The 115343-nt window shown below is 38.7% G+C and carries 121 protein-coding genes, 2 rRNA genes, 2 pseudogenes and 2 riboswitches (1 of these 127 running past the window's edge); of the genes and pseudogenes, 35 read left to right on the top strand and 90 right to left on the bottom strand.

The window, feature by feature from the left end; translation table 11 throughout:
* Both LQ216_RS14700 and LQ216_RS14695 read left to right on the top strand, forming a co-directional pair.
* On the top strand, positions 1 to 469 hold the 3' portion of the coding sequence (locus LQ216_RS14700) for an MFS transporter (protein WP_230130233.1). It extends 716 nt beyond the left edge of the window; only the last 469 of its 1185 coding nucleotides appear in the window; the start codon falls outside the window, past its left edge; the stop codon is at positions 467 to 469.
* 98 nt (positions 470 to 567) lie between these two features.
* A complete protein-coding gene (locus tag LQ216_RS14695) occupies positions 568 to 1056 on the top strand; it encodes a DinB family protein (protein WP_230130232.1) in 489 nt (162 codons plus the stop codon).
* Between the two features lie 157 nt (positions 1057 to 1213).
* Here the strand turns inward: LQ216_RS14695 and LQ216_RS14690 are convergent, their stop codons facing one another.
* Entirely contained in the window at positions 1214 to 1963 is a 750-nt protein-coding gene (locus tag LQ216_RS14690; protein WP_230130231.1) for a DeoR/GlpR family DNA-binding transcription regulator, read from the bottom strand.
* Between the two features lie 168 nt (positions 1964 to 2131).
* Between LQ216_RS14690 and LQ216_RS14685 the strand changes: the two genes are divergently transcribed.
* The 5 genes from LQ216_RS14685 (at position 2132) to LQ216_RS14665 (ending at position 6601) form a co-directional block, all read left to right on the top strand.
* Positions 2132 to 2836, top strand: a complete 705-nt coding sequence (locus LQ216_RS14685) for a ribulose-phosphate 3-epimerase (protein WP_230130230.1) — start codon at positions 2132 to 2134, stop codon at positions 2834 to 2836.
* Between the two features lies 1 nt (position 2837).
* Positions 2838 to 3398: a 6-phospho-3-hexuloisomerase gene (hxlB, locus tag LQ216_RS14680; RefSeq protein WP_230130229.1), complete on the top strand. Its 561-nt coding sequence runs from the start codon at positions 2838 to 2840 to the stop codon at positions 3396 to 3398.
* An 80-nt stretch (positions 3399 to 3478) separates the two neighbouring features.
* The gene (locus LQ216_RS14675) at positions 3479 to 4663 is read left to right on the top strand and encodes a mannitol-1-phosphate 5-dehydrogenase (protein ID WP_230130228.1); all 1185 of its coding nucleotides are present in this window, start codon (positions 3479 to 3481) and stop codon (positions 4661 to 4663) included.
* A 1-nt stretch (position 4664) separates the two neighbouring features.
* The gene (locus tag LQ216_RS14670; protein WP_230130227.1) at positions 4665 to 5102 is read left to right on the top strand and encodes a PTS sugar transporter subunit IIA; all 438 of its coding nucleotides are present in this window, start codon (positions 4665 to 4667) and stop codon (positions 5100 to 5102) included.
* Positions 5103 to 5167: 65 nt separating this feature from the next.
* Positions 5168 to 6601 (top strand): PTS mannitol transporter subunit IICB, encoded by a 1434-nt coding sequence (locus LQ216_RS14665; protein WP_230130226.1) that lies wholly within the window; start codon positions 5168 to 5170, stop codon positions 6599 to 6601.
* Positions 6602 to 6919: 318 nt separating this feature from the next.
* Here LQ216_RS14665 and LQ216_RS14660 read toward each other — a convergent pair whose 3' ends face one another.
* The 5 genes from LQ216_RS14660 to LQ216_RS14640 all read right to left on the bottom strand — a co-directional run bounded on the left by LQ216_RS14660 (position 6920) and on the right by LQ216_RS14640 (position 12669).
* Positions 6920 to 7126: a VOC family protein gene (locus LQ216_RS14660; protein ID WP_230130225.1), complete on the bottom strand. Its 207-nt coding sequence runs from the start codon at positions 7124 to 7126 to the stop codon at positions 6920 to 6922.
* Positions 7127 to 7205: 79 nt separating this feature from the next.
* Complete coding sequence (locus LQ216_RS14655; RefSeq protein ID WP_230130224.1) at positions 7206 to 8651, bottom strand: DEAD/DEAH box helicase; 1446 nt, start codon at positions 8649 to 8651, stop codon at positions 7206 to 7208.
* Positions 8652 to 8862: 211 nt separating this feature from the next.
* Positions 8863 to 9525: a DUF4352 domain-containing protein gene (locus LQ216_RS14650; RefSeq protein WP_230130223.1), complete on the bottom strand. Its 663-nt coding sequence runs from the start codon at positions 9523 to 9525 to the stop codon at positions 8863 to 8865.
* 94 nt (positions 9526 to 9619) lie between these two features.
* Positions 9620 to 11005, bottom strand: coding sequence for an alkaline phosphatase (locus tag LQ216_RS14645; protein ID WP_230130222.1), 1386 nt, complete (start codon positions 11003 to 11005; stop codon positions 9620 to 9622).
* 428 nt (positions 11006 to 11433) lie between these two features.
* On the bottom strand, positions 11434 to 12669 hold the full coding sequence (locus LQ216_RS14640) for a Vps62-related protein (RefSeq protein WP_230130221.1): 1236 nt from the start codon (positions 12667 to 12669) through the stop codon (positions 11434 to 11436).
* Positions 12670 to 13562: 893 nt separating this feature from the next.
* Between LQ216_RS14640 and LQ216_RS14635 the strand changes: the two genes are divergently transcribed.
* Positions 13563 to 13811 (top strand): hypothetical protein, encoded by a 249-nt coding sequence (locus LQ216_RS14635; protein ID WP_117307958.1) that lies wholly within the window; start codon positions 13563 to 13565, stop codon positions 13809 to 13811.
* 633 nt (positions 13812 to 14444) lie between these two features.
* On the opposite strand, the pseudogene LQ216_RS14630 reads toward LQ216_RS14635, so the two are convergent.
* The 4 genes and pseudogenes from LQ216_RS14630 to LQ216_RS14615 form a co-directional block, all read right to left on the bottom strand.
* Positions 14445 to 14627 (bottom strand): annotated as a pseudogene (locus LQ216_RS14630) (GNAT family N-acetyltransferase); the annotation flags it as partial.
* Entirely contained in the window at positions 14584 to 15045 is a 462-nt protein-coding gene (locus LQ216_RS14625; RefSeq protein WP_230130220.1) for a hypothetical protein, read from the bottom strand. The pseudogene LQ216_RS14630 and the gene LQ216_RS14625, both read right to left, overlap by 44 nt.
* Before the next feature lie 181 nt (positions 15046 to 15226).
* Positions 15227 to 15628, bottom strand: a complete 402-nt coding sequence (locus tag LQ216_RS14620) for a hypothetical protein (RefSeq protein ID WP_230130219.1) — start codon at positions 15626 to 15628, stop codon at positions 15227 to 15229.
* Between the two features lie 447 nt (positions 15629 to 16075).
* Complete coding sequence (locus tag LQ216_RS14615) at positions 16076 to 17320, bottom strand: hypothetical protein (RefSeq protein ID WP_230130218.1); 1245 nt, start codon at positions 17318 to 17320, stop codon at positions 16076 to 16078.
* A 657-nt stretch (positions 17321 to 17977) separates the two neighbouring features.
* Between LQ216_RS14615 and LQ216_RS14610 the strand changes: the two genes are divergently transcribed.
* From LQ216_RS14610 to LQ216_RS20400, 3 genes are all read left to right on the top strand, one after another.
* Positions 17978 to 18598 carry a hypothetical protein gene (locus tag LQ216_RS14610; protein WP_230130217.1) on the top strand — a complete coding sequence of 207 codons (621 nt, stop codon included), beginning with the start codon at positions 17978 to 17980 and terminating at the stop codon, positions 18596 to 18598.
* A 726-nt stretch (positions 18599 to 19324) separates the two neighbouring features.
* The gene (locus tag LQ216_RS14605; protein WP_290369280.1) at positions 19325 to 20608 is read left to right on the top strand and encodes a helix-turn-helix transcriptional regulator; all 1284 of its coding nucleotides are present in this window, start codon (positions 19325 to 19327) and stop codon (positions 20606 to 20608) included.
* 143 nt (positions 20609 to 20751) lie between these two features.
* On the top strand, positions 20752 to 20886 hold the full coding sequence (locus tag LQ216_RS20400; protein WP_290369279.1) for a hypothetical protein: 135 nt from the start codon (positions 20752 to 20754) through the stop codon (positions 20884 to 20886).
* Between the two features lie 474 nt (positions 20887 to 21360).
* On the opposite strand, the gene LQ216_RS14600 is transcribed toward LQ216_RS20400, so the two are convergent.
* From LQ216_RS14600 to LQ216_RS14590, 3 genes are all read right to left on the bottom strand, one after another.
* Entirely contained in the window at positions 21361 to 22113 is a 753-nt protein-coding gene (locus LQ216_RS14600) for an alpha/beta hydrolase (protein WP_230130287.1), read from the bottom strand.
* A 594-nt stretch (positions 22114 to 22707) separates the two neighbouring features.
* A complete protein-coding gene (locus LQ216_RS14595; protein ID WP_230130215.1) occupies positions 22708 to 22923 on the bottom strand; it encodes a helix-turn-helix transcriptional regulator in 216 nt (71 codons plus the stop codon).
* 10 nt (positions 22924 to 22933) lie between these two features.
* On the bottom strand, positions 22934 to 23410 hold the full coding sequence (locus LQ216_RS14590; RefSeq protein WP_230130214.1) for a DUF2975 domain-containing protein: 477 nt from the start codon (positions 23408 to 23410) through the stop codon (positions 22934 to 22936).
* 166 nt (positions 23411 to 23576) lie between these two features.
* On the opposite strand from LQ216_RS14590, the gene LQ216_RS14585 reads away from it, so the two are divergent.
* Both LQ216_RS14585 and LQ216_RS14580 read left to right on the top strand, forming a co-directional pair.
* Complete coding sequence (locus LQ216_RS14585; protein ID WP_230130213.1) at positions 23577 to 24020, top strand: metalloregulator ArsR/SmtB family transcription factor; 444 nt, start codon at positions 23577 to 23579, stop codon at positions 24018 to 24020.
* A 49-nt stretch (positions 24021 to 24069) separates the two neighbouring features.
* Positions 24070 to 24567, top strand: coding sequence for an SRPBCC domain-containing protein (locus LQ216_RS14580; protein WP_230130212.1), 498 nt, complete (start codon positions 24070 to 24072; stop codon positions 24565 to 24567).
* A gap of 130 nt (positions 24568 to 24697) precedes the next feature.
* Here the strand turns inward: LQ216_RS14580 and LQ216_RS14575 are convergent, their stop codons facing one another.
* The 4 genes from LQ216_RS14575 to LQ216_RS14560 all read right to left on the bottom strand — a co-directional run bounded on the left by LQ216_RS14575 (position 24698) and on the right by LQ216_RS14560 (position 28136).
* The gene (locus LQ216_RS14575; RefSeq protein ID WP_230130211.1) at positions 24698 to 25237 is read right to left on the bottom strand and encodes a DJ-1/PfpI family protein; all 540 of its coding nucleotides are present in this window, start codon (positions 25235 to 25237) and stop codon (positions 24698 to 24700) included.
* A 150-nt stretch (positions 25238 to 25387) separates the two neighbouring features.
* Positions 25388 to 25762: a VOC family protein gene (locus LQ216_RS14570; RefSeq protein ID WP_230130210.1), complete on the bottom strand. Its 375-nt coding sequence runs from the start codon at positions 25760 to 25762 to the stop codon at positions 25388 to 25390.
* 710 nt (positions 25763 to 26472) lie between these two features.
* Entirely contained in the window at positions 26473 to 26823 is a 351-nt protein-coding gene (locus LQ216_RS14565) for a n-acetylglutamate synthase (RefSeq protein ID WP_230130209.1), read from the bottom strand.
* 80 nt (positions 26824 to 26903) lie between these two features.
* Entirely contained in the window at positions 26904 to 28136 is a 1233-nt protein-coding gene (locus LQ216_RS14560) for an MFS transporter (protein WP_230130208.1), read from the bottom strand.
* Positions 28137 to 28308: 172 nt separating this feature from the next.
* On the opposite strand from LQ216_RS14560, the gene LQ216_RS14555 reads away from it, so the two are divergent.
* Complete coding sequence (locus LQ216_RS14555; protein WP_230130207.1) at positions 28309 to 28800, top strand: SRPBCC domain-containing protein; 492 nt, start codon at positions 28309 to 28311, stop codon at positions 28798 to 28800.
* A 68-nt stretch (positions 28801 to 28868) separates the two neighbouring features.
* Here LQ216_RS14555 and LQ216_RS14550 read toward each other — a convergent pair whose 3' ends face one another.
* The 4 genes from LQ216_RS14550 to lepB form a co-directional block, all read right to left on the bottom strand.
* Positions 28869 to 29468 (bottom strand): hypothetical protein, encoded by a 600-nt coding sequence (locus LQ216_RS14550; protein WP_230130206.1) that lies wholly within the window; start codon positions 29466 to 29468, stop codon positions 28869 to 28871.
* Between the two features lie 108 nt (positions 29469 to 29576).
* A complete protein-coding gene (locus tag LQ216_RS14545; protein ID WP_230130205.1) occupies positions 29577 to 30362 on the bottom strand; it encodes a GNAT family N-acetyltransferase in 786 nt (261 codons plus the stop codon).
* Between the two features lie 55 nt (positions 30363 to 30417).
* Positions 30418 to 30840 carry a GNAT family N-acetyltransferase gene (locus LQ216_RS14540; protein ID WP_230130204.1) on the bottom strand — a complete coding sequence of 141 codons (423 nt, stop codon included), beginning with the start codon at positions 30838 to 30840 and terminating at the stop codon, positions 30418 to 30420.
* A 60-nt stretch (positions 30841 to 30900) separates the two neighbouring features.
* Complete coding sequence (gene lepB / locus LQ216_RS14535) at positions 30901 to 31428, bottom strand: signal peptidase I (RefSeq protein ID WP_290369278.1); 528 nt, start codon at positions 31426 to 31428, stop codon at positions 30901 to 30903.
* A gap of 741 nt (positions 31429 to 32169) precedes the next feature.
* On the opposite strand from lepB, the gene LQ216_RS14530 reads away from it, so the two are divergent.
* Positions 32170 to 33117, top strand: a complete 948-nt coding sequence (locus LQ216_RS14530) for a DUF6454 family protein (RefSeq protein ID WP_230130202.1) — start codon at positions 32170 to 32172, stop codon at positions 33115 to 33117.
* Positions 33118 to 33230: 113 nt separating this feature from the next.
* Here the strand turns inward: LQ216_RS14530 and LQ216_RS14525 are convergent, their stop codons facing one another.
* The 8 genes from LQ216_RS14525 to LQ216_RS20390 form a co-directional block, all read right to left on the bottom strand.
* Complete coding sequence (locus LQ216_RS14525; protein ID WP_230130201.1) at positions 33231 to 34397, bottom strand: iron-containing alcohol dehydrogenase; 1167 nt, start codon at positions 34395 to 34397, stop codon at positions 33231 to 33233.
* A gap of 154 nt (positions 34398 to 34551) precedes the next feature.
* On the bottom strand, positions 34552 to 35043 hold the full coding sequence (locus LQ216_RS14520; RefSeq protein ID WP_230130200.1) for a hypothetical protein: 492 nt from the start codon (positions 35041 to 35043) through the stop codon (positions 34552 to 34554).
* A gap of 60 nt (positions 35044 to 35103) precedes the next feature.
* Positions 35104 to 36000, bottom strand: coding sequence for a phosphogluconate dehydrogenase (NAD(+)-dependent, decarboxylating) (gnd, locus tag LQ216_RS14515; protein WP_230130199.1), 897 nt, complete (start codon positions 35998 to 36000; stop codon positions 35104 to 35106).
* A 28-nt stretch (positions 36001 to 36028) separates the two neighbouring features.
* A complete protein-coding gene (gene zwf / locus LQ216_RS14510; RefSeq protein WP_230130198.1) occupies positions 36029 to 37549 on the bottom strand; it encodes a glucose-6-phosphate dehydrogenase in 1521 nt (506 codons plus the stop codon).
* Between the two features lie 555 nt (positions 37550 to 38104).
* Positions 38105 to 38470 (bottom strand): winged helix-turn-helix transcriptional regulator, encoded by a 366-nt coding sequence (locus LQ216_RS14505; RefSeq protein WP_230130197.1) that lies wholly within the window; start codon positions 38468 to 38470, stop codon positions 38105 to 38107.
* A gap of 184 nt (positions 38471 to 38654) precedes the next feature.
* Complete coding sequence (locus LQ216_RS20395) at positions 38655 to 38789, bottom strand: hypothetical protein (protein ID WP_290369277.1); 135 nt, start codon at positions 38787 to 38789, stop codon at positions 38655 to 38657.
* A gap of 217 nt (positions 38790 to 39006) precedes the next feature.
* A complete protein-coding gene (locus LQ216_RS14500) occupies positions 39007 to 39693 on the bottom strand; it encodes a hypothetical protein (protein WP_230130196.1) in 687 nt (228 codons plus the stop codon).
* 150 nt (positions 39694 to 39843) lie between these two features.
* Positions 39844 to 39972, bottom strand: a complete 129-nt coding sequence (locus LQ216_RS20390; RefSeq protein WP_290369276.1) for a hypothetical protein — start codon at positions 39970 to 39972, stop codon at positions 39844 to 39846.
* 279 nt (positions 39973 to 40251) lie between these two features.
* Between LQ216_RS20390 and LQ216_RS14495 the strand changes: the two genes are divergently transcribed.
* The 3 genes from LQ216_RS14495 (at position 40252) to LQ216_RS14485 (ending at position 43457) form a co-directional block, all read left to right on the top strand.
* Positions 40252 to 41505 carry a HAMP domain-containing sensor histidine kinase gene (locus LQ216_RS14495; RefSeq protein ID WP_230130195.1) on the top strand — a complete coding sequence of 418 codons (1254 nt, stop codon included), beginning with the start codon at positions 40252 to 40254 and terminating at the stop codon, positions 41503 to 41505.
* 607 nt (positions 41506 to 42112) lie between these two features.
* Positions 42113 to 42460, top strand: coding sequence for a PadR family transcriptional regulator (locus LQ216_RS14490; protein ID WP_230130194.1), 348 nt, complete (start codon positions 42113 to 42115; stop codon positions 42458 to 42460).
* Positions 42447 to 43457: a hypothetical protein gene (locus LQ216_RS14485; RefSeq protein ID WP_230130193.1), complete on the top strand. Its 1011-nt coding sequence runs from the start codon at positions 42447 to 42449 to the stop codon at positions 43455 to 43457. The genes LQ216_RS14490 and LQ216_RS14485 overlap by 14 nt, the downstream gene beginning before the upstream one ends.
* 192 nt (positions 43458 to 43649) lie before the next feature.
* On the opposite strand, the gene LQ216_RS14480 is transcribed toward LQ216_RS14485, so the two are convergent.
* From LQ216_RS14480 to LQ216_RS14445, 8 genes are all read right to left on the bottom strand, one after another.
* The gene (locus LQ216_RS14480; RefSeq protein WP_230130192.1) at positions 43650 to 44018 is read right to left on the bottom strand and encodes a DUF5643 domain-containing protein; all 369 of its coding nucleotides are present in this window, start codon (positions 44016 to 44018) and stop codon (positions 43650 to 43652) included.
* Positions 44019 to 44391: 373 nt separating this feature from the next.
* Complete coding sequence (locus tag LQ216_RS14475; protein ID WP_230130191.1) at positions 44392 to 45552, bottom strand: CapA family protein; 1161 nt, start codon at positions 45550 to 45552, stop codon at positions 44392 to 44394.
* A gap of 214 nt (positions 45553 to 45766) precedes the next feature.
* The gene (locus LQ216_RS14470) at positions 45767 to 46237 is read right to left on the bottom strand and encodes a DinB family protein (protein WP_230130190.1); all 471 of its coding nucleotides are present in this window, start codon (positions 46235 to 46237) and stop codon (positions 45767 to 45769) included.
* A gap of 523 nt (positions 46238 to 46760) precedes the next feature.
* Entirely contained in the window at positions 46761 to 48398 is a 1638-nt protein-coding gene (gene abc-f / locus LQ216_RS14465) for a ribosomal protection-like ABC-F family protein (protein WP_230130189.1), read from the bottom strand.
* 300 nt (positions 48399 to 48698) lie between these two features.
* The gene (locus LQ216_RS14460; RefSeq protein WP_230130188.1) at positions 48699 to 49190 is read right to left on the bottom strand and encodes a DinB family protein; all 492 of its coding nucleotides are present in this window, start codon (positions 49188 to 49190) and stop codon (positions 48699 to 48701) included.
* A complete protein-coding gene (locus tag LQ216_RS14455; RefSeq protein ID WP_230130187.1) occupies positions 49151 to 49438 on the bottom strand; it encodes a DivIVA domain-containing protein in 288 nt (95 codons plus the stop codon). Before LQ216_RS14455 ends, LQ216_RS14460 begins: the two co-directional genes overlap by 40 nt.
* 26 nt (positions 49439 to 49464) lie before the next feature.
* Complete coding sequence (locus LQ216_RS14450) at positions 49465 to 49653, bottom strand: hypothetical protein (protein ID WP_230130186.1); 189 nt, start codon at positions 49651 to 49653, stop codon at positions 49465 to 49467.
* A 154-nt stretch (positions 49654 to 49807) separates the two neighbouring features.
* Complete coding sequence (locus LQ216_RS14445) at positions 49808 to 50173, bottom strand: hypothetical protein (protein ID WP_230130185.1); 366 nt, start codon at positions 50171 to 50173, stop codon at positions 49808 to 49810.
* 211 nt (positions 50174 to 50384) lie between these two features.
* Between LQ216_RS14445 and LQ216_RS14440 the strand changes: the two genes are divergently transcribed.
* From LQ216_RS14440 to LQ216_RS14430, 3 genes are read left to right on the top strand one after another with little or no spacing between them, the layout of a single operon-like run.
* A complete protein-coding gene (locus LQ216_RS14440; protein ID WP_230130286.1) occupies positions 50385 to 50915 on the top strand; it encodes a sigma-70 family RNA polymerase sigma factor in 531 nt (176 codons plus the stop codon).
* On the top strand, positions 50905 to 51324 hold the full coding sequence (locus LQ216_RS14435) for a PadR family transcriptional regulator (protein ID WP_230130184.1): 420 nt from the start codon (positions 50905 to 50907) through the stop codon (positions 51322 to 51324). Before LQ216_RS14440 ends, LQ216_RS14435 begins: the two co-directional genes overlap by 11 nt.
* Positions 51321 to 52598 (top strand): FtsW/RodA/SpoVE family cell cycle protein, encoded by a 1278-nt coding sequence (locus LQ216_RS14430; RefSeq protein WP_230130183.1) that lies wholly within the window; start codon positions 51321 to 51323, stop codon positions 52596 to 52598. The genes LQ216_RS14435 and LQ216_RS14430 overlap by 4 nt, the downstream gene beginning before the upstream one ends.
* A 202-nt stretch (positions 52599 to 52800) precedes the next feature.
* On the opposite strand, the gene LQ216_RS14425 is transcribed toward LQ216_RS14430, so the two are convergent.
* The 6 genes from LQ216_RS14425 to LQ216_RS14400 form a co-directional block, all read right to left on the bottom strand.
* Positions 52801 to 53232: a hypothetical protein gene (locus tag LQ216_RS14425; RefSeq protein ID WP_230130182.1), complete on the bottom strand. Its 432-nt coding sequence runs from the start codon at positions 53230 to 53232 to the stop codon at positions 52801 to 52803.
* A 604-nt stretch (positions 53233 to 53836) separates the two neighbouring features.
* A complete protein-coding gene (locus LQ216_RS14420) occupies positions 53837 to 55570 on the bottom strand; it encodes an ABC transporter ATP-binding protein (protein ID WP_230130181.1) in 1734 nt (577 codons plus the stop codon).
* 607 nt (positions 55571 to 56177) lie between these two features.
* Positions 56178 to 57614, bottom strand: coding sequence for a 6-phospho-beta-glucosidase (locus tag LQ216_RS14415; protein WP_230130180.1), 1437 nt, complete (start codon positions 57612 to 57614; stop codon positions 56178 to 56180).
* 287 nt (positions 57615 to 57901) lie between these two features.
* Positions 57902 to 59011: a 5-methyltetrahydropteroyltriglutamate--homocysteine S-methyltransferase gene (locus tag LQ216_RS14410; RefSeq protein ID WP_230130179.1), complete on the bottom strand. Its 1110-nt coding sequence runs from the start codon at positions 59009 to 59011 to the stop codon at positions 57902 to 57904.
* Between the two features lie 103 nt (positions 59012 to 59114).
* Positions 59115 to 59215: riboswitch (SAM riboswitch) on the bottom strand.
* Positions 59216 to 59355: 140 nt separating this feature from the next.
* Positions 59356 to 59673, bottom strand: a complete 318-nt coding sequence (locus LQ216_RS14405) for a putative quinol monooxygenase (protein ID WP_230130178.1) — start codon at positions 59671 to 59673, stop codon at positions 59356 to 59358.
* 149 nt (positions 59674 to 59822) lie between these two features.
* On the bottom strand, positions 59823 to 60359 hold the full coding sequence (locus tag LQ216_RS14400) for a GNAT family N-acetyltransferase (protein WP_230130177.1): 537 nt from the start codon (positions 60357 to 60359) through the stop codon (positions 59823 to 59825).
* 393 nt (positions 60360 to 60752) lie between these two features.
* On the opposite strand from LQ216_RS14400, the gene LQ216_RS14395 reads away from it, so the two are divergent.
* The 8 genes from LQ216_RS14395 to LQ216_RS14360 all read left to right on the top strand — a co-directional run bounded on the left by LQ216_RS14395 (position 60753) and on the right by LQ216_RS14360 (position 68188).
* On the top strand, positions 60753 to 61577 hold the full coding sequence (locus LQ216_RS14395) for an STAS domain-containing protein (protein WP_230130176.1): 825 nt from the start codon (positions 60753 to 60755) through the stop codon (positions 61575 to 61577).
* A gap of 127 nt (positions 61578 to 61704) precedes the next feature.
* Entirely contained in the window at positions 61705 to 62121 is a 417-nt protein-coding gene (locus LQ216_RS14390) for an SET domain-containing protein (RefSeq protein WP_230130285.1), read from the top strand.
* Between the two features lie 335 nt (positions 62122 to 62456).
* Positions 62457 to 63335 carry a LysR family transcriptional regulator gene (locus LQ216_RS14385; RefSeq protein WP_230130175.1) on the top strand — a complete coding sequence of 293 codons (879 nt, stop codon included), beginning with the start codon at positions 62457 to 62459 and terminating at the stop codon, positions 63333 to 63335.
* Positions 63336 to 63562: 227 nt separating this feature from the next.
* Positions 63563 to 64081, top strand: a complete 519-nt coding sequence (locus LQ216_RS14380; protein ID WP_117308509.1) for an acyl-CoA thioesterase — start codon at positions 63563 to 63565, stop codon at positions 64079 to 64081.
* 19 nt (positions 64082 to 64100) lie between these two features.
* The gene (locus LQ216_RS14375) at positions 64101 to 64472 is read left to right on the top strand and encodes a hypothetical protein (protein ID WP_230130174.1); all 372 of its coding nucleotides are present in this window, start codon (positions 64101 to 64103) and stop codon (positions 64470 to 64472) included.
* A 202-nt stretch (positions 64473 to 64674) separates the two neighbouring features.
* Positions 64675 to 65508 (top strand): STAS domain-containing protein, encoded by an 834-nt coding sequence (locus tag LQ216_RS14370; protein WP_230130173.1) that lies wholly within the window; start codon positions 64675 to 64677, stop codon positions 65506 to 65508.
* A 546-nt stretch (positions 65509 to 66054) separates the two neighbouring features.
* Positions 66055 to 66918, top strand: coding sequence for an STAS domain-containing protein (locus LQ216_RS14365; RefSeq protein WP_230130172.1), 864 nt, complete (start codon positions 66055 to 66057; stop codon positions 66916 to 66918).
* Positions 66919 to 67825: 907 nt separating this feature from the next.
* Positions 67826 to 68188, top strand: a complete 363-nt coding sequence (locus LQ216_RS14360) for a cyclic-phosphate processing receiver domain-containing protein (RefSeq protein WP_230130171.1) — start codon at positions 67826 to 67828, stop codon at positions 68186 to 68188.
* A gap of 192 nt (positions 68189 to 68380) precedes the next feature.
* Here the strand turns inward: LQ216_RS14360 and LQ216_RS14355 are convergent, their stop codons facing one another.
* The 11 genes and pseudogenes from LQ216_RS14355 to LQ216_RS14305 form a co-directional block, all read right to left on the bottom strand.
* Entirely contained in the window at positions 68381 to 68803 is a 423-nt protein-coding gene (locus tag LQ216_RS14355; RefSeq protein WP_230130170.1) for a DUF1801 domain-containing protein, read from the bottom strand.
* 112 nt (positions 68804 to 68915) lie between these two features.
* Positions 68916 to 69608, bottom strand: coding sequence for an aspartate/glutamate racemase family protein (locus tag LQ216_RS14350; RefSeq protein WP_230130169.1), 693 nt, complete (start codon positions 69606 to 69608; stop codon positions 68916 to 68918).
* 162 nt (positions 69609 to 69770) lie between these two features.
* Positions 69771 to 70013, bottom strand: coding sequence for a hypothetical protein (locus LQ216_RS14345; RefSeq protein WP_230130168.1), 243 nt, complete (start codon positions 70011 to 70013; stop codon positions 69771 to 69773).
* Between the two features lie 266 nt (positions 70014 to 70279).
* Complete coding sequence (locus tag LQ216_RS14340; protein WP_230130167.1) at positions 70280 to 70531, bottom strand: hypothetical protein; 252 nt, start codon at positions 70529 to 70531, stop codon at positions 70280 to 70282.
* A 298-nt stretch (positions 70532 to 70829) separates the two neighbouring features.
* Positions 70830 to 70985 (bottom strand): hypothetical protein, encoded by a 156-nt coding sequence (locus LQ216_RS14335; RefSeq protein ID WP_230130166.1) that lies wholly within the window; start codon positions 70983 to 70985, stop codon positions 70830 to 70832.
* 42 nt (positions 70986 to 71027) lie between these two features.
* Positions 71028 to 71426 carry a VOC family protein gene (locus LQ216_RS14330; RefSeq protein ID WP_230130165.1) on the bottom strand — a complete coding sequence of 133 codons (399 nt, stop codon included), beginning with the start codon at positions 71424 to 71426 and terminating at the stop codon, positions 71028 to 71030.
* A 202-nt stretch (positions 71427 to 71628) separates the two neighbouring features.
* On the bottom strand, positions 71629 to 72105 hold the full coding sequence (locus LQ216_RS14325) for a DinB family protein (protein WP_230130164.1): 477 nt from the start codon (positions 72103 to 72105) through the stop codon (positions 71629 to 71631).
* A gap of 60 nt (positions 72106 to 72165) precedes the next feature.
* A pseudogene (locus LQ216_RS14320) lies at positions 72166 to 72961 on the bottom strand (AraC family transcriptional regulator).
* Between the two features lie 249 nt (positions 72962 to 73210).
* Entirely contained in the window at positions 73211 to 73489 is a 279-nt protein-coding gene (locus tag LQ216_RS14315; RefSeq protein WP_230130163.1) for a hypothetical protein, read from the bottom strand.
* A gap of 29 nt (positions 73490 to 73518) precedes the next feature.
* On the bottom strand, positions 73519 to 74130 hold the full coding sequence (locus LQ216_RS14310) for a hypothetical protein (RefSeq protein WP_230130162.1): 612 nt from the start codon (positions 74128 to 74130) through the stop codon (positions 73519 to 73521).
* A 49-nt stretch (positions 74131 to 74179) separates the two neighbouring features.
* Positions 74180 to 74851, bottom strand: coding sequence for a hypothetical protein (locus LQ216_RS14305; RefSeq protein ID WP_230130161.1), 672 nt, complete (start codon positions 74849 to 74851; stop codon positions 74180 to 74182).
* Positions 74852 to 75485: 634 nt separating this feature from the next.
* Here LQ216_RS14305 and LQ216_RS14300 point away from each other — a divergent pair.
* Together LQ216_RS14300 and LQ216_RS14295 are read left to right on the top strand one after the other, a co-directional pair.
* Positions 75486 to 75674 carry a hypothetical protein gene (locus LQ216_RS14300; protein ID WP_230130160.1) on the top strand — a complete coding sequence of 63 codons (189 nt, stop codon included), beginning with the start codon at positions 75486 to 75488 and terminating at the stop codon, positions 75672 to 75674.
* 11 nt (positions 75675 to 75685) lie between these two features.
* Positions 75686 to 75997, top strand: a complete 312-nt coding sequence (locus tag LQ216_RS14295) for a spore coat protein (protein WP_230130159.1) — start codon at positions 75686 to 75688, stop codon at positions 75995 to 75997.
* Positions 75998 to 76200: 203 nt separating this feature from the next.
* Here the strand turns inward: LQ216_RS14295 and LQ216_RS14290 are convergent, their stop codons facing one another.
* The 7 genes from LQ216_RS14290 to LQ216_RS14265 form a co-directional block, all read right to left on the bottom strand.
* Positions 76201 to 77337 carry a zinc-dependent alcohol dehydrogenase gene (locus tag LQ216_RS14290; protein ID WP_117308497.1) on the bottom strand — a complete coding sequence of 379 codons (1137 nt, stop codon included), beginning with the start codon at positions 77335 to 77337 and terminating at the stop codon, positions 76201 to 76203.
* Positions 77338 to 77355: 18 nt separating this feature from the next.
* The gene (locus LQ216_RS14285; protein WP_230130158.1) at positions 77356 to 77724 is read right to left on the bottom strand and encodes a spore coat protein; all 369 of its coding nucleotides are present in this window, start codon (positions 77722 to 77724) and stop codon (positions 77356 to 77358) included.
* Positions 77721 to 77945 carry a spore coat protein gene (locus tag LQ216_RS14280; RefSeq protein WP_117308495.1) on the bottom strand — a complete coding sequence of 75 codons (225 nt, stop codon included), beginning with the start codon at positions 77943 to 77945 and terminating at the stop codon, positions 77721 to 77723. Before LQ216_RS14280 ends, LQ216_RS14285 begins: the two co-directional genes overlap by 4 nt.
* Before the next feature lie 157 nt (positions 77946 to 78102).
* On the bottom strand, positions 78103 to 78231 hold the full coding sequence (locus LQ216_RS20385) for a hypothetical protein (protein WP_290369275.1): 129 nt from the start codon (positions 78229 to 78231) through the stop codon (positions 78103 to 78105).
* Positions 78232 to 78448: 217 nt separating this feature from the next.
* Positions 78449 to 78643, bottom strand: a complete 195-nt coding sequence (locus LQ216_RS14275; protein ID WP_230130157.1) for a hypothetical protein — start codon at positions 78641 to 78643, stop codon at positions 78449 to 78451.
* Between the two features lie 185 nt (positions 78644 to 78828).
* Positions 78829 to 80151, bottom strand: a complete 1323-nt coding sequence (locus tag LQ216_RS14270) for an ISL3 family transposase (RefSeq protein ID WP_230130156.1) — start codon at positions 80149 to 80151, stop codon at positions 78829 to 78831.
* Between the two features lie 44 nt (positions 80152 to 80195).
* The gene (locus tag LQ216_RS14265) at positions 80196 to 80645 is read right to left on the bottom strand and encodes a GyrI-like domain-containing protein (protein ID WP_230130155.1); all 450 of its coding nucleotides are present in this window, start codon (positions 80643 to 80645) and stop codon (positions 80196 to 80198) included.
* Positions 80646 to 80854: 209 nt separating this feature from the next.
* Here LQ216_RS14265 and LQ216_RS14260 point away from each other — a divergent pair, with 209 nt between their 5' ends.
* Positions 80855 to 80995 carry a hypothetical protein gene (locus tag LQ216_RS14260; RefSeq protein ID WP_230130154.1) on the top strand — a complete coding sequence of 47 codons (141 nt, stop codon included), beginning with the start codon at positions 80855 to 80857 and terminating at the stop codon, positions 80993 to 80995.
* 52 nt (positions 80996 to 81047) lie between these two features.
* Here LQ216_RS14260 and LQ216_RS14255 read toward each other — a convergent pair whose 3' ends face one another.
* The 13 genes from LQ216_RS14255 to LQ216_RS14195 all read right to left on the bottom strand — a co-directional run bounded on the left by LQ216_RS14255 (position 81048) and on the right by LQ216_RS14195 (position 97194).
* Positions 81048 to 81371, bottom strand: coding sequence for a hypothetical protein (locus LQ216_RS14255; RefSeq protein ID WP_230130153.1), 324 nt, complete (start codon positions 81369 to 81371; stop codon positions 81048 to 81050).
* Between the two features lie 134 nt (positions 81372 to 81505).
* Positions 81506 to 81973, bottom strand: a complete 468-nt coding sequence (locus LQ216_RS14250) for a GNAT family N-acetyltransferase (protein ID WP_230130152.1) — start codon at positions 81971 to 81973, stop codon at positions 81506 to 81508.
* Between the two features lie 77 nt (positions 81974 to 82050).
* The gene (gene gatB / locus LQ216_RS14245) at positions 82051 to 83481 is read right to left on the bottom strand and encodes an Asp-tRNA(Asn)/Glu-tRNA(Gln) amidotransferase subunit GatB (protein ID WP_230130151.1); all 1431 of its coding nucleotides are present in this window, start codon (positions 83479 to 83481) and stop codon (positions 82051 to 82053) included.
* Between the two features lie 13 nt (positions 83482 to 83494).
* On the bottom strand, positions 83495 to 84952 hold the full coding sequence (gene gatA / locus LQ216_RS14240; RefSeq protein ID WP_230130150.1) for an Asp-tRNA(Asn)/Glu-tRNA(Gln) amidotransferase subunit GatA: 1458 nt from the start codon (positions 84950 to 84952) through the stop codon (positions 83495 to 83497).
* Positions 84953 to 84964: 12 nt separating this feature from the next.
* Entirely contained in the window at positions 84965 to 85255 is a 291-nt protein-coding gene (gene gatC / locus LQ216_RS14235) for an Asp-tRNA(Asn)/Glu-tRNA(Gln) amidotransferase subunit GatC (protein WP_230130149.1), read from the bottom strand.
* 701 nt (positions 85256 to 85956) lie between these two features.
* The gene (pruA, locus tag LQ216_RS14230; RefSeq protein ID WP_230130148.1) at positions 85957 to 87504 is read right to left on the bottom strand and encodes an L-glutamate gamma-semialdehyde dehydrogenase; all 1548 of its coding nucleotides are present in this window, start codon (positions 87502 to 87504) and stop codon (positions 85957 to 85959) included.
* A gap of 163 nt (positions 87505 to 87667) precedes the next feature.
* A complete protein-coding gene (locus tag LQ216_RS14225; protein WP_230130147.1) occupies positions 87668 to 88840 on the bottom strand; it encodes a CamS family sex pheromone protein in 1173 nt (390 codons plus the stop codon).
* 14 nt (positions 88841 to 88854) lie between these two features.
* On the bottom strand, positions 88855 to 90861 hold the full coding sequence (gene ligA, locus LQ216_RS14220; protein WP_230130146.1) for an NAD-dependent DNA ligase LigA: 2007 nt from the start codon (positions 90859 to 90861) through the stop codon (positions 88855 to 88857).
* Between the two features lie 52 nt (positions 90862 to 90913).
* Positions 90914 to 93139 (bottom strand): DNA helicase PcrA, encoded by a 2226-nt coding sequence (pcrA, locus tag LQ216_RS14215; protein WP_230130145.1) that lies wholly within the window; start codon positions 93137 to 93139, stop codon positions 90914 to 90916.
* 88 nt (positions 93140 to 93227) lie between these two features.
* Positions 93228 to 93911 carry a heptaprenylglyceryl phosphate synthase gene (locus tag LQ216_RS14210; protein WP_230130144.1) on the bottom strand — a complete coding sequence of 228 codons (684 nt, stop codon included), beginning with the start codon at positions 93909 to 93911 and terminating at the stop codon, positions 93228 to 93230.
* 123 nt (positions 93912 to 94034) lie between these two features.
* Positions 94035 to 94328: a YerC/YecD family TrpR-related protein gene (locus tag LQ216_RS14205; protein ID WP_230130143.1), complete on the bottom strand. Its 294-nt coding sequence runs from the start codon at positions 94326 to 94328 to the stop codon at positions 94035 to 94037.
* Positions 94329 to 94353: 25 nt separating this feature from the next.
* Positions 94354 to 95388 (bottom strand): DUF3048 domain-containing protein, encoded by a 1035-nt coding sequence (locus LQ216_RS14200; protein ID WP_230130142.1) that lies wholly within the window; start codon positions 95386 to 95388, stop codon positions 94354 to 94356.
* Between the two features lie 63 nt (positions 95389 to 95451).
* Positions 95452 to 97194: an adenine deaminase C-terminal domain-containing protein gene (locus tag LQ216_RS14195; RefSeq protein ID WP_230130141.1), complete on the bottom strand. Its 1743-nt coding sequence runs from the start codon at positions 97192 to 97194 to the stop codon at positions 95452 to 95454.
* A 137-nt stretch (positions 97195 to 97331) separates the two neighbouring features.
* Here LQ216_RS14195 and LQ216_RS14190 point away from each other — a divergent pair, with 137 nt between their 5' ends.
* The gene (locus LQ216_RS14190; protein ID WP_230130140.1) at positions 97332 to 97583 is read left to right on the top strand and encodes a DUF2892 domain-containing protein; all 252 of its coding nucleotides are present in this window, start codon (positions 97332 to 97334) and stop codon (positions 97581 to 97583) included.
* A gap of 219 nt (positions 97584 to 97802) precedes the next feature.
* Here the strand turns inward: LQ216_RS14190 and purD are convergent, their stop codons facing one another.
* The 14 genes from purD to LQ216_RS14120 form a co-directional block, all read right to left on the bottom strand.
* Positions 97803 to 99074 carry a phosphoribosylamine--glycine ligase gene (gene purD, locus LQ216_RS14185; RefSeq protein ID WP_230130139.1) on the bottom strand — a complete coding sequence of 424 codons (1272 nt, stop codon included), beginning with the start codon at positions 99072 to 99074 and terminating at the stop codon, positions 97803 to 97805.
* A 67-nt stretch (positions 99075 to 99141) separates the two neighbouring features.
* On the bottom strand, positions 99142 to 100677 hold the full coding sequence (purH, locus tag LQ216_RS14180; protein ID WP_230130138.1) for a bifunctional phosphoribosylaminoimidazolecarboxamide formyltransferase/IMP cyclohydrolase: 1536 nt from the start codon (positions 100675 to 100677) through the stop codon (positions 99142 to 99144).
* Between the two features lie 2 nt (positions 100678 to 100679).
* Entirely contained in the window at positions 100680 to 101270 is a 591-nt protein-coding gene (purN, locus tag LQ216_RS14175) for a phosphoribosylglycinamide formyltransferase (RefSeq protein WP_230130137.1), read from the bottom strand.
* Positions 101267 to 102295, bottom strand: coding sequence for a phosphoribosylformylglycinamidine cyclo-ligase (gene purM, locus LQ216_RS14170; protein WP_230130136.1), 1029 nt, complete (start codon positions 102293 to 102295; stop codon positions 101267 to 101269). The genes purN and purM overlap by 4 nt, the downstream gene beginning before the upstream one ends.
* 15 nt (positions 102296 to 102310) lie before the next feature.
* A complete protein-coding gene (gene purF, locus LQ216_RS14165; protein ID WP_230130135.1) occupies positions 102311 to 103723 on the bottom strand; it encodes an amidophosphoribosyltransferase in 1413 nt (470 codons plus the stop codon).
* Entirely contained in the window at positions 103708 to 105930 is a 2223-nt protein-coding gene (gene purL, locus LQ216_RS14160) for a phosphoribosylformylglycinamidine synthase subunit PurL (RefSeq protein ID WP_230130134.1), read from the bottom strand. Before purL ends, purF begins: the two co-directional genes overlap by 16 nt.
* Positions 105914 to 106600 carry a phosphoribosylformylglycinamidine synthase subunit PurQ gene (purQ, locus tag LQ216_RS14155; protein WP_230130133.1) on the bottom strand — a complete coding sequence of 229 codons (687 nt, stop codon included), beginning with the start codon at positions 106598 to 106600 and terminating at the stop codon, positions 105914 to 105916. The genes purL and purQ overlap by 17 nt, the downstream gene beginning before the upstream one ends.
* The gene (gene purS, locus LQ216_RS14150) at positions 106597 to 106851 is read right to left on the bottom strand and encodes a phosphoribosylformylglycinamidine synthase subunit PurS (protein WP_230130132.1); all 255 of its coding nucleotides are present in this window, start codon (positions 106849 to 106851) and stop codon (positions 106597 to 106599) included. Before purS ends, purQ begins: the two co-directional genes overlap by 4 nt.
* The gene (purC, locus tag LQ216_RS14145; protein ID WP_230130131.1) at positions 106844 to 107563 is read right to left on the bottom strand and encodes a phosphoribosylaminoimidazolesuccinocarboxamide synthase; all 720 of its coding nucleotides are present in this window, start codon (positions 107561 to 107563) and stop codon (positions 106844 to 106846) included. The genes purS and purC overlap by 8 nt, the downstream gene beginning before the upstream one ends.
* 732 nt (positions 107564 to 108295) lie before the next feature.
* Positions 108296 to 109588 carry an adenylosuccinate lyase gene (gene purB / locus LQ216_RS14140; RefSeq protein ID WP_230130130.1) on the bottom strand — a complete coding sequence of 431 codons (1293 nt, stop codon included), beginning with the start codon at positions 109586 to 109588 and terminating at the stop codon, positions 108296 to 108298.
* The gene (purK, locus tag LQ216_RS14135) at positions 109585 to 110745 is read right to left on the bottom strand and encodes a 5-(carboxyamino)imidazole ribonucleotide synthase (RefSeq protein WP_230130129.1); all 1161 of its coding nucleotides are present in this window, start codon (positions 110743 to 110745) and stop codon (positions 109585 to 109587) included. Before purK ends, purB begins: the two co-directional genes overlap by 4 nt.
* Positions 110729 to 111217, bottom strand: coding sequence for a 5-(carboxyamino)imidazole ribonucleotide mutase (gene purE / locus LQ216_RS14130; RefSeq protein ID WP_230130128.1), 489 nt, complete (start codon positions 111215 to 111217; stop codon positions 110729 to 110731). The genes purK and purE overlap by 17 nt, the downstream gene beginning before the upstream one ends.
* A gap of 172 nt (positions 111218 to 111389) precedes the next feature.
* Positions 111390 to 111491, bottom strand: a riboswitch (purine riboswitch).
* A gap of 78 nt (positions 111492 to 111569) precedes the next feature.
* Positions 111570 to 111770, bottom strand: a complete 201-nt coding sequence (locus LQ216_RS14125; RefSeq protein ID WP_230130127.1) for an NETI motif-containing protein — start codon at positions 111768 to 111770, stop codon at positions 111570 to 111572.
* Positions 111742 to 112287: a DUF2179 domain-containing protein gene (locus tag LQ216_RS14120; RefSeq protein WP_230130284.1), complete on the bottom strand. Its 546-nt coding sequence runs from the start codon at positions 112285 to 112287 to the stop codon at positions 111742 to 111744. Before LQ216_RS14120 ends, LQ216_RS14125 begins: the two co-directional genes overlap by 29 nt.
* A gap of 227 nt (positions 112288 to 112514) precedes the next feature.
* On the opposite strand from LQ216_RS14120, the gene LQ216_RS14115 reads away from it, so the two are divergent.
* On the top strand, positions 112515 to 113951 hold the full coding sequence (locus tag LQ216_RS14115; RefSeq protein WP_230130126.1) for an FAD-binding oxidoreductase: 1437 nt from the start codon (positions 112515 to 112517) through the stop codon (positions 113949 to 113951).
* A complete protein-coding gene (locus LQ216_RS14110; protein ID WP_230130125.1) occupies positions 113948 to 114520 on the top strand; it encodes an MFS transporter in 573 nt (190 codons plus the stop codon). Before LQ216_RS14115 ends, LQ216_RS14110 begins: the two co-directional genes overlap by 4 nt.
* A 534-nt stretch (positions 114521 to 115054) precedes the next feature.
* On the opposite strand, the gene rrf is transcribed toward LQ216_RS14110, so the two are convergent.
* Positions 115055 to 115171: ribosomal RNA gene (rrf, locus tag LQ216_RS14105) — 5S ribosomal RNA — on the bottom strand.
* A gap of 68 nt (positions 115172 to 115239) precedes the next feature.
* A 23S ribosomal RNA gene (locus LQ216_RS14100) occupies positions 115240 to 115343 on the bottom strand; the annotation flags it as partial.

The raw sequence follows: 115343 nt of genomic DNA, 5'->3' as shown, positions 1-115343 counted from the left end.
TTCCTATGTTGTCACATCAAATGCTGTATGTGGATTACTCGTGATGTTTCTCCTTAGACGTTTATTCGATGCGTATGAACCCCTGCTCTTGATAAGTAGAGGGATGGTCGTAATGGCAACCGGTCTGTTTTTCTGTTGGTTCTTTCCTGATAAGTGGTGGGTGCTATTTTGTGTACTTATCTTTACGATTGGAGAAACGTTGGTACTGCCTTCATCTGATATTAAAGTGGCTCAATATAGCAGCGGGAGCTCAGCAGGAACTTATTTTGGGTTATCGAAGATTTCGTTCGGTATCGGGGCATCCATTGGAAGCTTTGTCGGTCCGTTGCTTTTAGATATAGACGGTTGGGGAGGGATTCCGTGGATGTTGGTTTCTATAGTTGGGATGTTAGGTGCCTTAATGATGGTTCACCTTAGAAAAAAAGAGAAAAAGAATGATTTTGATTTAGCCGTTTTGCCTAATAACTGAGAAGCTTAGCGTCGAAAGAAAACTATCCAAGTTTTTCTAAATGATCATTTTCACAGAACGTGCATTCGTATATACTTTATTAGAAAGGAGAGATACATATGAATTCAATTGACTTGATTTTATTAAATCTTGAGGAAGTTAGAAGAAGAAGTGTAAAGGTCTGGAGGTCTATTCCCCAAGAATATTTAAATTGGAAACCTGATCCGAAAGCCTTATCGTGTTTAGAGATGATTCATCACGTCTTAGCTGCCGAATATTCTTATCACCAGATTATTATCCATCGTGGCAGTATAGAAAACTTTGAATCTCCTTTTAAGGGCGTATTTTTTAATAACACTGCGGACTTACTCGAATTTGCTAATCCATATCGTAAAGAATTCCTGAATTCTATTGCGGCCTTAAAGGAAACAGCTTTAAGCGAAATTAGGATTGATAGATCTGACCTGTTTGAAAAGGGATACACTGGTTATATTAGGTCTTTAGGCGATTTTTTGCTTCGTATTCCTTATCATGAAGCCGTACATACCGGACAGTTATTAGCTTACTTAAGAACCGTTGGTGTTGAACGACCGGATATATGGGATTAGGGTACTTTAATTAGTACTCTTTTTTCTTTTATTGACTATTACCGTAATACCTCTTTTATTTTTCTTACGTAATAAAAGAGGTATCACTTTTTGATATCTTCAAGATTAGCAGTATTAATAAGAAACTGCCTTATAAAGTGGGAGAAACTTAAAATTGTTAATCGATGACTGTTATTCCTTGATTATCATAGAGGCTTTTAATTTCTGAGTTGACATTTTCAGTTATTAAATAAGTTAAATGATTTGTTGGGCATACAATGTGATTAGAAATCGTAGCTAATTTATCAGACGTTACCATTCCTAATATTTCAGTAGAAATAGAAGCCATTTTTCGTTTTACTAAAGCTTCTGATAAACTTGGAACACTAATTCCTATATGAGGATCTATTTTATAAATACCCATTATATATAAGTCGGCTCTCATTGTATTTAAAGATTCAACCGTATCTATTCCTAAATTAACCATCGATTGCTTGAATAGAGTCCCACCAATCATAATAACTTCAATATGTTGGTGATTAGTTAATGCCATGGCAATGGGAGGGCTATTTGTTATTATAGTAGCTTTTAGGGATAAAGGTAGTTGATTTACTAAATGTAAATTAGTAGTTGCTCCATCAATCAGTAATACCATTTCTTCTTTAATAAAATCCAATGCTTTAGTTGCTAGATTAATTTTAATTTCATTAAAAATATTCTGTCTTGTTGAAAAATCTACTACAGGAGGTCCTATTCTTAAAGCACCACTATGGACTCTTTTTATAAGACCCTGATTATCCAATTCTTTTAAATCTCTTCGAATTGTATCTTCTGAAACAGATAAGCGCTTACTTAAATCACTAGCAATAATTTTATGTTCATCATTTAAGAACTGTAAAATTCTTTGTTGGCGTTCTTCTTTAAGCATTGTGTTTGTACTCCTTCATTTTTTTCTTTCAGTTTATCATAAATAAATCTACACAAAGACAAACCTGCAAAATTTTATACAAAAACGCATAAACAGGCTTTACATTTCGTATGAAAACGCTTTATAATATAAAAAAACAGCAAATAACCGCAAAGAGGTGACATAAACATGCAAAACAAAAAAATTACAATTGCACCTTCTATCATGTGTGCAGATTTATGTAATTTAGAAAAAAGTGTGAGAGAGATTGAAAAAGAAGGATTGGATACTTTACACATTGATATCATTGATGGATATTTTAGTCCAAGTATGCCATTAGGAATCGATACCATTAAGCAATTACGAAAGATTACAGATCTGAATTTTGATGTGCATATTATGGCTAATAATAATGAGTTTTTCATACAAGAGATGATAAATATTGGTGTTCAACAAATATCATTCCATATTGAAACGAGTACACATATCGATCGCTATATACAATTAATAAGAAAGAATGGCATTAAAGTTGGAGTAGCTCTTAATCCAGCAACTTCATTATCTGTATTAGATTATGTATTGCCGCAATGCGATACGATTTTATTAATGTTAATTAACCCAGGTTTCGCAACGGATAAAAATGAAAAACAAGTATCCTATGCAACAAAAAAAGTAGAAGATTTGTATCAATTAATAAAAGAAAAAGGTTTTGATACAAGTATTGAGGTCGACGGCAGAGTATCTTTAGACACCATACCAAGTTTGGTAAGAGCTGGTGCTGATACGTTAGTTGCGGGGAGTACAAGCTTATTTATTCCTAATAAGAGTCTAGCGGAAAATAAACAGATTGTTGAAGAATGTATTTTACAGGGTTTAAATGAGGAGGGTAATTAAAATGGTTAATTACGATGATATTGCAAAGCAAATTACGAATGAGCTTTCTACTACTTTAAGTAACATTGATCATAACGATGTAGATAGGTTGCTATTAGAGATACAAAAGGCTGATAAAGTATTCTTTGTAGGGGTTGGAAGAGTTTTATTGTCATTACAAGCAATAGCTAAACGATTAGCACATCTTGGTATTAAGACCTATATTGTTGGACAAATTACTGAGCCGGCCATTACTGAAAATGACTTATTGATAGTAGGTTCAGGAAGTGGAGAATCTGCTTTTCCGTTAATCATTGCAAAAAAGGCTAAACAATTTAATGCCACAGTTGCCCATATTGGGGCAAACGGTGAAAGTTCAATGAGGGAGCATTCGGATCTTTTCATTAAGATTCCTGTAAGCACAAAATTACAATTACCTGGAGAAATTTCATCTGTACAACCCATGACAAGCTTATTTGAGCAAAGTTTATTACTCCTGGGTGACTCTTTAGCATTAATGTTGATTAGCGAGCAAAATATTGAAATGCATAGTCTATGGGAATATCACGCAAACTTAGAATAATAGAATGATGATGATTTCTTTTAAGTTATAGTAGAATAATTAGTATTAGATAAGGAGTTTATAGTAAAGGAGGTTATAAGATGCAAGCAGTTCACTTTGGTGCCGGGAATATCGGTAAAGGTTTTATAGGTTATTTGCTAAACAAAACCGGTTATGAAGTTTGCTTTGTTGATATCAATGAGCAAATGGTTGATAGTTTCAACAAAAATAATAGTTATTTAATCGAAATATTAGATGATAGTCATACAGTAGAAACAATATCTCCAGTTTCTGCATTAAATAGCGCTACACAAGAAGAAAAAGTGATTGAAGCTATTGTAAATACCGATCTAATCACCACATCTGTTGGAATTAATAATTTATCTAGAATAGCAAATATTATCAGTAAAGGTCTTTTAAAGAGAATAAAGGAAAATAAAAAAAAGATTGATATTATCGCAAATGAAAATGCTATTAATGCTTCTTCTACTTTGCAACAAGAAATTGAAAGACAGGTTTCAAATAGCGAAATGAATGAAATATGCTCTTTTGTTGGGTTTCCTAATTCAGCCATTGATCGCCTTGCTTTATCAAAAAATAGTGATGAAGGTGAGATTGCTCTTGTAGAACCTTTTTACGAGTGGATCATCAATCAATCAGAAATGGTTAATGTGGATTTACCTTTAATCAAAAACGCTCTATATGTTGAGGATTTAAGACCTTATATTGAAAGAAAGTTATATATGGTGAATATGGCACATGCAACAACTGCTTATATTGGCTTTCTAGCAGGAGAGTCTACTATTCAGAGTACACTTAAGAACCCTAAAATTGAGCGTTTTGTAAGGGAAACATTAAAGGAAGCTTCACAATATATTATTCAAAAATTCAATATTACATCTGAAGACATAAGGGATTTCATTGAAAAGACAATAAAGCGCTTTAAAAATAAAAATATTAGTGATGACATTTTACGAGTAGGAAGATCCCCCATTCGAAAACTAGGTCATGATGAACGATTAATTAAACCAACTAGAGAACTTTTTGAATTAGGACTTTCGGTAGAACACTTAACCGTAGCCATTGCTGCTGCATTTCTATTTGATAATTCTAATGATGAAGAATCTGTCGTATTACAAAACTATATGAATGAACAAGGAATTGAACAAGCAATCTCACATTTTACCCAGATCGAAAATATGCAAATTTTAGATAAAATTAAAGAAAATTTTAATCGATTAAAGGATAGTAATGGACAAATCGATTTGATTTTGGAGGTGAATTAATATGTTAAGTGAGTACTTGAAGGAAAATATAAACTTTTTAGATGAAGTGGCTTCGTGGGAGGAATCTATAAAAGTAGCTGCCGATCCTTTACTAAAAAAAGGATATATTACTCCTAAATATATTCAAGATATGATTGATAATGTCAATATGAATGGTCCATATATAGTGATAGTCCCAGAAATTGCTATGCCCCATGCACAAAATGAAGGCGGAGTAATAAAAACTGGTATTTCATTTTTAAAGTTAAAGAATTCTGTACTGTTTCCAGAAGGCAAAGAGGTAAATATTCTTTTCGTTTTAGCTGCTGAAGACAGCTCAGGGCATTTAGATTTGATTTCCGATTTGTCTTCTTTACTAATTGATGAAGATATTATGAGTAAATTTAAAAATTCAACCAGTGCAGAGGAAATCATTCATTTAATTAAGATGGTTGAATAACTTTTCTCTACCTACAGGTATTATGATTTAAAAAAATATGAGAAATCAAAAAGGGAGGAAATGATATGTCGAATTTAGCAAATGTAGTTGAAGTTAAAACACCATCAACTCGTGCCAGGGTCCAGGCCGTGGGGGGCTTTTTAACGAATATGGTTTTACCGAATATAGGAGCTTTTATAGCTTGGGGTATCCTCACCGCTTTGTTTATACCTTCTGGTTGGATTCCAAACAAAGAACTTGCAGCTATCGTTGGTCCAGCTATAACATACTTGTTACCATTGCTTTTAGCTAGCACTGGAGGCAGGATGATTGCTGGCCAAAGAGGAGCTGTAATGGGCGCAATTGGAGCTATCGGGTTAATAGTCGGTTCCGATATTCCAATGTTCTTAGGGGCAATGATTATCGGTCCTTTAGGTGGTTGGGTTATTAAGAAGTTCGACAAATCCATAGAAAATAAAATTCCTGCGGGATTTGAAATGATCGTTAATAACTTTTCTATTGGTATCCTAGGTTTCTTATTAATGATTCTATCTTATTTCTTTATAGGTCCTGTGATTGAATCAGCAAACGGCTTTGTGACATCTGCTATTAAAGCATTAGTAGCTACTGGTTTCTTACCATTGCTGTCTCTTATCAATGAGCCTGCAAAAGTGTTATTTTTAAATAACGTAATCGATCAAGGAATTTATTACCCTTTGGGTATGCAAGAAACACTTGAAGCAGGAAAATCCATATATTTTACCGTAGCGTCTAATCCTGGGCCTGGACTTGGTTTATTATTAGCATTTAGCTTTTTCGGTAAAAAGACTGCTAAACGAACAGCTCCAGGTGCAATCATTATTCATTTCTTTGGCGGTATTCATGAGTTGTATTTCCCATATGTATTAATGAAACCACTTACAATCTTAGGAATGATCGCTGGCGGAATGTCAGGTATTACCGTATTCAACCTTTTCAATGCAGGCCTCGTGGCAGGACCAAGTCCTGGTTCCATATTTTCTTATTTAGCGTTAACACCTAAAGGTAATTTTGTAGGAATCATTTTAGGAGTACTAGTTGCTACTATCGTATCCTTCATCGTAACAGCTATCATATTAAAGTTGGATAAAAAAACGGATGAGGATGAAAATTTTACGAGTTCAATAGAAAGATCAAAATCTATGAAATCCGAAGGTAAGCAAATATTACATTCATCTAGTAATCATTCTAATACTAATAAAATCAGTAAAATCTCATTTGCTTGCGATGCCGGTGCAGGTAGTAGTGCATTAGGTGCAACAACCTTCAGAAAAAGACTACAAAAGAAAAATATCAATGATATTGAAGTAAAACATTATAGAATAGAAGATGCTCCTCAGGACTCTGATATAATCGTTGTTCATAAAGATTTATTAGAAAGAGCGAGATTAACTCATAAAGATACAAAAATCATTACTATAGAAAATTATATTGATGATCCTAGTCTTGCTCAGTTACTTAATGAATTAGAGGAAAGATAAGAATAGTTTAGATTTTGAATTTTTACCACTATAAAAGAACTAAAGCCGGATTTCCTTAACATAGGGAAGTCCGGCTTGTTTTATTCCACCTATACTCCCAGGGAAACCTTTTTGTACTTAGCATCAATCACTAAAACTAAAATGGACTATTTCCCAAATATGTCCATCTGGATGTTTAAAGTGTCCGGAATAGCCCCAGTCATATTCCTTTGGCTGGTTAGGCAATAATATGCCACCGGCTGCTGTAGCACTTTTTAATATAGAATCTACTTCTTCTTTGTTGTTAGCGGTATGGCTCAGGATAAAATCCGAAGACCTCTAGGTTGTATTCGATTGATTAGCCACCATATCAAGCTTTGTACGCAGATAGAACACTAATGATAAATTGCCTTGCAATTCAATTAGGACATGGTCTTCTCCTTCAGCTATTCCTTGTGTTGGGAAGCCCAATCCATCCCTATAAAAGGCTATCGACTTTTCTAAATCATCAACTGCAAGAGTAATGATATTAATTTTTGGTTTCATATATCCTCCCACTAAAAATAAAACTAATAATTCCCCTCTTTAATCTTATCCTTAGTTTGCTTAGGTCCCAAAAATAGATTCACTTAATCGCTTTGCTCACTTTCAGCTTCTTTCCTTTGATTGTTGCATTCTCCATGGCTTGTAAGACGAGCGAGCCTTTTCCATTCAGAATATCTACATATGACAAAGTATCCTGTATGGTTATAATTCCAATATCATCTGCTGTTACTCCAGGAATTTTCGCAATAGTACCAACAAAATCTACAGCTCGAAGCTTCTTCTTTTTACCGCCGCTGAAATGGAGTTTCATGATATCTTGGTTGATTCGGGCCGTTTTATTATTTTTCACGACTCGGCGGCCGCTGATTTTTTCTTCGAAAGCGGCTCTTTCTCTTGCAACTTCCTCATCTCTTGGAGCTTCCTTTGTAGGTATCTCAAAGCCAATGTATCTTTCAATGGCTTTCACAAATTTTCCTTCATGAGGTGTCGCAAACGTAATCGCTTTTCCTTTATTGCCAGCACGCCCGGTTCTTCCTGTTCGATGGACATAGCTCTCTTTTTCCATGGGAACGTCATAGTTAATGATAAGTGTTACATTATCAATATCAATTCCTCTCGCAGCTACATCAGTGGCGACAAGATATCGGAAATTCCCCATTTTGAAACCATCCATAACCGCAAACCGATCTTCCTGTTCTAATCCTCCATGGAGTCTTTCACAAGAATAATTGGATTCTTCCAATTCGTTATATACGGTATCGACATGTTCCTTGGTTCTGCAAAAAATGATGCAGCTATCCGGGTTTTCAATGACCGTCACGTCTTTAAGCAGAGAAATCTTCTCTTGTTCTTTCACTTCGATTAAAGCATGTTCAATTGTATCCGTCGTGATCCCGGTAGAAGCAATCTCGATATTTAGAGGATTGTTCATATATTTATGACAGAGATTTTCCACATCTTTAGGCAAGGTAGCAGAAAATACCATCGTTACTCTGTTTGAAGGGAGTTCTTGTATAATCGCTTCTACTTCATCGATAAAACCCATATTAAGCATTTCATCCGCTTCATCTATAATAAGATACTTTATTTGATCTAAAACCAGGGTTTCTCTTTCGATATGATCCCTCACACGTCCAGGTGTACCAACGACAACATGAGTTTTTTGTTTCAATTCTTCTTTTTGCTTCGTAAAAGGTTCTTTTCCATAAACGGCCATCGCTTTAATCCGTTTAAACCGTCCAATATTCGTTATATCTTCTCGAACTTGAACAGCAAGCTCCCTGGTTGGGGTTAGAATTAACGCCTGCGGCAATTTCTCCTCCCATTCAATCATTTCACAAATGGGTATGCCAAAGGATGCCGTCTTGCCACTGCCTGTTTGAGATTTCACTACAAGATCTTGATTATCCATTGCTGCTGGTATAACTTCCATCTGAACCTCTGTTGGAGTTTCGTATTTTAACAAAGCCAGTGCTCTTTGTATTTCATCGCTTATATTATAATCCTCAAAACTTCTTTCACTCATGTATGTACCTCGTTTTTTTGTATTATCCGACTTATATATAGGATTCTCCCAGGAGAAATATCATATGCAAAATCTGACTATAGTTCATTATACTTGAAATGCCTGACATTCGGCTTTTTATTTACATCAAAACAAAAAGGACCATTCGCCTTGGTCCTTAGGTTTTGATTATTTTTGTTAGCGCGCATTTGCGATAACAATCAGCGTTTGATTACAAATCGATCTTTAGATTTTGTCCTTTTTCTATAATATTGCCCTCTTTACCGACAGCGTCGCTCGTTAACAATTCAATGCCGCTAACCTGTTGAGCTTTATTTAGAATGAAGCCCATATTTCCTTTTTTCACACCGTTCGCTTCAAGTTCTCCTGTCAATTCTTCAAGGTAAATATCATCTTCAAAGGTTTTGTATTCGCCGCTGTTCAGCTTAAGAGCAGCAATTGGTGTATACTTTATCAAATCGTTTGACGTATTTTTAACCTCGACTTCAACTTTAACAAAATCAAATTCTTCTTCATGGGTATAGGCATGAAAAAAATCGATCATGCTGTAATCGGGAACGAAGTGCATGACTTTTACATTTTTTATAATCATTTCAATAGGGCCAACTTTGAGCGTTTCATCAACCTTTTTATAAGCCTTTAAAGTTAGCTCTCCTTTTGAATCCGAGATTGTTTGATCTATTTTCACAAGATTACGGTCATCAGTTACTTGGGGATTTGGTACATAAACGTCGTTTTTGACTTTTGGGTCGACTTTTTCTGTTTGTTCTTTTTGTACCTCCTTATTCTCTTCAGCTCTATTATCGGCATTGTTTCCTGTTGAACAGCCAGTCAGAGCTATGAGTAAAATAAAGAGATAGATAAGCTTTTTCACGGTAACCCCTCCCTTTCTATGCCCTTAAGAAAAAGTGCCCGTTGCTGTTTATAGCAACGGGACTCTTTTACTTAGCATCGGTTTTTCATATTAATTATTTGTTACCGTTAGCTAAAATATCAAAGATAATTTTTGCATGGTCGGTGTTATCCACTTGTCCTGCAAAACGCTCTTTATACGGACCAAATGCATAAACCGGCACGTCTTCACCAGTATGTCCTCCTGTTGTCCAGCCTGTATGAGAACGCTTGTTAAAGATATTTTCGATTGCATTGTCGATATCTGTAACCTTTTTAGTAGCAGCAGCATCTTTGACTGCTTGAATTTCTTGGGCAGTTAATGCCAATAGTTTTTGATCAATATTAGTTTTTAGCGTCTTTTCAACATCCGCACCATTCGCAATTTCGTTAGCCATAAAATCAGGTGTGCGTTTAGCGGCTTTGATTGGCTGGCCAAACCAGTTATAGATACCGTCTGCGCCAATTGAATATCCGCCTGTTGAGTGGTCAGCAGTTGCGACAACTAGAGTATGCTTGTCCTTTTTTGCAAACTCGATGGCTGCTTTGTACGCTTTTTCAAAGTCTTCCATCTCACTCATTGCACCCACTATATCATTATCATGGCCTGCCCAGTCAATCTGGCTTCCTTCAATCATTAAGAAGAAACCATCTTTGTCCTCACTTAACCGATTGATTGCTGACGTTGTCATGTCTTGGAGTGAAGGAACTTCTTCTGTGCGGTCAATCATTTTCGGAAGACCGCCAGTAGCAAACAAACCTAACACCTGGTCATTTTTGTCCTTGAAAAGCTGTTCTTTATTTGTAACATAGCTAAAACCGTCTTTTTTGAATTCTTCAGGAAGATTTCGGTCAGGCCGGACAAAATTTGAACTGCCGCCACCGAGCATAACATCAATCTTATGCTTTCCTTTAACCATTTCATTATAGTAGTCATCAGCTATTGCATTCATATTTTTTCGGTTTTCATCATGCGAACCAAATGATGCAGGGGTAGCATGCGTTATTTCAGATGTAGCTACAAGACCTGTAGCTTTACCCTTTTCTTTCGCAGCCTCTAAAACTGTTTTCACTTCAGATTTATCATTATCTACAGCAATTGCTGCGTTGTATGTTTTTACACCAGCAGACATCGCGGTAGCAGCAGAAGCAGAATCTGTTACATTTTGTGCTGGATCTTCAGGATAAGTCATTTGCTGTCCTACCAGGTATTTATCAAATTCTGTTCGGTCAGCAACTGGTGTTGAAGGATTATCCTTCAAATACCGATGAGCGGAAGTATAAGAAACGCCCATCCCGTCACCGATTAAGAAAATAACGTTCTTAATCTTAGGATTTTTATTATTACTGTCAGCTTTTGCTTGTACATCATCATTAGAATAAGTTCCAAACAAGCTTCCAATAGCAACTGCTGAAAGAACTGCTACGGGCAGAATCTTCTTAGAGAATCTATTTTTAAACACTTATAATTCCCCCTAAGGTAAGTTTTATTGAACAACAGATTTAACTATACTTAAAAACTATTGATCTACCGTTAAGGGAATGTAAATTTCTATTAACTTAAGGTAAATAAGATCGGGCTTTTATAAATAAGTATGTAAGTGGATTTTCCTATTTAACTCAAGTTACCTGTGTATTATTGCAACAAGGACATTTTTCATGTTTAAATCCCCTTTGTTTTGTTTTTATGGATAATGATAAAAAAAACTACAACTGTACATGACATCCTTATTAAACTATCGTTACTGAAAAAAGCAAAGAGCTGTCACGATGACAGCTCTTTGCTTTAGGCGATGCATCCGATTCCCAGACAGAAAGAATTTCATTATTTTTGTAATAGTCGGGGAAAAGGGCTCAATTACTTGCAAGAAATCTATTTTTTACTTTTGTGTTAAATAGAATGTTGGACCATTGTCACTGTCAAATTCGGATATTGCGAGATGGCCACACTAGGAGTTTTGAATGTTAGTGGAGGACCAACTTGGCTCCTGTCTCCACGCAAAACCTTCAAATTGTAGGATGATGACCAAATCGCTACAGCAGTTTTTGAAGCAACGGGAACTTCACTGGAGATGGCCTCCTCTGTAAACTCTCGGATACTGGTACTTCCCTCAAATCCAAGCTCTGCGCTGACCGTACAACTAATTTTCCCCTCAGCCCCGAACAATGAAATTCCTGATTCCGCGGATATTTCAATCCCTGTTTTTCGACTCCAGGATTCCGAATTTTCTTTATCAATTCCTGACCTATACTCATATTTCAATGTTGCTTTATCAGAGGTTTCATTATCTTGAAAAGCTATCAGATTATAAAGATTTTCCCGCTGCATGTAATAAAAAGGACTATTTTGCAGTCGCCAGCTTACTGGAAACTCATTATCATTTACACTGGTCATAGGAATGATAACTTCTCTGTCCAGTAATGGAAGTGTGGACTTTGAAGGTGAAGCTTTACCATTTAGAATAGGTGCAACAGGATCATTTGATTTTGTAGTGGGCAAGGTTAATCTTAAGATGCTAGGAATAGTCTGAGGTCTATCATGATTGCTATTGCCAATGAAGGTAACCGGTGCGAACAAGCCAGTATCATCGTCATACAACTGGCCTGCAACAGCAATTTTGTATGCACTAAAATCACCATGCGCCCCTGTGCCAGTGTCATCATATATCCAGTCACCCACAGCTCCAGAGTATGTTAAGTCTCTTCTCACACACACAACCTCACTTAAAGAAGGTTTATCGTGATTATCTATGAAAACGTCTCCCATTGAGACATATCCATCAGGCGGGACAGGTCTCCAGCATGATCCATCCCCATCTTTCCCTGAGCCACTATCGTTCCATATTTGATTATAATCTACAGGATGAGCCAAGGCATTCGTGTCTGGGGCAGCTTTAACACATATTACTGCTACATTATTGTTAATGTCATCATAGTTGCCGACTGCAACTGATCCTAGAGGAAAAAATCCCTCTTTGCAAACAGGACGATAGAAAGAAACACTATTTCTCCCGCCAGTGCCATGATCATTCCATATAAGTGTAAATTGTCCGGTGAATGAAATAATAAGATCGCCAAATTTTGCCTCACTTATTGGTGCAGTTGATACTTCTTGAATTAATACCATACTTTTCCCCCTTGAATAATTTCGACTGCAACTGCTTCATCTGATGATATTTAGTTGCGCAATACTCATTCTATTTCGGGAAAAATCTACTAGAACTAATAAATAAAATAAATTGTTATTTCATAAAACTTAACATGTAATCAAATATTCTTTCATATGTTTTGCGCTAGCATAGGGAAATGGTTCAGTAACTGGATGCACTGTGATGGATTGAATATTGAAACATCAAATACATTCTTGCTAAGTTATATAACTCTCATTAAAAACACTGAGATGAACAATATACTATAGCCCGTTTGTACGCAAAGATTAAGTAATAACATCCCTTGAAGTATCTTTCTGGGAGAATATTTAAAGGTTTCGAGAGAAGTTTGAAGAGAAGTTGTAAGAACTAGACAATTCATTTCTTTAAACAGCATCTATTCAACATAATGCAGCAAAATAGTAGCTAATGAGAAAATGAAAGCCATTACACTTAAAATCGATAAATTCTTATTCCGGGAAAATTTATTCTTTAGTGTGAAAATGCTTTCCTTATTAAAGAGGTGCGCCTGCTTTCATCTAGATAAAATAACAATTATCTAGGTCCAGACCAAATTTGTAGTGAAAATCCTTTTGTCAAGGGTGATTACACCATTTGCCACAAATAAATATATGTGTTTAACTGTGGCGTCAAAATCTAAAAGAGGCAGCTTTTTGTTTCTGGCATTTAAATGATGTATGTTTTGGCAGTATGTTTATTAATCACTTTGAATCATTACTCAAAACGGAAGTGTATAGATGCTTATATTTATACATAATTGCTAAGCTGTGCTTAATGTATTAACGGAGCAGGTTAGTTCAATAAGAGAATGGATATATATGTTAAACTGTTAATGGAGGTGTTAGGCGAAATGGAGATGCGACATTTCATATTACACGGAGATAATATACTTTCAGTTGAAGTAACGATAGATGCAAGGGATTATAGGTTCGGTGTCCAATGGAAAGCACCAGAAAAGCCTTATGACGAAACTTGGGTATTAAAATCCTATGCGAATAAGTTAAACGGAGAAAAAGACTTATCAAAAGAAAAAATTCAAGAATTTATGGACACCATCAATGCGAAATGGAATTGGAATGTAGCTGATTTTAAGAATTGATATTAAGCTGATGGGTGTTTACTTCGAGTTCCGGCTGCCAGTTAATAGGTGGCTATTTTCTTTTTCAACTAACTGGCAGGATAGTTGAAGAAGGAAAAGAGAGTTTAGCATAGAATATTTGTCCTTAAAGAACAAAGAGGAGAAAATCCTAATGGAAACTATGGAATTTAAAAAGATAGTGGATGAAATTGTTGTCTCTAACGAATTGATAAAAAAGAACGTGAACAATCTTTGAAGGTCGTAGAAGAATACAAAAAAATGGGGATCATTCCAACTGATGAAAATTAGTCAAATTAACTAAAGTAGTGAGATATTGGATATGTGAATATCAGTTACACATAATATGTTGCTTTTGAATAATGTTTGATCAAATTCATACTAATAACCTTGATAAATGAACAAAAAGAAAGAGCGTGTTTGAACAAAAGATTGATCAAAACACGCTCTTAATATATTTAATTGGATCATTCTTTATAAAAAAGTTTGATCATTTCTGTGATCCTTCCTCAATTAAAGCGCCCTTAACATAAAGAAAGAGCACAATTCATGCTGCGGAATTGCGCCCTTTAACGGAATAACCTGATATGGCCTCATGCTTAGGATCGATTATTTGTTCTTCTTCTATCGCACCCGTTAGTTGATTAAATTTTTTTCAAGGATGATTTTATGTAACCCCTTTTCATCAGTATATGTATCAATGACATTAAACCCACTTTTAATATTTAAAATTAACATCCCCCGCCACTTATTCATTGTTTTTGTTTGAACAACTTTATAACCAATTTCCTTTAAATATTGATGTTGCTTTTCCATTAACATCCATCCATGAACTAGCATCACGCCATTTTAGACTCTTGGCAGAAATCCAGCTATTAGTACCAAGAGTATAGTCTTCGGGTTCCCAATCATAGTCATCAGCCCAATAAAATAAACCTTTATGTAAAATCAGTTTTGCATCATCAATGATTGAATCGTAATTAATTGGACTTGGAACGATGTGAAATTGGGTTACACCTTCAAATAATAACTCAATTGCAGAAGTGTCACGAAACTGCCTTTGGAAAAGGATTCGTACATTGGTATCAAGTTCTGTTGACATACCCATCGATAAATTTTCATCAACAAAACTCTCAGTCCACATGTGTAATTCCTTTAAACAACTATCATGGAATCCACCAAATTTGTCCAAAAGATTTTCAATATCTTTACTATCTTTAACTTCTATCCAATCCACCGGATACCACCCGCTTATTAAGTATTCTCTTCTCATTAAATGATAGCACGTTTTACCATTTTCTTCTTAAACTAAACTGCCCGTTTGTTCAATAAGAAATTCAACAAAAAGGCGGTTAATCCTTCCTGGATCAACGCACCCGTTAGTTCAATAACAACCTTGAGAGCAGCAGGTGAGGTCACTAATGTTTAACGAATATGGTAACGCTTCGTTTTGATGCAATAGTTCGTCTGGAAAGCTCTTCTTTCCATTTCTTTGAGTCTAATTGATATTCACCGTATTGATCTTTGTAAGTTTTTTTAAAGAGATTAATTGTTCTGGCCTCTTCTGGATAATTATGTGATAAGGGATAACCCAGTCGTCCTTCCTCAAATATATATAGTTCTACAACGTCCCCTATTTCCATAAATGAATCTAAGAATGTAATAAATTCAATATCTTCACCTCCAAGTTCATAAACATAAGGGAGGGTAAACGGCAAACTTTCCTTATACGCTTCACCATTTAGAAATGGATAATTATTTTCACTTGTGTGATATTCAGGAATTGGTTTTAATGTAGCGATAAAATAATGAGCTGTCATTGAAAAATCCCTTTCAAAAATACAATATTCTTATTAAAGCACCCCATCATAAGTATAACCTTGAATAATATCAAAGTTAATGTTTCACCTAACGTCTTCTTTCACTAACCTGCCCCGTAGTTTAAGTGATAATCATCACAATCTCTTTACCTATAACAATTTTCTTTAAGATATGTTATTCCATTAAATGGCCCTTTAATTGAAAACAGTCAAAAGAAAACCCCTATATTAATACAGGGATTTATCGAACTTTGTTTTAAATTATCAATCTTTTTTATAAATTATCGAACTTTTTTACAAATTATCAAACTTTCTTTTAAATCTACAATAATAATAATGAAGCGTGTATCGGCATGTTGGAATATCCTCCTGGTCACCAAATCAGAATGGCAAGACCACCAACACATCTAGTGGTCTTTTCTATTTGTGTTGACTTTCATATCAGAACTAATTTCCTGTGTTAAGAGCCCCGCGAATATGTGAGCCTAATCTAGTCATGTATTCTCCTGCTGGACCATGATAAACATCCACAATTTTTGTAATATCGAAATCATGAGCATAACCATCGTCATTTACTCCCAATCCTGTCATCCCTAAAGCTGTTGCACATTCTCCAAATGGGTAAATAATCTGTAATGTTACATCGGCTAATGAATACCATACTGAAGTTCCGTGACCAAGACCATCCCAGATACCAGCAATTAATGGGGCAAGGTTGTATTCTCCAGTGTTTGAAAATGCATCTGAACGCATTGCTGCAGACATACACCACCATGAAGAGAATGCTGCAATTCTTTCGTTTTCCATCATTTGTTGTGCGGCATGAGCAAGAACATAGCATCCTAAAGAGTGTGTAATAGCCCGTCCCCTGTTTCTACCTTGAAGTTCTTCTAGGAATGGTCTGATATAAGTTGCTGTTTCTTCAGCTCGAGTTTTCATCTCAGTCCAAAATGCAGCTGCTATTGTAGGGAAAATGTTTCCGTTAAAGACAAAATCCTCTAAGACCATCTGTAATTGTCTTTCATCTTCACCCGACATTTCTGAGTCATAGCTTATTAAATAAATGTCTATTAATGCCGCATTTGGAGGATTAGGAATTGAACGATCAGGGTTAAAAACTCTTGCTTCACTTTCAAATGTCCTGAAGAAATCAAATGCATCAATACGTTCATCATGAGTAAAATCAGAACCATCTCGTTCTACCGCCTTATAAAGCATCCCATGAATAAATACCCATGCTTCTCTTGTATCGTCAAAAATAAAGGTGTTAGGGTCTATTGGTGTGCTATATCTTGGAGGTTCAATCTGACCTTGAGCATTTCCCCAAACGGCTTCTCTAGGGTTTAGCAATTGCCTGATGGTTGGGAAAGGATATTGTCTAATACGGTCACGAACTTTTGGGCGGATGATTTCGGGATAAATCCATTGATATGACACATTGCATAGTGCTGGTGTTACTAAAGTTATATATTGGATGGCTCGATGCATTAAGCGAAGTCTTATTTTATCAAGAGAGACACCGCATCCTTCTACGCAGTCCCATATGTTTTCAAAAAAATAAGGAATGTCCTCCTTTATGGTGTTTTCTGCTATTTGCCTTGCTATATCAGCAACGTCAGTTACTGCCTTTGCAGCACTACTTATATTAATTTTCGGTTGCCAACCTACTAAATTTTGATTTTCTTCTTGCATACGACCACTACTCCTTTTTTTTATTCTATTTTTTGCGTGAAGGTGAGCATTTATTCAACATTTTATATGATACCTATTCATTCATAGGAGGATTCTCTCGAAGGAGCATTGAAGTTATCGAACGTGAAGAAGCAGTAAAGGGAATATACCTTCACCGCTTATGTGTGGGATATGAATCAAAACGGGAACCAGAAACCTTCTTTTCACTAGACAGACCCAAGGAGGGTGTTTCGGAAATTCGACGATATATCTGGTATAAAGATGATAGTAGTGCAGTTTTATATAATGGTGGTTCAAATTACTCTACCCTAACAAAGGAACAAACTGATGAGTTGAAAAATGTATAAAAAAATAAAGATTCTTTATTCAGCTAACGGGTGCTTTTGTTGAATATCCTAAATTACTAATAACCTGAAAATATGCAAGTTTTTATTCATTCCTTGCATATTTTCAGGTTTTTCACATTCAAAAAACATACTGCCATAAACAGCATTTTTTAATTGCCAAATACAGCTTTTTAAACTCGCATACTATTTAGTAAAATTCATATTGATTTTCAAACATTCAACAAGGACAAAATCGATATAATTTAACTTGTTGTTATTAATAGAATAACCAGGTTATTCTTAAAAAAAGGAAAAGAAAGGGAAGAGGATTTTGAATACATTAGATAATATTCAGGATTTTAAACAACACATGAAAACTGCAAAGCCTTTATTTCAGATTAATAAATCTCTGATGGAAATTCCATGTAGCATTCAAAAAGATATTAATACTAACCACCAGCTCGAGTTTCCACTAATCCATAAGGATATATTAGGTCAAATCTTATATGAGGCTTTGCAACTTCAAGGAATTCCCACCATAGAACCGATCTTAATTATTCTGCACCCTCTTGTAGTAGAGGGAATAAAGTTGCCAGGATTTTATAGATTTGAACAAAACAATAGCAGGTATATCTGCCAAAAAAGGATACGGAGAGAAGATAATGTTCATTATCATGTAAGAAAGCTACAACAAGAAAATAAAATTTTTTCTAATATAGGAATTGGATACTTAATGAACATTGAAGAAGTTACTAAATACAACTCGTTACAAAACACATTGTTAGATACTTTACAACTAATGAATAACGTTGACCTCTATTTAAACATCCACGGTGAGGTAACGAGTCGGGTAATTAACCATTTAGATAAAGATGCTACGATTTTTCTCGCAGATGATTTTAACAAAAAACATTCTATTGTTTTTACACAGTGGTTAAAACAAATTAAGTAGGAGAAATGATATGTGCATAGTTGAGTAAACTTGGTGTCCCATGGCAGTTGGTATTTTATTATCGAACCCTTATCATTTTGCCTGATAACCAAGGAGCATTCCCAGTATATTTACCAGGACACCTTACGCAAAAAATCAATTATGGAGGTTGGTATCGCTTGGGCCAACACAAGTGGAGTGCTCCATCATTCGGATAGAGTTTGGTGGGGTGCTTCATTTGCAAGTTCAAAATACGATATGCAACAACAAACGATTAAAGCTATTTATGTGAATTCAGATACTTTAAAATATTCACCTGTTTCAAAAATTAATCAAATCTTTCCGCTTAAGCTAAACAACTGGCATCGGCTCTTTTATAGGAAAGAGCTCCTAAGAAGTTAGAATTAGAAAATGTTTTCCGTGTCTAATACAGTGTATCACCTTCAAACTATTCTCTAAGAAGTGGGTGCTGGGTATTACCAAAGCTGTGCAAATTCCTTTTAATCATTCTATCCTCTCTGAAACAGAAGGTGCCTTAAGTCAATAATATAGTGAGATTTTAGTCGCCTTGGGAATAGACTTCGCAATAATCGCATCTATATTCAAGAGTCTTCCTGAATTACCAAAAAAAGCTATCCAATCATAAATAGCTAAAAGGTAGATCTGTGAGACATTTCTTACGAAGAAATGTCTTTTTTGCTATGATAATAGTACTAAATAAATTTTCCAAAAGGGACGGGACTAAGCATGACTATAGGAGACAAGATTAGACAGCTTAGGATACATAAGAGAATGACACAAGATAAGTTAGTAGAAGGTATTTGTTCCGTTGCTTATTTAAGTCGGGTTGAAAACGGTAAATTAAAACCTTCAAGAGCAATGCTGGAAAGAATTGTTAATCGCTTGGATATCTCATTAAGTGATTTATTAAATGAAAATATTTCCGAAAAGGAGAAAAAAATAAAGGATATTATCCAAATATATCAAACCACAAAAAATGTAGCTGAAGAGGAATTAAATTTCCTAAATATCAGCACCAAAGAACCCTACCCTTCATATATCTTAGTCCAAATTTTCGGCTTATTAATCAGGTATTATATAGACAATAAAGATATTGCTCGAGCAGAACAAGTATATCAAGTTTCACAAAAAACAGTTTCAATGGAATATGATAATATATATAGCGAATTCTATATGAACTACTATATTTCTTGCGGCATTCTATTCTACACTACTCAAATTTATTCAGAGGCAGATCGGTATTTTACGATGGCTGAAAACTTAATAATTGAAGGAGACACAATCGCAAATGCAAAATTATTTTATAATATAAGTTTAGTGAAACAAAGGATTCTAAAAGATAAAACATTGTGTCTATATTATTCAAAGAAAGCATATGATATTTTTCTTTTTTTAGGTGATACGGAGCATTTATCAAAAGTACTAATAACAAGAGGTGTCCAATGTCACTTAATAAAAGATTACAAAAATTCTTTAGTTCACTTACTTGAAGCTAGAGAAAATATTGACTTAAGTAGCGATACGAATTTAAACGCTATGATTGAGTATAATTTGGGACGAGTTTACCAGGGGCTACAAGAATTCGATAAATCCATTGCTCATTTTCATGAAAGTATTAAAATCAATGAATCTTTGGATTTAGAAGACGAAAAGGTATACTCTCTTAAAAGTTTGATTGAGATTTATCAACAAAAAAAACAATGGGATTTGGCTCATAATTTTCTTCAAGACGCTATAAAGATTGCTGAAGATAAGAATTTGAATTTTGTTTTAATTGAGTTAAAAGCCCTGCAGATAAAAAGTTACTATAATAGAGAGGACTATTTCAGATACGAGAAAGAAATGCAAAAAATAATCGAACAAGGTATCGAATTAAAGCAAAATATAATAGTTAGTAAATTAGCCATGGAATTTGCACAATACTATTATGAACTACGAGCCTATAAAAAAGCGGCGGATTATTTCAAAATTGCTTTAAACCACGATGATTATTTGTCTAATATTCCATAATGAAGCTGCATTATATTACTTTCTAGTAAAATTTTATCGAAAAAAGACGTATCCAATAGTCTTAAAAAATGTAAATTTTACCCCTTTTCATTAACATACTCTCTAAATATACTTAACTTAAAGCTGTTAAGGAGGTAAAATCCATGTTTAAAAAGACTATTTTACTATCATTAATTCTTGTTGGTGTTTTTGGTTTTAGTAAGGTGGCGAATGACGAGCGTATAATCGCTGAGTCTCAACCAGGTCCTATGACAATTAAGCCTACATCTTTAACTTAAAGAACTGCCTTATTGCATAATATTAATTTGTTCCCGTTGCTATCAAAGTCAACGGGCATTTTTTTATCTCCATCCATTTAGTAGCAGCATTCCTACTTATGTATGGTACCCAGCAGAAATAATCTCTCCCTATATCATTACTTGCCTTTTCAAAGCCCATATTAACTGTCCGTTCATTTGAACGAATTCGAGCACTCTATTTGCATGTATAGTAAATATTTCACCTGGTATTATCAAACTGCTTCATCGTTTTCGAAGTCTATGAAAAGTTCACCTTCTAATACATAAAATAATTCATCACAATCCTCATGTTTATGCCAATGGAATTCTCCATTGATTACAGCTATTCGTATTACATGATCTTTGACTTCACTTACAATAAAATTTGTGTAGTCATTTTGGTCTATAATTGTCTCATTTAGGTTAAAACACCTCTAATTGTCCTTTTTTCTGCGTTCTCAGTCTCCTTAATAATTACATTAGATTTTCCTTTATCCGTAAAATACCATCTGATAAAATTCGTTTTATCGCACTAATCACTACAACGGGTTCATCGTTCTGTATATAATGAGCACTATTTTCCGCAATGATAAGCTCACTTTTTGCAGATATATCAAGGATCTCCTTTTGCATGTCATTCCACAATTCCTGAGATTCTTTAGAATAATGAGCTTTTTTCCCAGCTGATAAAACAATCAACGGAACATTTAATGGCCTTCTCGTTTGTTTTAGTTGTTGCAAGCTTTCCATAAATTCATCATAGGTACCCTCATAAATAAATTGTTTATTATATGCTTCTTGAAAATCTATCGGCATAGTTGGGAGAAACGTTTCATTATAATTTTCCGGGGTAGAATCAACCAAGATAAGTCCAGCAACATCGTCAGGATACTCTGTAGCATAGATCCTTGTGTTTACTCCCCCATAAGAATGACCTACTAATAGATATGGAGGTTTTATCTTCATTACCGTCAGAAGTTCTTTCAACTCTTTAACCATTTCTTGGCTCGTTCTGGGATTAGAGCTTTTTTCGCTCTTTCCTAATCCCGCTCTATCATAAACAAGCACTTCCGTTAGCATAGAAATTTTAGGGATTATCGAATTCCAGGCCTTGGAATAGTCTCCATACCCGGCATCCATTACAACAGTTGGTTTTTCTTTCTTTTCGCCATACAACTTTGCATATAGTTTTAAATCACTAACTTGCACAAAAAACTCTTTCCCCATTGGAGACGGTATCTCGTTCTTTTCCATTGTAATCTCCTATATGTACTTTTTCTTGTTCAACCAAAGCGCCCCGTTAGCATAATAAGATAATCATATGAAAAGCACTTAAGTGAAGAATATTAATACTGTGGTATTGGTTTATCTATGGGGCAAAAGGAAAAATAAAATCTAACAAAAACATTAATGACCAAATTAAAAGTAAAATTGTAATTGTCAAACCAACAAACTTGGTTATTCCCTTAAAATTCGCCTTTTGTAACAAATAAGATAGAACATATAATAATATGACTACATATGGAAGGTTGTTACTACCAGATACAATTGCCTGTATCATCATACCAATAATAATTATTCCTGCAATTAGGTTAAACAAATGTAATTTTTTATTTTTTACTCATTATCCCCCTCCTATTTTCATCGTGGCGTTAGCATTCAAAAATCTTTTTTAACAAGTAATCCCATTAATTAATATTTTTTTATCCAAATACCTTTACCTGTTCATTTTCCATATTTATTTTCCTTACTACTTGTAGTTAGGTTTAACTTTATTTTGTATCCTTACAATTTACTCCAATAAACTTCTAGTTAGTTTCTCTAGATTTCTTCGTTGCTCCTATATTCTAAGATATCGCCAGGTTGACAGTCCAAAGCTTTACAAATGGCTTCTAGAGTTGATAATCTAATCGCTTTTGCCTTTCCATTTTTCAAAATAGAAAGGTTTGCCATTGTTATCCCTACTCTTTCGGAAAGTTCTGTTACACTCATTTTTCTTTTTGCCAACATTACATCAATATTTATTATAATCGCCAATCTTTTCACCTCAGACCGTTAAATCGCTTTCTGATTTTATATCCAGAGCATTTTTTAATAGCATCTGAAGGACAGTCGTAAAAAGTGCGATAACAACAGAAGAAAAAATAATGATAAAACCTATAATTGCAATTCCTGGATGCAAAGCACTTTCTAAAATAAGAACTATACCACCTAATACATATAATACACTGATTGAAATTGCACAGTATTTTATATAATGTAATGTCTTTACAGATAAATCCGAGAAAGCTTTTTTATTTTCAATATAGTTTAAAAGCTTTAAAGCCTGATACAGAGCAAAGAAAAATGGAATAGTCGTAACATTTAAACCGATTAACACAGGATATTTCAAATGAGAAAACTCTGGAAATCTTTCTGTCGTATAATTTGCTGACCAAGGCAAATAAAAAATACACAAGGATAGAATGGTTATTCCAATAATAAAAACGGCTACCTTTAAAAAAAGTGTTGTTCCTTGTTTCATCAAAAAGCACCTCGCTTGTTTATCGTTAGACTAATCTTAATATAATACATAATTTATCGAATAACAATAAATTTTTATCCTATTACATTATACCATTTCATAAGAACCCTCTTTATCTCCCTAAATTTAGACACAAAAAGTATTCCTCATTACAAAGTAATGCTTCATGAATTTTATACATTACACGAATCTGTTAAAAATAATAAAGTACAAAATTCATTTAACCAAATGGTTGAATTATTTTGTTTTATCTATTATATTTAACCATATGGTTGAACAAAATAATGATAACCTAAATAATATTTTCCAAGCCTTGGCTGACCCAACTCGAAGAGAAATAGTTCGTCTTATTGCCTCTAATGACCGCACAGTTTCAGAACTGGCGGCACCTTTTGATATGTCTTTAGCAGCTATTTCTAAGCATATCAAAGTTTTAGAACGGGCAGGATTACTTGAAAAGACTGTGGAAGGGCGAACACATATATGTCGTCTTAATCCCCACTCGTTATCAGCTGCAACAGAATGGCTTCGTTTTTATGAGCGTTTTTGGAACAGGCAGTTTGACGTTTTTGAACGTGAGCTAAATAAAGCAAAAAAGGAGGAACATTAGATTATTCGTACAATTTTATAATTAAATTATTTAGTAAAGGATGATAAAAATGGTTAACACATCAACAACAACTCTTACTATGACTCGTCGTTTTGATGTCACTGCGGAAAGAGTATTTGATGCTTGGCTGAACCCAGAAATGATGAGAAAATGGTTTTTTACAATGGAAACAACGAATAAAGTGACAAAAAATGATCCTCGCGTAGGTGGTTCTTGGGAAATCGTCGACCATAGAGAAGGTAAAGATTACAGGGCAGTTGGTGAGTACATAGAGGTTCACCCACCAAGTAAATTAGTTTTAACATTTAGAATGCCTCAATTTAGTGATACAGAGGACAGGATTACCGTTGAAATTAAACCTTTTGAAAATGGCTGCGAAATGACCTTCACACAAGTGATTGTCGTACCTCACGAAGAAGGTTGGACTGAGGAAGACATTGAAAAAGCACATGATGAATATAATAGCCAAACCGAAGAAGGTTGGGGTTATATGTTTGAGGGGTTAAAACAATTAGTTGAAAAAGGAAAAATTAATTATCCATCTTAAATTAAAATCACGAGCGACTACTTCCGCTCGTGTTTTTGTTTATAAAGATAAAATGTACCCTATAGAGTAGACACTTTACTGGTTGACCTTATAATACGAAAGCAACCGTTTGTCGAATAACAGTCTTAAATTACTCTTGATACCATCTTTCATCAAATTCAAGGTTTAACGCCTTCCCTAAATAAATACCAAATCTAATAAACCCTCGTCCCCTTGCAGTAATGATGTTTCCATCTTGAACTACCATTTCATTTGAATAGTTCTCTTTTTCAAACACACCCACCATATCCCTATTTTCCTCAGTCATCCCAACAGTATATTTTTTTCCTGTTAAAACACCTGCTTTTGCTAAAAGAAATGGAGAACTGGATATGCTCGCAATTACTGTTTCTTTTGTAGTCACTTTTTTAATGAAATCAAAAAGTCTTACTTCGTCTGTTAGGGACATAATGTCCATACAGCCCGGTAATAAGATGCTATCTATCTCGTCAGGATTAATTTCATCAACATATGAATCGGCTACACAAGATAACCCTGACTCACCTTTAATTAATTGATTGGTGAATCCAACAGTAACAATTGGTTTATTTCCTTGCATTAAAACGGACAAAGCTATACTTAATTCATATTCGCTAAATTGAGGATATAATAATACTGCTGTTTTTTTCACTAAGATATTCTCCCTACCTTTAATTTTTCTCGTAACCATCTAGGGTTTTTTAATTATACATAAAATAACAGTTCCATTCTTTAACCAAACTGCCAGTTAGCATAATAAGAAAAAGGCTGCAACCACAGCCTCCAAACTAAAAAAATTTTATCATTCTTTTATCCACTCTAACAATTCCATTCGGTTACCAAAAGGGTCCGAAATGTAGAATCTTTTAGCTCCGGGAAGGTTATCGTCATCAATAACATCAACATTATTTGTTCGCAGATGTTTTTTTAATTCCTCTATATTTTCTACTTCGAATGCAGGATGTGCCTTTTTAGCTGGAGAGAAAGGTTCTTCAATGCCTATATGTATTTGATAATTTTCAAATGCAAACCAAACACCGCCACGTTTCTTTAATTTCTCAGGTTTTTCCACTTCATCGAAACCTAAAATATCCTTAAAAAACTTTCTTGCAGTATCTTCACTACCCTTCGGAGCAGCGAGTTGAATATGGTCAATTGCTTTAAAAATAAAAGGCATTCATATTCCCCCTTGGATATAAGATAAATATTACTTTGTTCATGTCCATTATATGTAAATTCGCACAATAAAAAAAATACAAAGTTATTAATTATATTGATAAGCTCTACTTATAGAATAACAACAAAGTTAGTCATTTGTTCTTCAATTTTCCTGCCTCTTTATTTCAAAAAAATAATCTTCTTTCTTAAAGATTGTCTATCACACTTTTCTTTAAAATATAAAAATGTGTCTGTGCTTTACCGGTGATGCAAGTTAACTAAAGTTGATGGTTATCCGTATTCCATTGAGGCATTTATAAATCCCTGTAATTATTCATCATCTTTCGGAAAAATTATTGATATTCTCTTCAACGTGATCTTTATTTCAAATCGAAAACAACATGAACTGAGATTGTATTTAATCAAATATTAATAGTTGCTTATACTCTCCTATAAACTTTCATTCCAGATATATATGAAATCATTATGATTAGCACCATCCAACCAATAGACACCCAAAAGTCATTTCCAAATTGCAGTGGTGAGCTTGTAAAAAGACCAAGACCTAGTGGTGCTTGTCCTTTAAATATCTAGAATGACTCCTGTCAAATAGACATTAATTAATAAGCATTATTAAGCAGCCTCAGTTCAATATACATTGGAGCTCAGGTTGTTTAGTTTCGTCTGGAAATGAAAAAAGCTGCAAATCCGCAGCTTCAATTAGATGTCCTAAACTTCTTCAATTATCGATTCACCACTACTGTTTTCATCAACCGTCCATTGCCACTTCTCATATAAACGGATGCGACCATCAGGTAAAACTTCGGGTGTTGAAGTACACAAGCCGCTCCGCATTTGATAGTTTTTATTCACCTGGTTATATCTAAAATGGAGTCTGTTTTCTTCATCAACGGTTCCGACTAAACTGCCATACAAAATAGAACCGCCTTTATAGGTAGCGTGCAATATGTTCCCTTCCTGCTTGTAATGAAAAACTGTCTCCGAAGATGTTTCCCCGTTTTCAGAATTGCTTACAGCTTTGAAGACTAAATTATTATAATTTATCTTAACTGGTTCCATTATGGGCCCCGCTCCTTATTAAAATAAAAGTTATTATAAAACCGTATTCAAAACTACCAATTATTCAACAAAAATATCTATTAATTTATTTCTTTAAGCGATGTACCCTTCGCAAATAAAATGATACTTAAAGCAATTATTAAGGAACTGGCTATGGCTAATATTGTGACTATGTCGATGTTATAATTGAGCAGCCCTGAGACTAAAGCATAGGAGATTGGAATTAAGCCCATCGACACCATCGTCATTAAGCTTAAGATTCTTCCTAATTTATCTTCTACGACTGTTTCTTGAACTAGACTTATTACTGGAATATTGACACTGGAAATGGCCATGCCAATGATAAATAAAAAAATGGCAGATAACCAAAAGTAAACCAATTGACTATATAGCAAAAGTGCTATTCCTTCTAAAAATAACAAGCCAATGATTAATGATCCTCTTTTCACCTTTATTTTTAAGAATCCCATTAGCAAGGCACCTGTTACCATACCCAATGCAAAGGTACTTTGGAGCACACTTAAAATAAACGGTTCTCCACCAAATTTTTCATCTGCATATAAAGGAATGCTTAACATTAGAGGACCAATAAAAAATAGATTCGTCATAATAAAGGTAATCATAATAGCAATGAGGAATTTCGACTCCAACACGTATTTAAAACCTTCAAGCAAATCTTGTATAAATGAGCTGCTTTTTTGAGAAGATTCATTTGGGGCTTCCTTTACTGAAAAAATCAAGACGGCCCCTATTAAGAGTAGAAATGCTATAGATATAAACCCAATCGTATATGAAAAGTTTTTTATGAGCAGAGCTCCCAGAACTGGTCCAAGAACCATAGACATTTGATTAGTCGTTTGTATGAAGGAATTTGCTTGTATTAATTGTTCTTTATGAATAAGCGATGGCATAAGTGAGTCTCTGGCCGGCCAAAAGAAAGCATCTAATGCCCCAAACAATAAGGCAAATATAAATAAGGGAGCAATTTTTAATAATCCTATTTCAAACAAAAGCGCCATAAGTAAAAGTAATATGAACCTCGTCAAAAGTGACAAAAAAACAATCGTCGTTTTTTTATTTCGATCCGCAAGCACTCCTCCAAATGCCATCAGCAATACTCTCGGCAAAGTTGTTGCCATCATTATGATTCCCAAATACTTGTTTAAATCTAAATGATTTACAATATACCATTGTTCTAACAGCAAATAGATCGATACAGACAACCCAGAAAATAAACTTGCCAGCCATATACGAAGGAATTTACTGTTATTTAATAATTTATCGTGTGTTATTTGTTTAGCGTTAGTGGCCATGTAATTACCTCTCATTATCAGATACATATTTAATTAGATTATTAAAAAAGGAGATTCGTTCGTATTTTACCGGTACACAAAGTGATTTTATAAACCAATCTGAATATTCTTTACACTATCTCTATTTAAATGATAACATTTATATGTAAAATATTTCTAGGAGGAGATTATTTTGAATACTACTTCTAAAGAAAAAGTGCTAACACAAACAGAAACAATGAAAGTACCACTAGATTTGGTTTGGTATGCTTGGACGATTTCAGACCGAGTTTCTGAGTGGTTTGCCCCTGAAGCGGTTGTAGAACCAAAAGAAGGAGGCCCATTTGAACTGTATTTCGAACCAGGCAACACGACAGGAATGAATACGAAAGGGTGTAAAATCACCAAACTTGTCGATGAAAAAGAGCTGCAATTCACCTGGAAAGGCCCTGATCAGTTTGCTGATATTATGAACATGGACAATGAATTAACGATTGTTAAAGTTAGTTTTGAAGAAGTTGATCATGAAACGACCAAAGTTATTGTGGAGCATACAGGATTTAAGAGCGATGAAAATTGGTCAGATGCATTTAAATGGCATCAAATGGCGTGGTCGGGTGTTCTCGACAGCTTAAAGTCCGTCCTTGAAAAAGGCGAAGGAAACCTATGTTGCCAACCTGAATAAATATAACGAATGGATAATATTCAGCCATCTATTCTTGAGGGAATGGGTGGTTTTTTCGGTTCAATCATTTAGCTGGATTCACCGTTAGTTGTAAGAATATTCTCTTGTAATTTGGCTAATAATGCGTTGCATTTCACAAAAAAATACCTAATAGGAACGACAGTAAAATAAGAAGATACCTCCAAATCACCTAAGGAACATTCATCATAAATTAAGCTGATATTTAATACTTTTTGAGGTGCAATACCCTTTAGCATTAGTGAATTTGCCAATTCTGAATATAGTTTTTGACCTCTTTCGTCAATCGAACGTTCCACTGAAAAACGCCCAGCAAAGCTATCCCACCATACTTTAAACGATTGATAAATTTCACCATATCCCTGTGGACTATCGACGCTATCCACGAACAAGCTTCGATAAAATAAATCTTTTTCATCATTAAAAACTTTTATATCATTCATACGATGTTGAGAAATTCTTTGAGAGACGTCATCCCATAATTCTTTAAAACGTGATTCAAAATCTTCCACAAATGCTATTTTAGATGGAAGATAGGGAAATCTGCACTCTTCTTTACGATCATTTTGATTAAGGAATATATTTTGGATATATACTAAAAAATTCAATGCATAAGATGCCTCTGTTCTCATTAACAATGAATTTTCCATTAAACTCCCCTCCTTATTTATCTCTTGTATGTATTTCAATTATTGTGCTTAATCCACAAATTCCCGGTAGATCTATAAGAAGCATCTGAGAATTGAAGGTACATTCTCTTATCCTCGGATTTCTTTAATACTTTTCCCACCTAAAAATGCATGTCCATTTTTCAATTTACCGACTGTTTGAAATCCATACTTTTGATATACTTTTTCTACTGATTCGTTAATGGGGAAAACCCATAGTTTAATTATTCCACGATTCATTACTTCCCTTTGTATAAACTGAATAACTTCACCTATTAAGCCTTTACCTCTGAACTCTTTCAATGTAGCTACACTTTCCATCCGAGCTTGTATCCCATCTTCAAAAATACATGCGGTGGAACAGGCTATTCCATCGTACCGAAGAAGATAATGTGTGAAAGAGTGATGATTGAATTGCTCTTCATAAACCTTCTCAATCGTTTCCTTTCCTCCAAACTCTTTAATGCTACTCTCTATGTCTAAAGCTTCTTGGTAATTTTCTTCTGTTACTTTTTCAATAGCAATTCTGTTGTTATTAATGATTTCAATCACTCTGTTATTCCATAATTGAACAGGACTAATTAATTCTTCATATCTAAAATTCTTTGATTTCAATTCTGAAATTAGATTTTGTTGGATTTCTAAGTTATAGATATAGAATCTTGGTATGATATTTCTGGATTGATAATAGCTGATTACATCATCTATTACTAACTGTGGATGATCACATGTTTCACTTATATGTGCGTGATTTGCGTCATAATAATTTGGTTGGCTTTCATTACAAAATATTGAACCCCACGTGGTTTCAATTCGCTTTGTAAAGGTTTCAAGGTATGCAAAATCAAGCATTAAAACATCTTGTAAACTTATCATATAGTTACTCCTAAAAAGTGCTTATTTCTTCTTCAACTTACGCACCCTGAGTGAATTATTTTGCTTTATTATACCTCATTAAGTTACTACCATTTACATTTGTTGAAAAGCCGAATCTCTCATAGTATGGGACTAATCTGTCGGGACAATATAATTCCACCCTATCTATATCTCGTACAAGAGGATGTTTCAAAATACTGTCCATCAATGCTGTACCTATCCCGTTATTTCTATAATTCTCATTGGCTATAACATCGAATATAAACGCTCGATATATAGTATCTGTAATCACCCTAGCAAATCCAATTAATTCTTCTGTTTCGTCATCAATCAACCCAATTACTAGGCTACTATTGTCTACCATTCTTTTGATTTCCGAAGGTTGTCGCGTTGTTGTCCACCACTCGTTTTTAAATAACCTATTTAAATCATCTAATTGTTTATCATTCAATTCCTCAACAACTTTATAGTTCATCATCTCATTGCTCCTTAACAATACATATTCAGTCGTGCAGCTTCAGTAAAAAACTCACAACGATTATTCAGGTGTTCCAACCTCTTTAAACGGATAGAATCTAAATTTCACTTCGCCGACCACCGCGTCATCAGAAATTGAACCGATGATTCTGCTGTCCATGCTGCTCGGCCGGTTATCCCCCAGCACAAACAAAGAACCTTCTGGAACCGTGACTTTAAAATCCTCAGTCAAAGTAGTCTCTAATGGAATTTCACCTTTGTTTTCATTCAAATATTGTTCTTCGAAAGCTTTCCCGTTGATATAAAGAACATCATTCTTCATTTCTATAGTATCGCCCGGCAGGCCTATAACCCGTTTGATATAATCGTCTTTTGAAATGGGCGAATGAAATACGATCATATCAAAATGCTCAATCTTGCTAACCTTCGAGACGATGATTCTATCATTGTTTTCAAATGTTGGCTCCATGGATTCTCCCTTAACCGTTATCGGCGAAAATAAGAACTGGCGGCAAATAAAGGCTACCACTAAAGCAAATACAATTGATTTTATCCAGGAGTACAGCTCCTTTTTAGTGTGATCACGCACAGATATTCCTCCCATTTACTAATTTTTATTTGATGAGATATCAAGCTAACGAAGCAACTCTATTATTTAACTGACCCACCCGTTGATTGAAGAAGGCACTTACTTTGTCACTTTTAGAATGGTTATCGTAAGAATTAAAACCAACACTAAGATATGTAACCAAACCGTAAATTTAATGAATAATTCCGCCCAGAGTTTCTTTCGTAAACCATAGTGAAGGACAATGGTAGAAAATAAGAGAGTGACTACTCCATGAAGGATACTACCATCCACAAAGAATGAAATGACATTAAACAATGCAGACACAATAAATAAAATTACATACACCTTATATACTTTTTTTCCCTTTGTAACTCGTGTTCGAATTGATACACTGCTTTTTACCTCAGATTCTCCGTTTATTCACTTCAATTAGATTATACCTTTTCTTCGCTAACCTGATCCGTTCAAAAAGAATTAAAAATGTAGATCATTTTCATTTTGAAGACACAGCAACAAATAAACATTTAAAGGCAAGTCTGGATATATTCGTTATGATCCTCTTTTTTTATTTTTAGATAGAAGATTTGCTATTGTATTTAATGCTATGCAAACAGTAAAAAATCATACTAATATAATCGGCTAAGCGCGTGTCTTTTGCTTGTAAACTATTTTTTACAAACATGCGGAGCTCCTATTACTTCCACTTAATATTTCTATAGTAATCTAGGTAAGAAATATGTCAACATGGAGGTTTTATTAATGAAGAAAGTAATTTTTGCACTTGCAGCTGCTTTAACTATTGGATCTCTAACAACGGCATTCGCCTATCCTGATACACTTCAATACGGTAAGGATGGCAAACAACTGACAGAAAAATTCCTACAACTTTCTCGCGATAGCGTTTGGGAACAGAAAGAAAAAATTGATTTGCAGTTTAACACCTTCCATCCGCAAGGAATGACGAAAATTGGAGACCTTTACTACATGTCATCTGTAGAAATCATCGAAAAACCAGTAAAGTATGATCAGCCCCGTGATGGGTATGACCGCTCACCTGGCAAAGGAATCGGCCACCTATTTGTTTTTAACACACAAGGCAAGCTCTTAAAGGATATAAAGCTTGGTGAAGGAGATATGTACCACCCTGGAGGCATTGCATTTGATGGGAAATCAGTCTGGGTTTCTGTTGCTGAATATCGCCCGAACAGCAAGTCTATTATTTATAAAATAAATCCAGAAACGATGAATTCTCAAGAAGCGTTCCGCACGAATGACCATATTGGTGGAATTCTGCGTGATGGAAAACACGGAAATTTAAAGGCTGTAAGCTGGGGTTCGCGAACTTTTTATGAATTCAATGAAAAAGGGAAAGTGCTCAATAAATCAATTAACCCTAGCCATTTTGTAGATTATCAAGACTGCGAGAATGCAGGGGAAGACCAATTGATATGCAGCGGCATTACTGAATTGCCACAGCAAGGAGCTGCCACTTCTAAATATGAATTGGGCGGTCTAGCCTTACTGGATATGAAAACAATGGATATGGTTCACGAACTGCCAATTACTCTGTTTTCTCCTAAAGGACATGTGGTTACACGTAATCCGGTATATCTTGAAAATACAAAGCAGGGAATAAAATTATACGCTGTACCGGATGATGATCAATCCTCTATGCTCGTGTATGAAACAAGAGTCAATAAAAAGTAAATTTTCTCAAGAACACTTTGATTCCAATAGTCAAAGTGTTTTTTATTACTTATTTGCAATTTTAAGAAAAAGAGTCTGATACAATGTGTACCAGACTCTTTGATGTCTTTTCTTTAAAATTCTATTTTTTCGCCTTTAAATGCAGCGACATATATTTTTTTCATATCTTCCACGGATACTTCTCTTGGATTCGATGGAGTACAAGCGTCCTCAATAGCTCCTGCTGCCATCTTGTCCAGATGTTTTTCAAATTCTCCTTCTTCAACACCAAATTCCTTCAGTGTTAATGGCAGATTCAGCGATTTGTTTAAACGGCGGATAAGATCGGTTAACGAGTCGATCAATTCGTTATCTGTACTTCCGTTTAACCCAAGCATCCTTGCAATATCAGCATACCTTGAACTGTCCGCCTTTTTATTATAATCAATTACATATGGCAGATAGAGTGCATTAGCTACTCCATGCGGAATTTTAAAGATTGCTCCGCTCTTATGGGACAAGCTATGAACAATTCCTAAAAAGCCGTTTCCAAAGGCCATACCTGCAATTGCTTGGGCATAATGCATTTCGGCTCTTGCCTCTTTATCACCTGATATGGATTTTTCAATGTTGTTTACTACTTGCTTGATTGACTGCATGGCCAGTGGATCGGTAAAAGAGCTGTGCATCGTGGATACATAGGCTTCAATACCGTGTGTTAATGCATCCATTCCTGTATAAGCTACAATATCAGCCGGCATCGAATAGGTTAGCTCAGGGTCAATAATGGCTATGTCAGGCGTAATTTCGTAACCAAAAACCGGGTACTTAACTCCCTTATCATAGTCCGTAATCACTGTAAACGGAGATACATCGGTACCCGTTCCGCTTGTAGTGGAAATCGCAACAAAGCGGGCTTTTTGCCGTAACGTTGGCAAAGTATTGGGAGCCTTGATTTTATCAAACGGCAATTCAGGGTTTTCATAAAAGATCCACATTAACTTAGCAGCATCAATCGGGGATCCTCCACCGGCTGAAATAATCCAATCCGGTTGAAATTCCTCCATCTTCTTCCCACCATTTTGAGCAGTTGTAATCGAAGGATCATTTTCGACACCTTCGATTAGTTGGGTTTCAATGCCGGCCTCGCGTAAATAGGATTCGATTTTATCCAGATAACCGGATTTTTTAATCGATTGACCCCCAATAACGATTGTTGCTTTTTTCCCTTCAAGGGTTTTCAAAACTTCTAAAGATCCTTCGCCATAATATACATCTCTTGGAATAGTAAAACGGTTCATAGGTGTAAAATCTCCTTTTCTGTAACAAGTTAGGGAAGCCTTAAAAACACATTCAGGTTTAAACTTCCCTTATTATTTTTTATAAAACATCTGAAAGAACCATCTAATCGTTATCAGGAGCATTCGTCACATTGATAGTTACTATTAGGAATACTCAGTTATCCCTCTCTACAACAGCACTTAATACGTCTTCTGTTTTGATTTCAAGTAATTTTTCCAAGAACCTTATCGTTCCTAATACTTTTTGAATGTCTTCATCTGTTTGAACATTTTCCATTTTCTTTTGTAGGATCAGTCCATCTATGACTTGTTTGAAAGCTGTGGTTTTTATCAGCCATTCTCCAACTAGTTCCTTTGTAGCAATTCTCTCGAACTCGTTCTTGATAGCAAATAAGCTTTCCGTTTTTGTTTCTTTTAGTGTTATAGAACTAAAATCAGAATTCATACGAATGCGAAAATAATTCTTTTCACTGTCATAATATTTTTCTTCCCTTAGCAGAAAATACTCTACCCCTAACATTATTTCGTAAAAATGATCTATCTCTGTAGGATAATGAAGTTCTTTTACGTCAATATTTTCTACAATGTCTAAATAGGTCTCCAACCCATATTGAGTATTAATTATTTTTGCATCCATTACATTCATGATTTCACTCCCTTTCACTTTCCGTATGAGATTCAAATACCGAATTCACACATTTATCGCCTAGTTGCTTTTTTCCACTGCATGTCCACCAAATTCATTCCGAAGGGCAGCTACAACTTTACCGGTAAAAGTGTCGCTCTCTAAAGAACGGTAGCGCATCAAAAGAGACATGGCGATTACAGGAGTAGCTGCCTGCAGATCCAAAGCCGTTTCCACTGTCCACTTTCCTTCTCCTGAAGATTGCATGGTTCCTTTGATTTCATCTAAGTTTGCATCTTTAGAAAATGCACGTTCTGTTAAGTCCATGAGCCATGAGCGAATGACTGAACCGTTATTCCATACTCTTGCGACTTTTTCATAGTCAAAATCAAAATCACTTTTCTCTAATACTTCAAATCCCTCGCCAATCGCAGCCATCATTCCGTACTCAATTCCATTGTGGACCATCTTTAAGAAATGGCCGCTGCCTGCTTTTCCAGCATATAAATATCCTTTTTCGACCGCTGTGTCACGGAATATGGGCTCAACAATCGTCCAAGCTTCCGGATCTCCACCGATCATGTAACAAGCTCCATGACGCGCACCCTCCATTCCGCCAGAGGTGCCAGCATCCATAAAGCTTATCCCAGCTTGCTTTAGCTGCTCGTGCCGACGAATGGACTCCTTATAGTGAGAATTTCCAGCTTCAATTACAATATCCCCTTTGCTCAAGTAAGGAGTTATCTCATTAATAACTGAATCGACAACTGCGTGCGGAACCATAATCCAGATAATTCTGGGCCCCTCCAAGCTTTCAGTTAGTTCCTTTAAACTGGATGTTCCTATAGCACCATATTTACTGATTTCTTCTACAGCATTTTCATCTAAGTCAAACGCGGTTACTTCGTAGTTGTGGTCAATTAGATTTTTCCCTACGTTTAACCCCATTTTTCCTAATCCGATTAATCCAACTTGCATTGTTTTGGCCTCCTGAACTTTCGTGTTGTTATCCGATTTTTAATGTTTTAATTAATTTATCCTTCGAAATAATCTCATACTTAGAGCCAACAGATTCCCACCAATAAAACCCGTCCTCTTTCAAAAGGTCATCAGAAGCATCCGGACCCATCGAACCTGAACGATAAGAAAATAAGGGGACTATGTTTTCCTCAAACGCTTCTAAAACAGGCTGAACCAGTTTCCAAGATAATTCAACTTCATTCCAGTGAGCAAAGAATGTCGAGTCCCCACGTAACGCATCAAAAATCAAGAGTTCATAAGCTTCAGGTACGTCTTTTGCTCCCGATGAAAAATCAATCGGAACAGGCTCAATCTTTCCATTTTTCAGCGGGTTTTTACTATTCAATTGCAACGTTACGCCTTCAGTGGGATTGATATTCACAATTAAAAGATTAGGTTCAGTTTGTTGTTCAGATCCATACAAATCCTTCACTGGATTTTTAAATTCAATGACAATACGTGTGGACTTTTCCTTCATTCTCTTTCCCGTGCGGATATAGAATGGCACCCCTCTCCAAAAATCATTATCAATCCATAAGCGGGCTGCAACAAATGTATCGTTGGCTGAGGAAGAATGGACTCCGGGTTCATCTCGGTATCCTACAACTGAAGTATGATTGATTTCGCCCGACTCATATTGGCCTCGGACCACTTGCGAAACTACATCCTCTTTTTGTATAGGTCGTAGTGATTCCATGACCCTTCTCTTCTCATTCCGGATAGCTGTCGCACTTATCGTTTTTGGCAAATGCATGGCCGTCATCATCAACATCTGTAGCATATGATTTTGGAACATATCTCGCATGGCTCCGGCTTGATCATAATAACCCGCCCTGTCTTCTACTCCCACCGTTTCACTAGCCGTGATTTGTACATTGGCAATATGCTGATTATTCCATAAGGCTTGAAGAACAGGGTTTGCGAATTCTAAAGCCTCGAGGTTTTGCACCATCGGTTTTCCAAGATAATGGTCGATCCGATAGATTTCATCTTCTTTAAAAGAGTTGCTTAGCCTTTGATTTAAATCTTGCGCGGAAACCAAATCATGCCCAAATGGTTTTTCGATAATCAGGCGTTTCCATCCCTTCGTAGACCCTAAGCCGCTTTCCTTAATATTCGAGGCGATTACATCGAAAAACTCCGGTGCAACGGACAGATAGAATAATCGATTTTCAGGGATATTTAACTCGCTTTCGCGCTTCTGTATTGATTCAAGCAGGTCTTTATATCCCTCCACATTCGTTACATCTAATTGGCTATAACGAAAGCTGTCGATAAATTCCTTTAATTTAGCTTCATCTTCAATAAAACGTCTAGAAAATGTTCTTAATGAATTTTCCACATTTTTTTGAAAAGTATCATCTGATAGTTCTCTCCTGCCTAAACCAATAATTGAAAATGAATCGGGCATCTTTTGATCTAAAAACAGATTAAAAAGGGCAGGATAAATTTTTCTTTTGGCTAAATCGCCTGTTGCTCCAAACAAGACAAATGTTGTTGACTCCATTCCTAATGCCTCCATTTCATCAAGCAGTTCACATTTCAAAAAAATGATTATTTTTGTGATCCTGCATATTTTAAAAAAACTATCCAACACGGAACGTTGGTCTGTGTCTGCGATACTATTACCTTCTATATGAAGTCATCGGTTTACTAAAATTCAGTTGAATCATGACCACTGCCTGATTACCAATCCCACTGGCTACACCAGTACTTTCAAGAGTACAAACGATGGTTCTCCTTTATTGGTGTCATGTAAGTATAATAGGTATATTCACTTTTTGTAAGTACGCACTTTAATAACATATAGTCACACAAAAGTAATATAGTTTCAAAAAGTATACTATAAAGAAGAACAGCCATTGAAATTAGGAATCCTTTATCCCAACACACTATGTATTGATAAAGAGATGCCAAACGTTCTATTAAGTTTTTCATTCTCGCTTATACCACCATCCGATGCGGAGGCATAAAAAAACCAAGGCCAGCGATTGGTTTACCGCGTCCCTTGGTTCTCCTTCTTTCATTATCCTAGTCGTGCAATAATAGAGACCACGAGTTTCTACTTCGCGGACTCCTTCATTTCAATTGGATTCTCTATAACATTTTCCGCGTAGTTTTTGCCCCACTTGTACATAGAATCTAAAATTGGCATCAGGGTCCGTCCTTGATCAGTCAATGAATATTCTACTTTTGGCGGAACAACAGGATAGACTTCACGTTGGACAATGAGATCCTCTTCTAGCTCTCGCAGCTGATTCACTAGCATTCTTTGGGTGATCCCTGGCATAAGAGATTTTAGTTCACCAAACCGCTTAGTTCCCTCTTTGCCTAAATGCCATAAAATAAGCATCTTCCATTTACCGCCAATAACTGAAAGAGTTAATTCTTTTTCACAATTGAATATTTTATTCTCCATACGTGACATTCAAAATCGCCTCCATTAGTCGATTATAGCATATAGTATACTTTTTGACACTATACGTCAACAAAGTGTGTACTCACCTTTAAACCTAATCATACCTTGGATAATTTCGATACTACGTGTCAAACAACTACTGCTTTATTCAAACCTCCTTGTTCAACCCAGGCACCCGGTAGTTCAACAGACTTTATTTTTCATTTCGTATATCCTCAAGTAACTCAATCACACGTGTATTTTGTTTTTCAATTGATTTTAACGTTTTCTCTAACGTGGTAGTAGACACAAATAAAACGATTAATATAGCAATTCCAACGAATAACATTGCTAGTCCCCCTGAAACTTCTAATTAGTTATGCTTTTTAGCTTCCCTTTCCTATCCTGCTGATTAAATTCTAATCCTTTTCCTTATCAGATTTACCCATTGTAATATCATCGTACGTAGTTGTTACTTGGAAATCTTCTCGTCCTTATTATTTTGAATATGGAGTATCCAACTGCGAACACTACAATTGCGAGGAAATTTCAGTTCGCTCCTCTTCTCATTGCTCGTAAGATTTCAAAAAGGTTGTAAACTCTTTGAGATTATCAGATCGATAGACTTCCTTTCGATAATCGAACAATATATAAAGAGTTTTGCTATCTAGCTTTAATTCTGGATAGTCTAGCTTTGCTTGTTCTAATGTGACATATCTGCTGCTGTGGTTAAAGGGAAATTCAATGTAATTAAATTCTTCTGTATCTGCTTCAGGACTGATTACCAAAAGGTTGAGATCACCTTCTGATTGACCAAGCAGTTCTTGATAGGTTACCGTTTCCTTGACATTGACATGAATTTCGTAAGTTGCTTCTTTCTCGTCTTCCCACATCGCCTTTATTAGAAATGTTCTCTTTCCAATTCGATTGTTCACTTCCCGATTGATAACTTCTTCAACAAAATCAGGCATAGTTTCAGTAATCCGAACGGTTTCAGGTTTGTCTTTAAAACTTACGTTGATCTTTGTACGCGGATTAACAGTGGACGTTTGTTCTTTTGGCTTTTTATAACTGATAATGGTCACTTCTTCATCTTTTATATATTCCTTTGGATAAGCTTCTACTTTTTTACCACCTACTGTTACCTCAGGTGCAGGAGGTTTGTTTATTTTTCTTAGGCTAAGATTGTCATATAAGACTAGCACTAACAGTAATCCAAGAAGCATTGTCAATTTCGGCAAATGTTTTTTCATTAAATCACCCTTATTTAGAATAATAGCGTTAATGGATCTCAAATTTCATGTGTTTTCAAAATTTTAACATTTTTAGTCAACAACTAAAAGGAAAATAATTGAAAATAAAAATGATAATCCTATTTGGAGACTCCATCTGACCATCGGGCGTCATATGTAGGTGACACCTTCTAAAGCCAGTGACTTTTCAGCTGCTGGATATAAATACTTAACTCGTAAAATTTCATCGATTAAGACTATAATTTCATCCATTAATTTCTCGTTCGTTAACACTTCCATACCTTTCCCTTTGACAGTTCAACTATCTTAAACTTGTCATTTTTAACATTTATCGACAAATCACTACAATTAATTAGTATATTATACATAAGAGATATTATAATTGTCTGACTTTTTAGTTAGAGAGATAGAGTGTGATTTTCGGTAACTCCTTAAGTTGAGTAAAGGAACTGCGGGAGACAACAGAGCCTTTTTAATGATAGAAATGAATTAGAAAGGAAAAGAGAATTTTATTAGTTATTTTTGTAAAAAAGAGAATTTTCATAAAGGAGTAAAACAATGGAAATCCAATATAATAATATCCTTCTCCAAATGTTAATGGTGCTGTTCCCTATTATTCTATATCTCGCTATAACAAATGACAGATACACTAATAAAAAGGACCATTCCTACTGGGGATATATTTGTGCAATTACGATGGGCTTAACAATGGCTTTTGCAATAAAGATAGATGAAGGAATATTCCTGGATTTAAGGATGGTTCCATGGTTTTTATCATTTATATACGGGGGGACTACTGTAGGAATTTGGGTTACAATATTTTACTTTGTCATTCGCTTTCTATTAGGCGGAAGTGGAATGATACCCGCCTTCATTGTAATGTTTTTATCAAGCTTTGTTATTTTCAAGTTCCGCACAAGTTTTCAACAATGGGAACGCAAAAAGAAAATCCTGTTATCTAAACTTTTCCTTGTTGTTTCTTCTGCTTCGATCCCATTTATCGGAACCATTGTACTTAAAGAGCCGCTCTCCATAGTCAGACTGATTTGCTATGTTTGTTTTATTATTGCAAATGGCATAACAGTATGGCTTGCCATACACTTGATGGAATCGCACAGGGAGAAACAGGAGCTGTTAAAAGAAATCCAAAGAAACGAGAAATTACACGTAGTAGGACAGATGGCTGCAAGTGTTGCTCATGAGATAAGGAATCCAATGACGAGTGTAAGAGGTTTTATTCAACTCCTGTCGGTTTCTAACAACATTACTACTTCTGAAAAGGGCTTCTTAAACTTATGCTTAAACGAATTGGACCGGGCAAATGAAATCATTTCTGACTACCTCGCATTTGGGAAAGGCGACGAAATTGATCAGCTCTCTCAAGTAGATATCTCCTTAGAAGCAATGCAGTCAGTAAAATCACTATCGTCCTATTCGATACTACACGGTGTTAATGTATCTCTGGATATATGTGACCGTGCTATTGTTATGGGCATCCCTAGCAGACTAAAGCAAATGTTTGTGAATCTTATTAAGAATGCTATTGAAGCAGCAAGTCCTAATGGGAATGTTGAGCTGAAGATATATATCCGTAACCAGCAGGTGGAACTCACTATCACCGATGACGGGGAAGGAATGAATGCGCAGCAGATTGAAAACCTTGGTCTGCCTTATTATTCAACAAAAGAAAAAGGAACGGGACTTGGTTTAATGGTTACGCTTCAAATCATTAGAGAGATGGGGGGAAATTATACAGTCAAAAGCAACTTAAATAATGGAACCGCTTTTAAAGTAACTTTCCCACTGATTTAAAATACTAAAAGATACGAAAATCAAAGTTAAAATAATAATGATATTTTTAGCTATCCATTAAGGGGTTCAAAAAACCTCATCAGAAAGAGGAAAGGTATACGAAGCAAGTTAATTCATGGGCAATTGAGCGCGTATCTCATAGTATTCAGTAATGACTGATAAAAAGACAGAAAAACTTTACATTTTTATGAGGGTTTAGGATTTCGACTCACTCGCGAATGTTTAAAAATGAAGATTTAAGTAAATGAAAAAATCAGAATTTATTATTTTTTCATTTACTTAAATCTTGTCTCTTTTAAAAGACCTTTCATACTGAAGGAGCCATTCCTATCTCCACAAACCGCCTGCATAACCTGCTAATTGACCAAATGAAGCTCATTGAATTCCTGAATCTTGTTCATTTAACTACCTCCTATTGTTTGTTGTATCCCATTTTATCAAGGAAGCTGCATCCACTTCGTCCTCATTCTTGCTCTTATGGTCTATGATTCTTTTCTGAAGAGATTTTTTTATGAGTATATTAAAAAATAAATAATAAAAATCTAACTATATTGTTCACTTTACATTACTGTATGTCATACACTATAATAAAATCGGAGGTGCAAAGATGAATGATTTAGTGAGTTCACTAACGACAGAATTACGCAGGGGAAACTTAACATTGGCCGTTCTGAGCCAGTTGCAGACACCTCAATATGGATATTCACTTGTTCAGCTATTAGAAGAACACAACTTCCACATCGATCAAAGCACACTGTATCCTTTGCTTCGACGGTTGGAGAAGCAGGAATTGTTAACAAGTCAGTGGGACACGACGGAAAGCAGACCGAGAAAATATTATTTATTGAGTGATTTTGGGAAAGAAGTGTATCAGCAATTAAGAGAAGAATGGACGAAAACATCGATGCAGCTAAATTCTTTATTAAAAGGGGGAGATAAGGATGAATCTGATTGAGATTTATATTAATGAAGTAACAAGGAGACTTGCTGAAAAAAATCGGGCGGACATTGCGATGGAGTTGCGGTCGACAATCGAGGATATGCTGCCGGATGATTATTCAGATGAAGATATAAAGAAGGTATTGATGACACTTGGTGATCCTGTCGGTCTGGCGTATAAGTATGAGGACAAGAAACGGTACGTGATAGGACCTGTGGTTTATGATAGCTATATTAATGTTTTAAAGGTAGCCGTTTTTTGCGCACTTGCGATTGGCCTCCTTTCAATCTGGATCAGTGGAATTATCACATACGATAGTGAGATGGCGACGGGGGCGTTTATCCTTCAACTGTTTGTGAAATCAATCGTTACACTATTGAGTATTTTAGGCCAAGTGTTCTTTTGGGTAACGATCGTGTTCATCTTCCTCGAAAGGATGGGGGATCTAACAAGCAAAGGTACATTCCGGGGTAAGCTATGGACTCCAGATGATTTACTATCGGTTACGCAACCCCTGCCCAAAAAACAAATCTCAAAAACAGAAGTGTTTTTCAGTTTATTTTGGACAGCACTATGGGCAAGCGTTTTATTCAATTCCACGAGATTTTTGGGATGGTATGAGCAGCAAGGAACTGGATTAGAGAGTTTAAGAATTTCTGTTCCACTGTTTAATCAGGGTGTGCTGATGACATATGCCCCCGCGATAATTGCAATGGTTGCTATTGAAGTCGGCTTTACGATTTATAAGCTGGTTAAAGGGACATGGACCACGCTTGTGGTAGGGTTGAACGCACTCTACCATATCGCTTTCACGATCATTCTTTGTTTCATGCTCAGTAACTCAGCGCTTTTCAATGAAGCCTTTGTTGAGTTAATGCTCAGTGCCTTTGACGTGGATCCTTCCAAATATAAAGTAACCTGGCAAAGCATTATTTGGGGGACTGCCGGTATTATGATTATTTTTTCTATCATGGATATTGTTAGCAGATTTAAAAGCAGCAAAAGAAAGTAAAGTCCAAGACTGCTCAATCTGAGCTCGGAAATTTGTTTCTCTATACCCGTAACTGTTGATTTATAAAAAAGTTTAATCATAAATACGTCTTATAATGTTGATTTACCAAAAATAAAAGAGCGTAGAAATTAGTTTTTAATTTCTACGCTTCAGAATAAGATATTCTTTTATACAGTCCGCAACTTTCAAATTCTATTGGAGATTAATTTTAATCCTCTTCATTTTGTGTTCTTCATGTCCCTTTCCTTCTCCTAAGCTGAAAATAATTGTCGGTTGGATATAAAGCTTTGTTGCTTTTTCATCAATGACTCCGATTGAATCGCTCCATTTATAGTTTTCTAAATCATGGCTTTCACCACCGTTTGGTTCCACATGATATTCATTGCCTAAGTCATCTTTGATATAAAGGATTGGCGAAATATCATTCCATTTTTCCAGTAAAGAAGGTTCTATAATTTGTTTGTAATCGATGATTGTTGAAACATCTGTTCTCCGAATTTCATTAATAACAAGCGTTACATCTTTTTCTGTAAAGAAATGCGCCTGAATGCGGAAGTTCATTTTGTTGAATTATTGAAGTTCAGCACCCGTTAGCCATCCATGCAGCGGCAAAATCGAACTGTCGATACTGGTTCTTAATCCAGTTAATCCAATCCATAATACGGGCTATTTTATCTGAATTTCACCACTCTTCAGCTTTAGGTATAAGAGAAACAACCTCATATGCCAGTTTTCGTATATGTTTTGCGAAATAGGTTCTTCGTCAATGAGTCGTGTTCTTCTGTCGGTTCAAGCCGGTTTATGTGGAACATGGTGAGAGTGTTTACCTTATTAGGAGGAATGTGAGGTCCACCTGCTACATAGCCGATGGCTTTTTCATTATGTTAAATATAATACAATAAGTTTTTTCAAGTCCATATAGACTGTACCTTCATTAAAAATCAAATGACAGTTCAGGCATGAATTGATTCATATGTTTTTGGATTTCGTTGTATTTGGCGGCCTGATCACTCGAGGCTTTCATTGGAATGATCTCAAATGGCCGGTTGACCCAGGTTGGCAGGAATTTGGGATTTTGCAGTTCGATTTTCACATCATCCCCGGTTTGGATTTTCTTTACACCAATTTGCATAATACCGCCGATGTTTGTGTAATCCCGCAGCTGGCCGGATAAAAAATTCCCAAGCGAATAAGCAACAAACGCCCGTTCGCCGTTTGGTTTTGAAAGCCATGAAACAGGCTGCAAAACGTGTGGGTGGTGGCCAATAATAATATCAGCTCCCGCATTAGCTGTCGTTTGAGCAAGCAGTTTTTGTGCATCATTAGGCAACCGTTCATACTCTTTGCCGAAATGCAGGCTGATCACAACGACATCTGATATTTTCTCTGCTTCTTTAACTTCCGCCTGGATTCTCGTGGTATCAATTAAATTCACAAGATGCGGTTTCCCCGCAGGAACAGAAATCCCATTCGTTCCATACGTATAGCTGAGAAACGAAAAGGTAATATCGTTTCTTTTTAATATCCGGATAATCTGCTGGTCTTCAGACGATTGATAAGCACCTGTATAAGGCATCCCTATACTGTTCCAGTGGTTAAGCGCATTCAAAATGGCCTTTTCTCCTCGGTCAAGTGTATGGTTGTTGGCGATTGTCACGAGATCAACCCCGTTTGCCTTTAGAGCATCTCCCACCTCAACCGGTGAATTAAAGGATGGAAATCCCGAAACCCCTATTTCTGTCCCGCCGATCATCGTTTCCTGATTAGCCACCATAATATCCGTTTTTTCCAGATAGGGCTTCACAAATCGGAACATCGGATTAAAGTCATACGAGCCGTTCGACTTGCGGACAGTATTATACACCCTATCGTGAATTAAAATATCTCCCACAGCTCCTATAGTTGCTGCAGTTATTTTTTGTTTTGGAACAAGTGGAGGAGCGGGAGATGAAGAGTTATCGGGTTTAAGTTTCTTTTTGTTTTCTGCCTTTGTTTCCGAAACTTTTGGTTGCTCTTGAAATTGATCTTTTACAAATGGTGCTAGAAGCAATAACAAACACATAAATCCAGCTAGTAACACTAGTATTTTTTTCATGGCAACTGCTACCTCCTACTATTATAGTAGGGGGGTTTTATGAAATAAAACTCCTTTAATTGGTGTTCCATAATAAATCCCTCCTTATCTCAATTAAGTTGTATATATTCTCCATTTAAAACTAGTATCCTTCTTCAACTCCCTTTTAGCATTCGAGAGATAAATGTTATCTAACTGAGGGAGTTTAATAAGTTTAGTATATGAATATACGCCATTATACATGGCTCTGCCGATACGTATTCCCCACCCGTTCAATCTGGGAGAGGTGTCCTCGTACATGCTGAACACGGTATTCCAATAATTGTTTAAAAGTGAAACGTCCTGCGTCTGCATACACACCTACCCTTTCGGCTTGTTCGGCTGTCAGCTTGGTCAGAATAGGCAACATGCTGGAACGAAGCAATTTGAACAGGAGCAGATATTGTTCACGGTCCAACTGGTCATACCCCAATACCTTCGCCCATGCGTCCTGGTCAGTCGACATCAAAAGTGGCTCCTCCTCCGACAGGACTTTTTTCAATCTCTGTGTCGAAACCAGTTCGGAGTCAGCTACATGGATTAGAATCTGGTGGATACTCCATTTGTCGGGTGCAGACTTGAAACGAAGCTCCTCCTCAGCCAAACCTTCAATGGCTTCCCGTAACATTTTGTATCCACAGCCGTACTCCTTAATTAACGCCTCCATATTTAATACCTCCTATTTTCAAGTAACCTCTTATTACAAAACCAATTAGTATATTCTTGTTTTTTAGTAAATATCCTTTTATCCTCTTATTCAACTGACGTATATTTCATTCATATACCATAACCCAATACTTTTCTCCTGGTTTACCTTCTTCATGGAACTTCCCGTTAAATAAATAACTTAGAGCTTCTATTTCCTCTACATAATTCCTGCATTTACTCAAAACCTGGCCCTTCAATGAAACTAGACGCATTCCCTTATTATTGAAATGCGCCTGATTGTAGAAGACAAATAAAGAACAGCTAACAGAATGGGAATACAAATAGCCGATAAACGGGCAATTGTATAGCGATAATAAAGTCTTTTAATTTTGCTTTAAGAAGCTTAAAGGAGATATTAACTAAAACGTACTACCTCCTTTTTAAACTCTTTAAAATGATTCGTTCAGCGTAAATACACCATTAATAAAAACTAATATCAAATTTGTTTAATTTTATTCCACTATCGTGCGTTCGTTAGTGAATTATAGATTTTCTAATCTCTTGATCTTTTTTGAAAGCTCATTGAATCTTTGATCGAGTTCTATATACTCTGGGCTTTTTGATGATAAAAAGCTCAATTTTCCTAATACTTCTTGTCGCTCTGTTTCGAGCTTTAAGCGCTGTTCCGCAAGTGAATCAACCTTTTCATTTGATTGCGTTAATTTCTTCTGAATACGATGATTTTCAAAAATTAACTGAACGGAAGTCGTTTTGCTTAAGAAATATTGATCGTGTGAAACAACAACCAATGTACCGGTATACTCTGCTAACGTTATTTCCAATTGTTCTCTCGAAGGCAAATCTAAATGGTTTGTCGGTTCATCTAAAATTAGTACATCTTTTTCTTCCAGTATATATAGCATAAGTTTACACTTCACGCGCTCTCCCATACTCATCTGTTCAATTGGCTCAGACCACCTGCTTGCTGTAAATCCTAAATGCTTCATTAAATTCTGAACCTTGCCCCGTTCTTTAAATGTTTCACGTTTAAATAATTGTTCAGGCGTTTGCTCAAGAGGTAAGTCAAATACTTGCTGCGTTAAATAACCAATATTCGCAGATGGGGAGATCCAAATGTCCCCGCAAGCCTGCTCCTTGCCCATTACGATATTTAAAAATGTCGTTTTCCCACTGCCATTCGGGCCAATAAGCGCTACTTTTTCACCGTGTTGAATTGTAAAATTCGTCTGTTCAAATAATATTCGTTCCCCAAACACCTTTTTTAAATTTTTTACCTCTAAAAATCTTTTGCCGACCTTCGTATTCGCTTCTAACGAAAATCGAACAAGATAATCCTCCTTAACACGTTCAACCTTCGTCTTCTCAAGTTCCTTCTCTAGACGCTTACGCTTAGATTTGACTTGAGAATCCATTCGTTTCGCTTTTAGGCGGTAATATTCTTTAGCTCCTTCTTGCTTCGTCGATTGTGCATGTGCTTTATGCGACCACGATGTCAGTTCGTTTATTTGATTTTCTACGAGTTCGATTTTTCTTTGTTGTTTTTCGTACTCTCTTGCCTGCGTTAATCTTCTTTGTTCTCGAATCTTTGTATAATGTGTATAGTTTCCTTTTTGCTCGATTAATTTCGTATTTTCAATCGACCAAATTTTTGTTGCTACAGTATCCAAAAAATATCTGTCATGTGAAACGAAAATGATTGTACCCGTATAATTTTCTATTTGATTCACTAACAGCTGCGTACTTTCTATATCTAGATGGTTTGTTGGTTCATCTAATAAGAGTAAGTCCCGTGCTGACGCGAAACCTTTTGCAAGACGAATTTTGAGCTTTTCTCCGCCACTTAACACCTCATAAGGAACATCTGGAATATGCCATTTCACCATCAAGGTAGCTTCTGATTGTGTAACATGCTCAGATGCGTATGTTTGTTTCTCTTGATCCACTAAAAAGACATCGGTTTTGTGGTTCTTCCATTCAACCTGTCCCTCAGATAGCTTTATAGTCCCAAGTAAAATTTGTAATAGCGTGGACTTTCCACTACCATTACGGCCAATTAGACCAATCACTTCTCCACGACCAATAGTTGCGTTAATATCTTTAAATATAATACGGTCCATAATCTCTAAGTTTATGTGATTTAATTTTACGATTTCTTTCATCGTATCACCCTTTCTTTTTCAAGGGAGAAAAAAATCCTCCCAAATGAATTTGGAAGGATTAGTTGCATTTTTCATAACGAAAATAAGCTATTTAATGAATAGCTTAAAAAAATTATATGGAAAATGGGCAGACTAATCCTATTTTTTAATTTGAAAAATAATTCTCAAATGTTTGAAATAAGATTAGTTCTTCATCGGCCACCCATCATCCCTTCTAATATGATTATATATTATACCCACAAAATCAACGAATGAGAAGAAAAGTCTAGCCCTGTAACTTAATAATAAATATTGATTTGACTACACTTCGCCAACATCCACTTTCCAGCTCTTCTGGAGTTTTCGAATATAAATGATTTGACCAATGTGATATGCGTTATGAGTTGACACATTTCCGAGTATTTCCCACCACTTCGCAGGTGCAGGAAAACCATTTACTTCACTTTCAACTTTTTCTTCCGTTAATAAATTCTGCCATTGTAACAGCACCTCTAAAAGTCGTTCTTTTAAGTCATTAAACTTTTTATTTTCTGGAATGATAAAGCTTTTATTATTATCACCTATGGAAGGCACAGCATTTACATGAGATTTTTGATACCTGGTTTGCCATGTTACATTCCAATAAAGCAGGTGCTGCACAATTTCAGCAATACTATTACAATCTTCATTAGGCTTCCAAAACGCTTCTTCCTCTGACAAGTTTTTCACAGAGTCAGAAAATGGAAGGTACCAGCTAGGATCATTAGCATTCGCTAATAATTGATCGGATAATACGTCTTTTGCATGAAACATGCTTTCCACCCTCCTAATAAATATTTTCTTTGAATCCAAAACAATTCATAAAATGAATACCTAGTTCTATCCATTCTCTTGAGTAAAGTTAATTCCCTTAATAATTTTTTATAAAAACCGTTTACTTCATCAATATCATAGCCACCAAATGCTCTTTTTTTAAAGGCCTTATTGTGAATAATCTCTTTATTCAATAGTATATTCGGATGAATTTTTTCATTTGTAGTAGGAACTTTTTCAACTGTCATAGAATCGACTATTCCCTCAGTGAACATTAGTAAAATTCTTTCCCATCGTGATTTTCCATTCCAACCTCTATACTTGTAAAATCAAGTTGTTGTGCAGGAGACATAGAAGTTGTGGTTATATTTGTTATAAAATATTCGTCACGAATCATGGCTTGACAAACTTCATTCAATTTAGGGTAATCTTTTATATGTTCACTTAATCTTTCATATAGCATAATAACCTCCATCAAATAGAACCAATTATTATTGGTTTGATTAGAAACCCGTTATTATCTTAGCATGTCCTTGTTGAACTAAACTGCCCGTTTGTTAAAGTGTATATCTTCACATTTTTTTAATGCCGTTGGCCTAACCTTCAACGATTGCTAGTTATTTCAACATTTCATCATTGAATTCAACGAATAAAATATCGTCTCTTTCTTTGGCTGAAAAAATCTTAGCTCCAACAGGAAGTTTGTTGGACATTTCATTTTTAAAATTTGTATTAGTCTCATTCCTAGTTTTTATTTCAGCAATTTGAATGTCTTTAGTTAATGACAACTCTTCTACCCAATCAATATTCGTCTTGTAGATTACTCCATCGTATTGAAAAATATCAGCATCAGGATCCAATGATAAAACTTCTTCAGCATCAATGCTGTCAAAATTTACTGTTTTGTTTTCTTCTTTTGAGCAACCAGTAACTACAAATAAAAATAATAAAAATAGAAGAAGATAGTAATTATTAAATTTCATTTTCTTCCGTCACCTCAAATACTTCCTGAAAAACTGTTTTTCATCTACCAATGATTAGACGTCTATTAAACAAAAGAAGTTCCTTTTTACTACGATACTTATTAAACAAAACTGCCCCGCTAACGGAGAATTTTCAAAAACAGAAAACCTTCTTATAAGTACTATCGTCTATATATTTAGGAAGGAAGGGTGAACGGTTTTGGAGGAGTTTGTGTTGAAATGGTCTCAAGCGAAAGATGAAGAAGCCTTACTAGATGAAATTATGTACCTGTATGGACAGGATATTCTGCAATTGGTCTATTCCTATGTGAAAGACGCAGTTGTGGCAGAGGACTTGACACAGGAGATTTTCATCAAATGCTATAAGGCGCTTCCCGCGTATAACCAACAATCAAATGTAAGGACGTGGCTTTGGAGAATTGCTATTAACCATTGTAAGGATTATTGGAAAAGCTGGTACTTCCGAAAAGTTTCGCCTGTGGAAGTGGAGCAGGACTGGACTTCTTCCGATAATGTGGAAGAATCGGTCATTCAACACGATGAAGACAGGAAGCTTGCTACTGCTGTCATGGAGCTACCTGTCCCGTATCGCGAGGTCATTTACCTCCATTATTTTCAGGAAATGAAGCTCATGGAGATTTCTGAAATTACCGGGGTCAAACTTGGAACGGTGAAGACCCGAATGCGCAAGGCGAAAAGAATGTTAAAAACCTATTTGGAGGAATTCACCGATGGAAGATAAATTAACACGCTTGAAATCGGCTATGAAAAAGCATACATTTGCTGATTTGAAATTCACGGAAAATCATAGGAGCTCCATCCATACTACTATCAAAAAGCAGGATGTAAGCAAGGAAGAGATCATGATTGCCATTTTCAGATCGTTGGATAAGGAGAAAAGCGGTTATCAAATTAACGAATGTCTTTACCAGAAAGGGATCCGGAAGTTTGAAGATGACGAAGGCTCCTTGTATAGTACCCTTCACGAACTTGAGCAGGAAGGCTGGCTCCAGTCTTTTTGGGAAACGGAAGACAGGAAGCTCTATTCCTTGGATGAACGTGGGGAAAAGTGGCTAAAGAAAACGGAATCTAGAAGTAGTTCAACCTTTAAACGCTTGCGAACGGCGTTAGAAGGAGGAGGAACCGATTGAGAAGAAGTAATCATTTTTTAGATGAAGTTACGTCTAATATCCGATCAAAAGAAGCAAAAAAATATGTAGAAGCTGAATTAAAAGCCCATTTGCATCAAGCGAAGACTGAACTGGTCAAAAAAGGATATACAGAGGATGAAGCAGAGATTCTAGCTGTCCGAAATATGGGAAGCCCCTCGGTCATTGGCCAGAAGATGGACAAGCTGCACAGGCCGAAGATTGATTGGAAGCTAATGGGCATGTTTCTGTTCATGTCAGCTGCGGGCCTGTTTTTGTTTTCGTTCTTATTTAAGGAGGGTAATTCATTTTCAGTGCTGAAGCAGGTATATTCTGTAGCAGGAAGTGTAACTTTGGCCTGTATCCTTCTTTTTTTCGATTATCGAAAATTTCAGAGATGGGGCTGGGTTTTCTTTACGATGGGATGTCTGATTCTCGTTCAGTTCCTATTTTCCAATGTATTAGTGAACGGCAGTCCGCGAATTAATATTGGCGGTTTATTGTCGGTCGATTCCATTGTGGTTCTGCCGCTTTTTCTGCTTGGCTGGGCCGGAATTTTGCAATCAAAAAAGATGAATGTTTATTTGGCCGCCAGTCTATACGTCTGTACTACTTTTCTGTTTCTAAATACAATCAACTGGCAGGCGGTGGCGCTTTATTCAGTGATGGTTGCTGTCATGGTTTGGAAGAGCTGCCTCAATAAAAGGAAAATCCTTATCACTGCAGCGGTCCTGCTTACTGCATGTGTTTCCCTTCTGCTTATATCCTTGAAAAATATACAGGCCTATCAATTAGAAAGACTTTATGCGTTCGTCACTCCTGAAAAATTTAGTGAGACATCTGGGTATATGTATTTAAAATTGGAAAAGCTAATTGAGAACGCCGGATGGTTTGGTCATTTTGGTTCCCTCGGGGAGATTGATTTTTTTAATCAAATGATGACGGATTTCATCTTTGTAACGATTACTTATAAGATTGGCTGGGCCGGGGCCCTGATCATTGGTTTGCTGTTTTTATGGATAATCTGGCGAATCTCGCGTATATTCCGTGCTGTGACAGACCCATTTGGGAAAATGCTTGTTTCCGGCAGTCTTGCCATATTCACTGCACAGGTAACTGTCAGCATCGGAATGTCTCTCGGCTTATTACCGATTATCAGCGTATCCCTGCCATTTATGAGTTATGGTGCTTTATCAGCGATGATTAACGCCTGCTTGTTTGGTCTGATTTTAAGTGTTTTTCACAAAAAAGATATTATACTGATGAAGAAAATATGAGAGTATGGAACTGCAGCTCATACTCTTTTTCAAAGAAACTGAAAATAGGCGTAATGTATGAAGCTTTGAAAGATGCAATATATTAAATAACATTATAAAAAACGAACCAATTGGCTCTCTCTTTTGAACCCAATTAACAACTAAAACAGCACATAAAATGGCATGAAAAAGGAGCAGAATTCCGCTTTTTTTTTCGTTTTACTTATTTTAATTCAGCTAATTTATCGCCTGTAATAATTTCAAACAAAATCGTTGAATTTTCTTTTGTTAATTGGGCGTACTGATTGTCCCCTTGAACAATCTCTAATTTATCTTTATTTGGACTAATCCAAACTTTGTGTAATACTGATTTCGCTTCTATTTCAGGATTTTTGAATTGAAAAACAAATTGGTAGTCAGGCGGGCGAGACATACTTACTTTTGCATCTTCCCAATCAGTTTCATTAAGTATTTCCTTTACTTTTAGGACTTGTTCCCTATCGGTGACTTTCTTAAAATCTTCAAAATTATTTTGATCTCTAACACGTTTTTGAACCTCAATTAGTTGTTCTTCGCTTTCTATTCCGTTTGAGCAACCTGTTACTATTATTAAAAAAATTGTAATAAGACCAAAAAATAACCTTTGTAAATTCAAGCTATTCCCTCCTTTGTCTATTTGACGTTTGTTTATTATATAGAGTTTCACCTCTAATTTAAGATCTTTACTATCAAACAAATACTATCCTACGCATCCAACTTTAACATAAAATTCCATAAACCTTTGTGAAATATAAAAATAAGTCGAGAATTTTATCCCCGACTTTATTGCATTTAAATCAAATTGTTTTTTGCAATGCCTAATCGTTGAGCTAGTGTTCCTACTGTCCTTTTTATATGTTAAAAAAAAATTGTAGTAAGTCTTATTCCACGATCTGGCCCTATTGTGAAAAGACGTATTCCTTATTAAAGAAATGCGCCCGATTGAAATATAGTCATTATACTTATTGAAGATAAGCACCAGTTTGTTCAACAAGGAAGATTATTATCAAATCAATCCTTTGGAATCTCAAAATCATTTTCTAATTTTTCAAGCGGTTGATTGCTCCGTTCAGACAGGAAAATATTAATTCGTTTGCCCAACTGAATAACACGGCGAGCGTTGATCTTCCTATAGGACATCAATACGACTTGAATGAAAATCGATGTCACTAGATCAAGGTTTTTCCTTCTTTTCGGCTTTAAATGCATACTGTCCTACACTATGTTAGCTGCTGTTCAGCATATATACGATACAATTCATGTGACTGTATTAATTCACGATGGGTACCGATGCCTGTTACCTTTCCTTTTTCGATGAAAATGATTTGATCTGCATCGACAATGGTGGATAATCGGTGAGCGATCACGAAGGTTGTGCGCCCTTCCATTAATCGTGATAGAGCTGCTTGGACAACGCTTTCTGACTGGCTATCTAAGCTTGCTGTGGCTTCGTCCATCATTAGAATTTTTGGATCTCTTAAAAAAGCGCGAGCGATGGCAATTCGCTGTCTTTGACCACCTGATAATTTCACACCACGCTCCCCCACTTCCGTGTCCAATCCTTGTGAGAACGATTTAATAAATTCAGCAGCGTATGCCATTTCAGCGACTTTCCACAAACGTTCATCTGATATACTTTCCCAATTTTTCAATCCATAACATAAATTTTCACGAATGGTCCCAGCCATCATCGCACTTTCTTGTGATACATAGCCAATTTGACTGCGCCATGAATCTAGTGATAACTGGTTGATTGGTGTGTTACCAATTCGTATCTCACCGGCTATTGGTTCGTAATACCTTTCAAGTAATCCGAACATCGTTGTTTTTCCACCACCACTTGGGCCAGCAAAAGCGATCATTTGACCAGGCATTGCATCAAAGGACACGTCTTGAATGACGGGTTCATCTTTACTATAAGTAAAGGATACATTTAGGACATGAACAGGTTCATTTGTAATATTGACCTCTAATCCTTCTTGCCCTTCCTCTAACGGAAGTTCAATGATATCAATGATCCTTTCTGTTGCTCCTTTTGCTTTTTGTAATTGTGTAAAAAACAAGGCAAAAGACGTAATCGGATAGATAATTTGAAAAAGATAGAGAAGAAAAGCTACGAGAGACCCCGTTGACATTGATCCATTTGCCACACGTATTCCACCATAACCAATGATCATAACAATGACGATCATAATGATTGTGTACATAATTGGACCGATTAGGGCAAATATCCTTGCTTCCTTTAATCCATAAGAAAGCAGATTTTTCACACCATTGATTCCTTTTTCTTCTTCGAATTTTTCTGCAGTGGAGGATTTCATTAATCGAATCTCACTAATTGTCTGTTGAATATTCCCTGAGAACGTGGCAGTTTCATCTTGTAAACCACGGGATATTTTGGCCATCTTTCCTCCGAGAGGCATCATGATCGCCATTGTGAGAGGAACGGTAATTAACATTAACAAAGTCATTTTCCAGTCCATAATGAGTAAGATGATAATCGCACCAATAATTGAAATGACACCTGTTATAAATTGCGGGAAATGCTGTGAAATTAAATCTTTTACAATTCCTGTATCGTTTACGACGCGACTTACTGACTCTCCGCTTTGTTGTTTATCAAAGTAGCTTACGGGCAATCGAATGAGCTTTACCCACATTTGCTTCCGCAAACTAGCCACAATTCGTTGACCGACTGCAGCTAGCAAGTACGTCGATACCCCATCGATTACACCTTGCAAAATAAATACAACTGCAATAGCAATAATAATAGGGATGCTTATGGATGCTGCGGAGAAACCATCTACAAGTTCTCTTGTTAATAGTGGGATGGAAAGGCCAACAAGAGTTGTAAAGATACTACCTATTAAACCAATGGTTAACATCAATTTTGGAATGTTTGTTGATAAAATAAGGGTAATAAATGGCTTCAAGCCATCTTTTTGGGTTTTCATTATTTCTAACTCCTTTTATAAAATGGGATAAACACCGCCAGTTAAAAACGTTTGGTTGTATAAATGGATGTTAACATAGAGGGTGTTTATGATACCGGCTACAACATTTTTAAAAAGCTCCCGTATGAGATTCTTTTACGGCTGCGACTTCTTCAGGCGTCCCTCTGCCACAATCATACCACCGGCATTTTTTAAAAAACATCCCAAATCATAACCAATCTTTCACATATACAACTAATCCGAAAACCCCACCTATAACTAATCCCCCAAAAACAAAATAACTTGTTTTGATTTCTGCAATATTCCATTTGTTACTATTATCACTCAAAAATAATCCCTCCAACTTAAGTATTTTAATAATTTGTACGATTATTATTGGAAAAGGTTTCAATTTACGGCTTCAATGAAATGACAACTGTTTTCACTAACCTGCCCCAAAAGATGGGTCTAGTTAAGTATTGTTATTTTTAGGTTTTCGTGTATTTAAACTTTCATAATTGTTTAAATACACTTATTCACAAACTTATTTTTCTAATTAATAAAGAGCTACCGTCGTAGCCCTTAATAAGAATCAGATGTTTTTCTGTTGAAATTGATCACATCGACTTTATAATTTTTCCCCGTTGGTTGCAATGACGTCTTTGTACCAGAAAAAGGACTTCTTCTTTTTCCGAGCTAATGTTCCACTGCCATCGTCGTGTTTATCAACATAAATAAAACCATAACGTTTGGAGAACTCACCTGAAGAAGCACTAACCAAATCAATGGCCCCCCAGCTTGTATAACCTATTAATTCAACGCCATCTTCTATCGCTTCACCCAAAGATTTGATGTGTTCACGAAGATAGTCAATTCGATAGTCATCATTGATGGAGCCGCCCTCTTCTACTTTGTCGTAGGCTCCAAACCCATTTTCTACAACAAATAATGGTACCTGGTAGCGGTCATATAATTTGTTTAAGCTAATACGTAATCCTACCGGGTCGATTTCCCAGCCCCAGTCACTTGCTTTTAAAAATGGATTCTTTATGCCGCCAATGATATTCCCTTGTGCAGCTTCTCCCTCTGCCTTCACTTTCTTCTCGGTGCGGGACATGTAATAACTAAATCCTATATAATCAACAGTGCCTTCTTTAATTAATTCTAAATCGCCGTCTTGAATTTCTAATTCGATATGATGTTCTTTAAAGTATCTCTTACTGAAGGCTGGGTACTCGCCCCTTACTTGCACATCTGCACAAAAGTAATTGAAAAGGCGTTCTTCCTGAAGGGCATACATGACGTTTTCTGGATTGGAATCAAAGGAATATACAGGTGCAAAGAGAATCATACAGCCAATTTTGGAGTTAGGAATGATTTCATGGCATGCTTTGACCGCAATGGCGCTTGCGACAAATTGATGATGGAACCCTTGAAAGGTTGGCTGGTATTTATCCTCTTCTTTTTGAATGGAAAAACCAAGACTTTGAATAGGCATGACCAGGCCGCTATTGATTTCATTAAAGGTCATCCAGTACTTTACTTTATTTTTATAACGATTGAAAATAGCTTTTACATACCGTTCAAAAAAAGTCACCACTTGGCGGTTTCTCCAACCACCATACTCTTTAACCAAATGCAGAGGCATTTCATAGTGAGAAATGGTTACGACTGGTTCAATTCCATGTTTATGCAATTCATCAAACACACGCTCGTAGAAAGCTAACCCTTCTTCATTTGCCTCCAACTCATTGCCGTTTGGAAAAATTCGTGTCCACGCAATCGACATCCGGAATGTCTTAAACCCCATCTCCGCAAACAACGCAATATCTTCTTTATATCGATGATAGAAGTCAATCGCTTCATGGTTTGGATAGTAGTACCCGTCTCGATGGATTTCAAAATCAAAACCTGGATTCAGTAATATGTTATATCTCTCTTCTCCACCTGGAAGAACATCCGCAATATTTAACCCTTTATTCCCTTCGCCAAATCCGCCTTCAATTTGATTAGCAGCTGTTGCCCCTCCCCATAAAAAACCTTTAGGGAATTGATATTTTTTCATTTAGATACCTCCCAATTTTTATCCCATAGTGATTACTATTTGTTTTTTTGTGTAATTTATTGCTTGTTCCTCAGACCAGAGGTTTGCCGCTTGCTCCACGTCACCGTGGACATCCTGGCACTAAGCTATCTGTAACTTCTACCTTCACAGTTCGGGACTCGCAGCCTAGACTTCACCCCTGCCGGGCGCGCATACAAGAAAAAAAAGGATGCAAAGCATCCCTCTTTTCGAGCAGCAGCTGATAACTTACTTATGCACCAGCATTTATGTTTTAATTAACTTTTAGATTAACCCCATACTTCTTTTGCCACATCAACGATTAACTTTAATTTGTTCCACTGCTCTTCTTCTGTCAGGTTATTGCCATGATGTGTAGAAGCGAATCCACATTGAGGGCTAATGCACAACTGTTCTAATGGTACGTATTGAGAGGCTTCTTTGATCCTATCTTTAATGGCTTCCTTGTCTTCTAACTCAGGAAACTTAGAAGTAAATAACCCTAGCACTACTCGCGGTGCATCACTTCCATTCGGAATATACTTTAAAGGTTCGAATGTTCCTGAACGCTCATCATCGAACTCAAGGAAAAATCCATCTACTTTTTCCTTATTTAGCAAGGTGGGTGCAATAATGTCATAGCTTCCGGAAAATGCGTAGTCAGACTTATAGTTGCCTCTGCAAAGGTGGGTAGTTACAAAAAGGTCCTCAGGCTTATCATCTAGAACACCGTTGACGACACGTAAAGCTAAATCAATTAAATATTCACGTGAGTATTTGGCGTCACTAAAAGGGATATCTGGGGCGGAAAGACCAGCAATATATACATCGTCCAACTGCAGGTAGCGTACTCCTACCTCATAAAAAGCTTTAATAGTTTGTCTGTATGCTTCAATAATATCCTTAGCAAACTCTTCCCAATCAGAATAGATTTCCGGGTTGATAACTCCGGCATTGAAGAACTGGTTAGGGCTCGGAATCGTTACTTTGGCAATCGCCCTATCACCAACAATTTCAACCAATTCCTTTGCATGTTGAATGAATGGGTGTTCAGGATTGAATGCTACTCTCGCTACAGCACGTACATCATGCTTATCCGTTTCCATCTTGCTGAATTTGTAACCTGTTTCCGGAGTGTATCCTTCTATCCCCAGCAGGTTCTCCATGAAGTCGGTATGCCACCAGTTACGTCTGAATTCACCATCTGATACCGCTTTAAGACCAACCTCAACTTGCTTATCAACGATTCTTTTTACTTCTGCCAGTTCTATCTCTCTTAGTTGTTCGGCGCTAATCTCTCCGTTATTAAAGCTGGACCTCGCTTCTAGCAAGTGTTTGGGTCTTAATAAACTTCCTACATGATCAGCCCTGAATGGTGCCTTTGTCAAAGTAATCGACATAAAAAATACCTTCTTCCTTTTCGTTATTTTTAAAATGTAAGGCCAAAAAATAAAAACCTCTTCTTGAAACAGAAGAGGTTGTTGGCGGCTTAATCCATGTCTCTTCTTATCTTCAAGCTCTAGAGCTTCTGGAATTAGCACAGTACGATAAAGTCTGCTGCTGAGGTATCAACGGGCCAGTCCCTCCACCTCTCTGGATAAGAATTATATTCACTTTTTTATAACTCTACCGCTAATAGTATACGAGGTCAAGGGAAAATTAGAAAATTTCAAAAAAGCGGAATACTGTCTTTATTTTGGGAAGCCGGTTTATGAAGGATATCACCAAGAAACTTTTAGCAATTTTATGATTGAGTGGAAATGCCCTTTCCTCCTTTTGGGAACAGTGTAGTAACTCTCTCCATCCCTGCAATTATTGGCTTCGCACGCTGGATTAATGTTTGTGTTGCTTCCAGGGATAAGGATGCTTGATGAGCACTCTCGTTACTCCATACTTCATAAACAAAGACAGAGTCAGGGTCGTTATCAGAGATGTTCACGACATATAATTCACAGTCGTTTATTTCATCCATTGATTGGGCAGCATCTAAAAGAATTTCCACTAAAGTATCACGTTCCCCTTCAATCGCAGTAAGCTTTCCATACAGTCCGAATTTACTCATTTTAAGCCCTCCTTATTTACATGAATCAATTAAATATTCCATACTATTATGTAAATTACCTTTAATTTACAGATATTCAGTTTATTAAGTTGTAAAATATCTCTTTCCCATTCACTATTTTTCACAAAATCTGCTTGCATCTTCAAAAATCAAAACTGATTCTTGTGACGTAAAACGGTTATAAAACCATCCAATATATCATGACTAACAGAAAATCCCTTACGTCTATAGAATTCTAAGGCGTCATCATTGCCATTTGAGACATAGATAAAATAATCTTCGACATCATCAAATTGCGTCAACCACTTCATGGACATATCAAAAAGTTTAGATCCAATCCCATATTGTCGATAATCTTCTTTAATATAAAATTGTGATAAACAACCTACGTTATTTCCGCGAACAGTAGAAAGGTCAAAAAAAGTGGCAAATTCATTTGAATAGGTTTCTTTAGAAGAGATATTGGAATATACATAACCGACTATTTTATCATCATGTCTAACTATCACAGTATAATTGTGTATTGCATTTTGTATTGAAGGAATCATCCGTGTATCAAAATTCATGTTGTCAAACAATTCCGGTTTGATGTGTGATTTCGACTTTTGAAAGGCCATAAGTTCATTACACAGATCTCTACAGTATTCAATTTTTTCATCAGGAATCATTTCATATTTTAGATTCATATTTTACACTCCTTTTATATCATTTTATTCGGAAATGAATTTATCTGCTTCATCCGATTCGTTATTGTCAATTTAGTGGGAGAAGTTTTCCACATCTTATTTTAACAGTCATTTCCTTAGTATCCGTTTAAATATCAACAAAAAGGAGATGATCAAGGTCTGCCTAGTGTTCAAACAAGACATTCCCACTCTTAATATAAGATTTCACATCCTAAGCCCATTGATACAAATAGATGTTTCAATTCTATCATTTTGATTAGATTGTGATTATACGATTTTTTCTTAATCAACTAAACTGCCACTTTTTATTAATAAGAAAGTTACACTTTCTTTTTTATATTGAACCGCTATATACTGAATATAAAGTAGTTTTTATAAGGAGAATAAATTCTTATGAAGGACGAATTAAGATATATAGGGGAAAAGGTCGTCCAGAATCATCGTATCTTGGCTCAAAATGTGATCAGTATTCCAGAGGTAGAGAAATCTGATTTTAAATTATCTGAACGTGTCGACTTCAGGGCAAATTTAATCAAATACTTTGGACAGGCATTGTACGAGGATTTGGATATTGTGACCCTAAAAATTACGGCCTGGGGTAAAAAAACAGCTGAATCGGCAATTCAGTATCAAGTATCATTAAGCGATTCATTAAGGGCAACCTCTAATTTAAGACATGTAATCTGGGATGCCTTTACTGAAGAACTGGAGCAAAGGCAATTTGCTGCCATTACCATGCTGGACGTTTCAAAAATTATCGACCCTTTAATCGATCACCTTTTCCGTATTTTCGGTGAAACATACGAGACCTACAACAACAACTTAATGAAGATCGCTTATACTGCACTCGAAGACTTATCGGTTCCTGTTGTTCCTATTGTCGATGGAATTGCGGTTATCCCTATTATAGGTGAAATAGACACACATCGAGCTAGATTAATAATGGACACTTCATTAAATGAAGGAGAACGACTAAAGTTAAGCAAAATCATTTTTGATCTTTCTGGTGTTGCAATGATTGATACAATGGTTGCAGACAAAATTTTTCAAGTTGTCAAGGCTCTGAAACTGACTGGTATAGAAACAATTATCACGGGGATACGTCCAGTAATCGCTCAAACAACCGTAAAAATGGGGTTGGATTTTAAAGACATACAAACCCATTCTCATTTACAGCAGGCCTTAAAAGAATTAGGCGTGAGACAAGTAAATTTCTAAACACGCCAATTAATTATTTTTGGTGTGTTTTTTTGGATTTTTATGTTAATTGGTTAAAACAGTTGCTTTCTTCATAATAAACCGTCAAGATTATGGAGATAAGAACATTAAAGAAAAGAACTCGAAGGTGATTAACATTATCGAAGTAAAAACATCCCCACTCACTGATGGGGAATTCAATAGAGGCGTATTTGCGACAACTGATATAGCAAAAGGTACGCTTTTTCATGTCGCACCAGTCATTCCTTATCCTAATAGAGAACATATGTTAATTGAGCACACGGTACTTGATGACTATGTGTTTGAGTATGGAATAAACCACTCTGCAGTCGTGTTAGGGTATGGCAGTCTTTTTAACCATTCCTATCAGCCTAATGCTACTTATGATATTAAATTTGAGAACCATACATTTGAATTCTATGCATACACAGATATAAAAGCAGGAGAAGAACTCCTAATCAACTATAATGGTGACGTTGATGACAAAGAACCACTATGGTTCAATAAAGATAAAGATGAAGATGGCAAGGACGAAACCGAATGATGAAATTTTCTTAAGGATTCTATTCTTGAATTTTCATTTTTTCATCGTCTAATAAATTAAAGTATTACCTTGCATCGGTTGCCCACTGAGCCACATTAGCAGGAACTCTTTGTAACTCACTGCCGATCCAATGACTGTATTATTTTTTACGTGAACAGCCTCCTGGTTTTTGATTAGTCCTTTTGCTGGCAAGCTCCGGACATTTAATATCATACCTAGGGGGTTTTTTATATGCTCTAATCTCATTTCTTTCAATCCTTTCGTTCAACGGCTTTAACCAATGTCCGTTCTTTAAGATTTGAGATTAAATTTCTCCATAAAGCAGGTGCAAGACAATGGATATCAAACATTTACAATATTTTATTGAGGTGACAAAGTTTAATAGTTTTTCCCGTGCGGCTGATCATTTGTATATCACCCAACCAACGATCAGTAAAATGATTAAAAACTTGGAGACGGAGTTGGGAGTTACTCTTTTTGATCGGTCCCGGAAGAAATTGATACTAACGGATGCAGGCAGAATCATTTTAGAGCAAGCGAAACTGATTGATCAAGCATTTAACAATTTGGAAACGGAATTGGACAACCTGCGTGGGCTGGAAAAAGGGCATATTCGCATTGGACTGCCACCTATATTCGATGCTCACATTTTCCTGAAAATCGTTGGTTCCTTTCATGAATTGCATCCGGGTATCACGTTCCAATTGGTCGAAGATGGTTCAAAGAAAATAGAAGAGGATGTGGCTAACAATCTTCTGGATGTTGGGGTAGTTGTCCTCCCTACCAATAACGATGTCTTTCAGCATTTCTCATTCATGGAAGAAGATTTATTGCTCATCCTTCCTCCATCACACCCATTAGCTGAAAATGAGGAAATAAACTTAGCAGATTTGGCCAATGAATCCTTTATCATGTTTAATAAGGACTTTGTTTTATACGATCGGATTATCGCCTCATGTAATCAGGCTGGATTCAACCCGCATATTATCTCTGAAAGTTCACAGTGGTCGTTTATTGAAGAAATGGTTGCCTGGAAACTAGGGGTGTCTCTTTTGCCAGAAAGTATTTGCTCCCATTTAACGAAAGATGTAAAGCCAGTTAGAGTATTGAACCCCTCAATCAGCTGGAACCTGGCGCTTATATGGGGAAAAGATCAATATTTGTCCTATGCTGCAAAAGAATGGCTTCAATTCACAAAAGAACGACTTTCCTAAACAAATATCCTGACGGTTCTGATTTTAAAGAATCGTCTTTTTTATGCCGAAATTTCCCTATGCATTTAGGTTATACATGTAAGCATTTACATAGATTTTATCTATACTAGAGATAAAATTTAACCATTTTACTATCCAAAAATAGGGGCGTACACTTGTTACAGGCACCAAATAACCTTTTGGGGCACATGCATCTCGGATTTTGACATGAAAGGGAGCCACCTCATATGGAACCAAAAAAAGCTAAAGAAAGCCGGATTATTAATACTGCTCAAGTATTATTAACTGATTTAAATAACTATAATACCCTATTTGGCGGAGTGTTGATGAAAAAGCTGGATGACGCCGCGACTTTATCTGCACGCAGACATTCCAGAGTGAAAGAATGTGTAACTGCTTCCACGGATTCGATTGATTTCTTATGTCCAATCCATCAAACAGATTCAGTCTGTGTCGAATCCTTTGTAACCTATACAGGAACAACCTCAATGGAAATATTTTGCAAAGTAATTGCTGAAGATATATTAACCGGCGAACGTAGAATCGCCGCTACTGCATTTTTAACTTTTGTAGCCCTTGGTAAGGATAAACGACCGGTTGACGTACCAGGCATCGTGCCAGAAACAGAAGAAGAGATATTTCTTTATAATACTGGCAAAGAAAGAGCGGAGATGCGTAAGTTCAGAAGACAGAAAAGTAAAGAATTAGCTGCTTATATTACTGTTAAAAAACCATGGGATGAATAAACAATAGGAGGAAACATTCATGATAACTTTATCAAGCCAAGATGAGTTACAAGAGACGAAAGAAGCTTTAGATAAGTTACAGAATTCTTATCCTGCCCTTTTTGAAAAGCTTGTTGATGTAATCAATCTAACTCGCGCTTTTCAATTCAAGTATCAATATATGGGCTGTTTACTTACAGACGAGCATCCAGGCAATCATACCCCTAATTTTGTACAAGGATCTGTTTTACGCTTGTATAAAAAGGAATTACAAAAGGTAAAAGATGATATGCATTGCCAAGTAGTGAAACAAGTGTTCACTGATTTCAGAAATGTGGGCTATGCCAAAATCAGCCTGCTAGCGATTGGAATGTCACCTGAATCATTAACAGGCGCTTCTATTATTCAGTAACAAAGAACAATCTAACTAACAACACCCCACAAAAGCGTGAAAGGCTGTCCTCATCGGACAGCTTTTTTTACAATTCGCCGTCTTACTTATACGGCAGAAATTCATTGAAAAAAACCTCTTCATCAATAGTCAAGATGTGAAACAATTGATAGAATGTAAGAGTAAATATTCCCAGTTAATAATGTGAACAGGAGTGAAAGATATGGGGCTAGCCCTGGAAAAAGATTATGTGGATTATTTTTCCCATCATAGTAATGAATTTCAAAATGAATTGTTAAATGAAGCCGTCAATGTACGTGATAAGATTGAAGACATTTTATTAGTCGGAAATATTGACCTCTTAAACAACGCCCATAAGCTGGTCATGTTTGTACTTGCCGGAAATGAATTGGAATTGGGAAAATTCTCTAATGAAGAAGGCGTATCATGGGCAAGCCATAGTTTGACCTTATCTTTTAAGCTTGAGTGGGTCCAATCTATCCGCAGGACGTTGTGGAAACATCTACAACAATTTGAGGAAGAGAGAGAAAAAAATGCGTCTCATGAGAATTTTTTCAACCTTGAAAAACAAGTGAACGATCGAATCGACCAGTTCTTAAATGGTTTTTTCCTGAGTTATTCTAATTATAAGGATGAGTTGATTCATGCACAGCAGGTTTTAGTTGAAGATCTTTCCGTTCCGATCATTCCCATTACCCCAAAAGTGTGCGTGCTGCCTTTAATCGGAAAAATGGACATGTACAGGTCGAACACAATCGAAGAGAAAGTATTGATGGAAATCGGAAAGTTGCGAATTGAAACCTTGGTAATGGATCTCTCTGGCATCGCCCAAATGGAGACAGAAGTTATCGATCATCTGATGAAGATCATCGACGGGACGAATATGATGGGATGCGAGTGCGTGATTACGGGGCTGCGCCCTGAAATTGTACGAAAAATCACCAGGCTTGGGTTAACGTTTGAAAGGAAAGCGGAAACAAAAGCTACCCTGCAACAGGCATTGGAAGATTACTTGGTTAGCCCTAATAGCTTGTAAACTCGCAATTATGTCGGGCTGAATCCAAAGCTTATTACCAGCACAGGATGAAGGACGAAAAACCGAATATTCTCATAAAAAAACCGCGTACCTGATAACAGGCATGCGGTTTCGTCATTTATTAATAGGCCAACACGGTCAGTTCTTCCATACCGCTGCAAGCTACCTTCTCTAGATATAAACCCTTATATATATAAGAAGGTTCCACCCCATTTACATAACATTATCAATCCGCACGTTATTCTTTTTCATTATTTATCCCCCTTCCCTTCATTAACCTTCATGTGCTTTTAATAATATAAATCTGTTGTATACCATCTTTGCTTTTTTGCTAACCTGTCCCGTTAGCTTTAAAACAGTGTTGTTTCCACCAAAAAACCACATAGATTAGGAAAGACGGTTTGTGAAGTTATGATGCAATTTTGTGCTACATTCAGAATATCGGCAAACATTGGATAAGGCTTGCAAGTTGTCAGGAAAAGTAGGGAAGTTTATTATTGATATGAATTTAACCTAAGTAGCCATTGTATTTTGAAAGGTGATTTTATGAGCTGGAATATGGAAGAAGTAGCAAAAAAGGTAACGGAACAAAAATACGAGCTAGCCGAAAAAATTACTGCTATTCAGAACAATAAACATCCGGAACAACAAGTACCCATATCCAAGTCGTTAATGGATGAGAGAGTAAAATTGATTGATATGTACCAGGAGCTATTGACCGACCCGCTAGAAGTAGCCTTGCAGAAAATTTCTATCTGGGGAGAACAAACTGGGGAATACTGTTCCAATTTGGGAATGACCATTGATGTGGCCTTGGATGAATTACCGATTTACCGTGAAGTAATGGCTGGTGTGATTACTCAGGAGGCTAGTGCACAAGAGGCCTCGTTTGACGAGTACAGTGAGTCACTGACGAAACTGCACCGAATCATTGACCAGGCCGCCCAGAGCTTTAGTGCGGCTTTTGTGAATCACCACAATCGATTAATGGAAACGGCCAGGACGGCTCTCAATGAACTATCGGTGCCCGTGGTCCCTCTTGAAGATGGTGTCGCAGTTCTCCCCATTATCGGGATGATTGATACCGACCGTGCAAAATTCTTGTTGGAAGAATCGTTAAAACAGAGCACCAAATTAAATGTCTCCTATTTCATTTTGGACCTTTCAGGTGTACCGATCATTGATACTATGGTCGCCCAACAGCTTTTCCAAGTCATTGATTCCTTGCGTCTTCTTGGAGTGGAAGCTGTCATCACAGGCATTCGTCCGGAAATTGCCCAAACCATGGTCAGTCTTGGGATTGATTTTAACAACATTAAGACCTATGCCACCCTGAAGCAAGCCTTGCATGCGTATAGGAAAACCGCACAGGAAGTAAAAACAGGTACTATTCGAACAATTCTTAGATAGTAAGTTAAGAACAGAGAAAATGCACAAACCACTGCCTGGTTAAGGCAGTGGATTTTTATTAACCCCTATTACTCGCAATATTCAACACTTAATGGCATGTTGAGATCTAAGTTATCCTTCACAAAATTGGTAATTCTTCTACCGCTCAAATCAATTTCCACATAAAAACGAATAGTTACATATTTTCAATCATATTTCTGCTGCAATTGTTTCTGTTATTGCTGATAATCCCGTTAGTGTGACAAATATCCCACTCCTGAACATATCCGGCTTTTAAATTAGGTAAACTCATATTTTAGGTCTAAACTGTATGAGGGAGGAATTAAAGCTTAAAGGTGAATTTATGTAGGGAGAAATTAATGGCATTAACAGATTATGAAAAGTCAATTTTTATTAAAGAGTTAGAAATATTATGCTCAGAATATCTCAAATGCCTTGATAGCAAGTTAAGGATTGTCATATTAGAAGATATACTCCTTATAAGTTGTGCTATTTCAATAAGTTAGTGTAATTAAACGTCTTACACTAATCACTGCCTGCTAAGTATTTAATTCCTGCTTTTTTATGCACTGTTTAAGTTTTTGTACAGTCATTCTTGTCATCCTTCGATAGAAATGAAGGTTATTTTCTTTGCGAAATCTCCTGGGATTCTTTCACTAGGATTAGTTTCGTAATGGTTAACATACCACCCATTATGAAGGCTATCAAACAAACATATTGTACGCTTAGCTAATGAACCATCTAGCGAGGAGGAAAGGTATAGCCCTTTTAGAATATATTACCTTTTTTGTCGATTAGTCGCCATTCTGATGAGACTTGTGTTAAACTTTATATATGAAATCAAATTATCTAGGGCATAACCGACTTTTCTTAGTTACTCCCTACATAAAGGAAGGAGTATGATTAATTGGAGAATATTAACGTTTTCCTTGATGACTGTCGGAAAGCGCCTAGTGGCTATGTGTTAGTCGAGACTATTGACGAGTGTATAGAGCTATTGCGAAACTTTAAAATTGAACATCTCTCTTTGGACCACGATTTATTAAATAGAACTAGGAATGGTTTGATGCTTGTACAAATGATGATTAAAGAAAAATTATTTGCTAACCGCATTACTATTCATTCTGCCAATTCAGCTGCCGGTAAAGCGATGTACAACAGTTTGAAACAGGCACAACGCGATTCTATAATGTCGCATTCCACTATTGTAGCTTTAAGGCCCCTACCCCTCCATTTCTTCCCGACACATCTTCTTCAGCATTATTTATAAACTCATCTCTTTGGCATTTTATCCACGGCATTCACTTTCATTTAAATCTGTTAGTAGGGATTTAAACAAGAGTAAGGCGACTGAGTCCCAAATGAAAGCCTTGATTTTCCTTTAATAAAACTGACGTCAAAGGACAACTCTATCAGAGTTGCCCTTTTTAAAATCTTCGTTCAACTAATCTCTTTAGACATTTTAATTATTCGGATACATTTCTTTCAAAAACGCAACAGATTGGTTAATTAATGCTTTTAAAACATCCACATCAATGTCTGCTACTTTATTGATATAGACACACGCTTTTCCAGTCGTGTGCTTTCCAAAGTCCTGTAACAATTCTTCCCGTTTTGTGTCACCCGTGGCAAAATACAAACTGATTTTGGCTTTTCGAGGTGAAAAGCCAACCATTGCCGCATCGCCTTCATGACCGGATTCATATTTATAATGATATGAGCCAAATCCAATAATACTCGGTCCCCACATCTTCGCTTTATAACCGGTCGTTTCTGTAAAGATATCTAATAATTTATATGCATCTTCACGTTTTTTAGGACTTTCGACATTTTCAATAAACTCAATGACACTGCTTTCGGTTTCTTTTGTTTTTAGTTCGTACATAATTAGACTCTCTCCTTTTCTTAAGTAAAAGATAGTTACTTTTTAAATTAAGTACGGGATACAGACGGTTGAATCATTGAGTTTAAATTTCCTTTTATCGGTATTGAATTATTCAATCTACCAAAGATCTATTAACAGCTTCAATCGCGTGTATGAAAGTCGTATCAAACAACGGAACTCTAGAATCCTCTGGTTTTATTAATAATCCAATTTCTGTACAGCCTAAAATAATTCCTTCGGCTCCGTTATGGATTAAGCGTTCCATGACATTCTTATAGTAATCTCTTGATTTTTGATCCACTTTACCCAAACATAATTCTTCATAAATCACTTTATTTACAATTTCTCTATCCTTTTCATTTGGCACAATAATCTTTATCCCATTCGATTCGATTCGTGATTTGTAAAAATCCTGCTCCATTGTATACTTTGTACCAAGCAAACCTACTGAACGTAATCCTTGCTTTTTAATTTGATCGGCTGTGGCATCCGCAATATGTAAAATAGGAATGTTGATCTTTTCTTTTATGTCAGCTATTACTTTATGCATTGTATTTGTGCATATCACAATGAAATTGGCTCCGCCTTTTTCTAAAGATAATGCAACCTGGCCCAATACTTTGCCGGCTTTTTTCCAATCCCCCTCAGATTGATAACGCTCGATTTCTTCAAAGTCAACGCTATATAAAAGGCACTTTGCTGAATGTAACCCTCCTAATTTGTTTTTTACTTCTTCGTTAATAATCCGGTAATATTCAGCCGAAGACTCCCAGCTCATTCCTCCAATAAGTCCTATTGTTTTCATTATTTGCTTCCTTTCAAAATGAATATTCATTTATTTGATCAAATGTTGTATTAGACTATTAAAATATTACAAATATGCCCATTTCCCCAAAAAATTGAGTCCCCCTGTGTTCTATCCTTGTTTAATTCATATAAAGTGTCCGCTACAACGATCTATCATTCACTATGAATAAATAACCCCAATAATACTTACTATCGCTAGAAATAATCCTATTATAAAATTAAAAATCCTTCTTAAAAGAATGAGAGGAATTTTTTTCTCTGTTAAATCAATAAGAACTTCAAAGAAAGAGAAACGATTGCCGAAAAAGCTGTCTTCAACTTCTTCCTTTTTGCCAGTTACTGAATGCCACATAACCCAAATGCCTAGAATTGCTAAGCAGCTAAAGAATATTTTTAAGCCCATTTAAATCTACCACCCTATAATGTAAATAAAGGAACTAATCATTTTTCTTTACCTGAAGTATCTTCTCTAATTCTCTCAGTGATTTTTCTATACAAAAAAATGATTAGCGTGGCTATTATAGAAACACCCAAGATGTCTATAAAATTCATTTTTACCACCCCTTTTATTCAGAGCCAATGGTCCGAAACTTGGTAAGGTTTTAATAAATTACTGGGTAGACTAGCTAAATAAGGGAGCTAGCATTCGTATGAGGACTGAACCAACAGTCAGAAATTACTAACTATTTTTGGAAGCTTCTCTCTTCCTTCTCCCTTATAAAACCCTGAAAATTGAAGCTTATTTCTATACAATATAAAAACTAAAATAATAATAGCCAAGCCTGCTAACCAACCACCATTGGTATTATCTACATTTATGCCTAAACCCGCATAGATGAATTTGGCTAATGCACCCATTAAACTGCCAAGAATGAAAAATAATAAGATGATTCGAATTAATTCTAAGATTACCCTAAACATCATTCTCCCCTTTTAAAAACTTCTTATTAAAATTATACCATTTATATACAGTTATTCTTATAATTAACTGTGTGTTAGTTCCAAAAGAAAAAGGCTGCCGCAGCAACCTTGATATTGAAGTAAAGCTTTCATTAGTTGAAGAAGTAATATTTAATTTTGTGAATTAGCTTTATTCCTTATTTTTTTCAGAAGAAACAAGTGAAAAAAAATAAGTGAGGCTACAATAAAAAGTAGTCAAAAGATCACTAAGCTAAATACTCACTAATAACAGAATCCAGCTATGGTTTTACTCTTTAATTCAGCGTTTCAATATCCTGATATCCGTAAATGTTTGATTAAATAATTCGCTTCTTAGAAGAAGATTACCTAGAACATCTCTTTCGTCCTCAGCTGTTATTAATTCCTCCAGGATAGTCGCATTTCCATTCTTTACAACCACTTTATATTCGTTCATAATGTCACCGCCTACTGCAATTTAATGTCTTGATTGTAATTACTATTTACTTGCGAGGTTCAATTGCCAAGTGACCCCATATTTGTCGGCAACCCAACCGAACTTTTCACTAAATGGATAAGGAGCTAACGGCATGAGAACTCCTCCATCTTCGGATAACTTCTCAAAAGCTGCGTCAATTTCTTCCTCTGTATCACAAGTTACATAAAGCGATATGGCAGGAGTGAATGTAAATTCATGCTTGATGCTGCTGTCGATACACATAAGCTCTTGTCCCTTTAGCGAAAATGTAGCCTGAAACACGCTTCCCTCTATACCAGCTTCATTGGCCCCATAACGGGCAATACTAGTTATTTCAGATTGGTCAAATAGAGAGGTATAAAAATTCATTGCTTCTTCAGCCTTGCCCTCGAACATTAGGAATGTGTGTACTTTTTGCATTTGGATACAGCTCCTTCAATTTTAATTCTCTTCATTTTTAACCAAACAATGAAATAATAAATCTAATCAAAATACTGTTTCTGAACAGCGAGAAAATTGTTAAAGTAAAATGTATTTGTCGTTGTTTAATAAGCTCAGCATACCGTTAAATATATTTAGTATAAATATAAAAGTCAACCATTTGGAAAAGAGACTTCTAATCTTACTTTCCGCTGGATGGCAATTTATATTCGATGACCCGCTTCATCTCTTTCATTTTCCCTATATGGAGTGCTTCATGCAACAACGCAAAACCGGCACATTCCCCATAAGTCTCAAATCCAAATAAAGGCTTTTCCAGCAGTTCATTTAGGTGTCCAGCTGGAATTTGTTGAAGACGGACCAACTGATCCTTCAGTTGTGTGATAAGCTCATTTGCGGTAGGTACATCCCCTTTCCATTCAGCAGGTTTGGTACCAGGAACAAATAATTCGCTATAGTTTGCCGGAAGGTAGCTCATTTTTTTTGAAATATCTAACATAAAGTACTCAGTAACCGTTAATATATGGCCGATATGCCATTGAATCGTATTGTTGAAACCAGCCGGCTGTACATGCACTATTTCCTCCGGGACTGATTCTGCCACTTCAATACACCAACCTCTTGCCAACTCAAATTGCTTAAACACCAGTTCAGTCATATCTTTCTCCCCCTTTACTATAGTGGTTCCATTCTAGCACGCAGCATATGAATACGTTTCTTATCGATTGCTATGTTGAGTAACCCGATTGAGGAAATTATTCATCAATAGGGGCAGGGAAATCAGGATAGGAGGATCATCCAGCCGGGGAACATGGAGTATAACTAGTTGATGGGGGACTGGTGAATAGGGTTTGACTATAATCGGCACTTTCGATCTAGTGCGTAAGGTTGTGTCGGAAGTAGAAAGTCCATGGCCTGCATCCCCCAAGAGACTGAGGTAGCCATCAGAAAATAGGTGCCCGGTTTGACGTTCGTAAAGCAAAAATCCCCCAAGGAAGAAAGTAATGTTCCGTATAGGGGGAGTCCTTCGGGAATCGGTTTGGCAAACAAGCCGATTAGAATGACTCCTTCAAAAGGAATTTCCGCTTGGACGGTCCCTTCAATTCTGAAATGCTGATTTGATATAGGCTGCGGCGTACGCCAATCTTTTAGATTCCGCAAAGATTGGAGGTGGTTGTCTGCTTGTAATGTCGAGCTCCGAAAATGGGACGGCGTCATGCCTACCCGCTTGGTAAATCGAAGGGTGAATGTTCCCAGACTCTGGTGTCCGATTTCCAATCCGATATCGCGAACACTTAGATTCGTACTCAGTAACAAGTCTTTTGCCTTTTGCAAACGGAGGGAAGAGAAACATAATAGAGGGGTGGGAGACCGATTTTTTCTTTAAAAATACGCGCGAAATGATACGGACTATAGCCTGCACATCGGGCCAATCGGGAAAGCGGAAGCGGGTCATAGATATGTTCATGAATATACGTGATGACCCCATCTATTTCTGAATGCCGTTCTGTCATATTTCCTACACCTTCCTTTTTCAACAACACCCATTTACGAATAAGGTGCGAATAGTACTATCCTAAAATTCTCCAACAATCATCCTAATTCCTTCTTTAAGAAAAGGTACAACGACGGGCAAGTATACAAAAGACAAAGCGCCAGTTAATTCTACTTTATGAATCCAAGTAGTCCTGGCGCTTTTACTTAATATTTTTCATATTGGAAAATACTTTCAGTTTAATCATTATTCCTAATAACTGCAGGTCTTAATCAGATTGATGCATTGCTCTTTGGGCAAGATGCTCTTCTTCTTTTTTTACATAGATATCGTATTGTGAATTATCGTTAAACCGTTGCCTATCGTTTACATTCAACGGGGTTTTGATTTTGTATTTCACGCCTGCATTTTTTAGCTTTGCAACGACTTTAAAATAGTTCTCATGCCCAAATGTGGTGAATATCAGTTTCCATTTTCTGTTTAAATATATTTTCGCCAATGTGATGATAACAAATATTAAAACTATAATGGCAATCACTTTATACATATTCCACCTCTTTTCCTATCTGATTATAGTTATTTTACCTTGCATGAAAAGACATACACGTTCTCGTTTTCCTTAATTAAGATGTTTAAGGCTTCCTTATCATCTGGTGACACAGCTTTTATATCACCGTCTTTTGTGTCTTCTATATAAGCACCTATTGCTGTATATTTGTCGTGCGGCAATTTCTTTTTCTCACTAATGGAAACTTTGGAGGAAGCAACGGAAGGTGATGCCTTTTGTTCCCTAGCAATGGCAGATCCAATCTCACCCTCTACAAAAAACTCGTACCAAGTTGGATCTTTTTCATCACCTGAAAACCGCCTCACTCCAAAAGACATAAGAGAATCTCCCTTCTTTATTTCGTTTGTCATTTTCATCAAGGTGTTTGATAGCTTTCCATTTTGATAATAATCGATCTTTGTTTCAAATTCGCGCTTGTCAGCAAGTCCGATCTTATAGACGAGTAAATCACCTTCATTCGTCGAAGTTAAATTGATCAACTCTAATTCTTTATCGGATAGTTCATATGGTGAGACAGTATCCTCTTTATTCATACTTATCTTCTGCTTTGTTTGTTCCGCGTCGCATCCAGCAATTCCCAATATTCCTATGAGAAGTAATATATTCACTCTTTTTTTCAAATTGTTACTCTCCCCTTCGTATCTCTTTAAAAGCTGCAGAAATTCAGCCTCAAAGTTCTCTTTTTCTATCATTCTCGAAAAGAACAATCCCCATACCGTTAGCTTCGCCCGATTCAGGGTGTTCCTTGATTTTGGTTACATCTATAGCTGTTTCTATTTCAATTATTTTCTTTTCATGTCCATACAGATTCAATTCATAAGGGCCATTTCTATTCATTAATTGATTAAAATCATATGGGTCATCAATGTCGGTGGTTTTGAATTTTAATGTAAATTGAGCTTCCTTTGAACTGTAGTTTGCTAATAGAATGTAGCACTTGCCATTTAACTTTTTGCCATCCTTACTAGTTTCAAATTCACACCGACTAAATTCCTCTTCGTATCCAATCGCGTAAATACCAGTCGCAATAGTGTTTTGATACGTATAAATCAGTAAATGAGATCCAGCTATACCAAAAACAAATAATGATAACACGATTCTTATATTATATTTTTTAAAAGAATTGTTTAGTAAATACAAACTGACAAAAAATAGTATAAAACTTGTTATCCCAACAAAAAGAATACCCTCTTGGGATTCAGGATTAGAGTATACTGGCAAACCAACTGATTTAAAAATTGTTTCCCCATAGGGACTGGCATTGGGAAAAGGAAAATCCAGAATAAACGATATAATAAATAAAATAATGCCCCAAATTAAATAATTTCTTTTCTCAATCATGTATGCATCCACCTAACTTTCCAACTTTTCAAATCATCATGTATGATCATTTAAATCTAACTATTACTAAAATTGGGTCAAAAGAAATTTCCGACTACTTCTTTTTCAATCCCCATGCAAAGATTGTAGGCGCAGTAGGTTAACAGTGAGGTAAACCCCAATATATAAACAAAGCCAAAAGTCATCCCACCTGTACTTTCAAAGATGAACATTCCATGATTTAACAGATCACTATGTTTTAGGTTATTATAGAATAAAAAGGAAGTGGATAAAATAAAAACTGCTTGGTACATAAATCTTTTTGGCTTAATATTTTCAATAATAGGTTTTAACAGAATAGGAAGTAGCAAGTATCCCAATCTTTTTTTAATTATCGGATTAACCATTCAAACTGTCGCAGTAATAATATACTTTGTAATTAAGTTCAAAAGTAAAACCAAAAATATGTAAAATTTTTAAAAATATTATGCACCCGTCCCTCTTCGAGAAGCTATCTAGATCTGTTCACAGTGTATTATGAAATCCTTTGTAATATCTCCTTTAATTTTGCTCATAATAAACATGAAGAATAACCTAGTTATGGTACACTCCATTCTTCATCACAGAATAAAAAAATTAGGTAAGGAGGTTTAGAATGATAAATCAATTGGGGCTTCATGAAAAGCTTGAGGCGCATGAAATCTTGACGTTTAAAAGCAATTGCATCGCAAAATCTTCAACTATGGCGGGTCTGGCGCAAGACTCAGAACTAAAAAATCTTCTTTCAATGGATGTCCAACAATCAAGACTAGAAGCGGAACAATTAGTTAATTTGTTAAAGTAGGAGGTCATTTCATGAATGAATTTATTCAAAACATTACGGGTATGGGCAACATCACCGATCAGGTGATAGCAACCGATCTATTAAATGGGGCAAAGTCTGGTGTGAAGATGCATTCTTTCGCTGTCACTGAAACGGCTACTCCAGAACTTAGAGCTGTGCTCACTGAACACTTAAACAACGCAATTAATTTTCATGAACAGGTTGTTGATTACATGGTCGCTAAAGGGTTCTACCATCCTTATAATATGAATGAACAAATTAACGTCGACGTAACAACCGCACAGATAGCATTAAACATACCTCAACAACAACAGCAACAATAAAATAATGGCTATGAATATTGTTGGCTTATTCGTTTAAAACTTTAGTTTTAAACGCCTTTCAGCTCAGCTGAAAGGTAGCTCGAATCGCAAGGGGCCAAAAGAAAGCTCGCATTCTCTTTGGCCCCTTGCGATTCGAGCTTAAATAAGCCAACACTAGCCCATAAAAAAATGGAAATCATCTGATTTCCATTTTTTTATGCCATTTACGGCTTTAGGATTACTTTTATGCAGTCATCTGTTCTCGTATCGAAGTATTCATAGCCTTTTTCCGCTTCAGCAAGCGGAAGAACGTGTGTAACAATATCACTAGGATTTACTTTTCCTTCATTAAACAAATCATGTAGGAAAGGCATATAGTGGATAACCGGTGCTTGTCCTGTCCTAAGGTTTACGTTTCTTTGGAAAATATCTCCAAGTGGGAAAGCGTTATATCTTCCGCCATAAGCACCGGTAACTTGTATCGTGCCGCCTTTGCGGACAGCTTGTGTAGCCATTACTAATGGACTAAGTGAACCGCCTTGCAGCTTTAGTCCGGTTCCCACATATTCCATCGGGGTCATTTTCCCGTCCATGCCGACAGCTTCTATCACAACGTCAGCGCCGCCTTTGGTTAGCTCTTTCAAATACTCCCCGGTATGTTCGTGCTGTTCAAAGTTTACGGTTTCCACATTATTGTGCTTTTTCGCATGCTGCAGGCGATAATCGATATAGTCAACCGCTATTACCCTTTTTGCCCCTTTCAGCCAGGCAAACTTCTGGGCAAGCAATCCCACAGGTCCACAACCGAACACGATAACGGTATCTCCGTCCTTTACTCCGGCATTATCCACAGACCAATAAGCCGTTGAAGCTGCATCGGCAAGAAGAGTTAGGCTTTCATCAGGCACTTCGCTATTTTCTGGAATTTTGAAGGGAGTAAAGTTCCCATAAGGTACACGCAAAAATTCGGCCTGACCGCCCGGGTATCCTCCCATTGTATCGGAATAACCGAAATATGCACCCATTTCTCCATTCTCATTCGAGTTATCGCATTGGCTTTCCAAGTGGTTTTGGCAAAAGAAGCACTGCCCACAAGCCACATTAAATGGGATAACAACGCGGTCGCCTTTTTTCACTTTCGTTACATCAGGGCCTACTTCTTCTACGATACCCATTGGTTCGTGTCCGATAATATAATCTTCAGGGAAGTTTGGAACCATCCCGTGAATCAAATGCAGGTCGGAACCGCAAATGGCAGAATGAGTTATTTTAACAATGATATCGTCCTTTTTTTCGATTGTCGGATCCTTTACCTCTTTGACTCGTACATCCTTTATCCCTTGAAACGTTACTGCTTTCATTATCCAGCCTCCCTCCTATTATTCATCTGAATCGATTTGCGCCATCATACCCATTCTGGAAGTGTCGCCAGGGAATAATTTCAAATTCCCGATCATTGTCACTGCTTCTACTGATTTCATATCGATCTGGTATTGGTCTTCCACATTGTAAGGATGCAGCCATCCCTTTTCCATCATGAAATTGCTTACCTCTTCGTGCAACTGAAGCCCCTGTTCCATCTGATTGCGGAACGCGTTCCTGACCTCTGGCGTTCTTGACTCCGTGATCGCATAGGCTGCATTCCGAACACCGCTTTTTACACTTAATAAAAATTCCAATGCTAATGCGGAATCAGCCATCTCGGGCATGCCTTCTGCGTTTTCGACTTCTAAGTAATCATTAATCAATGCAGTTCACCTCCGTTTACCGGGTTTGGGATTTTATATAGATTTTGCAGATCTTGTAGTGCTTGTAGCGATTGTTGAACGTCTTTTTCCATTAATGCCTTAAGATCCTGATCGAATACGACCCCCGACATCATCTTGGATTTGACTACACATGTCGTTTTAAAATTAAGCATCTCATGTAATTCCATTGTTTCATGATACCCCAAGCTTTTATTTTCCATTTAATCACCTCCATAGTGCTGAATCAGATGTATTTTCCCTCAGTGAATCAAGAACTATACATATTGAAAGCACTAGACATACAAGTAAACCGGGCAAGCGAACGCGAAAAACCCCAACAGGATTTCCTGTTGGGGCTAATTGACTAAACTTTATAGATTATTTGTTATTTCTTTTCAAAGTCGCTTTCTGTTTGAATTCAGCCTTGCTTGGCCGCTCCTTCACTTCTCTTCTTGAATCAAAATTTTCAACATTCGCATATCCGTGAGTACCATTTCCATTTGGCATAATGACCACCTCCGTTTTGGATGGGATCCACATGATCGTTAGATGGTAAAAAGAAAAAGATGAAGGGTAATTTCGAACACTATGTGCCCGACTATTTAGACACATAGGAACTGTTTCCCCCTACACATAATGTGTGTTTTGGCGATTCTAATGATGTGAGGAATTATAAGGGAAAGTGTACCCTTTGATTAAGGAATAACTTTATGTACAGAACTAATTATTCATTATCTTTGTTATCTTGAATCGCCTTAATCAGAGTGTCCAATTTCTCATTTCTTTGTTGATCCAATTTTGTTTTTTCATTCATGAATCGAATGATCCTTACAATAAAATAAATGCTAAAACCAATAATGATTAAATAGAGTAAGATAGGTATAATTGCAAAAAGACCAAATATGCTATCAGCTTCCATCTAAGAACCCCCCTAGTGTTTATCCCATTATTATACATTAGTTTTAATTGCTTGTATCGGCTTATCGGTTACTCGCTGGCTAATGAAGCATACTATTGTTTAACACTTTTGTTATGGGTTATATAGTACATAAGAGCTTATAACTAATAAGTTATGGGTATTCGGATTTTATGGTGGAAAAGGGCTTATAAATCACCCTTCTCCAAATTCTTAATAAGTGTGGAAAAATCGACACCAAAGTTGTCTGTAATGTCGTGATCAGTCACTTCATACCAATTGAAAGTATCGTATAACATAGCTTTGTTGAAAGCACTTGAATTAAATCGTGGTTTACGCTTCTTATGGAGCTTCTCATTGAAAAGGATTTTGGCTCGTAAGGCATCAAACGAGTAACCTCTACCCAATCGCTCTACCTGCCTAATAATGCTGTTAATTGACTCCGTATAAGCGTTAGTGAGCCTTTTATCAAAGTAGTTGAATATTTCGTCATGCCAGTTGTCTACGGCTCTCGCAAGGTCTTTATAAGCGTCTTTAGAGTTACTGGACATACAACGGTGTCTCCATTGACTATAACGAAGTCGACCTTCATCTGGATCAGGAGTATCCCATATCCAGTAAAACTCTTCTTTGAGTTCATAGGCTTCTTTCAAAGCAGGAAGATTACCTAACCAAGTCTCTAAGAGGAATGATTCACGTTCATTTAGATCGTGTTTACGCTTTAGAAGGATAAACCTTTCACGCATAAGGGTACGTCTTTCTTTTTGGCTCATTTGGGCTTTCAAAGACTTTCTGACGTTATCTAAGGCTTGATTAGCCATTCTAACTACATGGAACTTATCTACGACAACTTTAGCGTGTGGAAGGATAGTGTTCACTGCGTCTTTGTAGGGCTTCCACATATCCATTGTGACGTACTCAATATAAGTCCTGTCACTGATTTCTGAAAGACGTTGGATGACTGTTTCCTTGTTACGGTTAGGCTTGATGTCATAAATAGTCCTGCGTTCAATATTAGTCAATACAAGCCGAGGTCTACGGATAATATGTATCTCGTCTATCCCAAGCCATTTAGGAGTCTCAAACTGGTATTCACGTTCTTTGAGTGCCACATAGTCCTTAAAAACGTTCCTAACAGTTTTCTCGTCAACACCAACGCTTTCTGCGACTTCTACAAAGGTCTTAGACATGGATTGCTCTTGAATGGACTCTAAAAGCCTTTTGGTCATACTACGCTTTTCATCTACGGATATTAGGCGTTCCCAGAAGGTAGATCCGCATTCACGACACTTGTATCGTCTACGGTTCAATTGTAAGCCCACTCGCTTTAAACGAATGGGCAAATCCATAATTAGTTGATTTCTTGAACTGTGTTTGTACAACTTGTCAAAACCACATTCAGGACAACGTTCAGGTGGCTCGACTGCTTCAACTTTAAACATCATATCGGTTTCATTTTCTTGTGGTGGTTCAATTGCAGTTAGATCTGAAAGACATAGTAGGTCTGTCATGTTGTTCATCCTTTAAACAGAAGGTGGGAAATGTCCCTGCTTCGTTACTGTATAGGAACTAATATTTCACACAAATGATTATCAATCATTTGTGAAGTATATCTTTCTATAATTGGTTGTTCTCTTATTGATAGATTATTTCTTTCTATCTCAGAAAAAATATTGCCCCAAAATTCACTGACTGCCTCCTTTGTATGGTCAAGCAAGAAAACAGCGTATTTCCCACCAGAAAATTCACCAACATGAGCTGGTTTTGCCACATTAAAATCTTTATTTATAACAACGCAAACATCATAACGACATTCCTCTTTAGGAGTAATCTCTGGGTTATCTTGCGGTATACCTAAAATTGTAGAATTATCAAATACACCATTCAATTTTGCCCACTTTTTAAAAGACTCCATTAATTCTTTGTTTTGCTTTTCACCATACTCCCCAACATTTCGGAAATAAGCAATCCTTGATTCAGGTAATTCTTCAATAGTTATTTTCATATTTTAGTCCTCCTTTCTTAGATAAGGTAATTCGATTTAAAATGTTTTTCAAGTTCTTTTTTAAAAGAATTTGATTATAGTATGGTTTAATTAATCTATTATTCCACTATATAATCCGATTTATGATGTGATTTTTATCAAGCAATTAAAATAGTAATTCCACTATATATTCCGAAGACCCTAAGTTATTCACAAGGGAGTGTTACATTATGAAAGTGAAAACTGAGAAAGCTCATGACAAGACGGATAACCAAGATTCTTATGAAGTAATCGGCGATAATCCGGAGGGCAATCGGATACAAGATGACCATGAAGAAAATCAGAAAAAAGAAAGGAAGTCCAATAAGTAACAACTTTTGGGCTTCCTTTCCTTTTTCACTACTATTAGTTTTATACCATTTTTCATTTCGTTACGTTTAATTCTGTAACTTCCTTCTTTTCCTCCGGGTCCAGGAATTTCTCTGTCTGCTGATTCATCGTTTCAGCTGTAGTCAGTGCCTGGCTGTTAGGTTCCGCTTCACCCTTGCTTTGCGGTGTTTGTTTTTCTTCCGAACTGTTAGTGCTTGTAAAGGTTCGAACCTGGTCCATAATTTTTTGGCGTGTTTCCGGTGTAACCACGGATTGTAGTTTATTTATCACCTTGTCACGTGATTCCTTATTTCGAAATAAATACGCTGCCGTTCCCAAAACTGCAAAGCCTAATAAACTATTTTTTGATTTTGCCATTTTTTAGTCCCTCCCAAAGTATATATAGTTATTATTCCCCTAAATAAGGAACGTAAACGGATTGATATCCGTTGTACACACGTAAGAAAAATCTTTTTAACCATTCTAGATACCAGCGGGTATCTTCCCCATCTCTATATCCGTTTTTTCATCGTTGCCGTTTTGACAGAGAAACCATCAGGATTAGCTGTGATTTCTTCCTTCGTTACTACATAACCGAGTGATTGATATAGGCTTATGTTCCTTGGCAGGGACATACGAACTTTGCAGACCATTTCCGTCTTGTTATTTTCCTTCGCGTAGGTTTCAAGCCAGACCAGCATGGACTTCGCAATCCCTTTTCCTCTTTCCTTTGGTGGAACTGAGACACGGGAGAAATAAAGGGAATGGTTATCCAATCTGAATCTGGTAGAACCAACGGGAACATCATCTACTAGGCAAAGAATGGCTTGTTCTGATCTGCTTTTCATCGAATCAACAATGGAGGATACCGTTTCGTTTAGAGCACTGGAAGGAACATCAAGATTTCGGTATTCTTCAAAGGCCTCTAGCATTAATTGATGAACAGTATAAATATCCTCTTCATCTGCCGGCTTGATCATATTCTTCTCCCCCTTTTATCTCACAGATTCAGCTGAAATTTAAAAGCCGTACCACATAAAGTGATACGGCCCTTTGATTATCGTTTCTGTATTTCCTCTAAAAGAATTTTATTGACGAGCTGCGGATTCGCCTGTCCTTTTGTCGCTTTCATAATCTGGCCGACCAGGAAGCCGATCGCTTTTTGTTTTCCATTTTTAAAATCATCAACAGATTGCGGATTGTTATCCAGTGCTTCGCCGACAATTTTCTTTAATGCACCTTCGTCCGATATTTGGACAAGGCCTTTTTCCTTGACGATTGCTTCGGCATCTCCGCCGTTTTCAATCAATTCCTTAAAGACTTGCTTGGCAATTTTCGATGAAATCGTGCCGTTTTCGATCAGCTTGATCATCCCGGCAAGCGACTCCGGCGTAAGGGCCACATCATGCAGTTCTTTTCCTTCCGCATTCAAATAGGCAGAAAGCTCACCCATGATCCAGTTGGACGCCTGTTTTGCATCCGCACCCTTAGCAACCGTTGCTTCAAAGAAGTCAGCCGTTTCCTTCGTAACCGTTAAAACAGCTGCATCATACGAAGAAAGACCGAGCTCTTCCATATAACGCTTCTTCCGCTCATCTGGAAGCTCTGGGATTTCCGCACGAATACGCGCTTTCCAATCTTCATCAATGTACAGGTCCAAAAGGTCGGGCTCTGGGAAGTAGCGATAATCATCTGATCCTTCTTTAACACGCATTAAGAGTGTTTTCCCTGTCGCTTCATCAAAACGGCGCGTTTCCTGTTCAATTACGCCCCCTGAGCTCAATACTTCTTCCTGACGTATTTCTTCAAACTCAAGGCCTTTGCGGACAAAGTTGAAAGAGTTTAGGTTCTTTAACTCTGTCTTCGTGCCAAATTCCTTTTGGCCAACCGGGCGAAGCGAGATATTCGCGTCACATCTTAAGGAGCCTTCTTCCATTTTACAATCAGAAACTCCGGTATACTGGATGATTGATTTCAATTTCTCCAAATAAGCATATGCCTCTTCCGGAGATGTAATGTCAGGCTCGGAAACAATCTCTACAAGCGGTGTTCCTTGACGGTTATAGTCACATAGGGAATAGCCGTCCCCTGTATGTGTCAGCTTGCCTGCATCTTCTTCCATATGGATGCGCGTAATCCCAATTTTCTTTTTCTTTCCGTCTACTTCTATTTCAATCCAGCCATGCTCCCCAATGGGTTTGTCGAATTGGGAAATTTGATATGCCTTTGGATTGTCCGGATAAAAATAGTTTTTCCGGTCGAATTTCGTTTCGGTCGCGATTTCGCAGTTCAATGCCATCGCAGCCTTCATCGCGAAATCAACCGCTTTTTTGTTCAATACCGGCAGCACGCCCGGATAGCCGAGGTCCACTACGGTCGTATTCGTATTCGGTGCCGCACCGAAATGGTTCGGGCTCGCTGAGAAAATTTTCGAGTCTGTTTTTAATTCTACATGTACTTCAAGGCCAATTACCGTTTCATAGCTCATTATTCTTCACCCCTTACAGCTGTGGTCTTTGTTTATGAAATTCAGTCGCCTGCTCAAACGCATGAGCCGTGCGGTAAATTGTGCTTTCATCAAAGTGCTTGCCGATAATCTGCAACCCAAGCGGAAGACCATCTGCGAAGCCGCATGGCACGGAAATCGCCGGCACCCCGGCAAGGTTCACCGGAATCGTTAGAATATCGTTTGCGTACATCGTTAATGGGTCGTTTGTTTTCTCACCGATTTTAAATGCCGGAGTTGGCGTTGTCGGTCCGACAATGACATCATATTTCTGGAACACGTCATCAAAGTCTTTTTTAATCAACGTACGGGCTTTTTGCGCTTTTTTATAATAAGCATCATAGTATCCGGAGCTTAGCGAGAAGGTACCCAACATGATCCGGCGTTTTACTTCATCGCCAAAGCCTTCCGCACGGGTTTGCTTGTACATTTCAATCAAATTGGCTGCATTGTCGGTGCGATAGCCGTAACGGACGCCATCGAACCGGGAAAGGTTTGCCGACGCCTCTGAGGAAGAAAGCAGATAGTAGGTAGCCAGCGCATATTTAGAGTGCGGCAGCGAGACTTCTTCCCAGGTTGCGCCAAGCTTCTCTAACACCTTTAACGCTTCAAGAACCGAGTTTTTCGCTTCTTCACTTACACCTTCACCTAGGTATTCTTTAGGTACAGCAATTTTAAGTCCTTTAATATCCCCTGTTAAGGCATTCACGAAATTAGGGACATCCACATTAGCGGAGGTGGAATCCATATGATCCACACCAGAAATGGCTTCGAGCAGGTAAGCATTGTCCTCGACCGTGTTCGTGATCGGGCCGATTTGGTCAAGGGACGACGCAAATGCGATCAATCCGAATCGGGACACACGGCCGTATGTTGGCTTCAAACCGACCACGCCACAATATGCTGCTGGCTGGCGGATGGAACCGCCTGTATCGGAACCGAGGGAAAACAATACTTCACCAGCTGCGACGGATGCTGCGGAACCGCCTGAAGAGCCCCCCGGAACGTAATCTAGATTCCACGGATTGCGGGTAACCTGATATGCCGAGTTTTCATTCGATGACCCCATCGCAAACTCATCCATGTTCAATTTACCGATTGTAACCGTTTCTGCTTGCTGCAGCTTTTGAACAACGGTCGCATCATAAATAGGATCGAAGTTTTCGAGAATTTTACTGCCAGAGGTTGTCCGAAGATTTTTCGTAACGATGTTATCCTTTACGCCAATCGGCATGCCGGCCAGAATACTTTTGTTTTCCCCTTTTGCGAGCCTGTCGTCGAGCTCTTTTGCCTGGGTTCTGGCTTTTTCCTCATTAAGTGTTAGAAAGGATTTCACCTTGTCTTCCACCTGGCCGATCTGTTTGTATGATTCACTGACGAGATCGGTTACTGAGATTTCTTTCTTATGTAAAAGCTCATGAAGCTCTGAAACTTTATGTTCAAACAATGACATGATTTCCCCTCCTTAATCCAAAATCGACGGAACACGGATTTGTCCATCCTTGCTGTCCGGAGCATTTTTCAACACTTCTTCAACAGACAGTCCCTGCTTTGCAACATCTTCTCTCATGACATTTTTCATGTCTAAAACATGAGAAGTCGGCTCCACATTATCCGTATCAAGCTCATTAAGCTGCTCCGCGAATGAAATGATTTGATCGAGCTGTTTGGTAAACTTTTCTGCTTCTTCCTCAGTAATCCCAAGCCGTGCCAAATGAGCCACATGCTTTACTTGATCCATTGTAATACGCGACACTCTCTCCACCTCCAATATATAAGAAAAGCGCAAGCGCCCTGCAAGCAGGGATCGTCGACTAAAAACTGCGACATCGTGTCGCAAACGTCGACGCCAGCCCATCCTGGGCAAGTGCGACAGGCATAAGACGAACCGCGTAGGAAATCCCTGATTTCTGAAGCGGTTTGGCAATAGAGGAACCTCGACTAAAACCTGCCACGTCGTTATGTCTTGCGTCGAGGTCAGCACATCCTGTGCAAGTCCGAGCGGCTGGGCGCTGTAGCTAGACATCTTAAAGTAAAAAAACCGGCTTTCGCTAAGCCGTCATTTGTAGGTAACTATATTTCGGGATTTGCCCGAAAGCAATTAAATAAATCATAACAAACTTTTCAGCAGTAAAGCAACATCCAGCTGCTTTGGATCTAGTAATTGTGAACTTGATTCTGTCGATATGACAGAAAGTAGCAGATAAATTATTCTTCAACTAGAAATACCGCAAATATTGTCCGGGAAATATTGAAAGAAGTCGGTTCGGCAATTAAATTAGCCGAAGACCTTATAAATAGACGGTGATATGCACCTATCGACAACGACTGCTTCTTATTAAGGGTGTTACCCTGTAGGTCAGGGTCGGAAAATGACTTTAGCTTAAATCAACTTCCCCGAGCCATATTAGATTAAAAAGACCTCCCCACATATAGCGGGAAGGCTGTATTTATTTCTTAGTACATCTCTGAAGTTGTTTTGCCTTGCATGTGAAGGACTAGGTAGTCTGGTCCGCCCGCTTTTGAATCGGTTCCGGACATATTGAATCCGCCGAACGGCTGGTAACCGACAATCGCGCCTGTGCAGCCGCGGTTGAAGTATAGGTTTCCGACATGGAAGTCTTCGCGCGCTTTTTCCATGTTCTCGCGGTTGCTGGTAATAACCGCACCGGTTAAGCCATATTCCGTGTTATTGGCAATTTCTAAAGCATGATCGAAGTCTTTTGCTTTAGTAAACCCAATAACAGGGCCGAAGATCTCTTCCTGCATTAAGCGGGCTTTTGGATCAAGATCGGCAATAATCGTTGGCTTCACGAAGAATCCAGTTGAGTCATCGCCTTCTCCGCCGGCCACTAGCTTGCCTTCTGTTTTTCCAATTTCAATATATTCCATGATTTTCTTAAATGCATTCTGGTCGATAACCGGCCCCATGAAATTAGATGGATCTTCAGGGTTTCCGATTGACAATTCCTTCGTTAACTCTACGGCACGGTTCAACACTTGATCATACACGTCTTCCACGATAACCGCGCGTGAACATGCAGAACATTTCTGTCCAGAGAACCCGAATGCTGATTTTACGATGGATTGAGCTGCCAGCTCAAGATCCGCTTCTTTATCGACAACCATTGTGTCTTTGCCGCCCATTTCTGCGATGACGCGCTTCAGCCAAATTTGGCCTTCATTTACTTTTGATGCGCGTTCAAAAATGCGGGTACCGATCTCACGAGAACCTGTGAAGGATACAAAACGCGTGCGCGGGTGATCAACCAAATAGTCCCCAACCTCTGCGCCGCTTCCCGGTACAAAATTAAGAACTCCTTTTGGAAGTCCTGCTTCTTCCATGACTTCGACAAACTTAGCCGCAACTACTGGGGTAGTGGAAGCCGGTTTTAATAAAACGGTGTTTCCTGTTACAATCGCAGCCACTGTCGTACCAGCCATAATCGCAAACGGGAAGTTCCATGGGGAAATGATAATCCCGACACCTAGCGGAATATAATCATAACGGTTATATTCATTCGGTCTGCTTTGTACAGGGATTCCGTCTTTTACTTTTAGCATTTGGCGAGCATAGAACTCTAGGAAGTCAATGGCTTCTGCTGTATCTGCATCCGCTTCATTCCAAGGCTTGCCTGCTTCTTTTGTTAGCAGTGCCGAGAACTCATGCTTGCGGCGGCGGATGATGGCTGCTGCCTTGAATAGTACATCAGCGCGTACTTCCGGTTTCACCTTCTTCCATGTGTTAAATGCTTCGTCGGCTGCTTTCATTGCTTTTTCAGCCAGCTCGCGGTCAGCCTTAGACACACGTCCAATGATTTCTTCTTTATTGGCAGGGTTGAAAGAAACGATTTTATCGTCAGTGGAAATCCGTTCTCCACCGATCACTAAATCATAATCTTGCCCTAAATATGTTTTAACTGTCTTTAGACCCGTTAGATAATCATTTTTGTTAGTTTCCTGAGAGAAGTCAGTAAACGGTTCATGCTTGTATGGTTGTACCAAGTAATTCCCCTCCAATATTATAGCTTCATTTATCACTCCACTACTATTCTACTTGATGTAACCCAAGAGTTACAACTAGTATAAATAATAGAATAATTTTAAATATTGCGAACTCAATTATATTGTTTTTTCAAAACAAAAACCCGCACGAAGCGGGCAATAATTAGTTATAAATATGAACGAATGGCTCCTCTTGATCTGCTTTACGAACAATCAGCGCTTCCGGACCATTTACCGAAGTAATCGATACCTGCACCGAAACATAATCCGGGAAATGCTGCATGACAAGCCCTGTAACATATTGTGTGAAGCTCACCGTTTCCGATTGACCATAAAACTGAATCGGGATGTTAATATCAAGATCCTGCAGCTGGTCTTCTGCATAAAAAGCTCGTCCAACCACGCCATTGAAGTTTGGAAAGTATTTTTCAACATCCTGTTTAAAGCCGTCAAAGGCATTCGAATCTGTACGGAATTTATTCTTTGTTTTATCATCCGCTGGGAAAATATAATATCTTTCATTCACTTTTTCCCATTTGCCGATTTGGTTGCTTCCCTGATCGATATTCGTATAGGAAATGAAATTGCCCGGTACGACCGAAGATTTTTCATTTTGTTTAAACAGGGCGATGGTAATCGGAACTTCTTCCAAGCCTTCCATCTGCCGTAATCTCTTTAGCACTTCCTGGGCTATTTTTCTTCCTTCTTCTTCAATGTTTTCTGTCTTATTGCTGAAAGTCGCTCCGAATTCCTCTTTTTGATAATAATTTGTGGAATTAAGCGCAAGGCCGATCACGACGCCGCCAAGAGCCACCTCGTTATCTTTGTTCTTTACTAAATAATCATGCTCGAGGATGTGCGCTAAATAGATCGGGTTTTCTTTATTGCGTTTATCTATATCGCCTTTGCCGGAGTCTAACGGATTAAGCCCGATATTATCCTCCTGCTTCAGATTCTCTTGCTTTAATTGCGCGTCTGTGAATTTGCGGTTCAACCAGAGGTTGACCGTTTTTTTGTCCAGATTCTGTCCTTCCTGGAACAGATATTGATCAGGATCGAATTGGTTCTGGGCAACCCGCATCAGGCCTGTCTCAAATTCTTCAATGTCGTAACGCGTATTTAAGTTAGAGACGACCAGTCCCCTTGCTTTTGCCGGCTCAAACGGAAGGATGGCCCGATAAAATTTATCGGAAATATTGTACTTTGGTATGATCGCAGTCTCCTTTGATTTATCTATTTCTGCATCCTGGACTACTTCCTGCTGCTTCTCAAATCTTGGGGCACACCCCGAGAGAAGAAGCAATACAGCGAGTCCGATAAAGGAGATTTTTTTCATGGTTTTACACCCTCTTATTTCGTTAATTCTCGAATCAGTCTCTCTTCGTCCCATACTTCTATGCCTAGATTCTGCGCTTTCGCAAGCTTTGATCCCGCATCAGTGCCTGCAACAAGCAAATCGGTTTTCTTAGAAACACTGCCCGCTACATTCGCTCCAAGCGCTTCAAGCTTTTCCTGTGCAACACCCCGGGTTAACTGCTCCAGCTTTCCGGTCAAGACGACTGTCTTTTCGGCAAAGAACGAATCCGAGTTTTCTATCGTCACCGGTCTTGCCCCTTTGTAAACAAGGTTTACGCCAGCCGCTTCAAGCTCTTTAATCAGCTCTTGAACCTCATCGCTTTCAAAAAATGTCACAACAGAATCGGCCATTTTTTCGCCAATTTCATTTACCGCTGTTAATTCTTCAAGCGTTGCTTTTCTTAATGCTTCTATTGTACCGAACTCCCCGGCAAGCGTCTTCGCCGCCTTTGATCCTACGTGACGGATTCCAAGTCCAAATAGCAGTCTTTCCAATGAATTGGATTTCGAAGCCTCAATGGCCTGTAACAGGTTATTTACTGATTTCTCGCCCATCCGCTCCAAAGAGATCAGTTGTTCATACGTTAATTTGTAAATATCCGCAACATCCTTGATTAACTGTTCGCTGAATAATTGGCTGATTACCTTTTCCCCAAGACCGTCAATGTTCATCGCAGTCCTTGACACAAAATGAATCAATCCTTCGCGAATCTGTGCCGGGCATTTCGGGTTGATACAGCGAAGCGCCACTTCTTCTTCCAGTCGGACGAGCTCGCTTTCGCATTCAGGACAGTGGGTAGGCATTTTGAATTCTTCTTCCTGCCCAGTCCGCCTGTCAGCCAAGACGTTGACAACTTCGGGAATGATATCGCCCGCTTTTTTTACGACAACCTGGTCACCGATCTTAATATCCTTTTCCCGGATCAAATCTTCATTGTGCAAGGAGGCCCGCTGTACGGTCGTGCCGGCAACCCTTACCGGTTCCAGAATAGCGGTCGGAGTGACAACTCCTGTACGGCCTACACTTAATTCAATATCGCGGAGCGTTGTAATAACCTCTTCGGCTGGAAATTTATAAGCAATCGCCCAACGCGGACTTTTAGCCGTTGTTCCAAGCGCCCGTTGCTGTTCAAGGGAATCAACTTTAATGACGATTCCATCTATATCATACTGAAGGTTTGGGCGTTTTTCTACCCATCCTTCCACATATGCTAACACTTCCTCAATATTCGCGCATTTTTTTCGTTCTCTATTTGTTTTAAAGCCGAGGCGGTCTAATAAATCCAAGCCTTCGCTGTGGGATTTTACACCTGTTTCACCGATCTCCGCAATTGCATATAAGAAGATGTCCAGGTTTCTTTTTGCCGCCAGTTTGGGATCGAGCTGGCGCAATGAGCCCGCTGCCGCATTCCGCGGATTCGCGAACGGCTCCTCATCGCGCTCTTCCTTGGCCTTATTGAGCGCCTCGAACGATTTTCTTGGCATAAAGGCTTCTCCCCGAACTTCAATCGAAATCGGTTCTTTCGTTTTTAATGGAATCGACTTGATCGTTTTCAGGTTTTCCGTAATATCTTCCCCTTCTGTTCCGTCCCCGCGGGTCGCCCCTCGAACGAATAGGCCGTCTTCATACAAAAGTGTTACAGCAAGGCCGTCAATCTTCAATTCACATACATAGGAAAATCCCTCTCCGGCGGACTGGCGGACTTTTCGGTCAAAATCTCGCAGGTCTGCTTCATTAAAAGCATTGCCGAGACTAAGCATCGGGCTTGAGTGTTCGACTTTTTCAAACATTTCCAAAATCGTTCCGCCGACACGCTGTGTAGGGGAATCAGGGGAACGCAGCTCAGGAAATTGTTCCTCATATTCAATCAGCTCTCTCAAAAGTTTATCATATTCAGCATCCGGTACAGACGGTCTGTCCAATACGTGATATTCATAGCTGTATTGATTTAAGAGATTTTGCAAATCTTTCACATGTTTTTCAGCCGTGTTAACGTCCATAGGTTCTTTTCCTTTCCTAGTAATGTTAGGTTAAGATGGGGTCCGGGGTCCCCTACACCTTTTGAATCGGTGCGAATTTAGCAAGCAGCCGTTTAATGCCGGTTGGACTTGGAAACGCGATGTCGAGTTCTTTCCCTTCTCCTTCACCCTTCACGCTGACAACTGTTCCGACTCCCCATTTTTTATGGGAGGCTTTGTCACCTACATTCCAGCCGATCTCTTCCCCTCCTGTTGAGGTAGGCGGAGAAACGGCCCGGCCAAATGTAGCGGATCGCTGCTGCATGCCTCTTTGATGACTTGATGAAGACATGAAAGCAGGCGTCTTTGTCTTCGGCTGCAAGTCTTCAAGAATGTCTTCGGGGATCTCGGAAATAAACCGCGAAACCGGGTTCATATTCGTCCGTCCATACAATGTGCGCATTTGCGCGTTCGTTAAATAAAGCTCCGTTTCCGCCCGAGTAATGCCTACATAAGCCAGGCGGCGCTCTTCTTCCATTTCTTCTTCATCCATCAGCGATCGGCTGTGAGGGAACACGCCTTCCTCAAGCCCGAGCAAAAACACGATAGGAAATTCCAATCCTTTTGCCGAGTGTAGGGTCATCAATGTCACCGTATCCTGAGGGCCCTCTGTTTCGTCAAGCTGGTCGATATCGGCAACGAGTGCCAAATCGGTTAAGAAGGCTACCAATGATTTATCATCATTTTTTTCCTCAAAGCTTTTCGTTACGGATAAAAACTCGTCGATGTTTTCTAATCTGCTCTGGGACTCTATCGACTTTTCCGCTTCAAGCATTTCACGGTATCCTGTTTTCCCGAGAATCTCTTCGACTAGCTCCGTTACCGATAGATATTCCTGCATTTGTGTGTAGCCGTGAACAAGATCGCGAAAATCTCGTACCGTCTTTGTTATCTTCGGGCTTAACCCGATTTGCTCAATTTCCTGAAGCGCTTGGAACATGGACAGATCATTCATCATCGCATAGTCGCCAATCTTATCAACAGATGTAGCGCCTACCCCGCGTTTGGGCACGTTGATGACACGACGAAGGGAAATATCATCATCCGGATTTGCAATCAGGCGAAGATACGCAAGAATATCCTTAATTTCCTTCCGATCATAGAACTTGATGCCACCGACAATGCTGTATTGAATATTGGATTTTAACAGAACTTCCTCCATTACACGCGATTGCGCATTCGTCCGGTAGAGGATGGCAACATCCGAGAACTTACGGGAACTGTCCCTTGTTACTTCGTTTATTTTTCCGGCGACAAACTGGGCCTCACCCTGTTCATTGTCAGCCCTTAAATATAAAATCTTGTTGCCTTCAGAATTTTCCGTCCAGAGATTTTTAGGCTTCCGGTTGCTGTTTTTGGCGATCACTTCGTTTGCTGCCTGAAGGATTCTTTTCGTGGAACGATAGTTTTGTTCAAGGAAAATCACAGTGGCATTCGGATAATCTTTCTCAAAGGAAAGGATATTCGCAATGTCGGCCCCTCTCCATCCGTAAATGGACTGATCGGAGTCACCTACGACACACAGGTTTTTGAAACGGGAACCCAGCTGTTTTACGAGCATGTACTGGGCCCGGTTCGTATCCTGATACTCATCGACGTGGATATACTGAAATTTGCGCTGATAATATTCCAGAACTTCAGGTACCCTTTGGAATAACTGAATGGTAATCATGATCAAGTCATCGAAATCGAGTGCCTGGTTTTTACGGAGACGCCTCTGATATTCCGAGTAAACCTCCGCTACTGTCTGCTCAAAATACCCGCCAGCCGTTTTGGCAAAGTCATCAGCTGTCATCAGCTCGTTTTTCGCGGAACTGATGGTTCCTAAAATAGCCCGGTAATCAAATTTCTTCGTATCCATATTCTTATCTTTTAATATCTGTTTAATGACTGACTGTTGATCGGTTGTGTCAAGGATGGAGAAATTCCGGTTAAAGCCAATCCTGTCAATGTCACGCCGCAAAATCCGAACGCACATCGAGTGGAAGGTTGAAACCCAGATTTCATCCGCTGCACCTCCCATTAAATTGCGGATCCTATCTTTCATTTCACGCGCAGCTTTATTCGTGAACGTAATCGCAAGGATATTCCACGGCGCTACTTGTTTTTCCACCATTAAATAAGCAATACGGTGGGTAAGCACCCGTGTTTTTCCGCTCCCCGCCCCGGCCATGATCAAAAGCGGCCCGTCCGTTGCTTTCACAGCCTTCTGTTGCTGCTCATTTAATCCATTCACTAATTTATCAGATAAGTATTGCATGAAAACACCGCCCCATTCGAACATTTGTTCCTTTTATTATACTATAGATAATCAAACGATTAATTAACTTTTTTAGTGATTTAAACATTTATTTTACTGCTGAAACGGTTTTCAAAGCCATAGGCAAATCGTCATATACAACATTTCCCACAATGATTACATCGGCAAACTGGGCCATTTCCTTTGCCTGTTCTGCCGTTTTAATGCCGCCTCCGTAGAAAAGAACCGTTTCGGACAGATTTTGTTTGGCCATTTCCACCACATGGGGATCGCCATATGTCCCGCTGTATTCCAGATAAAAAATAGGTAGATGGAACATTTTCTCGGCCATTAATGCGTAAGCCGCCACATCGTCCGTATCCAGCACTGCATTCGCTTTTGTCAGCTTTGCAGCCTTACAATCAGGATTTAAGATGCAATAGCCTTCAACAATCATTTCATCCCAGTTCATGATTTCACCGTATTCTTTCACAGCCTGATGATGCAAATTCATCATCCAATCGGGATCGGTACTATTAAGGACGGTCGGGATAAAATAGAAGTCAAACCCAGGGGTGACTGTATCTATCGAAGAAACTTCAAGCACACAAGGAACTGTAAATCTTCGCACCCTGGCCATTAAATCAAGAACGTTTTCCAGGGTGATCCCATCCGAACCGCCGACAATGACCGCATCTGTCCCGGATTCGCAAATCCTCTCCAATTCAACGTCCGTTATTGCTTTATTAGGATCGAGTTTGAAAGCATGCTTCCACTCGCGAAAATCATACATCGTAATCCTCCATTCTAGCTTCCATTAAACCATTATAGCATTAAGAAAAATGATAAAAAAAGAGAGTATATTAAAAAACGAAAGCCGGGGATATCCTTCCCCGGCCTTAGGAGTTCTATAAAATTAATCTTCTTTAATTCGTTCAAGCGCCATTGTGTAGGCATCATTTCCGTAGTTCAAGCATCTTTTCACACGCGAAATGGTTGCCGTGCTGGCCCCTGTTTCCGTTTCGATTTTGTGGTATGTTTTGCCTTCCTCAAGCATCCGTGCCACTTCGAGCCGTTGGGCCAGTGATTGTATTTCATTTACCGTACATAAATCATCAAAAAAGCGATAGCACTCATCTAAGTCTTTTAGAGATAAAACAGCTTGAAACAGCTGATCAAGGTCTTTTCCTCTTAATTTTTCAATTTGCATACCATTACTCCCTTTAATGAACTAGTTACTCAGGATCAACAGATACAGATTCAATTAAACCTGGTTGATCAGGAATAATATTAACCCATGTTTTTCCCGGTACCAGTCCCATTTCTGCCCCGTTCTTTACCGGAACGATATGGCCGTCTTTATTTTGCCATTGTACTTCATTCATTTTCCCTTTTTGAAGCAAATAGCCTTTTCCGCCATTTTCTAAGTTAATATCACGACGTCCACTATTGTCAATAACCTGATGGGACGCTTCAATGATGAATATGTTATCCAGCAACACCGGGGTCTCTTTTTCATATTCCACGGTCTGTTCGCCGCCTGAAAAGCGTTTGTATTTGCCCGATTCTTCATCATATTCAAAGGTCACATCAAAGATTGGCGAACCATAAGAAATCAGCACAGACAGAGCCGAATTCCCCTGCAGGTCCTTAGACTGCTTCTCTGTTAAAAAAGTAAATGGATCTGGCTGGCTGTCCAGATCAAATGAATTGTCTTCGGCGCCTTTTTCGATATTCTTATAGGTGATGTACGAATTGTGCGGCGCCTTTCGGAAGTCTACCCTCTTGAACAACGTGCCATCATATGCGATTCCATTTAAGTGGTCGACATAGCCCCCGGCAAGCAGAGCTTTGGCATCAGGGCTGTATCCATGGGCAATGAACAACGCATCGAGCCCTTTTGCCAATCTAATATAATAGTCTCTGGCACTGCGTACAGGGCCTACCTTTTCCGGCTTTTCACTTTGGTAAACGGCTAGGAATCTTGTAACTTCGGCCTCGGCAAGCATTTCATACACGATGTCCGCCTTGGATAGACCTGATTGTGGGCGAGCGTCTGGATGATTATTGATCATTACGGCGACCGCCCTTCCCTCCGGCTCTTCATTCGTGCCGATTCCAGATAGTGGAAAGGTATTCGAAAACTGCTTTTCTTCTACTTTTGAACTTATCTCGATTGCTTTCTCTTTTGGCTTAGCATCCTCTTCGCTTTTACATCCGGTAATGAGTATAGATACAGCCAATAAAATAACGGTTACTTTTAGCTTCATTTCTAACACTCCCTGCCTTTTGAAAGGCTTCCCCAACTTTGGAAATTTATCTTTTTCTATATTTTATCGCATTATCGGGGGAAAGAGTACCGTTTTATTCATGACATCATACATGCCTTGCTGAGTAATGCGTATATATGGTAGGTGTGTAGATGAAAAGAATAACAGACTATAGACCGGGTCAGAGAAAGGATAGCCCCTTTCTGCTAAAAGAGCCTTCAGCTCGTTTTCTTTCTCTATCAGTTCAGGAATGGGTTCTTTGGACATGATACCTTTTAATGTTAAAGGAAGTTCATATATGACCTTATCATGCTCAGTTATGACGATTCCTCCGCCAATCTCCTTCATTCGATTAAAGGCGGTGATCATATCCTTCTTCCGCTTGCCAATCAGGATGATATCACCGGAGTTAGAATAAGAACTGGCAAATCCGCACAATTTATTCGCAAATCCTTTAATAAGCGTATTGATTCTCCACTTACCATTTGCATCAACCATCATTAAGAAAGATTCATCATGGTCAAAGGACAATTCTTCGTATGACACATCTGAAGTAATGGAATACGGTTTTGTAATGACATCGTTGACCATCTCGATTCCAAATGGCATCGAAAACTCTAAATCATTCGGTTCAATACCCCAGTCCAGCTTCATTGGACTAAAACCATATTGATCCCAATTGATTGTCGCTAAATCAGGACTTTCTATTCCATCGCGCTTTACCCAATGTCCTTTAGCCAACACAGAAACAGGGGTCGGATTCTCTTTATCTTCAAGGAAATTAATATTCGCGACCCTGCCTGTAGCAATATTGCCGTGCAAGTATTCAATGTTGTAATGCTTCGCAATATTAATGGTCGCCATATTATAGGCGTCAATGACAGGAATGCCCTTCTCAATCGCCATCCTGATCATGTTGTCTTGTAAGCCTTGTTCATAAAAAGATGGCGGCGAGCCGTCCGTCGTGAATAATAATTTATCAAAATGCTCTAAACCGAGCTCCTGGATTTCATCCAACAGCTTGGGCAAGTCAGGGCGAATGGATGAATGACGCAGTGATACGGTATATCCTTGCATCAAGCGGGTCATTACCTCTTCACCCGTCATCGCCTCATGATCGGCATCTGCTCCAAACAGCATCATCTTTGCCAATGTTTTTTCAGAGGCTCCTGGAAAATGGCCTTCAATTTGCTTCCGCATCCGCTTTGTTTCCTGCATCCAGTGAAGCAGCATATCATCGCCCGCCAGAAGCCTTGGCCAGCTTGTCAGCTCCCCGCCCTGTAGAACAGCATCATGCTCAAGCCATGCTTTTACCTCTCCATGAGAAAAAATCATTTCTTCGTTCTGAAGCTCAGTCTGCGCATCAAACCGGCTCCACCAGTACATCGTGGCAGGGACCTCCTTAAACTCCTCCAAAAGGGAAAACGCTTTCTTTTTTTCTAATTGTAAAAAAAGGACCAGGTTATCGTTAATCAACGTTGTGGTTCCAAAATTAGATGCATATTGCGAAAGGGAAAGGGGATTATAAACTTGAAACGGATGGGCATGGGGTTCTATGTAACCAGGGACTAGATATTGATTCTTACAATCAATAATTTCGCAGCCTTCAAGGTTATCAGGAAGCTTTTCCCCGACATACACGATCCGGTCGTCGTAAATCCAAATATTCGCTTTCATCCATTTTCTAAAAACCTGATTTAAATAGACAGCATCTTTAAGCAGCATCTGCGGCGCTTTTTTGCCGTCCAATACAGCTACATGCTCACGCAGATGCTTGTTTTTCCATCGATATCGCTGTTCCAGCATGAACATACTCCCCTTATATTGTAAGCGCTTTAATTAATTGGTAAATTAAAGAAAGTCAAATTAGTTTTCTTATATAATACCACATTTAACATTTTAACACAGTAAAGTTTTAATCTTTTATGAAGGGAGTCATTTCATTGAAAGTCCAGCAAAATATCGGAATTGTGAATGCTTTGATCCGGATTACATTCGGGTTTACGGTACTCGCATGGACAACAGCCAAGCTCGTCAAGAAGCCATGGCGAGAATCCTACATACTCATGGCCGCGCTTGCCGCCATGAAGATTGGCGAGGGGATTCTCAAGTTTTGTCCGGTAACGGCATTGTATAAGAAAAGTCAGGGTCTCCTAAACAGCGAAGGTTCCGGCAAATGGGATGAAAAGCAATGACATGTAAAAAAACGCTTAGGGGCCCCCCCAAGCGTTTTTGCATGTAATTAGAAATTCACCGAGCTATTTATTATCCGGGACAGGGTTTATTGTCCAAACCGGGACTTTTTTATCCGAACCCAGGATTTATTATCCAACCAGGACTTTTATTATCCGAACCCAGGATTTATTATCCAAACTAGGACTTTTATTATCCAAACTAACTAGCATTCCCATTTCTTACGAAAAGTCGTACTGAATCGCTTTGTGGCCAATATCTTTTCGCCAAAACAGCCCGTCCTTTTGGAGCTGTTCAAGCTCTTTATAGACACTTGCCTGGGCTGCGAGGAGATCGGCGCCTTTTGCGGCCAGCAGCAATACGCGGCCACCGCCCGAGACATATTCACCCGAGTCATTTTTTGCCGTCCCCGCGTGATAGATATGCGTATCAGAACTTACATCTTCGAGCCCTTTAATGATACTGCCTTTTTCATATTCACCCGGATAACCTTGCGCCGCTACGACCACTCCAAGCACCGGAGAATCATCCCAGTCGATTTGGAGTTCATTTCCTTCTAGTACTGACTCAAGCACGTCGACAAAATCGCTATTCATTCTTGGCAGGACAACCTGTGTTTCCGGGTCGCCGAATCTGGCGTTGAATTCAATGACTTTGGTCCCGTCAGTCGTCGCGATCAATCCTGCATATAACACACCCGTGAAGTGGCGCCCTTCCTGAACGAGTGCGGAAGCAGCCGGCTTTAGCACCGTTTCCAAAGCTTTTTCGACAATGTTATCAGGAATTTGCGGCACTGGTGAATAAGCGCCCATCCCTCCGGTGTTCGGACCTTTATCTCCGTCAAAAGCCCGTTTATGGTCCTGAGCGATGACCATTGGGTATACTTTTTCACCATTTACAAAAGCCATGAATGAAAACTCTTCGCCGTCTAAATACTCTTCTATGACCACTTTAGCTGACGATTGTCCGAATTTAGCATTAACCAGCATTTCGTATAATGCCTCCAGTGCATCTTCCATCGTCTGGGCGACGACAACACCTTTTCCGGCCGCAAGTCCGTCGGCTTTTATCACGATTGGAACTCCCTTTTCTTCCAAATAGGCTTTAGCCTGTTCAAAGTCGGAGAACGTTTCATATGCTGCGGTTGGAATGTTGTAATTTTTCATCAAATCCTTGGCAAATGATTTACTGCCTTCAATTTCAGCGGCCAGCCGTTCAGGTCCGAACACCCGTAAGCCTGCCTTTTTAAAATCATCAGCCAGTCCATTCAGCAAAGGGATTTCCGCCCCGATGACTGTTAAAGAAACCTTCTTTTCCTTTGCGAAGGAAATGAGGCCCTCATGATTGTTTTCCTGGATGGAAACCAGCTCGGCGACATCTTCCATTCCCGGATTGCCTGGTGCCACGTACACATTATCTACTCGCTTGCTTTCTTTCAGCTTTCGGGCGATGGCATGCTCTCTGCCGCCACGGCCAATGACTAACACATTCATGAACCCACCTCATCCCAAATTAAAAGCGTAGTATTTTCTATATACCCGCTTGAAACGACTTCAGACATCAATGCTTAAAATGCCGTACGCCTGTAAATACCATGGCAATGCCATATTCATCGGCTTTCTTGATTGAATCTTCATCCCGGACAGAGCCACCAGGTTGAATGATAGCTGTAATGCCTGCTTTTGCTGCTGCCTCCACTGTGTCATCCATCGGGAAGAAGGCATCCGAAGCTAATGCACTGCCCTTTGCCCGCTCAGCCGCCTGTTCCAAGGCTATTTTTGCAGCTCCAACACGGTTCATCTGACCCGCACCGACACCTAGTGTCATTTTATCGTCAGAGACAACAATCGCGTTGGACTTTACGTGCTTGACAACATTCCAGCCCAGCTTCAATGCTTCCCACTCCTGACCAGTCGGCTGGCGTTTTGTCGGGACAATGATATTTGCCTGATCTAATCCGTATGTGTCCATATCCTGGACAAGCAGGCCTCCTTCGATGGAAGTTAATTTGCGTTCAATCTTTTGGTTTCCATTAAAGTCAATTGTGAGCAGACGAATGTTTTTCTTAGCGGTCAGGATTTCAAAGGCTTCTTTTGAAAAAGCCGGGGCAATCACGATCTCCAGAAAAATCCCGCTCAGCATCTCGGCCGTTTCTTCATCGACTTCCCGATTCAACGCGACAATACCACCGAAAATGGAGGTTTCATCTGCTTCATACGCTTTTTTGAATGCTTCCGTAATAGTGGAGCCTGTTCCAACACCGCATGGGTTCATATGTTTGACTGCAACGGCTGCCGGTTCTTTGAACTCTTTCACGATTTGTATGGCAGCGTCTGCATCATTAATATTATTGTAGGAAAGCTCTTTACCATGAAGCTGTTCTGCCTGAGCGATCGAGAATGCGGAGCCCAGCGGCTTTTTATAGAAGGACGCTTTTTGATGCGGGTTTTCCCCGTAGCGGAGCGTTTGTTTTAATTCAAATGTCACCGTCAGGCTTTCCGGATTCTCTTCTTCAGCAAGCTTTGTCATGTATTCCGAGATGACAGCATCATATGAGGCCGTATGGCGGAATACTTTTGCAGCCAGTTTTCTCCTCGTTGCAGGCTGGACTTCACCTTGTTCAAACAATTCGGTAAGGACTGCCCCGTAATCGGCAGGATCCGTAACGACTGTTACATATTCATGGTTTTTAGCGCTTGAGCGGAGCATCGTCGGTCCACCGATATCGATGTTTTCAATCGCATCTTCAGGAGTAACGTCCGGCTTCGCGATTGTCTGTTGGAACGGATACAGATTGACGCAGACCAGCTGAATCGGGGTGATATTATGCTTTTCGAGCTGTCTTTGGTGTTCTGGGTCTCCGTGTCGGGCCAAGAGAGCACCATGGACATTAGGATGCAATGTTTTCACACGTCCGTCCAAAATTTCAGGAAATCCGGTTACATCGCTGATTCCTGTCACCTCTATGCCATTTTCAGTTAATGCTTTCTTCGTGCCTCCAGTAGATATGATTTCAAAACCGGCTTCTTTTAATCCTTGTGCAAATTCAATAATGCCGGTTTTGTCGGAAACACTAAGCAATGCTCTTTTAGCCACTTTTATCCCTCCACATGAATGTACTCATTTTTCTCTAATATCCCTTTTAAAACAGACGGATATAGTTCATGCTCCGCTGTCTGGATCCGCTGTTGCAGTGTCTCTCTTGTATCTCCTTCGAGCACCGGTACTTCCTGCTGGGCGATGATCGGCCCGGTATCCATCCCTTCGTCCACATAATGAACCGTTACGCCCGTCACCTTCACTTTGGCAACAAACGCTTGTCCGATTGCATCCTTTCCTGGAAAAGCCGGGAGCAGGGACGGATGGATATTAACAATCCTGCCCGAAAATTCACGCAGAAGCGTCGGCCCGATCAAACGCATATATCCCGCTAAAACAATGACTTCTACTCCAAGTTCACGAAGGTTCATCAATATTTCTGTTTCAAAATCTTCTTTACTCTTGTACTCTTTTGGTGTAAAGCTGAATGTCTCAAAGCCTGCTGAATTCGCTCTTTCAAGGACATAGGCATCCTTTTTGTCACTCACGACCAGACTGATGTCCGCCTGCAGGCTTCCTGCTTTTACAGCTTCGTATATCGCTTGAAAGTTACTCCCATTCCCTGATGCAAAAATCGCGATTTTTCTCATCGGGTAAAAGACACTCCTTCACGATTAACCACTTTACCGATCACACTGGCTTTTTCGCCGCAGCCTTCAAAATGGCTTAAAACACGGTCTTTGTCTTCGGGACTGACAACGACAGCCATGCCGATTCCCATGTTAAAAATATTGAACATTTCTTCATGAGACAGGTTCCCTTTATTTTCGAGCAGCTTAAAAATCGGCGGGATACTCCAGCTCCCCAGCTCGATTTCAATCCCTGTATGTTCAGGAAGCATGCGCGGGAGGTTTTCGATAAATCCGCCGCCGGTTATATGGGCCATCCCTTTTAGCTTATACGTTTCCAAAGCTGACAAGATCGATTTTACATATATTTTAGTAGGCTTCAGCAATTCTTCACCTAGCGTGCAGCCTAGTTCGTCCATGTGTTCTGTTAATTCCATTTGAGAATCCTGCAGCAACACCTTGCGCACGAGGGAGTAACCATTGCTGTGAATCCCGCTTGATGCAAGGCCAATGACAAGATCCCCCGGAGAGATGTCTTTTCCGGTAACCAGCTTAGATTTTTCAACCGCACCAACGGCAAATCCGGCGACATCGTATTCGTTTGCATCATACATTCCCGGCATTTCAGCTGTTTCGCCACCGATTAGCGCTGCTCCCGCCTGTTCACAGCCGTCTGCCACACCTTGTACAATGCTTTCGATTTTTTCAGGAAGGGCTTTGCCGCAGGCAATATAGTCTAAGAAGTAAATCGGTTCGGCTCCCTGGACGACGATATCATTGACGCACATAGCTACACAGTCAATCCCGATGGTATCATGCTTATTAAGCAAGATCGCCAAAAGCAGCTTCGTCCCCACACCATCGGTCCCTGAAACTAAAACGGGCTCTTTTAAACCGAGTGTTGATAAATCAAACATGCCGCCAAAACCACCGAGACCGCTCATGACCTCCGGGCGCATTGTGCGCTGAACATGTTTTTTCATCCGGGTAACCGATTCATAGCCAGCCTCAATGTCTACCCCGGCCTGCTTATATGCGTTTGCCATTGTTAATCCTCCCCATCAGCATTTTTGTAAATCTTGTACTGACTGCTCGTAGATCTCTGTTGGATATTGACCGGTAAAGCACGCAAGACACTGGCCATGAGTCTCCCCAGCGAAGGGCCGTCCAATGCCCTTAACCATGCCTTCCACACTTAAGAAGGTTAGTGAATCGGCGCCAATCAGCTTTCTGATTTCTTCTACCGATTTTTCGGAAGCAATTAATTCGTCCCTAGAAGATGTATCAATTCCATAGAAGCAAGGGTTTTTAATAGGTGGAGAACTGATGCAGACATGTACCTCTTTTGCCCCCGCTTCCTTGAGCATTGTGACAATTCGTTTGCTTGTTGTGCCACGGACAATCGAGTCATCGACCATAACGACGCGTTTGCCTTCCACTACACCTCTTACAGGTGCTAGCTTCATTTTCACGCCTTGCTCTCGAAGAGACTGCGACGGCTGGATAAATGTTCGTCCCACGTAACGGTTCTTAATCAAGCCCATTTCATAAGGAATGCCTGCAGCTTCCGCATAGCCGATTGCCGCAGAAATGCTCGAATCAGGAACGCCTGTAACGACGTCTGCGTCAATCAATGTTTCCATCGCCAGCTGCTTCCCTAAATTTTTTCTCGCGGTATGAACATTGATGCCATCAATATTGCTATCCGGACGGGAAAAATAGACGTATTCCATCGTGCACATTGAACGCTGGCTTGATGTGGCAAAACGTTCCGAATGTATGCCATCTTTGTTCATGATGACCAGTTCACCCGGTTCAAAATCCCTGACAAATTCAGCGCCGACAATATCGAGGGCACATGTTTCGGAAGCCACGACATAAGCGTCCCCTATTTTTCCGAGCGAAAGTGGACGAAGGCCATGTGGATCTACCGCAACCAGCATTTCAGTTTCGGTCATGATCAGGAACGCATAGGCGCCCTTTAGCATCCCTAACGCATTTTTAACTCGTTCCTTAATGTCCGAAAAACCGCCCCTTCTAATTAAATGGGCTAATACTTCGGTATCGGATGTCGTTTGAAAGATACTGCCCTGTGCTTCAAGCTGCCCTTTCAGCTGTTTCGCATTGACGAGATTCCCATTATGGGCAAGGGCAAGCCCGCCGCTTTGAGAGTTAAATAGAAACGGCTGGACGTTTTCATAGCCACCGCCACCTGCTGTCGCATAGCGCACGTGACCGATCGCGGCGATACCAGAAAGATCCTGCATTTTCTCAGCGGGAAACACTTCGGTAACCAGTCCTTCTCCCTTTACACCCCTCAGTTTCCCGCCGTCACTTAACACCATACCAGCGCCTTCTTGCCCTCTGTGCTGGAGGCTGTGCAATCCATAATACGTAATCTGGGCCGCGTCCGGATGTCCCCAAACACCAAATACACCGCATTCCTCATTCAGGCCTTTTATTTCAGCAAGCATGGGATCGCTCCTTTCCAGGCTTCGTGTAATTCACCGACATTTGCGTCAACCAATCTATTATTTTCTTCATTCACCACTGTCAAAACACCGTTACTTGTCACTTCTCCAATATTCACTGCGTCTTGGACTATTCCTTCAAACGCTTGGCGATGCTCAGATTTAACCGAGATCAAGAAACGGGATTGGGTTTCGCTAAATAGAGCAACTGCTACATCGCCGGTTACTTTAATATTAGCACCTAGATGACTTGTCCCGAATAATGATTCAGCAACCGCAACAGCTAGACCGCCTTCCGCAAGGTCATGGGCTGAAGAGACCAAGCCGTTTTTAATAGCTGCTAAAATTTGAGCCTGGCGCTCTTTCTCAACTTCTAAGTCAATGGATGGAGCTTTGCCGAAAATTCTACCTTCAATCATTTTTTGAAGCTCGCTGCCCGCGAATTCAATTTTCGTTTCTCCAATCACATAGATCAAATCGCCCGCATTTTTAAACGTCTGCGTAGTCACATGGTTGATGTCTTCGATCAAGCCGACCATGCCCACTACCGGTGTCGGATATACGGCTACACCGTTATTTTCGTTGTACAGTGAAACATTTCCGCCAATGACTGGTGTGCTTAGCGTACGGCATGCCTCACTCATCCCGTCGGCCGCTTTCTCAATTTGCCAGAAAATCTCCGGCTTCTCCGGGTTTCCGAAATTCAAGCAATCCGTAATCGCTAACGGCTCCCCACCTGAACAGACGATATTGCGCGCCGCCTCGGCTACCGCAATTTTGCCTCCGACTTCCGGATCGAGGTATAAATAACGGGAGTTACAATCGGTTGTCATCGCAAGTGCTTTATTAGTTTCTCTTATTCTCACAACAGCCGCGTCAGAACCTGGCACGACGACCGTATTTGTCTGAACCATATAATCATACTGGTCATACACCCATTCCTTGCTGGAAATCGTAGGCTGGGAAAGTAATTTCTTAAGGGTTTCACCGTAATCAGCCAGTTTATAAGATTTGCTCTCCATCTGCTGGAACTCTTGATAATAAAGCGGCTCCCGGGAAGGTTTATAATACACTGGCGCCTCTTCCGCCAATGCATCAGCCGCTACCTTAGCTACCAATTCACCTTTATGGAAAAGTGTCAGGTTTTTATCATCGGTGACAACACCGACTGAAACGGCTTCAAGACCGTATTTGGAAAATAAATCGACGATTTCCTGCTCACGTCCTTTTTCTACGACGATGAGCATGCGCTCCTGAGATTCGGAAAGCATCATTTCATAAGCGGTCATTCCGGTTTCTCGTTGTGGGATAAAATCCAGATTCATTTCAATTCCAGAGCCGGCTTTACTGGCCATTTCAGCGCTTGAACTTGTTAATCCTGCCGCTCCCATATCCTGAATCCCAACCAGCGCATCCGATTGAATTAATTCTAAACATGCTTCAAGCAACAGCTTTTCCATGAAAGGATCCCCAACTTGGACTGCCGGCCGTTTTTCTTCGGAAGCGTCCGTTAGTTCTTCGGAAGCAAAGGTTGCCCCGTGAATGCCATCTCGACCTGTTTTAGCACCTACATACATGACTGTGTTTCCGACTCCATGCGCCTGTCCTTTTTTAATATTCTCATGATTAATTAAGCCTACACACATCGCGTTCACTAACGGATTTCCCGCGTAGGAAGGGTCGAATTGGATTTCTCCGCCAACAGTCGGGATTCCGATACAGTTGCCGTAACCTGCAATACCGGCTACTACTTCTTTAAACAAATACTTAACTCTCGGATTATCCAATTCTCCGAAACGCAGTGAGTTTAGTAGGGCAATTGGCCGGGCCCCCATCGAAAACACATCACGGATGATGCCGCCAACTCCTGTAGCTGCGCCCTGGTATGGTTCGATGGCTGACGGATGGTTATGGCTTTCGATCTTAAATACAACCGCCTGGTTATCGCCAATATCAACGATTCCTGCTCCTTCCCCGGGCCCCTGTAAAACTCTCTCGCCTGTAACAGGGAACTTTTTTAGCACCGGCTTGGAGTTCTTATATGAACAGTGTTCGGACCACATAACCGAGAACAGTCCGGTTTCCGTATAATTCGGAAGCCTGCCAAGGGTTTCTTCAACCATCGTAAATTCCGCGTCAGATAATCCCATTTGTGCATAGATGCGTTCTGATTTGATCAATTCCGGTGTTGGTTCAAGCAGTAAAGACATGTGATTCCCTCCAGCTTTTTACGATTGATTGAAACAGTTTTAATCCGTCTGCACTTCCTAAAAGCATGTCGACTGCCCGCTCCGGATGTGGCATCATACCGAGTACATTGCCGCTTTTATTTGTAATTCCTGCTATGTCGTTAAGGCTTCCGTTCGGATTTATTTCATGATAGGAAAAAACGATTTGGTTATTTTCCTTTAATTCTGCCAGGGTTTGCTCATCGCAATAATAATTACCTTCACCATGGGCGATTGGTATAGAGATAACTTCTCCTTGTTGATATCCATTTGTAAAGATCGTCTGATTGTTTTCAACCTTCAACTCCGCTACGCGGCACATAAATTTCAAATCTTTATTTCTGCGCATCGCCCCTGGAAGCAGTCCTGCTTCCAATAAAATTTGAAATCCGTTGCACACACCGAGAACCGGCTTGCCTGCTTCCGCCGCTTTGATTACTTCTGACATCACCTTTGAAAAACGGGCAATCGCACCGCTTCGAAGATAATCTCCATAAGAAAAGCCTCCTGGAAGCAATATCCCATCATAACCTTCGAGGCTGTCTGTTGTATGCCAGACAAATTCCGCTTCCGCGCCGAGTTCATCCTTGATTGCATGATACATATCACTGTCACAATTGGAGCCGGGAAAGACGATCACTGCAAATTTCATTGAGCGACAACCTCCTCGATTTCATATCGATAGTCCTCAATCACCGTATTCGCCAACAGCTTTTCACACATTACACGAACGAGCTGATCAACATCGCGATCACTTTTTTCTAGCGAAAGTTCAAGAAATTTGCCGATCCTGACATCCTTCACTTCGTTGTATGCCATACTCTGCAAGGATTGCTGAACAGCGGTTCCCTGTGGGTCCAACACACTTTCTCTTAATGTGATATATACTTTGACTTTATACATGCAGGTTTTCCCCCAGCTTCGTTAAGATTTTTTCATATGCATCAGTTAAATTGCCTAAATCCCGGCGAAATACATCCTTGTCCAACCGTTCATTCGTTTCGATATCCCAAAGCCGGCATGTATCCGGTGAAATTTCATCAGCAAGCAGAATAACTCCTGCTGCGGTTTTACCGAATTCCAATTTAAAGTCGATTAAAGAGATTCCGAGCTCTTTGAAAAACGGAATTAAAACATGGTTTATTTGCAACGCTTTGTGCTTTAGGATCTCGACTTCTTCTTTGTTTGCGAGTGCTAATTCTTCGATATGATCTTCTGTTAATAAGGGGTCACCGAGAGCGTCATCTTTGTAATAGAATTCTACGATCGGTTTTTTAAAAGGAGTTCCTTCCGGGATGCCCAGCCTCTTTGACAGACTGCCGGCAGCCGTATTCCGGACGACCACTTCAAGGGGGATGATGTCGACTTTTTTGACCAGCTGTTCCCTATCGGAAAGCTGCTCAACGAAGTGCGAAGCAATGTTTTCTTTATGAAGCTTGGAAAATAGCAAACTTGTAATCTTGTTGTTCAGGATTCCTTTGCCGGCAATCTCGGCTTTCTTTTCACCATTAAAGGCTGTGGCGGAATCTTTATACTCCACCCACACCAATCCGTTTTCATCCGTTGCGTAAATTCGTTTCGCTTTTCCCTCATATAGCAGATCAAGCTTTTTCATCAGTCAGCCCTCCAGATTTGGAATATTAGGAATTTTATAGTTACAGAAATTACATAATCGAGCAGGAATCTTGTTAATCGAGCACAAATTTAGATTATCGAGCAGAAATCCTGTTTATCGAGCACAAATTTGAATTATCGTGCAGAAATCCTGATCATCGCGCACAAATTTGAATTATCGAGCAGATATCCTGATTATCGAGCACAAATTTGAATTATCGAGCAGATATCCTGATTATCGGGCACAAATTTGATTTATCGAGCAGAAATCCTGATTATCGCGCACAAATTTGAATTATCGAGCAGAAATCCTGATTATCGAGCACAAATTTGAATTATCGTGCAGAAATCCTGATTATCGAGCACAAATTTGAATTATCGTGCAGAAATCCTGATCATCGAGCACAAATTTGAATTATCGAGCAGAAATCCTGATCATCGAGCACAAATTAGAATTATCGAGCAGAAATCCTGATTATCGAGCACAAATTTGAATTATCGAGCAGAAATCCTGATCATCGAGCACAAATTTGATTTATCGAGCAGAAATCCTGATCATCGAGCACAAATTTGATTTATCGAGCAGAAATCCTGATTATCGAGCACAAATTTGATTTATCGAGCAGAAATCCTGATCATCGAGCACAAACGTGATAATCCAACGGAAATCTGTAAAAAATAGATGTTGGAGCAGAGGATGTAACCGTTTTTCGGCGATCCTCCGCCCCAGCATTTACAAACCTAATCGTTCAAAAATCAAATCTACATTTTTCAAATGGTAATTATAATCAAAGCAATCATCGAGCTCTTCTTTTGTGAGCAGGCTTGTTATTTTTTCATCCTTATCAAGCAGTTCCCTGAAATGGACTTGCGTTTCCCAGGCTTCCATTGCTCTAGGCTGCACGGTATCATACGCTTCCTCGCGCACTAGGCCTTTTTCGATAAGCGCCAATAGCACACGTTGTGAGTAAATTAAGCCAAGCGTACGATCCATATTGCGTTTCATGTTTTCCGGATATACCGTTAAATTCTTCACGATGTTGCTAAAACGATTCAGCATATAGTTCAAGGCGATGGTCGCATCGGGAAGGATTACTCGTTCCGCTGAAGAGTGCGAGATATCACGCTCATGCCATAGAGCCACGTTTTCATAGGCAGTCATCATATAACCGCGGATTACCCTCGCCATTCCCGTCATGTTTTCAGAGCCGATCGGGTTTCTTTTATGCGGCATCGCCGACGAGCCTTTTTGGCCTTTTGCGAAAAATTCCTCGACCTCACGCGTTTCACTTTTTTGAAGGCCGCGCACCTCGGTTGCGAACTTTTCAATCGATGTCGCGATCAAGGCAATTGTGCCCATGTAATGCGCATGGCGGTCACGCTGCAATGTTTGGGTGGATATAGGCGCTGCCTGTAGTCCCAATTTCTCACAAACATATTGCTCCACAAATGGGTCGATATTGGCATAGGTTCCGACCGCTCCGGAAATTTTTCCGAATTCGATACCTTTCCTGGCTTCATTAAAGCGATCGACATTTCGTTTCATTTCCTCATACCAGAGGCCCAGCTTCAGTCCAAAAGTCGTTGGTTCCGCATGAACGCCATGTGTACGTCCCATCATTACGGTATATTTATGCTCTTGAGCTTTGTTTTTCAGGATTTCGACGAATCTCTCGAGGTCTTTTGCTAAAATCTCATTCGCTTGCTTTAATACATAGGAAAGGGCTGTATCCACAACGTCCGTTGATGTTAATCCGTAATGGACCCACTTGCGCTCCTCACCCAATGTTTCGGAAACCGCACGGGTAAAAGCAACGACATCATGGCGCGTTTCTTCTTCAATTTCATTGATGCGGTTAATATTGAAAGAAGCGTTCTCGCGAAGAAGATTTACATCTTCCTTTGGAATGACACCAAGTTCAGCCCACGCCTCGCAGGCAAGGATCTCCACTTCAAGCCAGGCATTAAACCGGTTTTCATCTGTCCAAATTGTGCCCATTTCCGGGCGTGTATAACGTTCAATCATGAAATATCCTCCGTTTCAGCCTGCAGATTCCAAAATCCGCTGCTGTTAATTTCAGAAAGTGCCGTATCAATTGATGGGCGCAAAATATTGATATGCCCCATTTTCCGATTGTGTTTTGCCTCTTCTTTTCCATAAAGGTGAAGCTTCCAATCTGATAAGTTAGCAATATGACTGGTGATGCCATCCAGATGCTGTCCAAGAATATTCACCATAACCACCGGCTTCAATACATTAGTATTGCCTAACGGCCAGTTACAAATCGCACGAATATGCTGTTCGAACTGCGAAGTTTCGCATGCATTCATCGTATAATGTCCAGAATTATGGGGTCTTGGCGCAAGTTCGTTGATAATGATTGCATCCTCTGCTGTCAGGAACATCTCCACCGCAAGCGTACCGACCAATTCGAGTTCATCCGCAAGTAGCTTTGCTTGCTTTATAGCTTCAGCTTCCGCTTGCCCACTAATTCTTGCAGGCACGATGCTTTTATCTAAAATATTGTTGTAATGAATATTTTCGGCCACTGGAAAACAGCTGCTATCACCATTTACTTTCCGGGTAATGATAACCGAGATTTCCTTCACAAATGGGATCCATGCTTCTAGTACACACTTTCCCATGATCAGGACGTCCGTTGCTTTTGCTATATCTACTTCGCTCCGGATAACAAGCTGTCCCTTTCCGTCATAGCCCCCGCGTGCTGTCTTTAAAACACACGGATACCCTACCTTTTCAATCCCGTTGTACAAATCGTGGAGATTATTAACGGCGAAATAAGGCGCAACAGAGGCCCCGGTCATCGAGATAGCCGCTTTCTCAAGCAGCCTGTCCTGGCTGATTTTCAGTAATTCTGATCCTTGTGGCACATAGGCATGATCCTCTAACCATTCAAGCGCCTCAAAGTTAATATTTTCAAATTCGAATGTAATAACATCACTGATTCTCGCAAGCTCTTCGATTGAATCCAAATCATCGTAAGCGCCATTTATTTCAAAGTCGGCGACCTGTCCGCATGGACAATTCTCTGTCGGATCCAATACTGCGACATGAAAACCGAGTGACTTCGCGGAGAGAGCCATCATCCTGCCGAGCTGCCCGCCACCAATGATTCCAATTGTATCTCTAGGTAATATGGTTTTATTATTTAAGATGCTCACTGCTTTGCAACACCTTTTCTCTCGTTTCATTTCGCATGGCTTCGAGCTTTTCCGCGACTGTGCTGTCATGCGATCCCAAAATCTGTGCCGCCAAAAGCCCCGCGTTGATAGATCCGGCTTTCCCGATGGCCACGGTCGCAACCGGAACGCCGCCCGGCATTTGAACGATTGATAATAACGAATCCATTCCGTTCAGCGCCTTTGTCTGAACCGGCACCCCAATCACCGGCAGCGTCGTTTTGGACGCTGTCATACCAGGAAGGTGGGCCGCGCCTCCAGCACCGGCGATGATGACCTTAATACCCCGGTCCCTTGCACTTTCGGCATATTCAAACAGCAAATCAGGAGTCCGATGCGCAGATACTACTCTTTTCTCAAAAGGAATCTCCAACTGTTCAAGCGTTTCACACGCATACTTCATCGTTTCCCAATCAGAAACACTTCCCATTATAACGCCAACTTGCGGTTTCATTGGCTTCTCCTCCAACAGTTGGGATTTTATTTCAATCTAATATATCGATTTAAGCGAAAGCACGAAATCCTAATAATAAAAAAACCGGACAGACTATCTCAAAATCGAGAAAGTAGTCTGTCCGGAATCGTAGTCTTTTTTAATACATACAAAAGACATATGTAATCCAGATAAAGTATCTACTTTCCCTCATAGTCCAATAATTTACGGTTATTGGGTAGAAACTTTCGGGCCATATCCCCAGGATTATATGAGAGAATTCTTTTATACCCCCATCTTACTAGGACAGCATCAATTTTGTCAAGTTATAAATCGAATGATAAGGAGTTTAAAGATCGTTAATGTTCGTGTTTTACTCTAATAATTTTGCTTCAAACACAATTTTTCTTTTAATTGGCTCATATTGGACTTTTCCATCTATTACTCTTTCTTCAAATATTGGCTTTTCCGTTCGTTTAACGGGAATATATCCTGCTGCCTTGATTCTTTCCAGGCAGGCATCGATGCTCTCCCCCTCTGCGACCTCAAAGATCTCTTTCTTTTTCTGGCTCACGAAACAGCTTTCCTTTCTTTACTGATTTCACCCAGAAACCGCCATAAATCGTCTTAGGTTCATAGGCGATTATAAACGCCTTCGGGTCAAGTTGTTTTATTGTATCATACAGCCTCAGTTCATATTTTCTTGGTGTCAATATTTGCAGAGCCATCCGATCACCTTCTAACCCATGCGCAAGCCAGTTCGTTACACCGTACCCCTTCTCCCTTAATTGTCTCGGCAAATCCTTATCGTATTCAGCCGTTATAACATTCACAGTAATATATCCGAGTGCCAGTTTCTCCTCGATTTTCATCCCAACAAGCACGCCAATCCCATACCCAACCGCATAGGCTATCAAATTCTGTATCTCATTGAGGTTATCGAGCACAAGCCCCAGGCCGATGACATAAATGATCACTTCGATCATACTGATTCCCGCGGCTAAATATTTCTGCCCTTTCAGAGTTAGAATCATCCGGATCGTAAAAAAAGATACATAGACAATATTAATTAAAAGAATAATCAAGACCATTGTCGTACTATTTTGAAGCACCCAACCACGTCCCCTTTACTATAGCCCTGTTTTCGATTATTTTACCCTATTCACACAACCTCACACTAGATTAAGATAATTGACTGGAAAATTCAAGCGTGCTTTATTTAAAATCTTATTGAATTAATTCAATAAAAGTGTAAAATTACACTATATTCATGAATATTATGGAAACATAAAGGAATCTGACGGGAAGGGATTTTAAAATGAAAAAAAAGTTTGCCTGGGATCTCCTCCTCCTTTTGGCTATATATTGCGCTGTATTTGGAAGTTCTTTGCACCTTTATCAAACGAATGTATCTCATCCTGAAGTTGAAGATAAAGGAAGGCTGTTGCCGGTTAAAGTAAAAAGCATCGAGCACGCAACCGAGAAAAGAGATTTCCGACAACTCATCGAAAAGAATGACAAGATTTCAATTGCCGGCATGCAGCATAGCCAGGGAGGCCATACCTACTACCCGAACGCCATCATGATCGATATGAAGAATTATAATAAAATACTCGATCTTGATCTTGAAGAAAAAACAATCACCGTTCAAAGCGGGGCAACCTGGGATGACATTCAACGACATATCAACCCTCATGGCTTAGCGGTTAAGGTCATGCAATCGCAAAATATATTCACCGTCGGAGGTTCACTTAGTGTAAATGTCCATGGCCGCGATATTCGTAACGATGCGTTAATTGATACAGTAAAATCATTTCGCCTCATGAATGCTAATGGCCAGATTATAAACGTCAGCAGAACCGAAAACTCCGAGTTATTCCCGCTCGTTATTGGAGGGTACGGTTTGTTCGGCATCATCTTAGATGTAACGCTGCAACTAACAGATGACGAGTTATATAAGATTAGAACAAAAACAATCAATTACAAAGATTATGCTTCCTACTTTGAAAAGGAAGTAAAGAATGATAACCAGGTAAGAATGCATATGTCCCGAATCTCTGTAGCTCCAGACAGCTTGCTGAAGGAAATGTATATAACGGATTATATAATTGCATCCGATCAAAAGAAACTAAAGGATTTCAATAAATTGAAAGAAGAAAACATCATCGCCCTTCCAAAATTCTTTTTAGGGTTATCCCGGCACAGCGACTGGGGGAAAAATGTATTTTGGAATACGCAAAAGTCATTTGCAAAAAACATAGACGGCGATTTTGAAACACGTAATAACGTGATGCGGTCAGACAGTCTGTTTATGGAGTATGATCATGCTGAAAAAACAGAAGTCTTACAGGAATATTTTGTGCCTGTAAACGAATTTGCAGACTACATTGACGGTTTGAGAACAATATTGGAAAAGGAGGATGATTTCAATCTACTTAATATTACAGTGCGCTACGTAGAAAAAAACGATCATTCCGTCATGTCCTTTTCAAAGGATAATATGTTCGCACTTGTTTTACTAATCAACCAAGGAACCTCAGCGGAGGATATAAAAAAAACCAAACAAGTGATCAACGACATGCTAAATTTAACGCTTGAACATAACGGTAGTTACTATTTACCGTATTATTCGTATCCTACCAAACAGCAATTCAAGCAAGCTTACCCGCGTTCAGATGAATTCTTTCAATTGAAACGCAAATACGATCCCGAAGAACGATTTCAAAGTCTTTTTTATGAGGAGTATAAAAAATGAATTATCAACGATTTCTCTATTATCAGAGCATCATCTCCATTGCCGGCAGCATGATATTTCCGTTTTATGTGTTGTTGCTTAACAATGTCGGGAACAGCTACTCCCAATTCGGCTGGGCTTACGGTCTCTTTGCCCTGACTTCGGCATTAGCTTATCCCGTCATCGGAAGACTGGCAGACCGGCTTGGAGACAGCGTCTTGTTTGCCACCTACTCTTGGTCCATGGCTGTCATTCTCTTGTTTCTCCCCCTCATGACGGAAGTATGGCATGTATATGTCCTTCAGATCATTATGGGCCTTTTAGGAGCCGTACAAAGAAATTCGGAAAAAACCTCTCTTGCAAGGAATGTATCAAAAGAAACCGCCGGTATCGAGATAGGAAAATATCATGTATGGACATCCGCAGGCGCTGCCATTGCCATCATTCTAACTGGTTACTTAATCGACTTCCTCACTATAGGCAGTATTTTTTACATTGCCTCCCTTCTTTATGCGGTAAGTGGCTTTATGCTTTTGAAGAAGGGCAAGCAAGTGCAGAAAGGTGAAGTATATGATATTCCAGGAAAATAGGGGTGGTGAGCTAAATTTAAGGGGACAGTTGTCTGAATGAGGTCTTCTATTGTAAGTACAAGAATGCTTTTTTTGCATCATTTTGTGATTCAAACGAAACTCAGGGGGATTTAAGCGAAACTATCGTCCATTTAAGCGAAAGTATAGCTGATTTATGCAAAAACCCAGTTGATTTAAGCGAAACTTCGGAAGCGCAAAAAAGACCAGCCAATTGGCTGGTCTTCTGCTTGCTTGGCGACGTCCTACTCTCACAGGGGGAGATCCCCCAATTACCATCGGCGCTCGAGCTTAACTTCCGTGTTCGGACTCCTGGATGGCGATGAGCCGCGGATCTCTTCGTCAAGCTTCCTTCGCTCCGGTCCTCATGTACATAGTACATTCCGGTCCTCACTCACTCGTTTCCTCGACCTCCTTGCTCCTCCCCATCCAGGGCCTGACTTTCTTTACTTAACTCCCATCATACTTTGAACTTCTTACTAACCTTCGGTTTTAAAACACAAAAAAAGACCAGCCTATTCGACTGATCTTCTGCTTGCTTGGCGACGTCCTACTCTCACAGGGGGAGATCCCCCAACTACCATCGGCGCTGAAGAGCTTAACTTCCGTGTTCGGAATGGGAACGGGTGTGACCTCTTCGCCATCGTCACCAAACATATAAAGGAACCTTGTTCCTTCAAAACTAGATAACAGTAAGGGTTTTTACGTCACTTCAAAACAAATTGGTTAAGTCCTCGATCGATTAGTATCTGTCAGCTCCACGTGTCACCACGCTTCCACCTCAGACCTATCTACCTGATCATCTTTCAGGGATCTTACTAGCTTG

The sequence above is a fragment of the Bacillus sp. CECT 9360 genome (assembly GCF_918741275.1).
Taxonomy (GTDB): Bacteria; Bacillota; Bacilli; order Bacillales; family DSM-1321; genus Peribacillus.
The sequence above is the reverse complement of the archived record's forward strand: the minus strand, read 5'-3'. Positions and strand labels throughout refer to the sequence as shown.

Excerpts from the sequence above, each read along its gene's own strand:
- LQ216_RS14695 (WP_230130232.1), top strand. The coding sequence starts at position 568 with ATGAATTCAATTGACTTGATTTTATTAAATCTTGAGGAAGTTAGAAGA.
- LQ216_RS14690 (WP_230130231.1), bottom strand. The coding sequence starts at position 1,963 with ATGCTTAAAGAAGAACGCCAACAAAGAATTTTACAGTTCTTAAATGAT.
- LQ216_RS14685 (WP_230130230.1), top strand. The coding sequence starts at position 2,132 with ATGCAAAACAAAAAAATTACAATTGCACCTTCTATCATGTGTGCAGAT.
- hxlB (WP_230130229.1), top strand. The coding sequence starts at position 2,838 with ATGGTTAATTACGATGATATTGCAAAGCAAATTACGAATGAGCTTTCT.
- LQ216_RS14675 (WP_230130228.1), top strand. The coding sequence starts at position 3,479 with ATGCAAGCAGTTCACTTTGGTGCCGGGAATATCGGTAAAGGTTTTATA.
- LQ216_RS14670 (WP_230130227.1), top strand. The coding sequence starts at position 4,665 with ATGTTAAGTGAGTACTTGAAGGAAAATATAAACTTTTTAGATGAAGTG.
- LQ216_RS14665 (WP_230130226.1), top strand. The coding sequence starts at position 5,168 with ATGTCGAATTTAGCAAATGTAGTTGAAGTTAAAACACCATCAACTCGT.
- LQ216_RS14660 (WP_230130225.1), bottom strand. The coding sequence starts at position 7,126 with ATGAAACCAAAAATTAATATCATTACTCTTGCAGTTGATGATTTAGAA.
- LQ216_RS14655 (WP_230130224.1), bottom strand. The coding sequence starts at position 8,651 with ATGAGTGAAAGAAGTTTTGAGGATTATAATATAAGCGATGAAATACAA.
- LQ216_RS14640 (WP_230130221.1), bottom strand. The coding sequence starts at position 12,669 with ATGGTATTAATTCAAGAAGTATCAACTGCACCAATAAGTGAGGCAAAA.
- LQ216_RS14635 (WP_117307958.1), top strand. The coding sequence starts at position 13,563 with ATGGAGATGCGACATTTCATATTACACGGAGATAATATACTTTCAGTT.
- LQ216_RS14620 (WP_230130219.1), bottom strand. The coding sequence starts at position 15,628 with ATGACAGCTCATTATTTTATCGCTACATTAAAACCAATTCCTGAATAT.
- LQ216_RS14615 (WP_230130218.1), bottom strand. The coding sequence starts at position 17,320 with ATGCAAGAAGAAAATCAAAATTTAGTAGGTTGGCAACCGAAAATTAAT.
- LQ216_RS14605 (WP_290369280.1), top strand. The coding sequence starts at position 19,325 with ATGACTATAGGAGACAAGATTAGACAGCTTAGGATACATAAGAGAATG.
- LQ216_RS20400 (WP_290369279.1), top strand. The coding sequence starts at position 20,752 with ATGTTTAAAAAGACTATTTTACTATCATTAATTCTTGTTGGTGTTTTT.
- LQ216_RS14600 (WP_230130287.1), bottom strand. The coding sequence starts at position 22,113 with ATGGGGAAAGAGTTTTTTGTGCAAGTTAGTGATTTAAAACTATATGCA.
- LQ216_RS14590 (WP_230130214.1), bottom strand. The coding sequence starts at position 23,410 with ATGAAACAAGGAACAACACTTTTTTTAAAGGTAGCCGTTTTTATTATT.
- LQ216_RS14585 (WP_230130213.1), top strand. The coding sequence starts at position 23,577 with ATGAATTTTATACATTACACGAATCTGTTAAAAATAATAAAGTACAAA.
- LQ216_RS14580 (WP_230130212.1), top strand. The coding sequence starts at position 24,070 with ATGGTTAACACATCAACAACAACTCTTACTATGACTCGTCGTTTTGAT.
- LQ216_RS14570 (WP_230130210.1), bottom strand. The coding sequence starts at position 25,762 with ATGCCTTTTATTTTTAAAGCAATTGACCATATTCAACTCGCTGCTCCG.
- LQ216_RS14565 (WP_230130209.1), bottom strand. The coding sequence starts at position 26,823 with ATGGAACCAGTTAAGATAAATTATAATAATTTAGTCTTCAAAGCTGTA.
- LQ216_RS14560 (WP_230130208.1), bottom strand. The coding sequence starts at position 28,136 with ATGGCCACTAACGCTAAACAAATAACACACGATAAATTATTAAATAAC.
- LQ216_RS14550 (WP_230130206.1), bottom strand. The coding sequence starts at position 29,468 with ATGGAAAATTCATTGTTAATGAGAACAGAGGCATCTTATGCATTGAAT.
- LQ216_RS14545 (WP_230130205.1), bottom strand. The coding sequence starts at position 30,362 with ATGATAAGTTTACAAGATGTTTTAATGCTTGATTTTGCATACCTTGAA.
- LQ216_RS14540 (WP_230130204.1), bottom strand. The coding sequence starts at position 30,840 with ATGATGAACTATAAAGTTGTTGAGGAATTGAATGATAAACAATTAGAT.
- LQ216_RS14530 (WP_230130202.1), top strand. The coding sequence starts at position 32,170 with ATGAAGAAAGTAATTTTTGCACTTGCAGCTGCTTTAACTATTGGATCT.
- LQ216_RS14525 (WP_230130201.1), bottom strand. The coding sequence starts at position 34,397 with ATGAACCGTTTTACTATTCCAAGAGATGTATATTATGGCGAAGGATCT.
- LQ216_RS14520 (WP_230130200.1), bottom strand. The coding sequence starts at position 35,043 with ATGAATGTAATGGATGCAAAAATAATTAATACTCAATATGGGTTGGAG.
- gnd (WP_230130199.1), bottom strand. The coding sequence starts at position 36,000 with ATGCAAGTTGGATTAATCGGATTAGGAAAAATGGGGTTAAACGTAGGG.
- zwf (WP_230130198.1), bottom strand. The coding sequence starts at position 37,549 with ATGGAGTCAACAACATTTGTCTTGTTTGGAGCAACAGGCGATTTAGCC.
- LQ216_RS14505 (WP_230130197.1), bottom strand. The coding sequence starts at position 38,470 with ATGTCACGTATGGAGAATAAAATATTCAATTGTGAAAAAGAATTAACT.
- LQ216_RS20395 (WP_290369277.1), bottom strand. The coding sequence starts at position 38,789 with ATGTTATTCGTTGGAATTGCTATATTAATCGTTTTATTTGTGTCTACT.
- LQ216_RS14500 (WP_230130196.1), bottom strand. The coding sequence starts at position 39,693 with ATGAAAAAACATTTGCCGAAATTGACAATGCTTCTTGGATTACTGTTA.
- LQ216_RS20390 (WP_290369276.1), bottom strand. The coding sequence starts at position 39,972 with ATGGAAGTGTTAACGAACGAGAAATTAATGGATGAAATTATAGTCTTA.
- LQ216_RS14495 (WP_230130195.1), top strand. The coding sequence starts at position 40,252 with ATGGAAATCCAATATAATAATATCCTTCTCCAAATGTTAATGGTGCTG.
- LQ216_RS14490 (WP_230130194.1), top strand. The coding sequence starts at position 42,113 with ATGAATGATTTAGTGAGTTCACTAACGACAGAATTACGCAGGGGAAAC.
- LQ216_RS14485 (WP_230130193.1), top strand. The coding sequence starts at position 42,447 with ATGAATCTGATTGAGATTTATATTAATGAAGTAACAAGGAGACTTGCT.
- LQ216_RS14480 (WP_230130192.1), bottom strand. The coding sequence starts at position 44,018 with ATGAACTTCCGCATTCAGGCGCATTTCTTTACAGAAAAAGATGTAACG.
- LQ216_RS14475 (WP_230130191.1), bottom strand. The coding sequence starts at position 45,552 with ATGAAAAAAATACTAGTGTTACTAGCTGGATTTATGTGTTTGTTATTG.
- LQ216_RS14470 (WP_230130190.1), bottom strand. The coding sequence starts at position 46,237 with ATGGAGGCGTTAATTAAGGAGTACGGCTGTGGATACAAAATGTTACGG.
- abc-f (WP_230130189.1), bottom strand. The coding sequence starts at position 48,398 with ATGAAAGAAATCGTAAAATTAAATCACATAAACTTAGAGATTATGGAC.
- LQ216_RS14460 (WP_230130188.1), bottom strand. The coding sequence starts at position 49,190 with ATGTTTCATGCAAAAGACGTATTATCCGATCAATTATTAGCGAATGCT.
- LQ216_RS14455 (WP_230130187.1), bottom strand. The coding sequence starts at position 49,438 with ATGACAGTTGAAAAAGTTCCTACTACAAATGAAAAAATTCATCCGAAT.
- LQ216_RS14450 (WP_230130186.1), bottom strand. The coding sequence starts at position 49,653 with ATGCTATATGAAAGATTAAGTGAACATATAAAAGATTACCCTAAATTG.
- LQ216_RS14445 (WP_230130185.1), bottom strand. The coding sequence starts at position 50,173 with ATGAAATTTAATAATTACTATCTTCTTCTATTTTTATTATTTTTATTT.
- LQ216_RS14435 (WP_230130184.1), top strand. The coding sequence starts at position 50,905 with ATGGAAGATAAATTAACACGCTTGAAATCGGCTATGAAAAAGCATACA.
- LQ216_RS14420 (WP_230130181.1), bottom strand. The coding sequence starts at position 55,570 with ATGAAAACCCAAAAAGATGGCTTGAAGCCATTTATTACCCTTATTTTA.
- LQ216_RS14415 (WP_230130180.1), bottom strand. The coding sequence starts at position 57,614 with ATGAAAAAATATCAATTCCCTAAAGGTTTTTTATGGGGAGGGGCAACA.
- LQ216_RS14410 (WP_230130179.1), bottom strand. The coding sequence starts at position 59,011 with ATGTCGATTACTTTGACAAAGGCACCATTCAGGGCTGATCATGTAGGA.
- LQ216_RS14405 (WP_230130178.1), bottom strand. The coding sequence starts at position 59,673 with ATGAGTAAATTCGGACTGTATGGAAAGCTTACTGCGATTGAAGGGGAA.
- LQ216_RS14400 (WP_230130177.1), bottom strand. The coding sequence starts at position 60,359 with ATGAATCTAAAATATGAAATGATTCCTGATGAAAAAATTGAATACTGT.
- LQ216_RS14395 (WP_230130176.1), top strand. The coding sequence starts at position 60,753 with ATGAAGGACGAATTAAGATATATAGGGGAAAAGGTCGTCCAGAATCAT.
- LQ216_RS14385 (WP_230130175.1), top strand. The coding sequence starts at position 62,457 with ATGGATATCAAACATTTACAATATTTTATTGAGGTGACAAAGTTTAAT.
- LQ216_RS14380 (WP_117308509.1), top strand. The coding sequence starts at position 63,563 with ATGGAACCAAAAAAAGCTAAAGAAAGCCGGATTATTAATACTGCTCAA.
- LQ216_RS14375 (WP_230130174.1), top strand. The coding sequence starts at position 64,101 with ATGATAACTTTATCAAGCCAAGATGAGTTACAAGAGACGAAAGAAGCT.
- LQ216_RS14370 (WP_230130173.1), top strand. The coding sequence starts at position 64,675 with ATGGGGCTAGCCCTGGAAAAAGATTATGTGGATTATTTTTCCCATCAT.
- LQ216_RS14365 (WP_230130172.1), top strand. The coding sequence starts at position 66,055 with ATGAGCTGGAATATGGAAGAAGTAGCAAAAAAGGTAACGGAACAAAAA.
- LQ216_RS14355 (WP_230130170.1), bottom strand. The coding sequence starts at position 68,803 with ATGTACGAACTAAAAACAAAAGAAACCGAAAGCAGTGTCATTGAGTTT.
- LQ216_RS14350 (WP_230130169.1), bottom strand. The coding sequence starts at position 69,608 with ATGAAAACAATAGGACTTATTGGAGGAATGAGCTGGGAGTCTTCGGCT.
- LQ216_RS14345 (WP_230130168.1), bottom strand. The coding sequence starts at position 70,013 with ATGGGCTTAAAAATATTCTTTAGCTGCTTAGCAATTCTAGGCATTTGG.
- LQ216_RS14340 (WP_230130167.1), bottom strand. The coding sequence starts at position 70,531 with ATGTTTAGGGTAATCTTAGAATTAATTCGAATCATCTTATTATTTTTC.
- LQ216_RS14335 (WP_230130166.1), bottom strand. The coding sequence starts at position 70,985 with ATGAACGAATATAAAGTGGTTGTAAAGAATGGAAATGCGACTATCCTG.
- LQ216_RS14330 (WP_230130165.1), bottom strand. The coding sequence starts at position 71,426 with ATGCAAAAAGTACACACATTCCTAATGTTCGAGGGCAAGGCTGAAGAA.
- LQ216_RS14325 (WP_230130164.1), bottom strand. The coding sequence starts at position 72,105 with ATGACTGAACTGGTGTTTAAGCAATTTGAGTTGGCAAGAGGTTGGTGT.
- LQ216_RS14315 (WP_230130163.1), bottom strand. The coding sequence starts at position 73,489 with ATGTATAAAGTGATTGCCATTATAGTTTTAATATTTGTTATCATCACA.
- LQ216_RS14305 (WP_230130161.1), bottom strand. The coding sequence starts at position 74,851 with ATGATTGAGAAAAGAAATTATTTAATTTGGGGCATTATTTTATTTATT.
- LQ216_RS14300 (WP_230130160.1), top strand. The coding sequence starts at position 75,486 with ATGATAAATCAATTGGGGCTTCATGAAAAGCTTGAGGCGCATGAAATC.
- LQ216_RS14295 (WP_230130159.1), top strand. The coding sequence starts at position 75,686 with ATGAATGAATTTATTCAAAACATTACGGGTATGGGCAACATCACCGAT.
- LQ216_RS14290 (WP_117308497.1), bottom strand. The coding sequence starts at position 77,337 with ATGAAAGCAGTAACGTTTCAAGGGATAAAGGATGTACGAGTCAAAGAG.
- LQ216_RS14280 (WP_117308495.1), bottom strand. The coding sequence starts at position 77,945 with ATGGAAAATAAAAGCTTGGGGTATCATGAAACAATGGAATTACATGAG.
- LQ216_RS20385 (WP_290369275.1), bottom strand. The coding sequence starts at position 78,231 with ATGCCAAATGGAAATGGTACTCACGGATATGCGAATGTTGAAAATTTT.
- LQ216_RS14275 (WP_230130157.1), bottom strand. The coding sequence starts at position 78,643 with ATGGAAGCTGATAGCATATTTGGTCTTTTTGCAATTATACCTATCTTA.
- LQ216_RS14270 (WP_230130156.1), bottom strand. The coding sequence starts at position 80,151 with ATGACAGACCTACTATGTCTTTCAGATCTAACTGCAATTGAACCACCA.
- LQ216_RS14265 (WP_230130155.1), bottom strand. The coding sequence starts at position 80,645 with ATGAAAATAACTATTGAAGAATTACCTGAATCAAGGATTGCTTATTTC.
- LQ216_RS14260 (WP_230130154.1), top strand. The coding sequence starts at position 80,855 with ATGAAAGTGAAAACTGAGAAAGCTCATGACAAGACGGATAACCAAGAT.
- LQ216_RS14255 (WP_230130153.1), bottom strand. The coding sequence starts at position 81,371 with ATGGCAAAATCAAAAAATAGTTTATTAGGCTTTGCAGTTTTGGGAACG.
- LQ216_RS14250 (WP_230130152.1), bottom strand. The coding sequence starts at position 81,973 with ATGATCAAGCCGGCAGATGAAGAGGATATTTATACTGTTCATCAATTA.
- gatB (WP_230130151.1), bottom strand. The coding sequence starts at position 83,481 with ATGAGCTATGAAACGGTAATTGGCCTTGAAGTACATGTAGAATTAAAA.
- gatA (WP_230130150.1), bottom strand. The coding sequence starts at position 84,952 with ATGTCATTGTTTGAACATAAAGTTTCAGAGCTTCATGAGCTTTTACAT.
- LQ216_RS14225 (WP_230130147.1), bottom strand. The coding sequence starts at position 88,840 with ATGAAAAAAATCTCCTTTATCGGACTCGCTGTATTGCTTCTTCTCTCG.
- ligA (WP_230130146.1), bottom strand. The coding sequence starts at position 90,861 with ATGGACGTTAACACGGCTGAAAAACATGTGAAAGATTTGCAAAATCTC.
- pcrA (WP_230130145.1), bottom strand. The coding sequence starts at position 93,139 with ATGCAATACTTATCTGATAAATTAGTGAATGGATTAAATGAGCAGCAA.
- LQ216_RS14210 (WP_230130144.1), bottom strand. The coding sequence starts at position 93,911 with ATGTATGATTTTCGCGAGTGGAAGCATGCTTTCAAACTCGATCCTAAT.
- LQ216_RS14205 (WP_230130143.1), bottom strand. The coding sequence starts at position 94,328 with ATGCAAATTGAAAAATTAAGAGGAAAAGACCTTGATCAGCTGTTTCAA.
- LQ216_RS14200 (WP_230130142.1), bottom strand. The coding sequence starts at position 95,388 with ATGAAGCTAAAAGTAACCGTTATTTTATTGGCTGTATCTATACTCATT.
- LQ216_RS14195 (WP_230130141.1), bottom strand. The coding sequence starts at position 97,194 with ATGCTGGAACAGCGATATCGATGGAAAAACAAGCATCTGCGTGAGCAT.
- purD (WP_230130139.1), bottom strand. The coding sequence starts at position 99,074 with ATGAATGTGTTAGTCATTGGCCGTGGCGGCAGAGAGCATGCCATCGCC.
- purN (WP_230130137.1), bottom strand. The coding sequence starts at position 101,270 with ATGAGAAAAATCGCGATTTTTGCATCAGGGAATGGGAGTAACTTTCAA.
- purM (WP_230130136.1), bottom strand. The coding sequence starts at position 102,295 with ATGGCAAACGCATATAAGCAGGCCGGGGTAGACATTGAGGCTGGCTAT.
- purF (WP_230130135.1), bottom strand. The coding sequence starts at position 103,723 with ATGCTTGCTGAAATAAAAGGCCTGAATGAGGAATGCGGTGTATTTGGT.
- purL (WP_230130134.1), bottom strand. The coding sequence starts at position 105,930 with ATGTCTTTACTGCTTGAACCAACACCGGAATTGATCAAATCAGAACGC.
- purQ (WP_230130133.1), bottom strand. The coding sequence starts at position 106,600 with ATGAAATTTGCAGTGATCGTCTTTCCCGGCTCCAATTGTGACAGTGAT.
- purS (WP_230130132.1), bottom strand. The coding sequence starts at position 106,851 with ATGTATAAAGTCAAAGTATATATCACATTAAGAGAAAGTGTGTTGGAC.
- purC (WP_230130131.1), bottom strand. The coding sequence starts at position 107,563 with ATGAAAAAGCTTGATCTGCTATATGAGGGAAAAGCGAAACGAATTTAC.
- purB (WP_230130130.1), bottom strand. The coding sequence starts at position 109,588 with ATGATTGAACGTTATACACGCCCGGAAATGGGCACAATTTGGACAGAT.
- purE (WP_230130128.1), bottom strand. The coding sequence starts at position 111,217 with ATGAAACCGCAAGTTGGCGTTATAATGGGAAGTGTTTCTGATTGGGAA.
- LQ216_RS14120 (WP_230130284.1), bottom strand. The coding sequence starts at position 112,287 with ATGGTCTTGATTATTCTTTTAATTAATATTGTCTATGTATCTTTTTTT.
- LQ216_RS14115 (WP_230130126.1), top strand. The coding sequence starts at position 112,515 with ATGAAAAAAAAGTTTGCCTGGGATCTCCTCCTCCTTTTGGCTATATAT.
- LQ216_RS14110 (WP_230130125.1), top strand. The coding sequence starts at position 113,948 with ATGAATTATCAACGATTTCTCTATTATCAGAGCATCATCTCCATTGCC.